Source organism: Pseudorhizobium xiangyangii, from assembly GCF_020531965.1.
Lineage (GTDB): Bacteria > Pseudomonadota > Alphaproteobacteria > Rhizobiales > Rhizobiaceae > Neorhizobium > Neorhizobium xiangyangii.
In genome coordinates this window covers 1-95187 of record NZ_JAJAWH010000019.1, presented here as the reverse complement: position 1 = coordinate 95187, position 95187 = coordinate 1, and the positions used below count along the sequence as shown (strand labels likewise).

Genomic DNA, 95187 nt, shown 5'->3' with positions numbered 1-95187 from the left:
GCTACTGATCTTCAGCGCGCCGGTGATGGTATCGCCGGTCTTGCTGACCTTCATCGAGAGAGCCGAGATGATCGACGTTGCAAAATTGGGATCGTTGTTGAGCGCAGCCGCAAGCTCCCGCAAGGTATCGAGAGCGGCAGGGGCGCCGTCACCAAGGTTGGCAACGACCGTCTCGATCTGCTGCGCCAAGCCGTCAATATCGTTGACGCCGTGGCGATGAACGCCGATCGCGGCTGCGGCCGACATCGGCACCCAGCCTTGTAGCGACCTTGCGAGGATGTAGCCCAAAGCCGCGTCCGCTGCTCCAGACACGTCGGTGAGATCATCGAGCGAGAACGTCTTGTCGGCATTCATCTTTTCGGCCAGCGCCGCCGCCAGGTTCTCCACCTGCTGGATCGGGTGGGTATGGTCGGCCGCCGCCTTGCCGGCCACCGACTGTCGCAGTGCATGGATGATGGCATCCAGCTGATCCAGCACCTGCTGAAGACGATAGAACTCGTCGTCGACGTCCGCTTCTGGGTCGGGCTTTGCGAGCCCAAGATGTTCGGTATTAGCCATCGTCCTGCCTTACATGATGCCAGCGCCGAGATCGCCGATGACCAGGCGTGCGGCAGGGCCGCCGGTTCCGGAAATTCGCAATCTCATGTTGGGGCCGGTCAGGTTTGCGTCTTCGTGCTTGCGTTCCACCCACATGGGGAACGCCAGGGCGTCCGTGTCGACCAGCGGAAGGTCGGTCCACGCCCCGCCGTCGATGGCGTACTCCATCGAGGCCGTCGCTCCGCCCGGCAGGAACGCCTTGTAATAAGACGCCACGCGTACGGTCTCGCCAAGGCTGAACGACCGCGTGACGTAGGTGAGCTCTTCAGCAATCTCGCCGGCGATAAGCTCAATTGGCGCAAACAGCACCGGCGAAAGCTTCTCGGTACCTGTCAGGACGGCGCGCATCTGCACCGTCTCCGTCAGGTACTCCGTCAATTGAAGCACCTGGAACGGAAGAAGCCGATAGACAGTACCGTTCCTGCGCTCAACCTCAAATACGACCGAGCAACCAGCGCCCGGCAGCTCGACAGCGGCACGGATCTGAAGGTCCGAGCATCTGACAAGATCATAGGTGCCGAGGTCGACCACCTTCGTCGTGGCGAGGCAACGAATTGCGACAAGCCGGTACGTCACCGCCTCGTCTTGATGAGCCGTCCACGTTTCAGCGTTGACTGACGAGAAACGAGGGCCGACCACATATGGATGCGACGTGACCCGCTTCTGTGCGTCCGCATCAAAACCGCCCAATCCCGCGACTGAGATCGAATGCTCGCTATCGTCAGTCTTGATAACGAAGCCGAATTTTCGGTCCGGAGGCGTCGTCACAGGCAGGTTGTAGCGGGCATGTTTCCACGTGTTGGCTACCGTACCGGTCATGGGTACGACTGCTTCCGCAAGGATCTCCGTCGTCGGGTACCCGTTGTCGATCGTCACCTGGTCGACCAGCAGGTGATTACCCGCATCGCCCACCGCACAGACATGGAAGTCTATGCCGACGATCTGGCGAAGCTCCGGAACTGCGAACATTTGTGCCTGCGGGTCAGCACCGGATTGGCTTCCACCATCGATATTCCCGCTGCCGCCAAACCCGGTCCAACGCTCCACCTGCTGCTGCGTCCAATTGATGACGGTCGTCACGCGACGCATGATGTCGACTGCAATCGTCCCCTGACCGGTGAACATGGCAACCGCTGCAGTGCCACCCATACCGACCGCCCTCACGACCTTACTCCCAGCTGTCACGTCAGCAGGAATAAGAAGCGAGCCGCTGATCTCTCCATTGGCATTTGCTGTCTGGATGCCCGCCGGCTTCACATCGACACCGTCAAAAGTCAGCGTCTCAAGGATCTCGCCGACGCCAAACCCGGAAATGGTAAAGCCGACACTGATCTGCCGCAGGAATTGCAGCAATTCGGCTCGCTGATCGACTAACTGGTTTTCCATCGAGCTCGTCTGAAGTGGACCGCTATCCGTGCGGACGCCGCGATTGAACTCTTGTGTCGTGGGCGAGGTCCACTCGACCCGGGATTCCGTCCAGAAATCAACCGCCGGGGAAAGCTTCATTGCCCCTGGCAGAGGCGTGAAGTTCGCATACGGATTGATTTTCTCGCAGGCGGTCTTCAGCTCCTGGCGGACAATGACCTCTTCCGTCCAGTCGAGCATGACCGGCTCTGCAAGCGGTGCCACATAAAAGGTCGGGGTGATCGACAGCTGGAGCATTCCGTCACTGATCGCGCCGGACTGAGCCTCACCGGCATCCCGAAACGTGTCGTCGACAAATGGGTCGACGAACATACCCTTCTTGGCGACTGGCTCGCGCGAATCGATGCCGCTTTTGATGCGCTCCAGCTGGATCAGCCGATCGTGATCGAGGATCCGGTTGAGGTACGTCCAGACGACATCCCACGGCGGATGCCACGTGGCATCATTCTCAATGACCGGCGTACCCATCCAGTCGTTGGCAATCTTGGCAAGCTTCAGGACGTTTGACGGAACCGCCGGCGGCATAGCGTTCTTCCGCGCCGGGACGCCCTTGATGTAAACAGGCGAACCATCCTCCTTCAAGCCGATACGATCGATCCGTGGCAGCTTTTGCGTATAGGCGAAAATGACCTCTCCGCCGGGGGCGCCGTCAGAAACCGTGATGGACTTGTTCGTAAAGGCATCCGCCACCACGGATGCGCGGTAGCGATAGGTTACCTCATAGCTCGATCCGGCGGCTGGCTCCGGCCCGACCCCTTCCCAATCGATCGTGTTGCCAATGAGAGCGTAGCTTCCGCCTCCGAATGTGGTTGCTCCCTGCTTCACCAGCGAAACCGAGATCACGCTCGTGTCCTGCAATCCGTCAGCCCCATTGGCGAGCGCGCCCCGCGTGACGGTGATCGTCTTTTCCTTCGTCAACAGGATGGAGTTGATCACACCGATCGGCGCGAAATCGACGTCAAACGTATGGGACGCACCACCCGGATAGATCTTTGTTTCGCCAGGGATGGCGGCCTCTTCCCAAATTTCCGGCTCCGCATGGCGCAACGCCGCATAACGGGTCCGCTTGAAGCCGCTGATATTGGCCTCGCCCTCCTGGATGGAAAACAGTTGCGACCCGCTGTCGGCACCGAGTGCGGTTACGCGGCAACCGGAAACGACATAGTTGCCATTGGCGCGGTCGTAGATTGCCAACTGCTGCATGACTGGCTCCAGCGAGGACGGGCCGGTCTGGTCGAGGATAACGCCATCCTGAAGCGTATAGACCGAGTAGAATTCGCCTTCACCGCTGTCGCCTTCCATCGCCCATGCGATCGAGGCCAGTTCACGGGCGGCACCCGCTTCGCCTTCAGCGCGCGAGCCAGGTACAAGCCCGACAAGCGACAGATCAACCTCATGGGTGATGAAGGACTTCATCAGGCGGACGCCGATCTCCACGCGACCGGCCATGGGCACGCCTGAAATGACCGCCTCGCCGACCGGGAAGACGTCGCCGGCGACATAAATCTCTCCTGAAGTGAGTGTTACGGTCTGCCCCGTGCGATCGACAACGGCGTCGGCACGGACAATCCGGTCGCCTTCGCTCACCAGCAATTTACCAAGACGGCGAGTGCGGTTGCGCTCTATCTTCTGGAGATCGTTCAGCTCGGCCCCTTGAATGAAGCGGCGCTCGCCATGGAAGACGACGCCTTGCAGATCCTGTCGGTCGCCCACGCGATCATAAGCCTGCGGAAGTCCGCTCTCGTGTTTGTACATGATGATGACCTATTGAATGGAGGGAGAATCAGGTTCGAACAGGCGAGGTCTGTGGAACCGAAGGAAAACGGTATGAACGACGAAGCGGAAATCAAAGTTCTGGACGGACATCTCAGCGCTGCCGAGGCGGTGCTCATGTTGCTGATCCGGCAGCTTGGGGACAGCGGCGTTCTTGACCGCCGGAAGCTTGCCGAAACAGTCACAGAAAACGCCGAACGAGAGTTCCGGCGCATCAAGACGAACCCTCAGCCGGATGATGATGATCGTGTCGCAGTTTCCGCTCGACAAATGAAGGTTCTTGCCCGCCGGATACTCGCTCTACCTGAGCCTCCGGAGTTTCAACCAAGCGTAGTAGCCTCTCGTTCCGACGATCCATGATCGCGATGATTTCAGGGGGCAGCATGTCCATCAGAACCTCACAATGAATTTGACCTGGTCGCGCACCGTCCTGCGCAATGGCAGGTGGATTGCCGTGTGGGCGATCGGCTCGCCGCCGATGAGCTGGCCTGGCTGAAGCCAAAGCTGCCCCGGGTTGATGCCGACTGCGATCTCTGCGCCGACCGTGATTTCAACGGATGCGGCGGTTACGTCCCATGCGTCGTTAACGTCGGTCATGGCCTCGACGTAAAGACGTCGGCCGCCGGCAGCAGGTACGTAATTGATGTTGCCGACCTCGTAGGGTCCGTTCAACTTTTGGGAAACAGGATGGACTGCGCGGCATCGCCTGTGACCGAGGAGGTTACCGCTCGTGTCCCTGAAGGTTGCAAACAGCTGCCTGCCGCTAAACCATCCTGCCATCAGGCTTCGCCGCATGTTCGTCGCGCTGTCGGCCCATTTGAATTGTGCCTGCACCCACGGATACTGCAACGACGTCCACTTGATGCCGCCACCTTCTGGCTCTTCAAGCCAGTTGCCAATTGCCAGTCCTTCGGCTTCCGTCAAAAGATGATCGACTTCAGTCACCCGACCAAAGGACCAGAGCGTCCCGGCATCCGTGACCGCAATACCGCTCTCCGTATCCAGCATGCTCCCGTCTAGAACGGAGCCGTCAGATTCGGTGGCGCCGATGTCGTACTGGTAAACGCCTCGACGCAAGTCAGAGCGCTTTGGAAGCGACAGACGCGTGACACCCTCGATCCGCTCCAGATCCGGAAAATCTGCATCCGGCAGTGCCGAGAAACGTAGCTGCGTACTGTTCCAATAGGCGCGGCCGTGCCACGCATCTTCCAGGGTTGCGGTGTAGCCGAGCCAGCCGAGGCCTTTGTAGACGGATGCCGGCGTGCCGCGGATCCTCTGCCAGTTCACGCCCTCTCGGTCGACGACCAAAGTATAGAGGTTCGGGACGTAAGGCGTCAGCTCGCCCAGGCCGTATTCGAAGACGAGGAACGGCAGGAAGGACGGTGGCGGGTTGAACTTCACCGTCCGGATTGCCTCGGCCGCCAAGTTCAACTCGTTCCAGCGCGGCTGCAGGGAGGCCTCGAAAGCCCTCTCATAGAGATCGGAGCTTGAAGGCAGGAGTGTCATCAGAATGCCCTGCCTCGATCATTGAGCTTAACCGTGCCGATCGAGATCGCCTCGTGTGGTTCGGCGATGAGATCGCCGGAAGTTACTGCGGCGAGACGGTGGACGCCGCCGACCATGAGTTTTGATATCCACCAGGTCTCGACGAGGTCGCGCCCGAGCGCGCGATTAGTGGACCAGGCAGAGCGAAGATTTGCTTCAGCCGTGGCGAGCGTATCCTCCGGCGCGTCCGGTAGCAGCCACACATCCGCCTGAAGGCTCACGATCTTCCTAACAGCAGAGGCGACGACAATAGTGTCGTTCACCATGATGACCTCGGGATCCTGCAGGGCGGCGTCGACCTTCGCCAGGAGCGCGGGCGAGGCGACGCCGTCTGGCGCAGTGGAATACACAGCGACATGGATCAGTGGGCTGCGCCGGACCCTGTAAACTATGGCAGCTTGCACTGAGAGATCGGCCGACATGGCGACGTAGCGGTAACGCGGCTCGGTCCCACCCGTAGATCGGCCCTGAATACCGAGGATGATGCGAACCAGGAAGCGATCGTCATCCTCGCCGGCCATCCGGTAGACGTCATAAAACGCGGCGAGATGTTCGAGATCCGAACCGCGAGCAAATGCCAGCAGCAGGGCGCGGACGGCGCCATTGATACGAGCCCGCAGAAGCGTCTCCCGGAAACTCTCCGCCTGATTGCTGATAACGGCCGGATCGGTCTCCAGCATCGAGACGTCGTAGGCCGGAAGATCCGCGCTCGGGTTCGCCACGCGGATGGCTTGCCAGAACTGTTCGAACCTCGCCTGTTGCCGAGCCACGATCTCGTCATGGCTGACATCCTGGATGATGGTGGGCGGCGGGAGGAGGGAGAGATCGATGCTCATGCAGCATTCCCCAGGCGGTTCAATGGTGTTGCCTTGAGCGCGAGCGGCACGGCGAGGTCGTAGTTTCCGAAGCGGCCCTCCGGGAAGTACAGGCCGCCATGGCGGAGCCCGAGCTTGCCGGTCTCGGAGATGGTCACCAGCTGCAGCTGGTTGAGAACATACTCGGGTTCCCATCGTGCAGCAGAGGCGACCAGCTCGTTGTAGATCAGCAGAGCGATCGAGGGCGTCAGATCCTCGGACAGCAGCGAGCGTAGATCCGAGCCGAAGTCGAGGCGCATCACGCGGGTGTCAATCCGCGTGCCCCAGATCTTGGCCAACGACTGCATCAGGTGAGGAATGCCAGTGATGACCTTCCCCGTCCTGCCGTCGATCCCACTGCGATACCGGATCTGTCCTGCCATACTTAAAGCGCCCTTCGATCTGGTCTTATGCGGGCTTTGAAGCTGCAGCCGGTGCAAGGTGACCGGCGAGCAGCTCGGCGCGTGCTTCCTCTTCCGTCAGCAACACCGTCGCGTTCAGCTCGACGCGCTTGCCGCCGATGCGGCCGGGTGCCCGATCGGTGACCTGGTAGGCCAGCTTGCCGTCGTCGGCCGCCTGGACGTTGCTTGGTTCTGTTTGTCTGGATTGTTTCGCCATGGGTTTCACTCCTCTGGTGGGCCGGACAGCTGGCTGCCCCTGAAGACTTCGGTGTGTTTGTGATCGTGTCCGACGTTGGTGCCCTCGTGCTCGAAGTCGCCGCCAGTCGCGCGGACATTCCCAACGAACTCGATCTCGGTGCCGACAAGGCGGATGCCATTCGGGACCAGCTCGATCCGACCGCCGCGTTCAAAAACCGCGCTGTCGGAGGATTTCGAGGGCGCCTCATTGTCCTGGTCGTAGGTTGACGGAATGGCGATTGAGCCGCCGCCGACGGTGCCCGAGGCCGATACCAGCATCATCTGCTCGCCTTCGGCCGGTTCGGAATGGATCTTGAGGCCGCCGGCACCGGCTTCCTGCCAACGCACCCACGGCGAAAGAACGTCTCGGCCGTCGCTGCTGGTCCCGAGCTTCAGGCGCACTCGGCGCTTGTCGGAATCCTTGGCGACCACTTTTCCGCTCAAGTTCATCATGGCGATACGCCGGTCGGCACGCTCTGCGCGGGCATAGAGACGGCGAAGCTCGCGGGAGGTTGGATCAATCATCGCTCACCTCGACAGGGATCCACGGCTCGATCGAGGTCAGCGCCTCGTCTTCGTACTGGATGTGGGTGGCGTCCTCGCTGACAGCGCCGGTGGCCTCGGGGAAGACGGCCGAGCTGATGTCGGCAACAACCTGCGTCCAGGTGACGGCGTAATAAGCCGTGCCCTGCTTGGCGTCCTTGATCGTGAAGAACGGCTTCATTTCCGGGGATGGCTTATCTTCGATCGGCATCGTGCCGTGAAGGCCCCATAAAGAGATCGTCGGATCGGCGAGGATGGCGAGCAGGCGGGCGCCGATCGCCAGTCCAACCTCTTCCTTCTCGCGCCGGCGGGTGGCGACGACCTTGGCCTCGGCGACAATGTAGGCCACCCACTCGACGGCGAAGCAGGTAGCGCCATCGGTGAGGAAGGTCTCGCGAACGCGACTGAAGCCGATCCCGATGCCAGGCGCCAGGACGACTGTTTTGGCGACCAGTTCCGACAGATCGACTTTCCCCGGATGCTTCTCGATCGAGACGCCTGGCAGAAGCGGCTTCAAGGTCGCGACGATCGCGGACTGAACCGGAGCAAGAGGATCACGAGCGAGCAGCTCGTCCATCGCGCGGGGCTCGATCATTGCAGTACTCCGAAGTGATCCGTCACCACATCGATGATCTCTTTGATGTTGTCAGTGGAGAGGCCGACGAACGGTCGCGCCGGTATCGTGACCGACTTCGCGAAGACCGCTTTGCCGCCGATCGCGAACGCGAGGTTCTCGCCGTTCTTCGGGATGATGGTCATGCCGTCCTGGTGGACGTGGGCGTATTCCCACGTTGAGCCCCACTCGGCCTCGGAGGCCGACGCCGTCCACGCAATAGAATAGAGAAGATGCTGTCCGGTCTGCACAAGGATCGGAGTGCCTTCGTGGTTCGGCGTCCAGGCGGTGCCGTCGGGCGATGTCTTTTCGTCGGTGATGCGCCGGCGGGTCTGGCTTTCTCCGAGGGCGCCAAGCGTGGTCATCAGCTCACTCGGCTGAAAATTGAACAGCGGGGAGAGCTTCTTCAGGACAAGATCGAAGTCCCCGGAATCGACAACGAGAGCGACGGTCATATCCGGCCAAGCCTCTCGCGGGTGAACATGCGCTCTGGAGCCGAAACGATGACCTCGTTCTGGCCGACGCCGTCGCCGGTGCCGTCCGCCGGCCCGGTGGGCGTCGTTGTGGTCAGCGCACCCTTGCCGGACGCGATCGCTTCCAGGCGCTTGATGGCCTGGTCGTAACGTTCCTTGATGTTCTCCGTGGAGCGGGAGAAGGCCAGCGCGATCCGATAGAAGGCGACGTCGATCGCGTAGACACGCAGCACGTCCAGCGATGATTGATCCAGCGCCGCCAGCTCGGCAGGCGAGTAGCGGGCGGCAAGGATGGCGCGGATCTCGGTTGAGGCGTCGTCGAGGCCATGGCCGATACGGACGTCGTCGCGCAAGCCGGTGGCTTCGTCGGCCGCGACAAGTGCCAGATCACTTGGGAAGCGGGCTTCCAGATCTGCAATGGTGGCGTAAGCGGCCATGTTCTCCCCTCGAAATTGGTGCTGCTGTTTGCCGGCGGCTTTGCCGATCGGCGGGGCTTAGGGCTTGCTAACGGCTAGAGTTGCCGCATCGGCCTTGCGCGGCGCTCCCCGCTCTGGATGCTTATTCGTCGTCGCCTTCGGTCGCCGGGACCTCTTCGGTCTTCATGTCGACCTTCAGCTTCGGATCGGCGCGCCATGCCTCGATCAGCTCCTCGACGTTTTTGCCTTCGAGATCGGCTTCGCGAAACTCGCGGGTAGCTTCGCTGAAGCTGAAACCAGCGCGCCGGCGTGGACCGCCAGGCGAGGTGACGAGAATGACGGGCATCTTCACTGTTTTCGTCGCCGGCGTGTTGTTGGCTTCCGGCTTGGTAGTCGTCTTGCTGGTAGTCATGTTGCTCTCCTAGCGGTTCTCAGGGAAAAGGCGTCGACGCCGCTTGCCGGAGAACCGCCGGCCGCCTGGGAGGAGGAACGGCGGCCGGCGATCTGGGGGCCAACGCGGCCCCCTCCCGGGATTTCAGCAACGCAGGTGCAGGCTAAGGCCGTTGGTGTCATAGCTCTCGCGATAGACCGGCTTTAGCCGTTGGATGACGCGGAAGGCGTTGCGGCCGAGGTCGCGCAGTTCCCGCCAGATGTGTTCAGCGCCTGTCGAGATCTGGTTGATCGCGAAGACGGTGATCGCGCCGGCTACCTCGACGATCGGCAGGAAGATCGGTGCGAGGACGGCAAAGAGAAGTCTCAGGCCGAAAAAGGAATGCAGGAAATAGGTGCGAGACATTTCAGGTTCCGTTGTTAGTTGCGGGCGGGTGGAACAGGCGCAGCCGAAAGTCTGCGCCTGTGGCGGCGGTGCGGGCGAGTTGCCCACGCCGAGACTAGTTCAGGTACGGAGCTTCAATGACGTGGACGAGGTTGCGCACCGTGTTGGAAGTCCCATTGATCTGCTCGGCCAACAGGATCTCGCGAGCCTTGAACGTCAGGGTCGGCCCGACGATGATGTGCGTGGGCTTCAAGCCGAGCTTGCGACCTTCGTCGTCTGTGAAGGACGTAATGGCTTCGTAGGCGGCCTTGAGGTTTGCGGCCGTCAGCTCCGCCTTGGAACCGAATGCCATCTGCCAGAAGCCGTATCCCGCTGCGGCGCGAGCATCGACGCCATAGAGGTATTCGTCACGCAGGAAGACGTGGTCGGACGACTTGGCATCTTCCTTTGTCGTGAAATTGTAGTCGCGGCGCTTCTGGAAGATGAAGGGCTTCAGCGGCCGGGAGAGATCTGCGAGGATCCACGATGCGCCGGCGCCAGCCTGCATGTTAGAAACGGACTGGACGTTGCCTTCCTTGCCGACCGGGTGATCGGTGTCAAAGAAGTTCTGGCCATCGTAGCAGGTGCTGGAGAAGGCGGCGTTGATGAGTTCGAAAACGATCTCGTCTGGATGGGATGCGGCGGAGTTGCCGAGCATCTCGAAGCGCGGAGCGTAGAGGCCAAGTGCATCGTCCTCGATGTCGTCGCGGGCGACGGCGATCGTAGCTTCGAACTTGCGGTTTGTGATCGAGTAGCCCTTGGCCTGCAGGCCCTTGATGTGGCGATCTCCGATCCATTCGCGAAGCTTCGGCATATCGCCAAGCCAGCCGTAGGTTTCTTCACGCGCGGTCGAGTTGATGATCGTCGCGACGGAGGTATGGAGCGACGCAACGCCCGTAAAGCCCTTCTGGAAGGCTGTCTTGAAACCGCGCTGTGCGGCGGCAAGCAGTTCTGCGGTGATAACGCGCATTGATGTTCCCTTGAGGTTGAAAGCTAAGTAGCTGGCTGGTCAGTAGCCGACGCGCACGAAGACGCCGTCGCTATCGACCTGGATGATCTTGCCGGCTACGGAGCGGGTGTTGGTACCGTTGCTCTTGGCCACGGTCTGATCGTCGACCAGGAAGGCGTCTTTTCCGACGTCGCCGGCCGTGATGGCATCGGCGCCGAGATTGAAGAACTTGAACGTGCCGCGCTTGGCCGCGACCATGACCGCCCCGTCTGCACCGGTGTTCTTGATGGTGGTCGGCGCCACGCCGAGAACGACAAGGGCGAGGGCCGTCTTGCCCGGAACGGCGAGGCCTGCTTCCACGGCGACGATCGCACCCTGCAGGATGGTGGTGGCGCCCTTCATCGGCGCCTGCGAGTACACGCCTTCGATCTCGGTCGGCTGGCGGGCCTGGCTCATTGCGGTCATGTTCTAAGTCTCCAGCGAAAATGTCGGGTGGATGGATCAGGCGGCGTCGAGGCCGTTGGCCTTGCGGTACTCCTCCTCCGAGAGACCCATCTCCTTTATGATGGTGCGGTCCTCGGCCGAGAGCGTCTTCAGGTCGCCGCCACCGCCGCGTTTGTTGTCGAGGTCAGAGGGCGCGAGACCGGCACCGAGCGTCTCGATCAGCTTCCAGACTTGCTCAAAGCCGCTGTCGGTCGCGCAAAGAGCCTCGTAGCTCTCGCGCTGCGCCGGGCTGATCTTCTTCGCCGTCAATGCGCCTTCGAGTAGAGTGTCGATCTTGGACTTGCGGTCGACCGCCTTGATGCTCTCAAGTTCCGAGCCCAGGGTCTTGACCTGGTCGAGAGCCTGCTGGTGGATCGCTGGGTCGACGCGCTTGGTCAGCATGTCGCCGATGGCGGACAGGCACGCGGCCTCGTTTGCGTCTTCCTGCAGGTTGAGAGCCTTCGCGATAGCCTTCAGCATGTTCGTCTCCGTGTGGGTTGGGTCGGCCGATGCGACGGCCGGCATGGAAATTCCAGGCGCCGCCACAAGCCCGGCCGAGTGCAGCCAGTAGGCGCGGCCGTGATCGTCGGTCTTGAGCGCCGGTGAGATAAAGCGGTGAGACTTGGCGGCGAGGATTGCGAGACCAGGCTCCAGCCACTCGACGCGGCCATAGAGGCCATCGGGCCGCGCCTGCAGCTCCTCGATCCATCCAATGGCGGGTGCGGATTCGCCGAACATGGCCTTCTTGACGGTCGCATGATCGACATCGATCGGCAGCGCGACCTTGTCGGCATTGAAGCGCTCGACGAGCAATTCCGGATCAATCGTGAACTTGCGAGCGTCCCGCGCCGTGAAAGGACCACGCGGCGCAAGCTTGATCCACTGTGGACCTTTGTCCGCGCCGGCGAGCGGCTCAACAGCAAAGACGTCGATCGTGGCGACGCTCGTCATGGCCAGCGCTTCGGCTTCAGCCGACGAGGTGGCGAGACAGGAAATCAGAAGGGTGGTTGCGGTGCGGTTCAACATGGGGCAATGTTTGCCATGCCGATCGCTTCGGGCCGGGCTGACAAGTGTCAGCCCCATCAAATCCGACGAGGCGTCCGCTCCGCCTCACATGCACACGAGCATAGCGCCCCCGCTTCAAATTTAAAGCCGTTTCAAAGCCCGCTGACGCGTTTTATACACATGGGACGAGTATCCGGGCGTTCGAACGCTTCTACGCGCTCCTGAGGGCGATATTGAAGAGCTCGGAAAGGATGCTATATTGCCTTTGCGTGGCGGTCGAAATCCGTTGGCCTTGATTGCCCGATGGAGGGGAGCCGGTGAAAGCCGGGGTCGGTCCCTCCCTGCCACGCTTCAATCCTCAAATGGCCATTCGATATCTGACCGCTGCAACTGCCGGCGCAGTTCGTCGCCGGTCTTCTGGTGCAGCGAGTTGACGCGAAGATAGCCGGTGGATGACCGTGTCACGAACGATCGCCAGAAAGCCCGGCCAATCTTAATGACCAGCGTCCGCACTCCCGGCTTGCCAGCGAGGTCCGGGAGAATTGGTGCTTCGGAAAGGATCTTTGGCAAGATCGCGAAATCCTCAACGCTCATCTTATGGCGATCGATCCGTTCCGCAATCGTCTCGCTGGTGATCGAGATCACTGGTGACTTTGCCCCCAACTCCTCCGCCAGCTTCGCGTTGTGGCCGGCCGGCAACCAGACCTTCTGCGGAAGGCGTGGCGCCAGGCGGAGATAGGGATCCTCCCAAAGCTCAGTCAACACTTTGGTCGCATCCTCTGGCGCCGCCACTTCAAGTCGCGTTTCCAGATTGCGTATCAGTGTCGAGGCACGCGACAGTCCGGGATTGGTGTGCCAGCCAGGATCGATGCCCGGCGGCACCATTGTGACTTCGCCAGTGCGCCGGTTGCGGTGCTGGATGTCCGGCCCCAGGTCAGGTGCGCTGTCACGGTAGAGGATTCCGCCGTCCTCCGGTTCACGGCCGAGGAGCTGTTGCGCTTCACGGCCGGAGATCTGGCGCACCTGGCACTTGCAGAGCCAGCCGTTGGGCGGCCAGTGCGTCTGCCAGAAGGGATGGTCGACGGGGAGTATGATGCCGACCCAGCCAAGGTGCTCCGGGCGAGGATCGCCCGACGTGGTGCGAACATAGAGGATGTAAGGCAGTGCCTTCTTCGACCGCTGGACGCGCTCCCATTGTCCTGCCGATCGGGCGCTGTTGGCGTTCGACCAGAAGATCGTCTTCAGGCGGCGATCGCTGGCGAAGTTGACCATGCGATCGGGCTGCTCACCTGTCGGATCGGAGACCATGCGTGGTCCCCACCAGCCAAGCTTCGACAACTGCTTCTCGATCATCGGCTTCCAGTTGTCGAAGCCTTTTCCTTCGGCGATCGCCTGCGAAATCGTCGACCTGAAGGAAGTGAGCACATCCAGTTCCGTCGCCTTTGCCACGGTGAACTTGTAGGCGTGCTCTTCCGACCAGACGTCCAGCCAGGAGAAGGCCGGCGCGTTCGACTTGCCATCGAAGTAGCCGGTGACCTCAGGAGGAACTGCGAAAGTTTTGCGGATCTCGGACATGCCCTCAGTCCGCTATGTCGCCGACGCCGCGCGCGATCGCCGTGAGGCGTCCAAGCCTTTCAGCCATCTTTGAAGCGTCTGGACCGGCGGCTTTAAGCATATTCAAGGCGTCGTCGAAGCTCGTTGCGTTGAGGACGATATCGGCAATGGGCTGCACGATCGGCCGTGCCATCTCCTCCCAATCATCCATGGCGTGTGCGAACAGCGCCTCGACCTGGTCAAGGGCGTCGGGCTCTCCGGCCTCGGCCGCGAGCAGTGCGGTGCAGGCTCCGCAGCGGCAGGCGCGGCGGTGGTCGATCACGATCGCGGAGAGCGCGGCCGTCTTCGACTTCCGCTCCGCCTCGGCGGCTGTCTCGTCGTTGGCTGCCGGCGGGGTTTTCTTCGGCTCCTGCTTCACCGGCGCGGTGTCGACTGCCGGTGCAGCGGCAGGCGGCGTTAGTAGATCGTCGTCATCGTTCGGATCGGACAGGCCGAGCTTTTCGCGGACCTCTGTCTGCTTTACCTTCAGGCCGAGGGGCACCAGCCGATCGAGAGCCTGCGACAAGGCGTCGATGTCCTCCGGATCCGGTACCAGCATCTGAAGCTGCGGGTACTTTTCCTGTGGGCCGAAATTGAGATCAATGAAGGGTCTGATCAGATCGCGGTTGAAGGTGATCGCTTCCTGCCCACAGTCGGCGCGCAGGATGTCCAGGCGCACCTCATTGTGGATCTTCGCCTGGCCAAGCGACGAGCCATTGTCGCTGGTCATCGTCTGACCGACCACCAGCTTCGAGATCTGCTTGTCGATATAGTCCAGAAGGCCACCGAAGACGGCGGCACCATTGGCGCCGTTGACCTCGTGGAATTCGATCTCCATTCCGGCAGGAACAATGGCGGCCGCGTCGTTGGCGATCGACGACACTGCTTTCAGGAGCGTCCGCTTGTCAGCCGGGCTGGCGGCGGCGTTGTATTTGCCGACGCGCAAAGGCATGCCATAGACCTCGGAGAATGCCGCCCAGTCCTGCAGGGTGAACTGCTGGATCAGGTAGGCCCACGCCGCCGGCAGCGCCATTCCGCGGCGAAGTGGCAGACCGGCGCGCGTGGACGGCAGGTGCCGGAGGAACTTCGCCTCGGGAAGTTGCTCTCCCTCGATCGAGCCGTCGACGGCAAGGCGGAGGTGACGGAGAGACAGGCGGTCCATCTGGAAGAAACGCTGGTCACGCTCGATGTACTCAACCGGCCGCAGCTTCTTGCGCTCATACTCCCACATCATTTCGGCGACAGCGTAGCCCTTCGAGATCGCATCGGTCAGGCTGCTGCGCGCGGTCAGGAATCCTTCTTCGTTGATCAGCTCCTCGACGGCTTCGACGATCTTGCTGTCGATGCCTTCACCCTCGATCGAGATCGGCACGCTGTCGATCGCAAGGCGACGGGTCTGGAGCTGCGATGCGTAGTGCAGGTAGCGCTCCTCCATTTCCGTGGCGAGCGTCAGATAGGACCGCGCCTGTCCTTCGGCCGCGTCGCGCAGGATGGTGCCGAGGCGCTCGGGCGTCAGGCCGGTGGCAACGCGGTCCTCATGCGTGCGACGAACTCCGGCGATCGTCGGCGTCGCAACCTCTTGCGAGAGCGTCCTGACCACGATGGCATGGCCGTCAGGGCCAAGGATGGAAGAAGTGCGGTCTACCAATGTCGTCTCCCGAAATCGAAGTCGTCGTCGTCATCGTCGGAGCTGGCGGCGACCAGATCCTTGATCGATTCATAGCCATACTCGTGCCACTGCTGACGGCTGGCGAAGTGGGCAAGCGCAAGCGCGATGACAAAGTCGCCGTGGCGCTTTTTCGAGCCTTCGCCCGATCGGAGATCCGGCACCCTCGGAACGCCGGCGATGACCTTCACCAGGCGGAGGTCGCCCAGGTGCTCGTCATCCTTGGCGAGCGCGATCATGTCGTCTTCGAAGGCCGCTTTTAGGGGCGGCATCTGGAAGCGGTACCAGTCGACGGAGAACTTAATCGCGTCGACCAGGCCGCCGCTACCGTCAGGCAGGCGGAAGCCGAACTCGCGGCCCATGTCTTCGGCAACCGTCCAGCCCATGCCGGTGGCGTCGAATGCGGCACCGACCAGGCGCGGTGCGCCGCGCAGGATCATGCGAGTGAGCAGCTTCTGTTCGTCACCGGGAACGTTGCGCATTTCCAGCGTGAGCGCGGACTCCCGTTTGAGCGTGCGAGTGATCGAGAGCAGCTTTGCAACGGACAAGTCGGCGACGCGGGCAAAGTCGAAACCGAAGGCGTGTGTGCGCTCCCGGTCGAGGCGGGAGATAGCCTCCTGTAGTTCTTTTACCGTGTTGGCCATGAGCACCATGCGCTCCAGGCGCGTCCGCTGCAGGTAGTCGCGCGGCAGCTCCAGCCGGATGATCGGCGCCTCGATCGTCATTCGGGCTTCGATCAGCACGGCCGGGAGCCATGCGCCGGTACCGGCGGTGGGAATGCAGAACAGCTCCTCATCGGCGCCGTCACCGTAGAAGTCGATGATCTCCTGACGCCACTTGGCTTCGCCCTCGGCCGTCCATTCGTTTCCGTTGACCAGGCAGATGCGCTCGTAGAGCCCTTCCTTCAGCGCCTGGTCGAAATCGATGCGGATATGATCGTACTTCGTGCGCTCGGCCAGGATGTCCTGGATCTGCTTGTTGAACTCGTTTTCGGTACCGTTGTGGGTTGAGCAGACCACGACCTGGCCGCCCCACATCAGGAAGGCGAGTGCGGCCTTCAGCAGCTCCGGCAGGCTGTCGACGAAGGCCGCTTCATCGATCATCACCACGCCCTGCTTACCGCGAAGGGTTCGCGGTGCAGATGACAGGCCGATGATCTCGAAGCCTGACGCAAAGCGGATGCGGAATGCCTGGATGGCTCTGGTCTCTTCCTTGTCGCTGTCGTCGAACAGGAACTCGTCGACGGCCATGGCGGCGTTGGAAAAGGCCTTTGCCCACATCGCGCAAGCGTCGATGAATTCGCGCGTCATCTCTTGGGAGTAGGAGATGTACATCACGTCCATGCCGCCGGCGGCCTTGGTCCGCCCAGCTCGCAGCGCCGCGTAGGATGCGAAGCCAAAGGTTAGGCCGATGCGTCGACTCTTCTCAACGAAGAGAACGCGGCAGGCAGCGCTCTCCAGCAGCTCCAGCACGCGTGCCTGATAAGAGATAAGGGCCTTAGGAAGGCCCACCTCGCTGACAACTCCTGGAAGGACTTCGGTCGCTTGGCGGCGCGCCTCGGCCCACTGCGCCTCTGTGATCGGCGCCGTCATGACTTCTTCACCCCGAGGATCTGCGACAGGATCGCTTCGGTGGTCTCGGCTGTAAGCCCCTTGGCCTTCGCCACAGTCTCGACTGCCTTCTCTGCCTGTTCCTTGAACTCGGCCTCGACCTTCTGGCGCCGCACGGTAGAAATGCCTTGCGCCTGCGTTGCCTTGAACAAAGCGTTTGCCAAGCTCATCGCTTCCTTCGGCGCCATGCCACCTTCGCCGCTATTGGTCAGCAGCTCGAAGATCAGCGTCTTGATGGCCTCGGCCGCGATGAGCGTCAGGTTGTCGGAGTCAGCAGCATCGAATTTCTCCGCCAGCGTCGATGCAATTTCGCGGGTCTGATTGAGGCGCGATGAGAGCGTTGCGAGTTTGATCGAGTAGCGATTGAACGCGGAGAACGAAGGGATGGCGAATTCCAGCTCGCCACGGTGCTCGCGCTCGATCGCTTCCAGTCGGCCGACAAACTCCTTGTAGATGTCGGTCTGTGTCAGATCCCGATCCTGGAGTGCATCGGCTGCCCAAGCGACGGCCGGCGCGCAAAGCTCCGGCAATAGCTCAATGCCGCTTAGTCGGCCGCGTCCGATCATATCAGGCCCCCGGCCGCGACGGGCGCTTGACGCCCTCGATCGCAATGTGTCGATCGAGGTGACGACGGCCATGGTCGGTAAGCGTACCGATCTTGACGCTGCCGGCTTCGACGACGGTGATTGCCTCCATCGTCTTCAGGTACTCCATCTGTTGATGGATCCACGGACGCTCCTGGTGGATGGCAAACCGCGCCAGCACCTGTTCGAGCATGCTGGATGACAGGCTCTCATTGGTCTGCTCGGCAAGCGCCTTCAGGATGATCAGCCGCGCTTCCTCACGGACGATGCGCGCGAAGTCGGTAGCAAGTTCGCTCATTTGTTTCGTGCCTGTTCTAGAAGTAGATCGTGCAGCCGTTCGCTGGTGGCAGCGATCGGCTTCATTCGTTCGTCCATGGCATCGAGCCTGCCAAGCAGGTTGGCCATCGCCAATTCGAGCTTGTGGGCAGTGCTCTTGTCCGGCAGGTGCCTCATCTCGCTCTCTACCGTCTGGACGCGGCGATCGTGTTCGACCAGCTTGCCTTCGACCTTGTCCACGCGAGCCGTCAGCGTCTTTTCCCCGGAGGAGAAGTAGCCCTTGGCGTGACCGAGCAGCGCGATGATTGCGAGGGCCAAGCCCAAGTATTGTGAAATTTCCGCTGGGCTCATCGAAGCGATTTCTCTCTCTCGTGGATCTTCTGGCACTCGATACAACGCACAGCGAACGGGGCTGCGATCCGACGATCTTCGGGAATGGGCCGCTCGCAATCGCAGCAGATGGCAGAGCCCTTCCTGCTGACTGCATGTGCGGCGTCTGCGATGAGCGTTTCCCGTTCCTCTTGCTCTCTGCGGGACGCCTGGTCGAAGGCTCCATTGCCGAAATTCATTTAGGCTGCTTCCAAGTCTTCACGGCTTCGACGGCCTGCTTGCCGATTTCCTTCACCGTGTGACCGCCCATGTAGAGGCTGATAAACCAGCCGGTCAGTGTCATGAGGGTCGCACTGTCGATTGGATCGACCGCAAATCCGGAGGCTCGCAGGAGCGGAAAGATGAGGAAGGCGCAGGACCACAGAAAGGCCAGCAGGTACATCCAGCCCCACCGCCAGGCGCTTTCCCAAAAGCCACCCGCCTGCTCGGCCTGAAGCAGCGCGAACTGTCCTGTGAGCCCAGCTTGATAGAGCGCGATCAGCTCGGGCGCAGCGTGTTCGACCTCTCTGACGGCTTCCTCCACCAGGGCGGGGTTGGCGTCGGGCAGAGCCTCAGGCTGAATGCCAGCCCGCGAGGCGATCTGCTCGACAACATCTCCGGCCAACGAGCCGGCCAAAGGGCCAACGTGCTTTCCGACGATAGCCTTGATGAGAGGGGCACCGACCTTTGCGGCGGCACCGAGGATGACGGCCAGTGTCGCGCTCATCAGAAGCTCCTCAGGAAGGCTGCGGTTTTCGGGAAGCGAGGAGCGAGACGAACGGCGATCATGTCGCGGTAGTGCCATGCGAGCCAAGCGCCGTAGAGGAGGCCTGCGGCCAACACGGCACCGCCCAACCAGAGGCCTGCGGTGTCCGGCAGCGCCGTCAAGTCGATCGTGTAGGGATCGACATTGGTTGCCGCCTCGCCAGCTCCCGCAGCGACTGGCGTCGAAACAGCGGTAGTGGTCACGGCGGTCTTAGCCTTGCTGCGGGCGTCTATCTCGCGCTGAAGTGTTGAGAGCGTAGCGCGACCGATCTTCGCGTCGACGCTCAGATCGTAGGCCTTCTGGAAGGCTTCGACGGCAACGCGTGTCACTTTGCCGGTGACGGCACCCGGTTCAAAACCAATTGACCGGAAGCCAGTGCGAATGGCTTCGATCTCACCAGGAGTGACTGAGACGACGAAGGTGGCGAAAAGGACATGGTCGGCCGGCCGTGCGGTCACGCCCTTCATTACCCAGTGGGGATATTTACCCAGGAGGATAACGTCAGCCTCTTCGGCTCGGCGGCGGACAAGGCCGGGCAGAACTTTCCCGCCGCCTTTTTTCCAAGCGGCAAGTCCCTTGCGGGTGCCGGCGGAATTGCCGGCGCGGAAATCCTTGACCCACGAAGCCCGACCGATGGCTCCGGTGTTGTAATGGAAGGAAGTGCCGCCATCGAGAGCGTCCTGACTGGCACTGGAACCCAACGCTTTCAGGACGCCTGGAACATAGTTCTTGGAAAGAGCGAGATCGACCAAACGATCGTTCTCTTCTGCAGTGATCGTCATGCCGGGCTTGACCGTGACGACGCCTGAGGCCGTGGTAAGCCCGGCACCGATCGTCAAATCACCAGCAGCGCAACGATAGGCCCGAAGGACGACGCCCTCATGCCCGTACAAAAAGGAGCGCCCTTCAGCGCTCACGCGTCTAGTCGCGGTCATATGATTTGCCCCTTCAGTCCCTGGGGCGAATATGCGATGGCGAGGGGAGAAATCCGGGCTGACAGCTGTCAGCCCCATTAGTCTCTAAGGACTAGAACAGACGGCCTTGGCGGTCGTCTTCTGCTTTCATGCGCCAGATTGTGCGCTCATGCAAGCCCGAGATGCGGGCAGTTTCACGAACACTCTTGCCGGCATCCAGAGCTTCGGCCGCGCGCAGTCTCGCGGTCTTCATCAGGCTCGCCGCGCCGCGCGGGATGACCTCCCTGCGAAGTCCGCTGCATCTGCCATCGGCATCTGTGGTGGCAAGACCCCGGCAGATCTTGTCTGCCAGCTCGAAGCCGACCAGGTCGGTCAACCAATGATTGGCCTTTGCCTGAGGTGGCAGGTCAACGCGGGTGCCGCCTCGGCTTTGAGCGACCTTCAAGGCCGCCTCTGTGCCGGCGATATCGGAGATGTCAGCAAGGATGCCGGGGAGGGCGGTCATATCAGGCCGCCTCTTCGACCAGCGAGATATTACGAACCGTCAGAACGACGCTGCGCATGGCTGCATCCTTCGACCGATAGACATAGCGAGCGGTGATGGTTCCGTTAGCCTTGCGCCAGATCCCGGAAGAGGCCTGTAGCGTATACCCCTCGACCAGGCTCATCAGCCCCGGATTGAAAAGGTCGGGAGCAAACCCGACGAGCTTTTCGATCGAGAGCTTGAGTTTCCATGAACGAGTTCCTCTCTTGCTGCGGCTCATCTCATGCCTCCAATAATAGAGCAGCTTGATCAGACTTGGCGGCCGCAGCGGCCTTGCGGGCAGCAAGGCGGCGAGCAGCTTCACCGGGATTGGCGAGTGCGAGATCTGCCAGCCGGCTGTAGAGATCCTGCATGCCGGGGCGAAGGTGGCGGGTGATGGAGAAGGGGCGGGCTTCCGATGGGAACGCATCCTTGATCCAGATATACCAGACATAATCGGTGGCGGTGCTGGCTTCTGGATCCCACGCACCTTCGATCAGTGCCACCCGCTCTGCGAACGGACAAATGAAGGTCGGCGGCTGGGGACCGAAGATGGTGTGGTATCGCTCCTGGCCGGAGAGCCAGCCGAGGCGGCAGAACAACGCAACGCCCTCGGTGGCTATTTCAAGCGCCTTTAGAACGAACTTCAAAGACTGTTCGAAGGGCGGATTGATGAAGACCCAGTCGGGGATCTGGTGGCCGTCCTCGACCAGGCGCTCCCGGCTCTCCTCAAGAAAGTCGCGGATCTCCGGGTTGATGCCCCAATCCGCAAGGTCAGAGACGTCTACATGGCCGAAGCTTTCGCGGAGCGGCAGGGCCATATGACCACCGCCGGCGCAGGGATCGCGGGCGCGCTTCGAGCGCAGATCAATCAACTCGCGCAGGAGCAGCTCGTGGATGACCGCGCGGGTTGCCCAGGGCGGCGTCGGGAAATATTCGAGCGCGTCCTTCGTCGGCAGGCGGGACTCCATGTGGTTCGTTCTCATGACGTGACCACCTTCCGGGAGCGGATGCGCTCACCGAATGCATTCATGACGCGGATCCACTGCTGATCGTCGAGATGCCGGTCGAGGACGCTGCCGCCGACGATCTCGACGATCGCGGGCCAGAAGCCATTCCGGTTTTCAGAGAGGATCGCCCACTGCGCCGCAGCGATCTTGTAGCCGGTCGCGCGCAGGTGGCTTTGAGGGTGCAGGCCTAGCAGCGACCAATCGACACCGGCCTCTCGGGCGATCCAGCCCTTCAGTGCGTCAATGACCTTGGAGGCGTCATCGGCGTGGCGAAGCCAGCGCTCGCGCTCGATGCCGGTCTGCCGCTTGATGAAAGTTTCCAGCGCCGCGTCGTCGCGATCGCGGACGATGCCGAGGTTATAAGCGGCAATCCAGAGCGCCTGGAGCTTCTTCGCGAACTTGCCGGAGAGCTTCTGGCGGCCACCCTCACGACGCGTCGCGCTGGCCGGAGTGAACCCCTCGTTGCGGAATACCGTCAGCACCTTCTGGCGCTCGGCCTCGCTCATGTCCTTTGTGGACGATTTCCCGGTGATCAGCTGCAGCTTGCCACGATAGGTGTCCTCGTCCAGCCCGAGCTGCTTTTTCGCGACATGAATGGCGGCGAAGGATGAGGTCACTGGCCTGCCTCCGTCTGTCCGGAGAGTTCAGGGCAGATGGCTTCGCCGATGTAGCGTTCCCGGTTAGCCGAAAAAACAAGAGCGCGACCACTGTTCTGCGGATCAACGCAAACGAAGACCTCGCGTCCTTCGTATAGAGAGGAAGAGCCGTAATTGTTACCGTTGATATTGACACTCGATCCAATGACGCGCCGGTGACCACTGACAAGATCTTGTCGTGACGGGGGCCACATCCAGAACGCGGTGGCGACTACACAGGGCAGACAGGTGCAGCCGGTTATAAAGCCCTTCCGGCCGCGATGGTCATATTTTCCACTCTCATCCCGGATCGGCGCGGGCACCTCCCTCGATTGGGGCGATGGGGTCTTGGTGTTGGTCATTCCTCGCTCCTATGGGGTTCGCCGCTCCGATGAAGGTCTGCGCTTGCGATATCGTGTTCAGTCGCAAGCCTGACGCCACGGATGCCGCCCGTGTCGAACTCGCTCTTAGAGGAAAGGCGGCACTCACCGTTCAGAAACATTTCGCGTGCTTCAGCGGCATTTGCAGCGCCTTCGACAAGCCATTCTTCGGTGACGATAGAGCGCCATGTGACGACGTGTGCCTTAGCCATTGTCCGAGCCCTCCGTGGTGGCGAGGGCGGCCCGCTCCAGCGCCACGGTAATGTGGCGATGCGAAACGGCTTCAAGGTCTTGAACCGTGATCAGGATCGTGTCGTCGTCATCCGGGTCCGGCGTGTCGTCCAGTTCGCATGCAGCGAGGACGATCGCCTTTGCGATTTTGTCGGCATCGATCCCCCTCACATTAGATACGGGCGGCGGCGTGTGTGTTCTGATCATGCCGCACCTGCCTTGCAATCGGCCGTGTAGTCCAACTCGCCGGGATGGCAGTTGGATACGTAGCGGTCGCCTTCAAAGCGAACCTTCACGTAGTGGTGGTGGCTCTGGCCTTCCGGTTGGATGATCCCGAAGCAGCCGGTGACCGTGTGCTGGACGTACGCGCCAACCGAGACGTCAATGCCATAATACTGGCGGATGTAGCCGTAGCTCATGCGAGCCTCCGGACAATCTGATCGGCAAGCCGCGTTAGGTTCGTCTCACTGAGAAGCTCATCGACCCAGTTGGAAATCTCGATCGAAAGGCGCGCATAGTGAACGCCCTCCTGCTCGACGACTTCGTGGCCGTCTTTTCGGTACTCTTCGGTCAGGGCTTCCAGGATGCGGTCGAAGGTTACGGTCTTCATGCCGTTTTTCCTCCAACAAGTATCGCGATCGCGAGCTTCGCGCACTGCAGGAATCTAGCATCGGGTGCAACGGGGATGGTTGCGGCGAGAGTGCCTTCAACGCTACCGGTGGTCCCGATCGCGCGAAGGTGGGAGGATGCGTCCTTCATGCTTTCCGCGAGGATGTTGAGGCCGTACCTGCGGCCCTTAAAGTAATAGGTGCAGACAAACTCCTGAGGCTTTCGAGCTGCGGCGATTTCCATGCTTGCGATTGGCTTCATGGCGCGCCCACCCGGTCGATCTGGAAGTGATCTTCCAAAATTTCCACCTTGATACCTGCCTCGCGGATCGGCCCGTAACCTTCCACGGAATCTGAGGGCAGAAATTCTTCGTAGCCACGGCCGGCGAGCTGCGCGATGTGTTCGCCATGCCGCTCGAAAGCATATTCATCCGTGCCGAAGTCAGAGATGCAGCGGTTAAATTCCTCCATCATCTCCGGAGTGAACTTAGCTTCGTCGATCTGGACCTTGATGCGTTGAGTAACCTCAAACTCGAAAGTCTTCATCACAGCACCTATGCCTTCGCGAGGTCGATAGTGACGGCCCGCCAGCCATCGGTGACTTTCTCGCGGCGATAGAACCGGAGATATTCCTTTGAGCCTGTCACACGCATGGCATCGCGGATGGCGTCCATGGCCCGCTGCCAGCGCTCATCCTCGATTTGATGCCGCAGCAACATGAAGATCTCGGCGCGGTTGATCTTGCCTTCCTGGTCGGTGTTGAACGCCCTGGTGACGATCGCCTGGATCTCTGGCCGGCTATTTGCCGACCATTCGTTCAGGCATTCGTCGATCAGGCTTTTGGCCTGGTGTAGCTCAGGCCCGAAGTCCACCAGCTCGGCAACCTGTACCTGGACTTTCAGAAGGCCGTCGATCGTCTGATAGGTGCGGTTGCCCTTGGCCCCGCCGATCTTGACGCCGTACTCCTGGGCGAGCAGAGCGTCGAGGCTGCCGAGGTCCACCTTGCTGTAGCTGAGGAAGCGCGAGATCTGTCCGTTGAGATCAATGGCGAAGTCCATCATTTTCCGGACGGTCTCGTCTTCAAGCTTGTGCTGCGGCTTGACCATGGAGAGCGGCACGAAGCCGCCCTTGGCATCGGTCATGTATTCCTTGCCGTTGATGACGGTGACGCCATCGGTGCGCTGATCTTCGAGAATGACTGCTTGCATTTCAGTTGCTCCTTAGCTTGCTGTGGGTGACGCGGAGATCGCGCAGGCGCTGCATCAGCACCTTTCTGGCGTTCGTCTCACCCATTGTGTTGGTGACCATTTCGAGTTGATCGAGCGCGGTAATGACGCGCTCGACAGCGAGCCGCAGGGACTCGGCGGGGGGACGGGTTTTCGGCTTGCGGGCAGCGCCGGCCGCGATCAGCGTCTTGCTGACCGCAGGCCCGACCGCGTCGACGATGGCTTCGATCGGAATAACAACGCGCGCGTCGACGATTATCGACTTCATGGCGTGCGGCTTTCGTTGTTACTGCCGGGAACAAAGACGATCCGGGTCGGGAACCGCAGGATGGTGGTGCCACCCTCGGCCAGGTCATCCAGCTCAAAGGATTGGCTTTTCGCGAGCCGCAGCTCTTCCTCCTGTTGCTCTGCCAGAGCAATGAGTGTGTTGATCCGACGGATGAGAGAACCGAGAGCGAACGGAAGAAGAAACAGGCCGCAGGTCTGCTTTCGTCTTAGGCCCTCCCGGGTCGCCCTCAGATGATCGGATAGTAATGCAGTCATGATGGCTTCCTCCCGAAGTTCGGTCGGATGATTTTTCCGGATGCTTCCGCAATCAGGTCGGAGAGCTGGTCGGTGGCTTCACCTTCCATGCTCTTGCGCATTTCACGGCCGGCCTCCGTGTCCCGATGGCAGGCCAGCTCGATTTCCATGTTGACGGCAATCTTCTGCATGATCTGCAGGGCATTGATCATGGACCTGAAGGCGGGACCGTCGAACTCGACGGCCTCGTCTTCGGGGATGTCGGCGTGCGGCTCCATGCTGGCAAGCATTTGCTGGAGGCTGACGGAGAGTGTCAGATCCCTTGCCATCACACGATGTCTCCAAGATCGCGGCGTTTCCACGCTTCCTGCAGGTGCTTCAGCGTCAGTTCAACACCTTCACCGGTTGCGGCGGGAAGGGCATTCTTCACCGTCCGGTCAATCTGGCGAAGGGCGCCGGGCTTCATGCCGATCCCGAGCAGGAACTTGATGGCGTTCTCATCTTCGATATTCCAGGCGCGGATCATCCGCATCGCGTCCTCGGCCCTGTTGGGCTCACGTCGCAGCAGCTTGTCGAAACGCGACATCACCTGGGCTTTGCTGGAAACCGAGCGGGAGCGGTCTGTCAGGAAGTCGGTGGCCGTGTCCTCATTGCCAACAAGGGCGATGCCGCACTTGTAGATATCGACAAAGTGCCGGAGTTGGTTGATCGCATCGCCCGTCAGGTTCTGCGCCTCGTCAATGATCAGCAGAGTGCCGTCGCCAATCCGGGAAAGCTTGCGGCCGATCGCCCTGACCAGACGAGCCGGATTGTTCTCTTGGACTTCCAGTTCGGCCGCCAGCTCTACCAACATGCCGTGGACGGTTTTGGTGTGCGGGCTGACGGTTGCCATGAACGCGTGGGGGCGCGTGTTGCAATAGTGCCTGCAGGCAGTCGTCTTGCCGATGCCCGCATCAAGCTTGATGGCGACGAAACCAGAGGTCACCTGAGCCCAGGCGAGGGTCTGCATAATCTCAACGCCAACCAGCGTCGGCTGGAAGCCCGGAGAGACGGGAACGCTGGCAGCAAGACTGGAGCTCTCTTCGAGGGCAAGCAGCCAGTTGTCCACCTGGCTGTTGAGGTTCGCGAGGACGCCCGGATACTTCCCTGACGCCCATTGTGAAAATGAACCTTCCGGCATGCCGGTGCGGCGGGCAATATCTGCTTTTCTCCATCCGTTGGCGGTTGCCACCTGGATGACGCGAGCAACTAACGAGCGCCATGCCATTACATCCTGTTCGGGATGCTTGGCGAGGAACTCCGCGGAAGGTTCCGGGTGGTCCCAAGTGCTGCTTGTGCTGACGGGTCGTTTCATTTACATGGTTCCTTGCTTTTGATGTTGCGGGCGCGCCTTCGGGTTGCGCCCGTTTTTTTTGTTCGGAACCGTACGCACTACTTTTCGGCTCTAGATTTCCGGGCGGACGCAATACCTGCCGCGCCGGTATTCCCTGTTGGGAATGGGATGATCGCGCTGTCGTCGCCCACCATTCGGGCGAAGCCGCGCGAGAAATTCGTATCGAAATTGTTGTCTTCATCAGCCTCGATCGGCACGGCTTTGGCCAGGTTGCCGGTGATGAGGCGGGTGACGACTGGACGGACCGGAGGCTCTGGCTTGCGCTTGCGCTGCTCGGCGCGGTTGGCATCCGCGTAGATCTTGCCGAGCTCGGACGCTTCGAGTGTCCGGTTTAGCTCGAGGAGCTTCTTGTTGGTCTTGTGGAACTCGGCCTGTGTCTTGGCCTTGCGCTTGGCATCGCCGGTGCTGTCGAAGCCCGCATGGCTGATGCATTCCGCGTCGCAGAGGAAGCGGCCGGCTGGATCGTAGACCTTCACCGGCGCGTGCAGGTCGGCCGGGTCGAAACGCATGGTCAGCTTTTTGCCGATCCATTGGTTCAGCACCGGAGCCCAATAGCGGTTACCAAGATGGTGCAGCGAGCCGTCCGGTTTGCGAGCCTTCAACGTCTCGGCCGTCAGCAGCCAGAGCGACCGCTGCGAGTGGCTGGCGTAGCGAATGATGGTGGATGGCTCGGCCACGCTGGCGTCAAAGACCTGGTTAAAGCTGCGGCCCTTGGCGGCTTCGGTGCGGCGTCCCTCACGGGAATTGTGCTCTGCAACGCAACGGGAGACATGCTCCTGCAGTTCGTCGAGAGGAATGGCACGCTTTCCGTAGTTCTCGGGCTTTGCGAGCGCATTGGCGCCGGTGTAGCAGCCGGACATGGCGGGGTGACGCGAGATTTCTTCTGCCAGATCCTTCCAGGCGCGCTCGATCGGCTTCGACTGGCCGGAATAGGGCTTGGTGAAATGCGCTTCGATGCCGAGGGTCTTCAGCAGGCCGGCAACTTCGTCTCCAGTGATCTTGAAGCGATTGCGCCTGGTGGCTCCACCGGAGATCTTCTTCGAGGCGAAGGCGCGACCGTTGTCCATGTAAAAGTGCTCGGGCAGCTTGCCGCCTTCGTTCTCGATCATGTCGCCGATGCAGGCGCGCACAACTTCCCACGTTTCTGATTCCGCCAGACGCCAGGACAGGATTTTTCGGGAATAGATGTCCTGGATACCAATCAAGAGGACGCGGGTTGGCTCCGCGCTCCACGGCGCATTTACCCGAAGGTCGAGCTTGTGGCCGTCGGTGTTGACGATCTGCATTGCGTGCAGGTGAACAACTGAGCGGGTCTGCGCTGGGAACAGGCGAGCTGCCTTCTCACGCCCATCGCGGGCCAGCACCTGAGCAGCCTTGGGAACCTCGGAATCAAGGCGGCGGCGCAGCGATCTCTCGGATGGGATCGGAGACCACTTGTTGATGGTGGCGGCGCTCATCATGCGGCGATAGCAGGCAGAAAACTTCGGCTGCTCAGGCCGAAGATAGTCCGATTTCAGAACCTCCCAGGCCTGCGGATGGCAATCGGCTCGATCGACGACGACGCCATTGATCGTGGGAGAGAAGGAAGGGGCAAGGGCGGCGAGCCAGTCATGGCGCGCATGTCCTTCGACCATCAGCCGCCACTCATAGAGAGTGCGGACACTGATCGCGGCAAGGCGAGCGCAATGCTGGACGGCCATTCCAATTGATATGCCGGATGCCCGCATGTCATCGACCGCCACAAGGGTGTCGAGGCGCTTCTGGCATATCGTCTTATGTTCGGTTGAAAGGGCTTCAAACCTAGCCCAAAGGCTTTTCGAAGCCTTTGTGTCGGCGGCGGGCATGGGCGTATTCATGAAGGCAATCTTCTGTCGAGCCACTGAGGGCAGGAAGGAATAGTGATATTCAAAACCGCCCCCGCGACCCTCGCGTGGGCGGGCCTTCTCCGTTGAGCGGACACCGCTCTGCTGGACGAAGTTCTCGATGCCCTGTCGGGTATGAGCCAAACCGGGCAGCTTCGCCTCGGCCAGCTCTTGCGAGGTGAACCACTCCTTCAAGCCGGCCCCCTCGTGTTTCTGCGCTTGATGGTCACGGGGCGTGATTGCAGGACGCGGAGTTCCGCAGCGAGCGCCTTCCTCTCCTGCTGGAGCCGGGCGATTTCGGCCAGGCGCGCTTCGTCGCCCTGGAGCAGCAAAAGGCCGTCCTCGGAAACAACGAAGTCCCAGAGCCAGACCGCGCCGGTCGCGCGGACGAAGGCCTTGAACCGCACGAGGCTCATGTCGTGGCTTTCCTTGCTCTCAGCCGTGTAGGCATCGAGCGCCGCCTTCGAGATCGAAGGCAGGCCGAGGTACTGCGCCATGCGGGCTGCGATCGTTGGCCGATCGTGCGGGCATTCACGGATGGCCTTTGCCATTTCCCGCTTCAGCAGGGAGCGGAAGCGGGAGAGGTCGATCCGCTCGGATGCGGCGCGAACCGGAAACATCGGCTCGCTGAAGAAATCGAACTGGTCTGGATCGCGCTTCATCACGCCGCCTCGCTGTGGATCGAGGCCATCAGGCCGGCCATCTGCCCGGAGGCATCGGCCATACCGATATGCTCCAGAAACTGGTTGCGGGTGTCCTCGTCGGCCGCATCCCATGCGCCGATCAGCGACTTCAAAAGCTTCGCCTGATTGGAGACTGGGGCGGCAGCTGCCGGCCCCTTCAGCCATTCTAGAACCGGCTTGATGTCCGGGTTCTCTTTCAAGGCTGCTGCAACCTTGACCTGGTCGTCGGTCGGCAGTTTGGCGAGTTTCAGGAGCTTGGACTGATCGTTCTCGGCGTCGGTACCGCGCAAAGCCTGGCGGAGCGTCGGGTGCAGGTTTTGGCCGATGCTGGAAATGCGCTTGTAGGTCCTCTCGGCAATTCCGAGCTGCTCGCAAACCCTTTCAGAAAGCTCACGACCGGCAGCGAAGATCAAAGGGCCATCGTGGCCTTTTGATTTCTGGTCGCCGCCGGGAGTGATCTTGCCGTGCCTCTCTTCCCAAAGTTCGCGGTACTTCATCACAAAGATGGCGCGGTCGAGCGGGTTCAGTTCATTGCGGTAGAGGTTCTCGGAGATCTCCAGCAGCTGCGCCTCAAGTGCGTCGGCCTGCACGACAATGGCGTCGATCTCGGTCCAGCCGAGCAGCTTTGCAGCCGTGGTCCGGTACCCGCCCGCAACCAGCGTGTAGGGCGTTTTGCCTCCGCCCTTCGCTGGCGTGCGGCGGAGCATGATCGGGCTGATCTGGCCGCGCTCATCCATGGAGGCGGCGATTGCCTCGACATACGCCTGGTCGATTGGCCGGAGCCGCTCGCCGACGTGGATCTCCGAAATGGTTGCTCTGACAAAGTCAGCCATCACGCGGCCTCCTCTGCAGCGTCGTGCAGCGCTGTCATGAACAGATCCTGCGCGCGGGCAGAAATTGCCCGGTATGTCCGCTCGAAACAGGGTTCCTCGCAGCGGTAATCGACGGTGCGAACAGCCTGCATCACCGTCCAGCGCGCCACGCCGAGGAGCGACACAAGGCGGCGACGTGGTATGTCGAATTCAACGTTGAGGACATGGACGGCAACCTGCCGAGCTAGCTTGGCGTCAAGCATGTCGGTCGGCGGATCGATGATGAAGCGCAGCGGCAGGTGACTGAAATGCGAGCGGCTGGCGCGGAAGCAGGCGGAGATCATCGCCTGGAGGCGTTCTTCTTCAGAGTACGGATTAAACATTGAGGGTCCTCACAAGCTGGAAATCAGCGCGGCAACCGACGCTGCAAGGGCGACCAGAACCACGCTGAACAAAAGCGCCTGGTCGGCCATGCGGCAGATGGGAGAAAGGGACGGGATAAAGGGGTTTCGAGTGTCTATTTCGGCGTGACGTTTCGCCATTGGCGAGGGCCTGGAATCAGGAGATGCTTCAATCATCAACAGCGAACGAAGGCCCGCCACGATGGATCGACTGACACCTGAGGAAATGATGGAAGCGCGGCTAGCCGGCCTCGAGAGACGGGTCGAATTTCTGCTGAATTGGACCGGCGCCGACGAAGACGGCAACTGGGGAAAGGAGGCTTCCGTTGAGGAACGCCTGAACGCCCAGCAAGCGATCATCGTCCATCTCGTCCGGCACCTGGAGATGCTTGTGCCGGACTTCTCGGTCGAGAGCTTGAGACGCGGCATGCACATGATCGACGACCGGATCGAAAGCGTAAGAGGCGCCTCGCTTGACCTATCGCCAGAATTAACCCGTGAATTTAAAGAGAGACGGCGCGCGATCATTGATGATCACCTTCCGAAGCGGCCTGCGAGCAAGCGGCGTAAATTTCAGCCGACTCTTGTTCCGAAAGGTCCCGGTGACCCTGCGTGAGCCTTCGCCGAATGTCGCGGTGGTATGCTTGGGCCGTGAGCTCAGCCTCTATGGACTCAATGATGAGAGCCGCTTCACTTTCTGGAAGGACCCTACGGGCCGCCCTGTAGGCGATACCGAAGGTGTCCCGCGCCCTGCGCTCGTCGAGTGCCGCGATGACGGCATCGATGATGGCTTGATCGACCGCCATTATGCCGCCTCCTGCGCTTCGGTGGCGCGCCGGGCGTATCGGTAGTTTTCTGCCGGCTGCGGCGTGATGCGCTGGCCATCGGGACGGTAGCGGGTGCGCCACAGGTATTCCGGGCGGGTCTTCAATGCGGCAGCAATTGCGCGCTCACCGGCGAGGTGCGGTTCATGGACGGCATTGCCTGCTGTCCCGGTAGGGAGATCATAGGCCTTGTCGATCTCGGTCAGAGTGAGCTTGGCAATAGTCAGGCGACCGCGAATGCGGGCGACCTCTTCAAGACGGCGACGCTCAGCGCGGCTGGCCTTGTCGCTCGTGGAGGCACGATGCATAAGTAAATCCTTGATCCAGATGGGGAGGCCCTGGCCGGCCTCCTTTTTTGGGGTGTTGAAATCTGCGAACACAGAAAGGAGTAACCCAATATGGGTGCGTAAGCAACACCCAAAATGGGTTTGTCCAAATGGCGAAGGATCAGGAACTTTGGAAGGCTGCCGGAAAGCGGCTGGCAGCAGCGCGAAAGCGCCTAGGCTACGAATCGCGGCTTTTATTGGCCAGCGACGTCGCGTTGGCGGAGCCGACCGTGGCGAAATACGAGCAAGGTGCCAGGGAGATACCGATTTCACTGCTGTTCTGGTTTTCCGAGAAGCATGGGATAAACGGGAACTGGATCATCACCGGACATGGAGAGATGTTTGATGATCCCTCTAAGGCACCGGCACCGAGTGCGGGCGTTGATCCTCAATTGCTTCGCAAACTCCACCGCGCTGCACGGTTGGCTTATAAAGCCGCTGGCCACCGTTTGCCGGATGAAGACAGTGTCGCGGTCGAAGCCGGCAACCTCTACAATGCACTTCTTCAGAAAGTGGCAGATGTTCGCGAGACCAACATCGTCGAGGCGGTTATCCCGGTTTTGGTGGATGACTTGAAAGCGCGACTATCTAAGGCAGATGCCGAGCCAGGCACCGGGAAACGCTCGGCTTCATGATTGTGAAATCAATGCATATTCCACTCGAACTTAATTAGATGTGTCGGCGGTAGGAAGGGAAACTCGCTCTCTAGGTAAATGGCAAACGTCAAGTCTGCCGGTGTCGGAGGGGGCGAGACAGCTCACGAGGGCCAGCTGACCCACCCGGCGGCCAGCTGCGTGGAAAGAAGCTTGTCGACTGTCATATGGGCAATTGTCGCAATGGATCGTTTGCATGTTTGGAAAGTAGTCGTTTGGGGCGCGTCGCCTTGAATTGCAGGGGGTTCGGGCGCCAAACTGGCAACATGCAACGGGCTTGCATGTTTGAATTGGGTTTTGGTGGCAACTTCATACGGCACCATCCGAATGAGAGTGCCGCGCACGTGCCAGCGTGATCGAGTGATTTCAATACCTTGAAGGTGGCAGAAGCGTCTTTGAGGGTATCTCGAAGGTAGTTTCAAAGGAACTGTCGGTTTGGGGACAGGTAGGGTGGAATTTGCCGGAAATGCGCCGGCCGGCCTGTCAAAAGCACGGGAGCCGATGCGCCGCTCGATTGCTTCAGATGCCTTGTATTTCAGGCTTTTCCCGCTGGATCCCGCACTATCCCACCTAATCCCGGTATTTGCAGATCTCTCTGACAAACAACACCGCCAGTCTTCCCTTGATTTCGTATTGATATTCTCCGCCAGGCTTGCGCGGCTGGATAATCAACGCTTGATACGACCTCTCTGAACCTCATGGTTCTCTCGAGGCCGGGGCAGTCCCGCAGCCACCTTCCGACCCTGCTCGAGTGCAGTCGTACGAGCAGCCCGGACTCCGGCCTTGAACAATTCTTCCACCCCGAAGCCGACGCTGGCGTCGCCAAGCTCAGACGGCGCCGCCTCTGACGAGCCGCTGGGTCACTGTTCCTGGTGACGGCGTTCGCAGTATCAGCGAAAGCCTTTTCGTTTTCGAGAACCTTTAGCCGACCGGCTTTGTGCTGCCCGAAGAGCGTGGCGAGGCGCGAGCGGTAAAGCCGAAGGCAGTTGAGAAATTTAGGGAAGACATCGAGGCTCTGGCGGACATCCTCAAGCACAGCGCGGAACCGGGCAAGGATCTGGGGCGCGATGACGGGTCAATCCAGCAGATGAGTAGGTGGACGGCGCCAACAAAGAACATGCCGACCACAGACTCGGCGTCGAAGGCATTTCCAACGACGTTACGGACCATCTCGACGCCGCTCATGATTGCCTAGGGGATCACCGGGGGTGAAGATGATTCAAAAGAACTGGATAAGGCGAACGAGCATAATGCGAGAATAGTTTGAAACCATCAACGCCGTAATCGAGCTCGCAAGACACTACAGATCAAAGGGATCGGTGGCGCTCTTGACCTCAGGCGTCGGCGCGAAGGGGTCCTGCGAGGGAGGTGCAGCTTGCTCATTCCTTGCGCCCATCATTTCGTTCACTGCCGACTGGCAGCTCAGCATTTCGGTGATAGCGCGGGAGGATCCCTTAAGTTGTAGCCTTGCGATTTCGGTCCCGCGAAATGTGGTTCGCATGCCCAACTTACGGGAAAACTCTTCAAGAAAGCCGGTGTCGGTGGTGGTCACATACAGCCAGGTGGCGTCATTATTTTTCCTACCTGTCGCAGTGGCTGCCCATTCAACTTCATTATCGAATTGGATTTGTACCGGATAATCCTTGCCAGCTTCTAGCGATTTCCAGTTGTCGTTTCCGAGCGCCAAGTAAATCTGCCTGACTGATCCTGCAAAATCGAAACCAACTCTTAGGATCGTGCCACCCTCGTATACCGCAGCTACGTAACAAGCATTCCCCATGGTCGGATCCATAAAGACGGTCCAGTTGTCTACCTTCTTCCACTCTACGGATCCAGCGGCAAAACCGGAAACAGCAGATAGACAAACCACCATCGCGCCAACAACAGAACGCTTCATGCCAGCCCCCATACTCAGCCGTATAATTACTGCACGAACCGCAAGATTAGTCGAGACAGCGTGCTGAACTTTCTATTCTAGATAGGAAAGCCAATGAGGCGTTCATCTGATTGGAGGCTTTACGACCGATTTTTGACGCCGGGCCGACAATGTGTCGCGGAGTTCCAAGCTGCGCCAAAAGTGCTTGAATGCAGGTGTCGCTTTCCTCCAGCGTTTGTGCGTGGCGATGCCTTTCCCTCAGGCGCAGGCTGTGTCTATCCGAAAGGTCGCCTGTATTGTGATGCTCAGGGGCTTTCCGCGGGGAATGCCCAGGGTGGCGATGGTTTTCTGCACATTGCCTTCATGGGCGGAAAGCGTGTCCCGGATGATTTCGGCTTCCAGCCGATCCAGCCGTTCGGGGAGCGAGCGTGATTCTTCCGCCGGGTCGCTGGCAGTTGCTACTCCCTCCACCACCGCGCGAATACGTGCAGTCCACTTCCTCGATCTTGAATATTAAGAAGGTCTTGAATGGGCTTGGAACGGCATTACTCCAATGCGGTGGCGGCAAATGCTGCGCCGCAATTAACATTTCTTATTGCAGGAGCGACGACGCCCTCGGCAAGAATGGCCGGTGGCGGGGTGGCGGCCGGGATCTGGGGAGAATTCCGGCCGCCTGCCAATTCGTTTTTGGCGCGGCGAGGTAAGTGGCTTTCAATACATGCGGCTTGGCCCGCAGGAGGCCGCTATTTGCGACCAGGCGTACTCAGGGACTTTCCCCTTCAACCTTGGACGAAAACGCTCGCCGGACGATGCCGTGGCGTTGAAGCTTGTCGTAGAAGGTCTTGCGGGGAATGCCGAGGGTGGCGATGGTTTTCTGCACGTTGCCTTCATGGGCGGAAAGCGTGTCTCTGATGATTTGGGCTTCCAGCCGATCCAGCCGTTCGGGGAGCGAGCCTGATTCTTCCGCTGGGTCGGCTGGCGGTTGCTGCTCGCTCGGCGCCGGAGCAATGCCCAGCACCGTCCGCTCGGCGAAGTGGGAGAGTTCGCGAACATTTCCCGGCCAATCGTATTCCCTCAGATACCGCTGAATATCAGGCGATACCGGCGGCGCCTCGCGCTTGAAGCGCTGCGCCGCGCGCTCTGCGAAATAGCTGAAAAGGAGCGGGATATCCTCCCGTCGCTCGCGTAGCGGCGGTATGGAGAGTGAGACGACATTCAGGCGGTAGTAGAGGTCCTCGCGGAACGCCTGGCGTTGTCCCGGGTCGGCAAGATCGACTTTTGCGGCCGCGACGATGCGGATGTCCACGGGGCGGACCTCGTTGGTGCCGAGGGGCGTGACCTCCCGCATCTCGAGCACGCGCAACATCTGGATCTGGGTGGAGAGCGGCATGCTTTCCAGTTCGTCGAGAAACAGAGTCCCGCCGCTGGAATGCTCGATGCGGCCGATGCGCTTCTTCTGTGCGCCGGTAAAGGCGCCGGGCTCGTGGCCGAAGAGTTCGCTTTCGATGACCTGTTCCGGCAGCGCGCCGCAATTGAGCGCGACGAAATTGCCCTTCGAGCGGCGGCTCCAGCCGTGCAGGAGGCGCGCCACGACCTCCTTGCCGCTGCCCGTCTCGCCGGTCACCAGCACGTCGACATCCGTATCGGCGATCTGGCGCAGCGTCTGGCGCAGCCGTTCCATCACCGGCGTCTGGCCGATCAGCGGAAAGTCGTCCTCCGCCTGCCGGGCGGCCGCCTCCCTGAGGTGTCGGTTTTCCAGGACGAGGCTGCGTTTTTCGACGGCGCGGTGCACGCACTGGATCAGCCGCTCGGCGGGAAAGGGTTTGGCGATGAAGTCGTAGACGCCGTCCTGGATAGCCTTCACGGCCGTCGGGATATCGCCGTGGCCGGTAACGAGGACCACCGGAATTTCGGCATCGAGGTCACGGATGCGCCTGAAGAGCTGTAGCCCATCCATGCCCGGCATGCGGATATCGGAGACGATGACGCCGGCAAAGTCTCTGTCGATATGAGCGAGCGCCTCGGTGGCGGCTGTGAGCGGCGTAACGCTGAAACCCGCGAGTTCCAGCGTCTGGGCCGTCGCGCGCAGAAGCTGTCTGTCGTCGTCGATGAGGAGGACGGGCGTGTTCATATCTGCGCCTTTCGAAGCTGGACCTTGAAGCAGGTGCCATCCGCACCCGTCTCGACATCCAGTCGTCCGCCATAGTCGGACACGATGTCCTTGGAGATGACCAGACCCAGCCCAAGCCCCTCTGCCTTGGAGGTGTTGAAGGGTTCGAAGAGCGATTCAAGGATGGCGGGCGAAATACCGGGTCCGTTGTCGGTCACCGAAATGGCGACCTCCGCCTCCACAACCGCGACCGAAACGTCCACGCGGCCCTCTGCCCGGTCCCCCACGGCTTCCAGTGCGTTCTGGAAGAGGTTGATGAAAACCTGTTCAAGCCTGAGCCGGTGGCCCATGACGCTGAGGTTGTTCGGCAGGGGCGCGACGACCAGACGTTCGAGCCGGCCGGTGAAGCGGCTGCGCAGCAGCATGATGGCGCCGTCGATAGCCTCCTGGAGGTCGACCGGCTCCTCTTCGGAGCGGCCCTTGCGGGCAAGCGCCTTCAGGTCCTCGGTAATCGTCGCGATACGGTCCGTCAGGTCGGCGATGAGGCCGAGGTTTTCGATCACCGGCTCCGGCTTGCTGCGCGCCAGAAAAACCTTGGAGTTGTCGGCATAGGCACGGATGGTGGCCAGTGGCTGGTTGATTTCGTGCGCGACGCCGGCGGCGACCTGGCCGAGGATCGCCAGCCCGTTGGCCTGCACGAGATCCTGCTGCACGGCTTGCAGTTTCGTTTCTGTTTCCCGGTGGTCGGCTATTTCGGCTTGCAGGTGGTCGCGAGCAAGGCTCAGGTCCCGCGTGCGTTCGATCACGCGGCGCTCCAGTTCCTCACGCGCTGCCTGGTCGCGGGCAGCATTGGCAAGCGCTGTCTGGCGGCGGCGCAGCCAGACTGCCGCCGCAACCGTGATCGCGCCGATGGCGATGAGGGCGAGTAGCCGCGCTTCCCGCATGCCGGCAGTTACAGCACCGGCGACGGGTACAAGATATTCGAACCGCCAGGGCGTCGAGGCGACAGGGGTGGTGATGCGCAGGTAGGTTTCCGCACTGCCACCCGGCAGCACGGCGCGAAGGAGGTTGCTGCCTGCCGTCTGGCGGAAGGGAAGCGGCGCAAGCGGAGCCTCGCCGAACTGCAGGCTTTCGCGAATGGCCGAGAGGTTTTCTGCCGGCAGCGGCTCGGTGGTCATGAAGCGCCAGGAGGGGATGCTGGTAATCAGCACCACATTGTTGTTATCGACGACATAGGAGGGGCGGCGCGTTTCGTGCCAGTCCCGCTCGAGCTGGTCGAACTCCATCTTGGCCACGACGACGCCGAGCGGAGCTGCAGCCGGGCCGATGCGGTGAGAAATATAGAGGCCGGGCCGTTTGCTGACCGAGCCGAGCCCGAAATGCTCGGCAGTGCCTTCCTTCATCGCACGGGAAAAATAGGCACGGAAGGAATAGTCGTTGCCGACGAAACTCGTCGGCTCGCGCCAGTTGCTTGCCGAGATCGCCACGCCTGTCCGGTCGATGGCGTAGATCACCGCCGCGCCGGCACCGGCCACAAGCTCTTCCAGCTTGCGGTCAAGCAAGGCGCGCTTGGCGCTCTCGCCGCCCGCCAGCGCCTCTGCCACGTCGCGGTCGCGGGAAAGCAGGAAGGGCAGGGCGCGGGGGCGCTCGAGAACGGCGCGCAACAGCGCAACCTTGAGATTGGCGTCGGTGCGCCCCTGTTCTTCCAGCCCCGAAATGGCCGAGGACCGGCCGTAGATGCCGGCCGCATAGAGTGCCGCGATGGTGACGACCAGGAGGGTGACGGCAAAGGCAAGCCATTGACGCTTTGCCGCGCGGGAAAGGTCTGCCGTGAGGGTCGTCGGGCGCGCGTCCATCGATAATGTTGAGCATAAATCCGCACGAAACTCAATGTTTGTTATGCGAAAAACCGCACAGTTAGGTATCGGAGCTTTTTTGATTTTATAAATAATCTAAGTATTTCAAGTGCTTGCTCGTCTTAACCCGGCTTGGCACACCCCTTGCTGCACAGGTTCCAGTTTCAGCAAGTCATCCCGGGAAGGGCCGGTCTACCGGTTGGGGGTGGCGATAAGGAGGAATCCGTGCACATCTCTTCTGTAGACACGCAACCGCGTGCGCCCCTGCCATTCTACCGTCACCTCTATTTCCAGGTGATCGTCGCCATCGTCGCCGGCATGCTTGTCGGCCATTACTACCCGGATTTCGGCGCCGGCCTGAAGCCGCTCGGCGACGCCTTTATCAAGCTCGTCAAGATGATCATTGCTCCGGTGATCTTCCTGACGGTCGCCACCGGCATTGCCGGCATGTCGGACCTCAAGAAAGTTGGCCGCGTCGCTGGCAAGGCGATGGTCTATTTCTTCACCTTCTCCACACTCGCGCTGATCCTCGGCCTGGTGGTGGCCAATGTGGTGCAGCCGGGCGCCGGCATGCATATCGACCCCGGCTCCCTCGATGCCCAGGCGGTGGCGACCTATGCGACCAAGGCGCATGAATCGACGATCACCGGTTTTCTGATGAACATCATCCCGCAGACCATCGTCGGCGCCTTCGCCGAAGGGGATATCCTGCAGGTGCTGTTCTTCTCGGTGCTGTTCGGCATTGCGCTCGGCATGGTCGGCGAGCAGGGCAAGCCGGTTATCGATTTCCTGCAGGCACTGACGAGCCCGATCTTCCGGCTGGTCGCCATCCTGATGAAGGCAGCGCCGATCGGCGCATTCGGCGCGATGGCATTCACCATCGGCAAGTACGGTATCGGCTCGGTCGCCAATCTCGCGTTCCTGATTGCCACCTTCTACATCACCTCGATCCTCTTCGTTTTCGTGGTGCTGGGCGCCGTTGCCAGGTACAACGGCTTCTCGATCCTGGCGCTCATCCGCTACATCAAGGAAGAGCTGCTGCTCGTTCTCGGTACCTCCTCTTCCGAGGCGGCGTTGCCGGGCCTGATGCAGAAGATGGAAAAGGCCGGCTGCAAGCGATCGGTCGTCGGCCTCGTCATCCCGACCGGCTATTCGTTCAACCTCGACGGCACCAATATCTACATGACGCTCGCGGCGCTGTTCATCGCGCAGGCGGTCGACATTCCGCTGTCGCTGGGCGACCAGATACTGTTGCTGCTCGTCGCAATGCTGAGTTCAAAGGGTGCCGCGGGCATCACCGGCGCGGGCTTCATCACGCTTGCCGCCACGCTCTCGGTCGTGCCTTCCGTACCGGTTGCCGGCATGGCGCTGATCCTCGGTATCGACCGCTTCATGTCTGAATGCCGTGCGCTCACGAACTTCGTCGGCAATGCCGTCGCCACCATCGTCGTCGCCAAGTGGGAGAACGAACTGGATGTCGCAAAGCTGAACGCGGCGTTGAGCGGCGATGCGCAGGACGATCTGATCGAAACGCCCGTCCTGCAACCTGCTGAATAGACGATCTCGCTCACGGCCCACGAAATCACATCGCCTGCCTTCATTGTCATCAAGGCAGGCGATGATTTAGGACAAAATCCATTGTCCGTGCTGGCCTCCGTCCTTCAGAACATCCTTTGATTGGAACGTTAGCGGCGTATGCACGTTCTCCCCGGCAATCAAGGAGTAAGACAATGCTAAAAGGTATCGCACTGTGGGCCATGGGCGTTCCGATCTTCGTGATCATCCTGCTTTACATGTTTGTTTTCTAATGCTGATGTTTGCCACATGCTCGCCGCTTGGCGGGCAGTCGTGGCAAGCCTTACCGGGGGATTGTTGATAGTGCGGCGGATTATCCGGCAATCGTGGCCGGTTTTCCGGCCGAACGCAGCCTGGGATGCATAGCGGTCTCCCGCCACCATCTCATTTCCTGACGGTCGTTTCTCCGACGCAGTCTACGAAAACGGTTCGGCCTCTCGAAGCCTCAGCGCTGCGGCCAGAAGTGTCTTCGTTCGAAATTCCACGAAAGGCACAGGCTCGCAACTGTCTCTCGCAGCTTGTATTTTAGTATCCAGAAAACCGATCGCCTCGGCGATTTCGTCACTTCCGACTGTATCGTCCTGAGCAAGTCGACTGGCCATCACCGCAATCGGATATGGCATAGAGCCCCCATCAAAGCGCATGATCTCAAAGCACAACTTCATTCATTGCGCTGAAGTACTTTGAGCCTTCGTGGGGAGGCATTCAATCGCCGGGATGAAATATTTTTACGTTGTCGTAAATTCTCAACGCGCGGGTGATGTGCGCGTATTTATACTGTGTTTTGCTAATATTTCTTCCGCGCCGACTTCCGTATTTCTGCCGCTTTGAAACAGTGCGGCTATCAGGTCGGACTGGGTGATGATGCCGACGACGTGGTTGTCGTGATCTACCACCGGCATGTGGTGCAGGCCCATGTCGGCCATGGGAGGCACGAGCTTCGCAATCATCGTTTCAGGCAGCGCTGACTGCACACGCTTGGTCATGATATCGGCGACGGTGCGAGGCACGCCGCTACCGCGCACCAGCGCCCCGGCCTTGGCTCTGAGGCTCAGGCTGCCGCGATCGTTCAGCACGGACATCCGCATGAAGTCCGTCTGCGTCACGATGCCCAACAGCTGCCTGTCCGCGGCGACCACCGGCAGGGCCTTGATGTCCGCTTGCATGAGCAACCGCCATGTGGCGCGGAGGCTTGCGTCGGGCGAGACCGTGATGACGTCGCGCGACATGATCTCGTCGCAGGTGATTTCGCCGGATCGACGCTCGTAGGCACGGATCTGCGCTTGGTGGAGCAGGGCGTCGAGGTCCTCCGGGCTGATGTTCACCACCTCGTCATACTGCTCGAGCACGGCCCGGAGATCCTCGGGAACGATGCCAATGCGATGCGTCGGAACGGGATCGCTGGTCCCGTGGTTCATCTGCTGTGCAGGCGGGGCCAGATGCGGATAGCGCCTGCCTGTGGCGTTGTTGAACGCGTAGGCGCTTGCCAGCAGCAATATGGAATTCAACCCGACTGGAGAGAGAACGAACCAATAGCCCACCTCCTGGATGGCCGGCCCGCCCAGAACCGCGGTCAACGCGACCGCACCACTCGGTGGATGAAGGCAGTTCAGGAGCAGCATTAGCCCGATGGAGATGGAAATGGCGGTACTGGCGGCGATCACCGGATCATTGATCGTAAGAGCGCAGGTGACACCAAGGGTTGCCGAGATGAGGTTGCCGCCCAGCACAGACCACGGTTGGGCGAGCGGGCTGCTCGGCGCGGCAAAGAGGAGTACCGCCGACGCTCCCATCGGAGCGATCAGCAGTGGGAAGCCCGCATCACCCCCGAGCGCCAGACGGCTGATAAGGCCGGTCAACAGGATGCCGACAAGTGCGCCGAATGAGGCTCTGAAGCGTTCCGCCGAACTGACGGGAACGATCGAGGGATTGAGGCGTCTAAGAAAGGACATACGGGCGCTCGGCTAAGGGAGACCGTTCGATAACAGAGACAGTGCTGAAGCAATAGGCAAAATGCTCCAAAATTAATCGCCTGGTGGGAAATCCTGTCCCGCGCGTCGAGCGGCGGATGAGAGATCGTCGCCGCAATTACGGAGCCGGGAACCGCAGGAAGCGCCGTGGAGTTATTGGGCGCAACGGGGCGAACTGCTTCACCGGAGGAATTGCATGCCATTGACCGGATCGTCGAACGGCACGGTTTCCGACATTCCCTACGATTGCCTCATCATTGGCGGTGGTCCCGGTGGGATGACGGCCGCGATCTACCTTGCTCGAATGCACCGGAAGGCGCTGCTGGTCGATGCCGGCGGCAGTCGGGCATCGCTGATCCCGCGATCATACAATCACCCCGGCTTCCCGGGCGGGATCAGGGGGAGCGATCTCATCGCCAGGATGCGCGAGCAGTTGCGCGATCTCAACATCGAGGTCGTCGAGGAGATCTCCACTCGGCTTGAGAGGTCGGGCAACGGATTTTTCCAGCTCCAAGCGGGCGGGCGCCGATTTGCGGGTCAGAACGTCATCTTCGCGACGGGACTCGACGACAATCTTCCCCCATTCGACGATGCCCATGAACTCGTCGCTGAAGGGTATCTCCGGATATGTCCCATCTGCGACGGATATGAGATCGCCGGGCGGCCGGCCGGCGTGATTGGTTCGACCATGCGCGCCGTCGCGGAGGCCCGTTTCCTCAAATCCTTCACCACTTCAATTTCGATAGTCACGCTCGGGCGACAGCCGCAATGGGATGAAGAGGTCAGCCTGGAACTGGCGGAAGAGGGGATCGACGTTCTTGTCGGGTCGCTGGTTTCGGTGACCAAGGGAGCGAGAAGCGAAATGAACCTCGCATTCGGGACCGGCGAAAAGCTGAACGGGATCGTTCTTTATTCCGCGCTTGGCGTGCGACCGCGTTCCCGCCTTGCGGCGCAGCTGGGGGTTGCACTAGAGGAGGATGACCGCATCAGCACCGGACCTCGCCAGCAAACGAATGTGGAGGGTTGTTTCGGCGTTGGCGATGTCGTGACCGGCTTGAATCAGCTCGGAGTGGCCATGGCGCAAGGCGAGGTCGCCGCCGTCGCCATTCACAACAGATTGCGCGGCGTATGACGCGAGGCGTGGAACCGTCTGCCACCTTGGCGGGTTAATGCGGACCGGCCACGAAAAGGTGAGGTGGTATCTTGAAACACATGGTTCTCATTGCCGGGCTCGCCGCAGCACTTGGCGGCTGCACAGCCACTATTTCTCCTGACACGCCGGGGCTTGAGCCTATTCCCGGCAGTATTACCTATGGCGGCCAACCACGCACGCGCCTGACAAGGGCGCCGATCGGCAGCCCCGTCAGCCATCAGTTTCGTAACGAGTTCGGCCAGCGGGTCGAGGAGCGCTACATAATCCAGCCGGACCGGAGCCTGAAGCTGGTGTGGCGACGCATCTATCGCGACTGGCCGTTCAACGACGACTAGAATAATTTCTTCGAAAGAGACGCCCTGCACAGCAAGGCCGTCAGCGTCGTCGTGCGGTGAATGATCCCCAATGTTCGTTGCGAAACGGGTGGTTCAATTTGACGCGCGTCAAATCGGAGCCTTGCTGCCGGTCCCTCTCCGGCGCTATCGGCAGCGTTCCGTCACAAGAGGTACAATCATGTCATCTGACGCCGAATGGGCTCCCCTGTCGCCATACAGCACAGGGATCAGGGGGCGATGCCCGCGCTGCGGCCAAGGGCATCTGTTCGATGGTTTCCTGAAGCTCTGTCCAAACTGCGAGGTTTGCGGGCTGGATTATTCGTTCGCCGATCCTGCCGATGGGCCGGCATTCTTCGTCATCTGCTTTGCCTGCGTGCCAAGTGTAGCACTTGCAGTCTGGATCGAGGTCGTCTTCCAGCCGCCGTTCTGGGTCCATGCGCTGACCTCGCTGCCGTTCATGCTGCTCACCTGCATTCCGCCGCTTCGACCGCTCAAGGGCTGGCTGGTGGCAAGCCAGTATTTCTACAAGGCCGAACAGGGCAAGCTGGACCGTCAGCACCAGGGCGGTTCGGGTGGCAATCCGTCGAGCCAGCATGGCACCCCCTGACAAGGTGAGGAACCTTTCGGTCTCGAGTCTATTGGTCAGGTAGCATTCCAAGGAGCCTGACATGCATGAGACTGAAAACAGCAACGACATCGAAACCCGCCGAAGAGCTTTCGCGGTCGAGGGCACTCTTCTGCTTTTGATCGATGGGCTTGCCGCGAGAGGGACAATTTCCGCCGATGAGGCGGAAGACATGTTGCGGATATTGTCGAAGAGCTCCGATTTTTCTGCCGCGCGGGCCTCGGGCTCGCTTCGGATAGTTGACCAGTTGCGGCGCCTGCGAAGAGGTGACGGTGCTGCAACGCCCGGCGTGCGCGCCGAATAGCGGCTCCTCGCGCCGTAGAAACAAGCACGAGGCGCGGCCGGAGCCGCGCCATTTTTGTGGCGTTAGGTCCTGCGCTCGAAGAGCCTGCCAGTCGGAAATTCCATCTACGACGGCTGAAGACAGCCCGCGGAACTCGTGAGGCCTATGTGATGCTGGCCGCGCCGATGTCGAACTACGTCTCGGGTGCCACGGTCGCCGTCACCGGCAGCAAGCCGATCCTTTAACGCCCCTTGCGAGTGCTGCCGCCTGCCTATGTGCGGCGGCCGACTTCGCGGGCGAGGTCCTCGAAATCGAATTGCTCGTCTTTCTCGCAGGCCTCGTTGGCCAGGAGCAGGACCCGGATCGGGAAAGCCACGGCCTTCTGATGGGACTGGGAGACGTTGAGAGGGCGGCTGTCGGCCAGCACGGTCTGCTCTGCGTCCTGTAGCACCTGCTGGAGATCGGCATGGCTGACGAGGCCCTTGCTGACCAGAAGCCGGTTGATTGCGGCAAAGGCCAGATACAGACCTTCGAGCTGGGGGTTGGCGGTGTTCATGTCCCTCTCCCTTTCAAGACTGACGTACGGCGTCCAGTTGTACCATTTTTCTTCGGGCAAAGCGGTGCCCCGGCGGAGCTTCGTGGCGAGACCTCAACACCTCGCGGAGACGAATGTGACAGCGTGGGCGAAGAGGGAACCTTTTGTCCGCGCCGCCGTTCACTTTCCCGAGAAACAAGGAGATCGAGATGTACAGCATCGTTTGGCTGGTCGGGGCAGTCGTCATCGTCATCGCCGTTTTGAACCTGGTCGGCTTCGCCTGATCGTTCCATTTTATCCGGTGTAAAAGGAGAGATACATGAACAGCATCGTTTGGCTCGTCGGAGCCGTTGTTATCGTACTTGCGATCCTGTCGTTCCTTGGTCTCGGCTGAGGTGGGACGGATGTATCGGTCAACCAAAAGGGCGCCATGATCGGCGCCCTTTTTCGTTTGCGTCGACAGGTCTGTCGGCTACGCCGAGATATAGAGAGCAAATGGATGGCCGGCGAATGCCCAGTTGACGGAAAGGTTTGTGGACGGCTGGAAGGTGCGGCCTGTGAAGACATCCCGGTATTCGCGACGGCGGAGTTCATCCGGAAGCAGCAAATCGGTTTCCGCCCAGCGGTCCGAGACCGGAAGCATGCGGTGATGAAATGCGCTGAAGACGAAACGAGGCGCGACCATAACAAGCGTCTCCTTACCCGCATGTCGAGCGAAGGACACAAGGTGCCTGGCGCGTTTGCCGCGTGCCTCGATGGGGATGTAATGCCCGTTCGCAAAGAGATTGCCGTACTGCCGGCGCAGTTGAAGAACCCTGGCAATGACATGCTGCTTCAGGCGACCCGAGCGCCAGTCTTCGTCGCTGTCCGGCAAGGTGCCGGCGTCAGACAATCCCTCCACCAACGTCTCGAAATCCGGCTCGCGCCGGTTGTCCGGATCGACCAGGCTGAGATCTAGCCGCTCGCTGCCCTGATAGATGTCCGGTACGCCTGGCGCCGTCAGCTTGATGAGCGTCTGGGTTATGCCGTTGACGAGACCTGCGTTGATAAACGGAGTGAGCGTGTTCTGAAAGTCTCCGAGGAATGCCCGGTTCCCTGGCGACAGTAGCCGAGAAGCATAGTCCTTGACCGCCGCCTCGTACTGCTGGTCGACCTCGTTCCAGCTCGTGCGCTGCTTTGCTTCGCGCAGCGCCTTCTCGACGTAACCCAGAAACCGCTGCTCCAGCGCCTGCAAACCGGCGGCATCGTCCTGCGACAGCTCCGTCGGCCATGCGCCTGCGAGCGCCTGATAGAGCATCCACTCGACTGCCGGCTCCGGTGCCGGGCCGTCGGGGAGAGACGCGATGGAGATCTGGTTCATTCCGCGCCACCGTTCCACCGCTTCGGCCCAGATGTCAGGGGCTTCGCTGATGGCGTAGAGGCGAGCGCGCGTATCCTCGCCGCGCTTCGTATCGTGCGTAGAGGTGGCTGAGAGCGCATGCGGCTGGCGCTCCAGCCGCGTCTCCATCTCCTCGTGAAAGCGTGTGAGAGAGGCCGGTCGCGGATCGGCTTCACTGCCGACTTCGTTCAGGGCAAGCAATCGGTGGTGGCGGAAGAACAGCGTGTCCTCGAGCGACTTCGCCATCAGCGGGCCGGTCAGTTGCTGGAAACGGGTGCGGAAGAGGTCGGAATTATGCTTCTGCGCCGGGTCGACGTTGCCGCGCAAAAGTCCGTGGAGGAAATCCAGAGTGGCGATGTCGGGCGCGTGGGGTCCCGACTTTACCGCAGCGACAATGTCCGCGAGCCGCTTATTGTCTGCGGGCGTCAGCCCGTCCGAGGTTCCATAGGTTCGGTAGACGGGGAAGGCGACCAGCAGTTCGCGCAGAGCATTGTGCAGGGTCGGTTCATCCATGCTGCCGGCAGGGCCAGCTGCCTCATGCAGTTTGAGAGCAAGATTCCGCAGTGTGGTAACTTCGCCCTCGAAGTTGTTGTTCGCCATCAGCAATTTGGCGCCGCGCAGCGCTTCTATCGAATCCGTTGGCTCGGTGGTGACGACGTCGTAGGCTTGCGTGAGAGCATCGGCCTTGCTGCCGTCCACAAGCACATTGCTCAGCGCGCCGATGAATTCGTAGCCGGTCGTACCGGAGATCGGCCAGTCCTGCGGCAAGTGTTCTCCTTCGCCGAGGATCTTCTCGACGAGGATATAGATCTCCGGCCCGACCGCCTGCCGCAGATCGTCAAGATATGCCTTGGGGTCTGCAAGTCCGTCGACATGGTCGATCCGAATGCCGTCAAGGCGACCTTCGCGGATGAGTTCGAGGACCGTCCGATGCGCCGCATCGAAAACCTCTGCCTCCTCGACACGGAGACCAACAAGCCCGGTGATCTCGAAGAAGCGGCGGTAGTTCAAGTCACGCGGCGCATCGCGCCACGGCATCAGACGCCAGGGCTGCCGGTCGTGGAGATCCGTGATCGCCGATGGCGTGGAAAGCGCCAGGATCTCTTCCTCGCGGCCTTCGTAGCTCGCTGGGACCAGCGGGTAGAAGGTGTCGTAACAGGCAAGCGCGGGCTTGCCCGTCTTCGGATCACGCTTGACGGAGAGATCGCCCGATTCAAGCACCTTTTCGAACGTTTCGCCGAGGAAAGGCAGCGTCAGCCTGCGGCTCCAGTCGATGTCGAAGTAGCGGGCGTAACGGCTCTCGGGGCCGAACTCCACCACGTCGCGCCACCACTTGTTTTCAAGCGAGGCTGCCATGTGGTTCGGCACGATGTCGAGGATCAGGCCGAGGCCATGATCACGCAGAGCGTCCGACATTCGCATGAAACCGTCGCGACCGCCGAGGACCGGATCGAATTCGTTGGCGTCGGTGACGTCGTAGCCGTGGGTGGAGCCCGACGTCGCGGTGAATATCGGCGAGGCATAGAGATGGCTGATGCCGAGCCGCTTGAGATAGTGAACGAGTGCTGCCGCGCGGTCGAAGGTCATGCCGCTGCGGAACTGGATGCGATAGGTGGAGGAGGGGATCTTCACGCAGTGCCTCCCGCGCTGGCGGTGACGATAACCGCGTCGGCCGCCAGTTCCGTCTTCCCGGTTTCACGGGAGGGATAGGCGAAGATGGTTTCCCCGGGCAGTATCGGCAGGGGGTGAGGCTTGCCGCTGAGGTTGATGGCCATGCCAAGCTGGCCACCCCGGAAATCCCAGGAGACCGCGACAAGGCCGTCTTCTGCCTTGAGCACCCTTCCTCCGGAAGACGTGGCCGAGCGGATCATCGGCACGATCGTCTTGGCTCGAATGTCCAGCAGTTCGCGGGTCAGGGCGATCCATTCCCTGCCGTCGCCCGAGGCCGGTTTTTCCCAATCCAGCCTGGAATCGGTGAACGTCTTCCTAGCGTTGGGATGGGGGATAGTCTCATCCTCATGGCCATGGCCCGGATGACCTTCGAACTCCTTGCGCCGGCCCTCCCGCACAGCCTTGGCAAGGTCGCCATGGAAATCGGTGAAGAACAGGAAGGGGCGCGTCTCGCCGAATTCCTCACCCATGAAGACGAGCGGGATATGCGGCGACAGAAGCAGCACTGCGAGCAATGCCTTGACCCTCCCCGGTCGCGTCAGCGCCAGCAACCGGTCGCCGAAGGCTCGGTTGCCGACCTGATCGTGGTTCTGGATGAAATCGACGAATGCAACGGGCGGCAGGTTCTGGCTGGAGACGCCCCGGTTTTCGCCGGTCTGCTTGGAAACCTCGCCCTGGAAGGCGAAGCCCTCTGCCAAACTGCGCGCCACCATCTGTTCGGGAGCTTCGGCAAAGTCCTGGTAGTAGCCGTCCGTCTCCCCGGTGGCGTAGACATGGACGGCATTGTGGAAGTCGTCGTTCCACTCTGCGGTGAAGCGCGGTACGCCGCCGTCCTCCCCGCGCTCGTGGAGGAAGGTGATGTTGCGCACGTCTTCCGTCGTCAGGTGGATCTGCCGGTCGGGGAACTCGGCCCGGATGCGCTCGGCGATCTCGATGAGGATATGCGTTTCCGCTTCGTCGCGGATCTGGTCGATGGCGTCGAACCGCAACCCATCCAGCAGGAACTCATCCAGCCAATAGAGCGCATTGTCGACGAAGAAGCTGCGAACCGGCTCCTTCTCATAGGCAATGGCGGCGCCCCATGGCGTATGTTTTTCGGGGTGGAAGAAGTCGGGTGCGAGACGCGGGAGGTAGTTACCTTCCGGTCCGAAGTGATTGTAGACGACATCGAGGAACACCATCAGCCCGTGGCCGTGGGCTGCATCGATGAATGCCTTGAAATCCTCAGGCCGGCCATAGGCGCCGTGCGGCGCATAGGGCAGGACGCCGTCATAGCCCCAGCCGCGATTTCCGCCGAAATGGGCGAGCGGCATGATCTCGATGGCCGTGATGCCCAGTTGCGCCAGGTGAGGCAGCTTTTCGATCGCGCTGCGGAAGGTTCCTTCCCCGGTGAACGTTCCGACATGCAATTCGTAGATGACCGCCTCTTCCCAGGGGCGGCCGCGCCAGTCGGCGTTCTGCCACTCGTAATTCGTCGGATCAATGACGAGCGACGGGCCGTTGACGTCATCCTTCTGCCCGCGCGAGGCCGGATCGGGAACGGTCATGCCGTCGGCAAGCACGAAGCAGTATTCGGTGCCGGCCGAAACACCGGTCGCCAGCAGTTCGAACCAGCCGTCATCGCTGCGGCTCATGGGTGTCTCGCTGGTGCCGAGCCGAAGGGCGACTTCCTGCTGGCCCGGCGCCCAGAGCCGGAAGCGGACTTCGCCGACAGCGACGAACTCCGCTCCCCAGGTTTTCGGGAAGACGCGAAATGCGCTTGCAGCGTCATATGCAGATGTCATCGGTAGGCCCCATTCCGAGAAACCCCGAAACGGGCAGGAGCTCAGTCGGTTCCCATCGTTCAAAGCGGTGTGCCGATTGGAAAGAAAATTGCCGAACGGACGCAGAATTCGCAGTTTCGAGCCGCGCAATAAAATTGCTCCGACGGACATGCCGCCCTAGATTGAGGGAAGCGGTCTTCGAGGAGGAAGCCCGTGAAGAACGATCGGTTCTCAGGGAGGAGAAACGAGCATGATCGATGCCAGGAGGCTGAGCCTCTACGTTCCCGAACCGGAAGTGCGCCCGGGCAACAAGCCAGACTTTTCGCATGTGACCATTCCCAAGGCCGGCTCCGTTCGCCGCCCGGATATCGATGCCGATCCCGAAAGCATCCGCGATCTCGCCTTCTCCATCATCCGCGTGCTGAACCGCGACGGCGAGGCTGTCGGTCCATGGGCCGGATCGTTGACGAACGAGGAACTGATGGAAGGGCTGAAGCACATGATGCTGCTCAGGACCTTCGACCAGCGCATGCTGATGGCGCAGCGGCAGGGCAAGACATCGTTCTACATGCAGCATCTCGGCGAGGAAGCGGTCAGCTGCGCCTTCCGTCGTGCGCTCGCCCCCGGCGACATGAACTTCCCGACCTATCGACAGGCCGGCCTGCTGATCGCTGGCGGTTATCCGATGGTCGAGATGATGAACCAGATCTATTCCAACGACGCCGATCCGCTGAAAGGCCGGCAGCTGCCGGTCATGTATTCGTCGAAGGAGCACGGCTTCTTCTCGATCTCCGGGAACCTGGGTACCCAGTTCGTCCAGTCGGTCGGCTGGGCGATGGCCTCTGCGATCAAGAACGACACGAAGATCGCCGCCGGCTGGATCGGTGACGGATCGACGGCGGAATCCGACTTTCACGCGGCGCTCGTCTTTGCATCGACCTATCGGGCGCCGGTCATCCTCAACGTCGTCAACAACCAGTGGGCGATCTCCACCTTCCAGGGTATCGCGCGCGGCGGATCCGGTACGTTCGCTGCCCGCGGCCTTGGCTTCGGGATCGCTTCGCTTCGGGTGGACGGCAACGACTATCTCGCCGTCCACGCCGTCGCCAAATGGGCGGCGGAGCGGGCGCGCAGCAATATCGGCCCGACGCTGATCGAATACGTGACCTACCGGGTTGGCGCGCATTCCACTTCGGACGATCCCTCAGCCTACCGGCCGAAGGAGGAGTCCGAAGCCTGGCCGCTCGGCGATCCGGTCATCCGGCTGAAGAACCACCTGATCCGCATCGGCACATGGAGCGATGAGCGCCACAAGCAGATGGAGGCGGAGATCCGCGATACCGTGGTTGCGGCCCAGAAGGAGGCGGAACGGCACGGCACGCTGCATTCAGGCGGCCGGCCGTCGATGCGGGATATGTTCGAGGGCGTCTATGCGGAGATGCCGCCGCATCTGAAGCGGCAACGCCAGAAGGCGGGGGTGTAAGCGGATGACGCGCATGACGATGATCGAGGCCATCCGCAGCGCCATCGACGTATCGATGGGACACGACGAGAGCGTCGTCGTGTTCGGTGAAGATGTCGGCTATTTCGGCGGCGTCTTCCGGTGCACGCAAGGACTGCAGCAGAAATACGGGAAGACCCGCTGCTTCGACACGCCGATCTCGGAATCCGGCATCGTCGGAACGGCGATCGGCATGGCCTCCTACGGGTTGAAACCCTGTATCGAGATCCAGTTCGCCGATTACATGTATCCCGCCTATGACCAGCTGACGCAGGAGGCGGCGCGGTTGCGCTATCGCTCCAACGGCGACTTCACGTGTCCGATGGTGGTGCGCATGCCGACCGGCGGCGGCATTTTCGGTGGGCAGACGCACAGCCAGAGCCCGGAAGCGCTGTTCACCCATGTCTGCGGCCTGCAGGTTGTGGTGCCGTCCAATCCCTATGATGCCAAGGGCCTTCTGATCGCGTCGATAGAAAACCCCGACCCGGTGATTTTTCTGGAGCCGAAGCGGCTCTACAACGGTCCCTTCGACGGCCATCACGAACGCCCGGTCACCTCGTGGGCCGGTCATGCGCTGGGCGACGTTCCAGATGACTATTATTCGGTGCCGCTCGGCAAGGCGGTGGTGCGGCGAGAGGGATCAGCGGTGACGATTCTTGCCTATGGCACGATGGTGCATGTGGCCGAGGCGACTGCCGAAGAGGTGGGCATCGACGCGGAAGTCATTGATCTGCGCACGCTCGTGCCGCTCGATCTCGACACCATCCTCGCCTCCGTCAAGAAGACTGGTCGGTGCATGGTGCTTCACGAGGCGACGCTGACCTCCGGCTTCGGCGCCGAACTCGTCTCGCTCGTGCAGGAGCACTGCTTCTACCATCTGGAGGCGCCGATCACACGGGTCGCAGGCTGGGATACGCCATATCCCCACGCGCAGGAATGGGACTATTTCCCGGGTCCGGCTCGCGTCGGCCAGGCTTTGCGCGACATGATGGAGGCGTGAGATGGGAATATACGCGATCAAGCTTCCGGATGTCGGCGAGGGCGTGGCGGAGGCCGAACTCGTCGAATGGCACGTCAATGTCGGCGACGTTGTTCACGAGGACATGGTGCTTGCCGCCGTGATGACAGGCAAGGCGACCGTGGAGATCCCGTCTCCGGTCGATGGCGAGGTGACCTGGCGTCATGGCGAGGTGGGTGACATCATCGCCACCGGAACCGTGATCCTGAAGATCAGGGTTGCGGGGGGAGAGACCGGCGAAGAGGCGGAGGAGCCCGTTGCAGCGGAGCTTTCCAAAGCGGAGCAAGCACCTGTTGCGGCGTCAACCGTAAGGGAAAAGGTCCAGGATGATACGCCGCCGCCGGCACCCGGGCAGCCGAAGCTTCGCAAGCCGGCAACCGCAACCGAAGCCGGGGCGCCGCGACCACCCGAGGAAAAGCCATTGGCCTCGCCGGCGGTGCGCCTGAGAGCAAAGAATGCAGGGATCGACCTGCGACAAGTCACCGGGACCGGACCTACCGGACGCATTACCCACGACGATCTGGACGCCTTCCAGCGGCAGGGCAAAGCAGCCGCAGCCAAACCCGGTCTGCAGCCGAACACGTCGATACAGGAGATCAAGGTCGTCGGTCTGCGCCGGCGGATTGCCGAGCGCATGGCGCTTTCGAAATCGCGTATTCCCCACATCACCTATGTGGAGGAGGTCGACATGACGTCGCTTGAGGAGCTGCGGACGCGCCTGAACGCCGACCAGAGGCCGGGCCGGCCGAAACTTACCATCCTGCCGTTCCTGATGCGGGCCATCGTCAAGGCGGCCGCCGACCAGCCGATGGTCAATGCGCACTACGATGACGAAGCCGGCGTCGTTCGCCAGTATGGCGGCGTTCATATCGGGATTGCTGCGCAGACGCCGGCGGGCCTGGTCGTGCCGGTGGTCAAGCATGCCGAAGCGCGCGACATCTTCGACTGCGCACGAGAGGTGGCGCGCCTCAGCGAGGCCGCGAAAAGCGGGACTGCGCAGCGGGAGGAGCTTTCTGGATCGACGATCACGATCAGTTCGCTCGGGGCCATGGGGGGTGTCGTCTCGACGCCCGTCATCAACCATCCGGAAGTGGCCATTATCGGCGTCAACAAGATTGCCGTCCGCCCGCAGTGGGACGGCACGCAGTTCGTGCCGCGCAAGATGATGAACCTGTCCTCCAGCTTCGATCACCGGGTGATCGACGGTTGGGATGCCGCAACCTTCATCCAGCGCCTGAAGGTGCTTCTGGAGGCGCCAGCAATGATCTTTGTCGAGGGATGAGATGAAGGAAATCACCTGCAAGCTCCTCGTTATCGGTGCCGGTCCCGGTGGGTACGTCTGCGCCATCCGCGCGGCACAGCTCGGCATCGACACGGTGATCGTCGAAATGGCGAAGGCCGGCGGCACCTGCCTGAACGTCGGCTGCATCCCGTCGAAGGCGATCATTCATACTGCCGACGACTACGCACATGCGGTGGCCATGGCTGCGGGTCGGAACCCCATGGGCATCCGCGTGGACAGTCCGGGCATCGATTTCATGAGGACGATGGCCTGGAAGGATGGCATTACCGGCCGGCTCTCGATGGGTGTTGTCAACCTTCTCAAGAAGGCGGGCGTGAAGGCTGTCGTCGGGCGGGCGCACTTCCGCGACGGCAAGACCGTCGAAGTGGAGACCGAGACCGGCAGCCAGGTGGTGCGGGCGGAAAACATCGTCGTCGCCACCGGGTCGGCACCGGTCGAGCTTCCGATGCTGCCGTTCGGCGGCAACATCATCTCGTCCACCGAGGCGCTGTCGCTGGCGCAACTGCCCAAGTCGCTCGCCGTCGTCGGGGCTGGCTATATCGGGCTTGAACTCGGCATCGCCTTTGCAAAGCTCGGTGCCAAGGTCACGATCGTGGAGGCGCAGGAGCGCATTCTGCCGCTTTACGATGCCGCACTGACGCAGCCGGTTGCCAAACGGCTTGCGGCGCTCGGCGTCGAGGTGCGGCTGGGGACCAGGGTGAAGAACCTCTCCGGTGGAGGAGATGCACTGATCGTCGAGGATGCGAACGGGGAAGAGACGAAACTCGGCGCCGAAAAAATCCTTGTCACAGTCGGTCGCACGCCCGTCACCGAAGGTTGGGGCCGCGAGGAGCTGGAGCTCGACATGGAGGGCCGGTTCATCCGTATCGACGATCAATGCCGCACGTCGATGCGCGGCATCTACGCGATCGGTGATGTGACAGGCGAGCCGATGCTGGCGCACCGCGCCATGGCGCAGGGCGACATGGTGGCGGAGATCGTTGCCGGCCGGCGCCGCAGCTGGGACAAGCGGGCCATTCCCGCGGTCTGCTTCACGGATCCGGAAATAGTCTCGGTTGGTCTTTCCCCGGACGAGGCACGCACGGCGGGCCACGAGATCAAGGTCGGGCAGTTTCCGTTTGCGGCCAACGGCCGGGCCATGACGCTGGCCTCGGAGGACGGTTTCGTGCGCGTCGTGGCGCGCGCCGACAACCATCTGGTGCTCGGCATCCAGGCGGTCGGAGCCGGCATTTCGGAACTGTCAGCCACCTTCGCGCTCGCTGTCGAAATGGGAACTCGGCTGGAGGATGTCGCTGGCACCATCCATGCGCATCCGACCCAGTCGGAGGGATTTGCCGAGGCCGCCATGAAGGCGCTCGGCCACGCCCTTCACATCTAGGCCGGCCGGGCTTCGGGGTGGATTTTTAAAGTTCCAGCAGTGCGTAGGGCCGCCCGGTCGGCTTCTCGATATGCGAGGCAACATTATAGACGGGCGCGCCGCCGGGCGTCTTGCCCTGATAGGCGCCGCGATGCGCGTGGCCGTGGACAACGGCGCTGACGGGGAAACGGTCGATCGTCTCGGCCAGCCGCGACGAACCGAGGAAGGCATAGATTTCCTCAGGTTCGCCCGCTACCGTTTCGCGGATCGGCGCATAGTGGAGGACCACCATGGCGCGTTCGGAGCGGACCTGGCGGAGCGCGTTTTCGAGCCGCATGCTCTCCTCGACGCTTTCGGTCACCATTGCCTTGATCGCCGGCTCGCCAAAGGAGCTGAGCATGTGGCGGCCGAATCCTCCTGCAAAACCCTTGGCCCCCGCAAAGCCGACACCGTTGATTTCGACCGCCTGGCCCTCCAGCAGGTGGACGCCGGCTTCCTTCAGGATATGCGAGACCTCCTCGACGCAGCCGCATTCGTAATCATGGTTGCCGAGCACGCCAACGATGGGGATGGAGCAGGAGCGCAGGTCGGCGGCCAGAATTTCCGCCTCCTTGACCTTGCCGAGGTCCGTAAGGTCGCCGGTCAGAACAAGAATATCAGCTACCTGGGAGATTTCGCTGAACAATTCCTTGTACGATACGCTGCCGTGCTCCTTCACGTGCAGGTCGCCCATGGCAGCGATTTTTTGCTTGCCGTTCGCCTTCTTCGCATCGACCTTCGTTGCGCCGGCCTGGGTGCTTTCATCCTTCGTATCACTGGCTTTGGTCACGCCGATCCTCCTTGCGGTATCTCTTTTGCGCCTTCGCGCAATTCGCCTTCACCGCCCACGTCGGCAAAACCCCATTCCTTGACGTCGATCTCGAAATCGACGCGGCTGAACATCCGGCCGCGGCAGACCTTCATCTGCGGCAACGGCAGTTCGCGCTGCGCTTTCAGTCGGTCCAGCAATTCGTCCAGTAGCCAATCCGGCACCTTGTCTCGCTCGGTAGGATAGATCCAACGGAAGTTCAGAAGGTGCACGAGCAGCACCTCCCAATGCACTTCCATGTGGTTGAGCAGCCGTTCCCAGTCGATCTGGTCGTGAGCACGCAGGATGACGTGGACGACGTCGCCGCCGTCGTAGCGATGGCGCAACTGGACGAAGCACTTGGACCAGATGAGTTCGGTCGGCGCGATGATGCGGACCTGATGGCCATTCATCTCGATCTGGCGTGCACTCTCGAACCAGCCGTCGCCGATCGGCATGGTGCCGTTCGAGCCGGCGAAGATGACGTCGAAGAAATACTTGCCCTTGATTACCTTGCCGAGCCAGCGGTCGTCTTCGACCTCGATCTCGTATCCCTTGGCCTTGAAGTGGGCGAGGATCCGGGCGTAGTCGCCGGCGCGGCAGAATATGTCCAGATCCTTTGTCGGGCGCGAGATGCCGGTATAGGCGCTGACGGCATAGGTCCCGGCCAGCAGGAAGGGTATGCCGCAGTTCACCAGGTCTTCGAGGGACTCGGCAACGAATGCTTCGGCATCGGCGTTGACGAGGGTCGGTGCTGCCTTGGCCTCCATATGCGGCATCGCCTCTATCATGTCCCGCGCAGCGCGCTCCTGAGGCAGTATGGTTTCGGCGTCCATGTCGATCTCCAAAGTTGCGCAGGTGAACACCCAGAGGCTGGGGAGGGTTCCGCAGAACGTAAATTGGCTCCCTCGGCGGGAGCCAGTTCATCACGGCAATGGGAACGGTTCAGCGCTCCTGATTGTCGGCATTGGCAAGTGAACTGATGCTGCCTTCCTCGTTTTCTCTTCTCGGTTGTTCTGGATACCCAACGGCAGCGCAAGCCGGATAGTTCCCTGCCGGCGACGGGAACCATCGCGCGTCCTTGGGGTTCGTTTTTGCAGGGTTCAACCGGAGGAGGCAGACATGCCGGCGAAATCGAAGTCACAGCAGAAGGCCGCAGGAGCTGCGCTTGCGGCGAAACGGGGCGATATCAAGAAAAGTGAACTCAAGGGCCCATCGAAAAGCATGGAGAAGTCCATGAGCGAGAAGGAGCTTCACGACATGGCTTCGACCAAACGCAAGGGCAAGCCTGAGCACGTGTCGCACTAAACGGGAAAGTAATTTTCCAAAGGGGGGTGCAGAGCCAGCTCATCCCTGCGGCTAGCGCTACTGAACTTGAGCGCTATATTGGTTACTGTGGGAACCCTATGCCACGAGCCACGAAGCTCTGGATGCCGACATTGGCGCTCCTCAAGGAGATTTCGCAACGCTGGTGACACCTCCTTGAGGCCATGCTGCGCAGCGGGAATGAAAGCTCGTGGTTCCGGGCGCGAGGCTCAAGCTGCCTCGCGAAAAATAAACGTTCGAACGCTGGAGATACGCCATGCCACCGGAAGAACTAGACCAGACCCTGGCGGTCATGCCGCTTCGGGTTGGCACTTACATCCCGGATGATCTGCTGGAGGACTGGTTCGCTCCTGGCACGGGCATGAACCCCGTGAGCGACGCCGCGCTGAAGGCCGCGGAAGCCTACGGACGACGTTTCGAATGCGAATTCAAGTACTATCCGGAACGTCAGGAAGGCGTGTTCTGGAAGTGGGTCCCGGCCATTTGAGGCCAAAAGAACATCCGGCCAGAAGCCGGATGTTCTTTATACGATTGCCGGTCAGACAGCCGCGTAGTGGTCGCGCAAGGCTTCGAACTTCGCCAGTTGTTCGCCGATCAGCTCGCGCTGTTCGTCGCGGCGCACGAAGACCTTGAACATGGCCGAACCCGTCGCATTCATGAACCAGACCGAGCAGGAACGGCGGCCGTGAAACGGCCGGTCGACGAAGGTGACTGAAGCGCAGTTGTCCTTCTTGATATGGCCGCCGATCGGGCTGTCGCCATGGATGTTGAACCATCCATGTCCTTCCGAGCCTTCCGGCAGAGTGCCTTCCGCTTCAAGGACGATGTCGTCCGTATGAACGATGAAGAGAATTTCGCCCCACTTCGTCAGATCAGCCCAGATATCGGCAAAGGCGTCCTTGTCGGCGATGACGGCGGAACCGGCAGGAAGGATTTCCAGGATTTCGGCCGGGGTGACCTCTGCCTTGGCGGCAAGCGCCTCGACGACGCCGTCCGGCTTCTCCGCGAGGGCGGCAAGCGCGCGTTCGCGCCGTTCTCCGCTCTGTTGTGCGACTGCATTCATGGTGTTCACGCTGCCGTTGCGGCGCGGGCGCCGTTGCGATCTTCATGGATGATGACTTCGAAGCCCTCGAAATGCGGGCCGGAAAGGTACTCGATCTTGCCGCGGTTCTCGCCGGCCTTGGCGTGGGCGGCACGGAACTGTTCGGACTTGGTCCAGGCCTGAAAATGCTCGAAGGTTTCCCAGACAGTATGGGAAGCATACAGCGAATGATCCTCGGCCTTCGGACCTTTCAGCATGTGAAATTCGACATAGCCGGGCATTTCCGCCAGACGGCCCTCGCGGCTGCGCCAGAGCGCTTCAAAGGCCTCCTCGTAGCCGGGGACGACGCGGAAGCGGTTCATCGCAATGTACATTTTCTCAGTTCCTCTCATAAAGTTTCACTTCTCACTCAAGATATCTGTCGGCCGGTGCCTTGAAAAGCCAAAAAAACTTGCGTAGTCAACTCAAGTTATTGCCGGGCCTGAGGCAGTTCTCCTCCAGGCGGATCATTTGGGTGGATTGACGATGACATTTTCAGGTTCGTTCAAGGGGCGTTTGGCCGCTGTTGCTGCGGTCGGGTTGTTTATGGCGTCAGCGGTATCGGCGGCCGAGGAGGGCAACCCTTCCGCGCAACGGATCGTGTCCATCGGCGGTACGATTACCGAAATCCTTTATGCCCTCGGCGCCCAGGACCGGATCGCCGCGGTCGATTCCACCAGCGGATACCCTGCCGAGGCAAGCTCGAAGCCTGATGTCGGCTATATGCGAGCGCTATCGGCGGAGGGCATCATAGCACAGAGACCGGATCTCATCCTGACGGAAGAGGGATCTGGCCCGCCGCCGGTCCTGGAAATCCTGAGTGCCAGCGCAATCCCGATGGTGACAATCGCAACTCCGCCGCAGGGCGAGGCGATCGGCCGGAAGATCCGCGATATCGGTGCAGCCGTCGGGCTCTCGAGTGAAGCGGATGCGCTCGCCGACAAGACCGAAAGTGAGCTTCAGGCGCTGTCGCAGGAGGTGGCGAAGATACCGGAACCCCGCAAGCGCGTACTGTTCGTGCTGTCGCTTGCCAATGGCCGGATCATGGCGGGCGGCGCCGGCACCGAGGCGGCCGAGATCATCCGGATGGCGGGCGGCATTAACGCCGCGCCGGAAATCAATGGCTACAAGCCGCTGTCGGACGAGGCGGTCATCGCTGCCAAGCCGGATGTCATCCTCACCATGACGCGCGGGAACCACCAGACCTCGACGGACGAGGTCTTTGCTCTTCCGGCGTTCCAGACCACTCCGGCGGCTGCCGACAAGGCTCTGATTTCCATGGACGGCTTGCTGTTGCTGGGCTTCGGCCCGCGCACGCCGGAAGCGGTGCGCGAGCTTTCCAGGCAACTCCATGCGGGCGGGACGCATTAATGAAGGCGCTGGCGTTGCCGATGAAGGCGACCGGAGCCGACGGTGATCGAACCATCCAGGGCTTCGTTACCCTCGGCGCGCTCGTCGTGCTGGTCGTGGTCGCGTCTCTGATTTCGCTCTCTAGCGGGCCGACCGGCGTCGGGCTGCGTGACCTTCTGGCCTATCTGACGGGGTCCGACAGCCTCTCGAGCCAGGATGTCGTGGTTCTGGAGGCCGTTCGCCTGCCGCGGACTGCATTGGGCTTGCTTGTGGGGGCGGGACTGGCAGTCTCGGGTGCCATGATGCAGGGCCTGTTCCGCAACCCTCTCGCCGATCCCGGCATCGTCGGCGTGACGTCGGGTGCGGCGCTGGCCGCCGTTCTGGCCATCGTGCTCGGGGGTACGGTGCTTGCGCCCCTCGCCATGGTGTTGGGAAACCAGTTCCTGCCGTTGATGGCCTTTTTCGGTGGCCTGATCAACACCTGGCTTCTCTATCTCATCGCCACCAAGGACGGCCGTACCTCCACCACTGCGCTTATTCTCTCGGGGATCGCCATTGGAGCGCTGGCTGCTGCGGTCATGGGCTTGATGATCTTCATTGCCGACGACCGGCAGCTTCGCGACATCACCTTCTGGAGCCTGGGATCGCTCGGCGGCGCAACCTTCGGGCGGGTGCTTTCCATCCTGCCGTTCATCGTCTTCGTGCTGGGCGCAATCCCCTTCGTTGCCCGCGGCCTCGACGCGCTCGTGCTCGGTGATGCGGCGGCATTCCACATGGGCGTTCCGGTGCAGCGGCTGAAGCGGATCGTGATCATTGCCGTGGCTGCGGCCTGCGGCTCGACGGTGGCGGTGGCTGGTTCCATCGGTTTCGTCGGGATCGTCGTGCCGCATCTCCTGCGCCTGGTCACCGGTCCGTCGCACCGCTTCCTGCTGCCGGCTTCGGCTCTCGGCGGTGGTGCGCTCCTGCTCATTGCCGACAGTGTCGCGCGCACCGTGGCAACCCCGGCGGAGCTGCCGATCGGTGTCATTACCGCCCTCTTCGGGGCGCCGGTATTCCTGTTCCTGCTGCTGGGCAAGGGCGGGATCCGTATGGGAGAGATGCCATGATCACTGCCGAAGGTGTCACCGTCAGCCGGAGCGGCCGAAAGCTCGTCGACAACGTCGGCGTGGAGCTGCGCGGCGGCCATTTTTCCGTGATCATCGGGCCGAATGGGGCGGGGAAATCGACCCTGATGAAGGTCCTGTCCGGTGAACTGAAGCCGGACGCAGGACAGATCGCCTATCACGGGTCGCCCATTGTGCGTTACCAGCCGGTGCAACTTGCGCGGCTGAGGGCGGTTCTGCCGCAGTCGGTTCAGCTTTCCTTTCCGTTCACGGCATTGGAAATCGTTCGCATGGGGGCGGTGGCGCAGGGTGCACGCAATCCACTGGAGCAGGCGCGTCAGGCGCTTGCCCGCGTCGGACTGCGCGGCTTCGAGGCACGGCCATATCCATCGCTCTCCGGCGGGGAGCAGCAGAGGGTGCAGTTTGCCCGCGCTCTTGCGCAGGTTCCTGATCCCGTGGTGGATGGCGTCCCACGGGCGCTGTTCCTCGACGAGCCGACGGCAAGCCTCGACCTCGGGCATCAGATTTCGGTCCTGGAAGTCGCGCGTGATTTTGCCGCTGCAGGCGGCATCGTGCTGGCAATCCTGCATGACCTGAACCTCGCGGCGGAGTTCGCGGACCATCTTCTGGTGCTCGATCACGGCTCGGTCGTCTCGCAAGGTGCCTGCGGCGAGACCGTCAACGACGATACGATCGGCAACGTCTACGGCATTGCCGGGGCAGTCGGGCGGCTGCCTGCTGAACACATCCCGTTCGTGCTGCCGCAGGCCCGGCACCGGCCGGGAGCTTAAGGGCGCTTCCTTGTCGCCTGCTTTATGCAGCGGGCGGTTCCGGCCGCGTGACGACATAGATGGCCGGCAGGATCATGAAACCGGCGACGACCGCGGCGCGCAGCGCCGGCGGCGAGGTGGCGAACCAGAAGATCGCGTAGCTCAGCGACATCATCGTAACCGCAGCAATCTTCGCCTTGCGCGGTATGGCGCCCCGTTCCCGCCAGTCCCGCAATGGCCCACCGAATTTCGGATGCTCCAGCAGCCATGCCTCGAGCTGTGGCGAGGAGCGGGCGAAGCAGGCGACCGCCATGATCAGGAACGGCGTGGTGGGCAGGACCGGCAAGAAGACGCCGATGACGCCGATCGCGACGAGCAGCCAGCCAAGGCTCAGATAGACGATACGCATGAAGAGCCTTTCCGAAGCGGCCGGCTTTGCCGGTTGGCGAGGTTGCGCCAAACGTGACGGGCACCGGCGCCATATGAACATGTCCGGTCCGGATTTCAATTGCACGCGAAGACGCAGCCTGATGTGAATTCTGCCGCAGCGACATTGGCAACGGGGACAGGATTTCCCATAAAGCCATGACGAATGCGTGCAGGGAGTTTTGACGTGGCGAAGATGATCCATTCGATGATCCGGGTGCTCGAAGAGCAACGATCGGTCGATTTCTACCAGAAGGCCTTCGGGCTCACTGTCGCAGAGCGCGTTCCCTTCGATGGTTTCACCCTGATCTATCTTTCCAACCCGGAGACGGATTTCGAGCTGGAACTCACGGTCAATGCCGGCCGCGAAGAGCCCTACAATATTGGCGACGGCTATGGCCATCTCGCGGTTTCGGTCGACGATGTCGAGGCAGAATACCGGCGCTTCACCGATCTCGGACTGACGGTCGGAAAACTGGTCGAGATGCCGCGCGACGGGAAGCCCTTCGCGCGCTTCTTCTTCGCAACCGATCCGGATGGTTACAAGATCGAGGTCCTGCAGCGCGGCGGCCGGTTCAAATAGGAGGCCGCACCATGGTCGAGGAAATCAAGGTCGAGGAAAGCTGGAAGCGGACCTTGGCGCCCGAGTTCGGCAATCCGTATATGAGCGAACTGCGCCGCTTCCTGGTCGCGGAAAAGGAAGCCGGCAAGCGGATATTCCCGAAGGGGGGCGAGTATTTCCGGGCGCTCGACCTGACGCCGATCGACAAGGTCAAGGTCGTCATCCTCGGCCAGGATCCCTATCACGGTCAGGGCCAGGCACACGGCCTGTGCTTTTCAGTGCAGCCGGGTGTCCGCATCCCGCCGTCGCTCGTCAACATCTACAAGGAATTGAAGACCGATCTCGGCATTCCACCGGCGGCTCACGGTTTCCTCGAACATTGGGCGAAACAGGGCGTGCTGCTGTTGAACAGCGTGCTCACGGTGGAGGAAGCGCGCGCGGCATCGCATCAGGGCAAGGGCTGGGAACGCTTTACCGATGCCGTCATCCGCGCGGTCAACGAACAATGCGACGGAGTCGTCTTCATGCTCTGGGGCTCATACGCACAGAAAAAGGCGGCCTTCGTCGACGGTTCCCGCCATCTGGTGCTGCGTGCCCCCCATCCTTCGCCGCTCTCGGCTCATACCGGCTTCCTCGGCTGCGGCCACTTCTCCAAGGCGAACGAATTCCTTGTTTCGCGAGGCAAGTCCGCCATCAACTGGCAACTGCCGGAACAGGCCTAGCGCGATCCTCAACCTCGGTGCTGTAACTGAAATTATGAACGATGCGTTCGTATGCGCTTCACTATGCAGCCGCCCTCCTGATCGCCAAGTATAGGCCCAAGAACAGGCTCATGGAGCCAGAAAGGGTATGAATATGCTCGACCAGATCAAGGGGCTGCATCACGTCACGTCGATGGCGGCCAGCGCCCGTACCAACAACAAGTTCTTCACCGATACGCTCGGCCTTCGCCGGGTGAAGAAGACCGTCAATTTCGATGCGCCCGACGTCTACCACCTCTATTACGGTGACGAAGTCGGTACGCCGGGTTCGGTCATGACCTACTTCCCGTTTCCGCATATCGCGCAGGGCCGTCCCGGCACGGGTGAGGTCGGCACGACGCTGTTCTCCGTTCCCGAAGGCTCGTTCGGCTACTGGAGCGAACGACTGACGCAGGCCGGCGTCGAAGGGCTCAAGACCGACGCTGCTTTCGGGGAAAACCGGTTGCACTTTGCCGGACCGGATGGCGATGGCTTTGCCCTTGTCGAAATGAGGGATGATGCGCGTGCTCCCTGGACCGGCAACGGCGTGGGCGAAGACCACGCGATCCGTGGCTTCCGTTCGGCGTCCCTTCGGCTTCGGGATGAAGGCGGCACGGCCGAACTGCTGAAGTTCATGGGCTACCAGCAGATCGATGCCAAGGACGGAGTGCTGCGGCTCGGCATACCCGGCGGCAATGGCGCCGATGTCATCGACATCGAGACGATGCCGAACATCAACGGTGCAAGGCTCGGCGCCGGATCGGTCCATCATATCGCCTTTGCTGTCGAGAACCGCGAAAAGCAGCTCGAAGTTCGCAAGGCGCTGATGGATACCGGCTATCAGGTTACGCCCGTGATCGACCGCGACTATTTCTGGGCGATCTACTTTCGCACGCCAGGCGGCGTGTTGTTCGAGATTGCCACGAACGAGCCGGGTTTCGACCGCGACGAAGATACCGCCCATCTCGGAGAGGCGCTGAAACTGCCCACGCAGCACGCGCATCTGAGATCGACGCTCGAACAACATCTCGAACCGTTGGACGCCTAGCGGGTTGACGGTGCAAGGAGGCACATCATGAGTCATGAAAGTTATGTGCACCGGGCAAAAGCCGGTGCACCCGGAGCGCCGATCATCGTTGTGTTCCACGGCACGGGTGGTGACGAAAACCAGTTCTTCGACTTCGGCAGCTGTCTGCTGCCGGATGCGACGGTGATTTCGCCACGCGGGGACATTTCCGAGCATGGCGCGGCGCGCTTCTTCCGTCGCAAGGCGGAAGGCATCTACGACTGCGAGGATCTGGCGCGGGCGACCAATCGGATGAGCGAGTTCGTCATTGCCAACAAGGAGCATTACGGAGCAGGCCCGGTTATCGGGCTTGGATTTTCCAACGGTGCAAACATCCTCGCCAGCATTCTCATCCACAAGCCCGGCCTGTTCGAAACGGCGGTGCTGATGCATCCGCTGATGCCCTTCGAACCCAAGGAGAGGACCGAGAAAGCCGCCGGTCGGGTATTGATTACCGCCGGCGAGCGCGATCCGATCGCCTCCGTCGAGCTGACGCAAACGCTTGCGGACTATTTCAGGCGATCGGGAGACGAGGTGAGCCTCGAATGGCATCCGGGTGGCCATGAGATCCGTTCCAACGAGATCGAGGCTGCCAAGCAGTTCCTGTCGCAGTACCGGAACTGACAGGTGCTCGCGGCTTGCGGGGTGCACGGGCTTGCATGATAGTAAGCCCGTCGTCCGCAGCCGGAGCCTTGCATGAACAATCACCTCAAGTTCTTCATCGACGGTGCCTGGGTCGAACCGGCCATTCCGGTTCGCCTGGATGTCATCGATCCATCGACCGAGGAGGCCTTCACCCAGATTGCTCTGGGTTGCAGCGACGATGTCGACCGTGCCGTTGCGGCCGCCAAGGCGGCGTTTCCCGTCTTTTCGGCATGGTCGAAAGAGCACAGGCTGGCGCTGCTGCGCCGCATTCTTTCCGAATACGAAAACCGCTACGAGGAAATCGCGCAGGCGGTGAGCCGGGAAATGGGTGCACCCATCGCATTTGCCCGCGACAGTCAGGCGGCAGTCGGCAAGGCGCATCTCATCGCGACGATCGAGGCGCTGGAAGCTTACGCGTTTTCCGAGCGCCGCGGCACGACGATGGTGGTTAAGGAGCCGATCGGTGTCTGCGCCCTCATCACCCCGTGGAACTGGCCGCTCAACCAGATCGTCTGCAAGGTGGCACCGGCAATTGCTGCCGGCTGCACGATGGTTCTCAAGCCGTCGGAGATTGCGCCGATCACCGGCATCATCTTTGCGGAGGTCATGGCGGCGGCAGGTACTCCGCCCGGTGTCTTCAATCTGCTGAACGGCACCGGCCCGGACGTGGGCCAGGTGATGGCCGGTCATCCGCATGTCGACATGGTGTCCTTCACAGGCTCCACGCGCGCCGGCGTCATCGTCGCCAAGACGGCGGCCGATACGGTGAAGCGGGTCTCGCAGGAACTGGGCGGCAAGTCGGCCAACATCATTCTCCCGGATGCGGATCTCGATCATGCCGTGTCGGAAGGTGTTGTTTCCTGCTTCGGCAATTCGGGGCAATCCTGCGATGCGCCGACGCGCATGCTGGTGCCCGCTGACCGGCATGACGAAGCACTGGTAATTGCGAAGGCCGCAGCCGAAGCGATCAAGGTTGGTGATCCCCAGGCGGACGGCACCGACCTTGGACCGGTTGTAAGCCGGCAGCAGTTCGACAAGATCCAGCGGCTGATCGAGACGGGCATCAAGGAAGGCGCGACGCTGGTGACAGGCGGACCTGGTCGGCCGGACGGGCTCAATCGTGGCTATTATGTCCGGCCTACCGTGTTCGGAAACGTCTCCAACGACATGATGATCGCCCGGGAGGAAATCTTCGGACCGGTTCTCTCGATCCTTCCATATAAGGACGAAGAACAGGCAATCTCCATTGCCAACGATACCGTCTATGGGCTCGCCGCCTATGTGCAGTCCGGCGATCTGGCTCATGGCCGCAAGGTGGCGGCGCGTCTGCGGGCGGGCTCGGTCTATATCAACTATCCCGACTGGGACACGAAGGCGCCCTTCGGCGGCTACAAGCAGTCCGGCAACGGGCGCGAATATGCCGACTGGGGTATCCACGATTTCCTCGAGATCAAAGGCATCGTCGGCTACGGCGACTGAGATTTGCGGGCAATTCGCCACAGCCCCTTCTCAGCAGGGCATTCATTCCTCTAAGCTGAGGTCGGGCCAGCCGGCTCGCACAGGGAGGGATTAATGAAAACACTGCTAGCATCGATAGTTCTTGCGACAGTCGTCGCATCCGCTTCGCTTGCCATCGCGCAGGATGGGGAAATCCGCATTGCGACCGAAGGTGCCTATCCGCCCTTCAGCTACACCGACACGGACGGCTCCCTGAAGGGGCTCGACGTCGATATGGCCAAGGCGCTTTGCGAAGCCATGAATGCCAAGTGCTCGATCGTGGCACAGGACTGGGACGGCATGATTCCGGGACTGATGGCCAACAAGTACGATGCGATCGTTGCCTCGATGAGCATCACCGAGGAACGCAAGCAGCAGATCGATTTCACCAACAAGTACTATACGACGCCTTTGGCCGTCGTTGCCCCCAATGAAACGGATCTCGCCGGCGTCTCCGCCGAAGACATGAAGGACAAGGTCGTTGGCGCGCAGGCCTCAACGACACAGGCGAACTATGCGACTGACGTATATGAAAAGGCCGGCGTGGAGGTGAAGCTTTATCCTACGCAGGACGAAGCCGCAGCCGACCTGCAGAACGGCCGCATCGACGCGCTCATCTCCGACAAGTTCGTGCTGGTCGACTGGCTGAACGGCGGAGGGAAGGACTGCTGCAAGCTGATCGGCGATGTGCCTGGAACCGAGACCGAGGCGGGGATCGGCATCCGCAAGGGCGAGGATGCGTTGCGGGAAAAGTTTAACAAGGCCATCGACGTCATCGTTGCGGACGGCACTTACGGCAAGATCGTCGCCAAGTACTTCCCCTTCGACATCTATTGATCGTCTTGAGGACTGAGGAACGTCGCCGGGTCATGCCCGGCGGTGTCTCCATCAATAGCCGCAATTCCTCAGCTGCGCTTCATACTTCTGCGCGATGCCGGCCGAACGCTGCGCCGCCTTCTTGGCCGTCGCCGTGAAATTGCCGCGGGAGTAGCCCGCATGGCCGGAATAGTAGGCAAGGTAGAGATTGTGGGTGTCCTGGAGCGGGATGCCGTTCTTCTGGTGGCTGCGGTTGTGATACCAGCCGACGAACTGGATCGCGTCTCCGAAATCGCTGCGGCGGGCCGACCAGCGGCCGGTGGCCCGCTGGTATTCAAGCCATGTACCGTCGAGCGCCTGCGCATAGCCATAGGCGGTTGATTGCCGTTTCCACGGAATGAAACCGAGCAGCTTCGTACGGGGAGGGCGGGCGTTGGCCCTGAACCCGGATTCGGTATAGATCGTCGCCATCAGCACCGGGACGGGAACGCCGTATTGCCGTTCCGTCTTCTTCGCCTCGCGCGACCAGTTGTTGAAAAGCCCGTCGCGCTGCTCGAAGACCGCACAGGCGTTGTTGATCCGGCTTGGGGCCGACGCGCAGGCGGAAAGTAGCAGCAGGAGCGCGATGGAGAACGCAATACGCATCGCCTAACCTCGTGATTTCGAGAGATTAATGACGCGTAAAAATTAATGAAAAGTTTAGGGAAGAACGTCGCGGCGAATACTGCCCGCCCGCCTCATCAGGGAGAGGCGGATTTTCCCTTTTCCGCAATGGCGATGCCACCGAGTGCCAGCACAAGTGCGGCGACGTGGAACAGTTGCAGGTCCTCCCCGATGATGGCGACGGACAGCAGCGTGCCGAACACGGGGATCAGGTTGATGAACAGGCTTGCCCTGTTCGGCCCGATGCCCTCGACACCCTTGATATAGAGAACCTGGGCGAGGAGCGATGCGAAAACCGCAGTGTAGAGGACGATTGCCCAGCCCTGGGCATCGGGCCAGATGATCTGGTCGCTAGCCTGTTCCCAAAGCACCAGCGGGACCGTCGTCAGAAGTGCGAAAAATGCGGGGACCGCCATCAGCGTTCGCCAGTCGATGGCCGGCTTCCATCGCAGGGATACCGTATAGACGGCGTAGGCAACTACCGCGATCAGCATCAGGGCGTCGCCGAAATTCACCGTCAGGTCGAGCAGCGAGGCGAGGTCGCCATGGGCCGCGGTCAGCGCCACGCCGACAAGCGTAAGCGAGAACCCGATGATCTGGGCGATCGAGACGCGTGTCCGGAAGAGGATGAAATTGATAATGAAGATGAGCATCGGGATGCCCGCCTGCTCGATGGCGACATTGATTGCCGTCGTGTAGTTCAACGCCGTATAGAGCACGGCATTGAATGTGGTGTAGCCGACAATGCCGTAGAATATCAGGATCGGCAGGCGCTTGCGCACGACTGGCCAGTCCTTCTTCAGTTGCGGGGCCGAGATCGCGAAAATGATCGCAACCGCGATCGCCCAGCGCGAGAAAGTCAGCATCATCGGACTGATATGCCCGACGGCCAGTTTCCCCGCGACCGCGTTGCCTCCCCATGAAAGCGTTGCAATCACGAGACAAAGATACGCCTTTTTATGCAAGATGATCTCCATGGGAGAACAGGCGTCAGCCTGCCGGACCGGCCCGCTGATAGACTGCCGGTCCTGTATTTGTCACGTAAAAACCGTTTTTTCGGCCACAAACAGATCGCATTCCTCGCATCAACACTTTATAGATGCGCCGGTTTGAGTTGGCGCAGAAGCTTGCGCGAAAGCAGGAAAGCAAAAGTATGACGAACGTCGTGGTGGTCGGTTCCCAATGGGGCGACGAGGGCAAGGGCAAGATCGTTGATTGGCTTTCGGAGCGTGCCGACGTCGTCGTGCGCTATCAGGGTGGCCATAATGCGGGCCATACGCTCGTTATCGACGGCGTCAGCTACAAGCTCTCCTTGCTGCCTTCCGGTGTTGTGCGTCCTGGCAAGCTTGCCGTTATCGGCAACGGTGTCGTGGTCGATCCGCATGCGCTGATCGCCGAAATCGGGCGTCTGGAAGTTCAGGGCGTCAAGGTGACGCCTGAAAACCTCCGTGTCGCCGACAACGCGACGCTGATCCTGTCGCTGCACCGTGAGCTCGACGGTATGCGCGAAGATGCTGCTACCAACAGCGGCACGAAGATCGGCACAACCCGTCGCGGCATCGGCCCGGCATACGAAGACAAGGTCGGCCGTCGCGCGATCCGGGTCATGGATCTGGCCGACACAGAAGCCCTTTCGGCCAAGGTCGATCGTATCCTGACGCATCACAATGCGCTGCGGCGCGGTTTCGGTGCTGCCGAAGTATCGCACGAAACAATCATGGAAGAGCTGACATCGGTTGCCGAGCGCATTCTGCCGTTCAGCGAAACCGTATGGCTGCTGCTCGACAAGAAGCGCCGCGCCGGTGCACGCATCCTGTTCGAAGGTGCGCAGGGCTCGCTGCTCGACATCGACCACGGTACATATCCCTATGTGACCTCGTCCAACACCGTTGCCGGCCAGGCTGCTGCCGGTTCCGGCATGGGTCCGGGCGCGCTGGGTTACATTCTCGGCATCACCAAGGCATACACGACCCGCGTCGGCGAAGGCCCGTTCCCGACGGAACTGCACGACGAGATTGGCCAGTTCCTGGGCGAAAAGGGACATGAGTTCGGCACCGTCACGGGCCGCAAGCGTCGTTGCGGCTGGTTCGACGCCGCACTGGTGCGCCAGTCGGTTGCGACGAACGGAATTACCGGTATCGCGCTGACCAAGCTCGACGTCCTCGACGGCCTCGAAGAGCTGAAGATCTGCGTTGGCTACAAGCTGGACGGCCAGGAAATCGATCATCTGCCGGCAAGCCAGGGGGCGCAGGCTCGGGTCGAGCCGATCTACATTACGCTCGAAGGCTGGAAGGAATCGACAGTCGGCGCGCGCAAGTGGGCAGATCTTCCGGCCCAGGCGATCAAGTACGTTCGTCAGGTTGAGGAGTTGATCGGCGCGCCTGTCGCCCTACTTTCCACCAGCCCGGAGCGGGACGACACCATACTTGTGACCGATCCGTTTGAGGATTAAAGTTCCAAGCTCGTTATCGTTACCAGCCGGTTAATCGACCGGTGACCATGAGAAAGTGCTGATGGCAGATTTTGTTGCGGTTATCCGCCGCGCCGTAGACGGTCTGGCGAAGAACACGCCGGACATGCGCGCGAAGGTTTACGACAAGGCGCGCGGCGCAGTTCGGCGCCAGCTCGAGAACATGAAGCCGACGCCCACGGAAGACCTTATCCGTCGTCAGATGGACAAGCTCGAAGCGGCGATTGAATCCGTCGAGGTGGAGCATGCGGAAGCCCTGCCGGCGGAGGAGCAGCTGGCGGCGCCCGTTGCCGCCGTGCCGGATATCGTCGAACAGCAACCGGCGCATGAGCCCGAGCAGCCGGCAGCGGCTGCCGGTGAATGGCGGCAGGACGAGGTCGAGCCCAGTCAGCCGGACGCCGATCATGGCTACGGCGAGCCTGGGCCGTCTGAAGATGCCCGTTCCTACGAGCATGGCGTCGAGCAGCAGCCTGAGCCGGCTTATTCTGCGCATGACGAGCATTACGATCAGCCGGTCGGTGCTGCTGAAGAGACCTGGGTGACGCCCGAGCATCAGCCCTCGGAGGAGCCTCGTTATCACGACGAGGTTGCCGCACAGGTGGAGCAGGACGAACCGCTGCAGACAGACGCGATAGCTTCCGATCGTATTGCCGTCTGGCCCGAATCGGAAACGTATCAGCCGTCACAGGACGTTTCCCACTATGCGGATGCGGCCGGTGCGGTCGAGCATCGCGACGACGTGCCTGACCATGGTGCCGTGCAGGGACAGCCGGTTTCGCATGGCGACGGGGTCCAGTCGTGGCATCCCGAGGAGCAGGCTGCGGCTCCGACCGAAGACTGGAGCTGGCCTCCGGAGGAGCAGGCACCGAAGGGCGCAGACACGGCCTGGCGGGACGTGCCCGATCTTGGCAGTCCGCAGGGCGAAACGGTAGAGATCCCTTACCCGCAATCTCCGTCGGAGCCTGTGGAGGCGCATTTCGACGAGCAGACACATGTGTCCGCAGATTCGGTGCGCATGCCCGCCGTAACGGAACTCCCTGATCTCGCGCCATCGACGGACTATCGTGCGGATGCAACGGGTGGAGCCTCGCAAGCCAAGCCCGCTTCCAAGGAAAACGATCCCTGGAGCGACCTCGAGGAACTCATTGGCTACAATCAGGATGCGCTTCCTGCCGGCGATGCGCCAGCGGGCGGGGCGGATAGCGACGGGGAAATGCTGTCGCCGCCGCCGCGAGCCTATCGCGTAGCGCCGAAGAAGCGCAATTACGCGGGGCCTGTGCTGGCGTTAATCGGGCTGCTGATCATCGCTGGTGGCGGTTATGCGCTGTGGATCAACAGGGATTCATTGACCGATCTGGGTGGTGGCTCAGAGCCGGTTGCACCCGTGACCGCACCTGCGGCCGGAAACGGGGCAGCCGGAAGCGGGGCGGCGGACGCCGAGCCGCCGGCTATCGCACAGCAGACACCCCCGGCAGCCGAAACCGCGCCCGGCCAGCCGGCGACCCCTCCGACGGACGACGGCGTTGCTGCCGATGCGAAATTCACGCAGCGACTTCTTGCCGACGGTACCGAGGTCGACGACGGCCCAGGCCCGACCGGCGCCACGGGCGAAGGTCAGTCGGTAGCACAGCTCAACGCGCCTCCGGCCACGCCGGGCGACGCGGGAGCTGCCGAAGCCGAAGCTGGTGCTGCGGAACAGGCTCCTGCCGAGCCTTCGGCCACCCCGGACGACGCGGCGGCGCTCTCCGGCGAGAAGATGTTCCTCTATGAGGAGCGGCTGGGCCAGACTGCGCCAACCGCAATCGAAGGCGCCGTATCGTGGTCGCTGCTGCGGGAGCCGGGTGAGAATGGTGTGCAGGAACCGGTTGTGCAGGGACGGCTCAACGTGCCGGGCAGAGGCCTGACAGCACTCCTGACCTTCAAGAGGAATACGGACGCCTCGCTTCCAGCCAGCCATCTGGTGGAGATCGTGTTCGCTGTTCCTGAGGGCTTCGAGGGCGGTACCATCGACAGTGTGCAGCGGATTGCGATGAAGCAGACCGAGCAGGATCGCGGCGATGCATTGATCGCCGTGCCGGCGAAGATCACCGACGATTTCCACATGATCGCTCTCAACGACTTCCCGGATGCGCGGGCCACCAATCTGGAGCTCCTGCGGTCACGCAACTGGATGGACATTCCGTTGGCCTATCGCAACGGGCGCCGCGCGCTGCTGACAATGCAGAAGGGCGAAGCCGGAACGCAGGCGTTCAACGAGGCAATCCAGGAATGGACCGCCCTGAACAGCGGTTCCGCGCCTGCTCCGACGGGGCAGTAACAAACGCCCATGGGCAACAAAAAAAGGCCGGCGGAATGTTCCGCCGGCCTTTTTCTTTAAGTACTTCTCGTCTTGTCAGGCGTCGACGACCCGAAGGGCCTGCGCCTGGGCAAGAGCTTCCTTCTGGACGGCGTCCTGAACCTTCTCGAAGGCGCGAACTTCGATCTGGCGGACACGCTCACGGCTGATGTCGAACTCGGACGAGAGTTCCTCCAGCGTGATCGGATCCTCTGCCAGGCGGCGAGCCTGGAAAATGCGTCGCTCGCGATCGTTCAGCACGCCCATGGCCTTCGCCAGCATCCGCCGGCGCGTGTCCAGTTCGTCCTGCTCGATCAGCACGTCTTCCTGGCTGTCGTTTTCATCGACAAGCCAGTCCTGCCATTGGCCGGCTTCGCCTTCCGCCGCGCGGATCGGAGCATTCAGCGAAGCGTCGCCGGAAAGGCGGCGGTTCATCGACACCACTTCTTCCTCGGAGACCTTCAGCTTGGTGGCGATTTCCGTGACCTGATGGGGCTTCAGATCGCCTTCCTCGATGGCCTGGATCTTACCCTTGAGCCGGCGCAGGTTGAAGAACAGCCGCTTCTGGTTGGCGGTCGTGCCCATCTTCACCAGCGACCAGGATCGCAGGATGTACTCCTGGATGGAGGCCTTGATCCACCACATGGCATAGGTCGCCAGGCGGAAGCCGCGTTCCGCGTCGAACTTCTTGACTGCCTGCATGAGGCCGACATTGCCTTCCGAGACGACTTCGCCGATCGGCAGGCCATAGCCGCGATAACCCATGGCGATCTTCGCCACGAGACGCAGATGGCTCGTCACCAGCTTGTGGGCGGCGTCGCGATCACCATGTTCCGCATAACGCTTCGCAAGCATGTATTCCTGCTGCGGCTCCAGCATCGGAAACTTGCGGATTTCGTCGAGATAACGGTTGAGGCCAGCTTCGCCGGCTGTAATGGATGGTAGTGTGTTGCGGGCCATAAAGCACCCCCTTCTGATCGATTTCTCCCGGCTCCCTCTTTCGAGCGACAGGCGCTGAGGCAAGCCAAACGGCGCGGGTCATCTTCGACCCCGCACCGACCCACGTACCAAATAAGTGGGGCAGAACAGTGATTCAAGTGAACGCGGCGTTCACTTGAATGTTATTCCATTACGTTTTCGTAATGTATCGACAGGTCGGTATTGCAGTGACTAAACCCGCAAGGCGTCTATGAGTTCCTGCAGATCGTCAGGAATAGGCGCCTTGAATTCCATGACTTCGCCGGTCCGAGGATGCTCGAAAGCCAGGAGGAAGGCATGCAGCGCCTGCCGGTGGAAGGCCTTCACGACCGTCTTTGCCGGTTCGGGCAACAGGTTCACCTTGGTCCGGAAACCGGCGCTGTAGTCAGGGTCGCCGACCAGGGGGCTTCCGATATGCGCCATGTGGACGCGAATCTGATGCGTCCGTCCGGTCTCCAGCTGGCACTCCACGAGCGCTGCCATGGCGGTCGCGTCGGGCTTTTCATGGAAGCGCTCGATGACTTCGTAATGCGTCACCGCCTCGCGCGCATCGTCGCTGTCTGCGCGCTTCACCGCCCGCTTGGTGCGATCTCCGGCACGGCCCAGAGGCGCGTCGATCGTTCCACGCAGCTGCTTCGGCCGACCCCAGACGACTGCCTGGTAGGCGCGCTCCAGAGGACCTGTGCGCCCGTGATCTGCGAACTGCGCGGCCAGATGCCGATGGGCGATGTCGTTCTTGGCGGCCACGAGAACACCGCTCGTGTCCTTGTCCAGCCTGTGTACGATGCCGGGGCGGCGCACGCCGCCGATACCTGACAGGCTGTCCCCGCAGTGGTGGATCAGCGCATTGACCAGCGTGCCGGTCCAGTTGCCGGCGCCCGGATGGACGACCAGGCCGGCCTGTTTGGCAATCACGATAACGTCGGCATCTTCGTAGAGGACCTCAAGGGGAATGTCCTCGCCCTTGGGCACGGGATCTTCCGGTTCCGGCAGGACGATCTCGACGCGGTCTCCCGGCGCGACCTTCTTCTTGGGTTCGGTGCAGATCGCACCCCTGTGCAGGACTGCACCTTGCTCGATCAGCGCCTTGATGCGGCTTCGGGAAAATTCACCGGCGAGGACGGAGGTCAGCCATGCATCCAGGCGACCTTCGGCATCATCATCGGCGACCAGCACTTTCCTTGGAGCGTCAGCTTGTTTAAAGGGATCGTTCATTCATGTAACCCGATAGCAGCAAGGACATTCAGCATGGCAAATCCTGATCCCGTGGAACAGGAAGAACCGCTTGATCCGGTAATGGAAAGGATCCGCCGGAAGATGGTGCTGCTGCAACTCGTTTCGGGCGGCATTTTATTCGTGTGCTTTATGGCGGTCCTTGCAGCGGTTGTCTACAAGGTCGCGCAAAAGCCGGATACGGCCCCCGTGGCCACCGGCAGCCCCGCCGTACCGTCGGACCAGCCCATAAATGCTGCCGTTTCGCTTCCCGCCGGGTTCGACGTTCGTTCGGTGTCCCTGTCCGGATCGCAGATGCTCTTTTTCGGCGCTATCGACGGCCAGCAGAAGGCTCTGGTCTACGATCTGTCCGTCGGACGAATCGTTGCGGACGTCGCGGTGGGCACCGCACCCTGATGGGAGCGGAACGCCGCGGCGAGATCATCAGGATCAGCGATCCTGATGATCCACGCATCGTGGAATTCAAAAGCATCCGTGAGAGGGATCTGACCGGGCGCGATAACCGCTTCATCGCGGAGGGTACGGTCGTCCTGAGGATGCTGGCGGCGGCGCATGCCGGGGCAGGGGATTTCGTCGCGGAGAAGATCCTGCTTCTGGAAAACCGGGTCGCAGGGCTTTCGGAAGAGTTGGCCGCGTTTCCGGACGATGTTCCGGTCTACGTGGCAGAGGCGGCGGTCCTCGACGCGATCGCCGGCTTTCACCTGCATCGCGGTGTCTTGGCGCTCGGCCATCGCGCGCAACGGCGCGACGCGACGCAATTGCTCGACACGTTGCCTGAGACCGCTCTCGTGCTGGTCGCCTGCGGTATCTCCAATCATGACAATATAGGTTCGATCTTCAGGAATGCGGCGGCCTTTGGCGCGGATGCGGTCCTGCTTGACGACACCTGCTGCGACCCGCTCTACCGCAAGGCGTTGCGTGTCTCGGTCGGAGCGGTGCTCAGAGTGCCCTATACGCGCGGTGGAACGATAGAGGAGAACCTCGCGGCGTTGACGGGTCGGGGCTACGAGGTGTGGGCGCTTTCGCCGTCCGGAACGACCGAAATCCGTTCGATCACGGCAGCACCCCGCATGGCGCTGGCGACCGGGACTGAGGGGGATGGTTTGCCGCCGGCAATCCTGCGGAAATTCAAAAGCGCCCGTGTTTCGCAGGTGCCGGGTCTGGACAGCCTCAATGCTGCGACCGCCACCGGGATTGCGCTTTACCAGATTGCCTCGGCACAGGGCCGCCTCTAGGGCGTTTCCGGATCAGTTTGCCGGCTCTCTCGGCGCCGCAATCGCAGCCTTGGCGCGCGCCGCAAGGCTTTCGCGACTATCGGGGCGCGTTTCGCTCTGCCCGGCAAGGATCGAATGGATGGGCGAACCCGGCCCTTCGGCCTTTGCGGTCAATGCGATCATGGTCGCAGCTATCGAGTCCAGTTCCTCGCGGATGGACTGATCGTTAGGATCCGTCTTGGTTTTCAGCCGTTCCGTGAGCGCGGTCGCCCGATTGTGGACCTCGTCGGCGATAGCCGAGAGCGGGGGCGAGGCGGCAATGGTTTCAGCGATTGTGGCGGGCACGATCTCCGATACCTCCAGCGGGATAGCACTCGCAGCAGCTTGCGTCGTGTCGCCAAGCACGCTGAGCGAGGCGTTTTTCTTGGCCGGGAATGAGGTCATCCTCGCTTCGGCGTTCACGGCCTTCAGCTTGTCCTTCAGGCGGTCGATTTCCTGCAGCCGCCTTTCAAGCGCGTTTTCCTTGTCCGTACGGGTGGCGATTTCCCTTGCCAACTTGTCTTCCAGACGCAGGGCGCGATGCTCTTCCTGCGCCAGTCGGGCTTCGGCATCCTTTGCCCGTGTCGTCTGCAGCTTGATATCGTTGCGGGTCGCTTCACGCTCGTCTCGCATCGAGGCGATGCGGAACTTCAGGTTCTCGATCTCGGTGTCACGCCCTGACAGATCAATGCGCAGATTATCGACGTCGGATGTCAGCTTCAGGACGCGGCGCTGCATCTCGTCGACCTGCAGACCCTTCGTGGCATCGGCTTCCTCGGCGGCATCGACGGCAGCCTTCAGTTGCTGGACGTAGCTGTCTTCCTGACGCAGCCGGGAGCGAAGATCCGCTGCCTCGACATCCATGTCGTTGATCTGCATCTGGAGGTCGTGGTTATCGGACTGTAGCCGACGCGCCTCGTCACCAAGCTTCTCGTACCGAATCTTCGTGGCAAGCGCCGTGTCGCGCTCTTGTACCAGTTCCTGCTTCGTCCTGGCGTTTTCGGCCGCATAGACGGCGCGCGCCATGTCCCGTTGCGCCCGCACTTCCTGCGGGCTGATCGGCAGCGTGGCCTTGAGGCGGTTCTCGGTATAGCGAACGATCCGGCCATGCACCGCAGGGGCGATCAGCATGGCGAGAAGGGCGGCGGTGAGAAAACCAAGGCCGAAAAGGAGAGCGAATTGGATCACGACAGGGCCATCTCGCCGGCTTGGTGGAAATTATGGTTATGCGCCGTTTAAGCATAACGGCCGTTCAGCTGCAAGCTGTGGATGAGCGCGCAGGTCCGCCGCTCGTCATCGGGCGGGTCCCCTCACGGATAGTGCGGGGGAATGCCGTTCGTTTTCAGAAAGGGTTCCAGGTGGGGGAGCGCGTGAGCTTGAGGTAGCCGACATTGATGCCGAGCCGGGCGCCGACGCCGGTGCGGATCGGCACGAGGACAACGTCGTTATTGCGCATGACTGTCATGCCCACGCCGGCAACGACGAAGGCGGAACCGGAAACGCCGCCGAACCGGGCGTAGAGGCTGTCGACCGACGGCAGGTCGTATACCAGCATCATGGCGCGGGAACCCTGGCCGCCGTAATCGATACCAAGAGAAGGGCCTTGCCAGAACGCCGGATGCTGGCCGGCATTCTTCGTGTAGAGCTCACCCTCTCCGTAGGTCAGGCCCGCAATGAACGCGCCCGATCCTTCCTGGCCGAGGATATAGCCATTGGGCAGTCCGTACTGCTCGAATGCCTTCTCGACGACCTTGGCCAGGCCGCCGGTCGTGTTACCGAAGAAGCCGTGGCCGGCATCGACGATTTCCTGAGCGGTGTACTGGCTGTTGCTCTGCGCCTGTGCCTGTCGTCCTTCGACAGAGATCCCGAGCGCAAGAACTGCAATCATCATCACAGCAAACCGGGCGAGGGGGGAGGTCTCATACAAGCGCATTTTTTAAGTCCGTCTTGTTCATTCGTACGGGTGCAGATTCGATATTGAGCTATATCGTCTTAATAATCGGTTTACCAAATATGGTGTCTTTATGACCGCGAACACGCCATGTTCGCACAACCTTAGTGCGTCATTCAATGACCGCGTGATCTGTATCAGGAGAATACCATGCCCAAGAATCCGAATCTCACCCTGGACGGGCCAGATCTTGCGGCACTCCTGTGCAGCCGTGTCTGTCACGACGTGATCTCGCCGGTCGGCGCGATCAACAATGGTCTCGAACTGCTGGACGAGGGCGCTTCTGACAGCGACGCGCTGGACCTTATCCGGACATCGGCTCTCAACGCCGCCGTCCGTTTGAAGTTCGCCCGCCTGGCTTTCGGGGCATCCGGCTCGGTCGGCGCCTCCATCGATACCGGTGAGGCGGAGAAGGCTGCAAAGGATTTTGCTGCTGCCGAGAAGAAGTCCGAAGTCACCTGGAACGGCCCGCGTGCCATCATTGCAAAGAACCGGGTCAAGCTCCTGCTCAACCTCTTCATCGTGGCCTATGGCGGCATTCCCCGGGGCGGCTCGATCGACGTGACGCTCGAGAACCCGGAATATGACGCAAAGTTCGTCATCACCATCAAGGGCCGAATGATGCGCGTGCCTGCGAAGTTCGCCGAGATCTGCACGGGCACGCTCGAAGAGGCGGTCGACGCCCACACGATCCAGCCCTACTACACCGTCCTCCTGGCGGATGAATGCGGCATGGACCTCAAGTATGTCGTCCTGGAAGACAAGATCGTCTTTACCGCGGAAGTGATCCCCGCCTGATCCCGGTTATGAGGGCGCGCATCTTCGGTAACCATTCCTTAGCGCCAGCCTCCTAAGTTGCACTTCGGCCGCTCGTGAAAGCGACGTTGGCCGAGGTTCAGGGAGTGGATGATGCAGCGCTTGATGATTGCCGACAGTTCTGATGTCGTTCGCAAGGTCGGCAAGCGCATTCTTTCCGAGCTCGGTTTCCTGGTGGCCGAGGCTGCCAGCGCGCACGAGGCTGTCACCCGCTGCCAGGCCGAGCTTCCGGCCGTCCTGATTGTCGACGCCACCATGGATGGCGCGCTGGAACTCATCCAGCAGATCCGCGCCATGCCGGACGGAAAGGCCGTTCGCATCTTCTACTGTGTCATCGAGGCTGACCTGAAGACGATGATGCTTGGCAAGCGTGCCGGCGCAAATGACTTCCTGCTGAAGCCGTTCGACCGCAAGATCCTTACCTCCGTCTTTGCCGGCCTGGCGATCGCCGCTTAACGCTCTTTCTGTCCATTTCTTGCTACAAAGCGTGGAGCCCCTTGGGGTTAGCCACGCTTATGCCCGTTGCTGCCAAACGAAAACGCCCGCGGCAAGCGCGGGCGTTTGAAAGGGGAAGGGCAAGTTCCTGTCAGGCGGTTTCGGCGTACTCGGCACCTTCCGGCTCGCGCAGCACGTAGCCGCGGCCCCAGACGGTTTCGATGTAGTTCGCGCCGTCGGCAGCATTGGCAAGTTTCTTGCGCAGCTTGCAGATGAAGACGTCGATGATCTTCAGTTCCGGCTCGTCCATTCCGCCGTATAGGTGGTTAAGGAACATTTCCTTGGTGAGCGTCGTACCCTTGCGGAGCGAAAGCAGCTCCAGCATCTGGTATTCCTTGCCTGTCAGATGAACGCGTTGGCCGCCGACTTCGACAGTCTTGGCATCCAGGTTCACGATCAGTTCGCCGGTGATGATGATCGACTGGGCATGGCCCTTCGAGCGGCGGACGATAGCGTGGATACGTGCGACCAATTCATCCTTGTGGAAAGGCTTGGTCATGTAGTCGTCGGCGCCGAAGCCCAGGCCGCGAACCTTGTCCTCGATGCCGGCCATGCCGGAGAGGATGAGGATCGGCGTCTTTACCTTGGAAAGCCGCAGTGTCCGAAGGACCTCGTAGCCCGACATGTCGGGGAGGTTCAGATCGAGTAGGATAATGTCGTAGTCGTAAAGCTTTCCGAGATCGACACCCTCTTCGCCGAGGTCAGTCGTATAAACGTTGAAGCTTTCCGACTTCAGCATCAGTTCGATGCTCTGCGCTGTCGCGCTGTCATCTTCAATGAGTAGAACCCGCATGTTTTTCCCCTTTGCCGCCGCTAGGTAGTCCGTGGCCCTACGCGGATACGGATCCAGACTGTGCCTGATTTGGAAGCTGCCATCAAATGGTTAACAAATTCTGATTCACTATGGCAAGGTGTATCGAATTTATTAAGTAAGAGCAGCACCCGACTGATTTTCCTGAGGATTGGTCATCGCCTGACGTGAATCATTTTATGAGGAAACTCCCCTAAGTGATTCATGCGACTCTTACATTGTCGCGCCAATTTAGGCCCTGGCATTTACCGACCCTTAAATGATCAGCCGTATTGTTAATGATGCCCGTAAACGAAAGGTTAACGCGGACGAAAAATAGATTAACGCCGCAGCATTTTTTTAACCCGGAGTGTATCAATCCAGTCACAGGGCGCGGGTGCCGCTATCCACGGAGTATTGCGTATGAAGTCGCGTGACAGCCTAGTTCGCCTGAAGGAATTTCAGGTTAATGAGAAACGTCGCCAGTTGCAGCAGCTTGAAATGATGATGGCTGAGTTCGAGCGAATGGCGAAGGAACTCGAATACCAGATCGGTGTGGAAGAGAAGAAATCGGGGATCACGGATCCTACGCATTTCGCCTATCCGACTTTTGCCAAGGCGGCCCGCCAGCGGGCCGACAATCTTCAGGTCTCGATCCGGGAGCTGAAGGTCCAGCAGGACGCGGCGGAACTGGCGCTTGAAGAAGCCCAGTCCGAATTCGCCAAGGCGACCGCTATCGAGGAACGGGACGGGGCGATGCGCGCTCGCGCGTGACGGCCCGTAGCTTCATCTGACAGATAAAGCCGCCGCGGACCGTGCCGCGGCGCTTTGTCGTTCGATCTGAAATGGTGGTCGAACGACCGGCGGCATTATCCGCTGATAGCGTCTCGCCAATCCGGGTGACGCTCTACCTGGGCGCGAAAGAATGGGCAGAGCGGCAGGATTTTCCAACCGCCGCGACGGGCGTCTTCCACGACGTGGACGGCCAGTGCCTGTCCGACGCCTTTGCCGCGCAACTCGTCCGGAACGCCCGTATGATCGACGATGATCAGGGCAGGCGATGTGCGTGAATAGGTGATTTCCGCTTCGTGGCCGTCAACCGTTGCCACGTAACGTCCGCCCGATTTCAATTCCTGATGTGTGATATCCATGTTGCTCTCCACTGATGCTGCTCGCCGAACCTAGGTCATAGGCGGCGGCAAGCAAGGTGGAGTCTGCCGGTATTGGAGCGTGGTGGCGTGAAGCAATAGTCGCCAAAGCGGCAAAAAACGCGGGCAAGCCACGAACTGGATCGCTCCCCGCGGGGAGGGGCAATTTCGAGGAAAATGCGGAATGCGCGAAAGGCGCCGCGGTGTGGTCTACCGAGCGGCGCCTTAAGTATCGATTGCCCGAAAAGGTTCGGTCTAGTGGCGATACTGCTGGATACGGGTGGTGCGGAGGCCCGCAAGCCCATGATCGTTGATGGAGGACTGCCAGGACAGGAATTCCTCCACAGTCAGGGTGTACCGCTCACAAGCCTCTTCAAGGCTCAATAGCCCACCCCGTACCGCGGCGACGACCTCAGCCTTGCGTCGAATGACCCAGCGTCGGGTATTCGCCGGAGGCAAATCGGCAATCGTCAACGGACTGCCATCGGGGCCGATGACATATTTCACTCGGGGACGTATCATTTCGGTCATGGAACTCTCTACACAAACACAAGACCACGTGGAGAACCCTAGTCCGGCAGTTTTAACATTTACCTAAATGTGGCGAAGCATTTGTTCCAAAAAGATTCGGAACGGGAAATTGTGCACTTGCAGGTGGACCGGAACGGGATTTCTCCGCCAAGGGAGACGTTCTTTCGCTAAAGTAACGTCGCAGCTGTGTGTTTCCTTCGCCCAATTGCAACGTGGCCGATCCAGTATGATGAAGGCAGAGGGTGTCGCCTTCGGCCAATGCGAATATTCCGCTTGCCGATTGACTGCCCGAGCTTCCAGACGGTCCGGCCAGCGCCAGCTTTTCCTGAGAACCGTTGACGACCAGAGCCGTCACGTGACCGGAGGAAGAGGCAATCCGGACGTTGAGGCAAATGAGATAGAGGCCGTCCGCAGGTACCACGACGAGGTTGCCGCCGGCGAGTGTGGCAGCGCCGAGGGAGAAGCCGCCCTGATTGACGTCGCCTTGTTGACCTTGATCTGGTGACCATGGCCCGCATGGTTGAACAGCGATGCGCCGGACGACACCACAAGACGATTAATGGCATCGGGCGTGGCGTTGACGCCAAGCGTGTCGAATTCGGCAGACGGGGATTGAATGTCCCGCCAGCTGCCGGAAGAGAACACTTTCAAAACGCCGGCCGAGGCAAACCAGGCGCGCCACCCTTCCCGTGGATCGAGGAAGCTCCATGCTCCATCCTGCCATGTGGCGATCATCCCGTCCTTGTCGATCAGCCCGAGGATCCGGGTGTGCCGACGATGAAGCTTGCGCCATAGGCGGGCAGGGCCGGTGGTTCCTGTATTTCGTCAACTACAGTCAGGTGCAGAAGGGTGTCGAGTAACAGTAGTGCCTCGTTGTGGGTGACGTGTTTTAGCGCCTGAGAAGGAAGGATGAAGGGTAGGTTCAGGTTCGGCGTAGTGTCGGCCATGGTCATCGCTCCGGTTAGGGCGACAGAGTATGAGCGTTTGCGCGGATGTGGACGTAAACATAACTAAGCTATTGTTTTACATGATGCAGTGCGGCATGGTTGCTTAGCTACGAAGAATAGAAGGTGTGTGGGCCGTCGCCCGGCGGCTCATCCCTGTCGCTTGTTCAGGATCATCGCGGGTAATCTTGTGCCTTTGCGCCGGGTTATCGGCTGTTTTTTGCTCCTGGCTGCCCAAAATTTGAAAAATTAGCCACTTGCATGTGCATATTGTTGAGAACCGAAAGGTTTTCGACGAACTCTCGGCTTTTTGTCTTCACATTTATGCTGAAAACGGTATTGGATGCCCCCCGGAGTCCACAGGACCCGAGGGTCAAGAATATGAGACACGGCCGACGGGGACCGTGTCCGGGGGAAAATATATGGAGTACTTTATCCAGCAGCTCGCCAATGGGCTGACACTTGGATCCATCTACGGCCTTATCGCAATCGGCTATACGATGGTTTACGGCATCATCGGCATGATCAACTTTGCTCATGGTGACATATTCATGCTCGGCGGCTTTGCCGCCCTGATAGTCTTTCTTATCGTCACGTCGTTCTTCGCGGGTGTTCCGGTAGCCCTGATGCTGCTGATCATGCTGGTCGTCGCGATGCTGATGACAAGCCTTTGGAACTGGACGATCGAGCGGGTGGCATATCGCCCGCTGCGCGGTTCGTTCCGTCTGGCGCCGCTGATCACCGCGATCGGCATGTCGATCGTGCTGTCCAACTTCATCCAGGTGACGCAGGGTCCGCGCAACAAGCCGATTCCCGCCTTGGTGAGTGACGTCTACCATTTCGGAGCGATCACGATCTCCCTGAAGCAGATCATCATCGTCGTGGTGACCGCTGTTCTGCTGACGATCTTCTGGTACATCGTCAACAAGACGCCTCTCGGCCGCGCTCAGCGCGCCACCGAGCAGGACCGGAAGATGGCCGCCTTATTGGGCGTCGATGTCGACCGCACAATCTCCATCACGTTCGTCATGGGTGCCGCGCTCGCTGCCGTCGCCGGTACGATGTACTTGATGTACTATGGCGTGGCCTCGTTCAACGACGGCTTTATTCCCGGGGTGAAAGCCTTCACGGCCGCCGTCCTCGGAGGCATCGGTTCGCTTCCGGGCGCCGTTCTCGGCGGTCTGCTGATCGGGTTGATCGAGTCCCTGTGGTCGGCGTATTTCACGATCGCATACAAGGACGTGGCGACGTTTGCGCTGCTGGCATTCGTGCTGATCTTCAAGCCGACCGGCATCCTTGGACGCCCGGAAGTGGAGAAAGTCTGACATGACGCAGTCTTCCGCTTCTGAAAATCTGATGGGTAAGGCCCTGAAGGAGGCGCTGTTCGCCGGCGCCACAGCCTTCGGCCTGTTCCTTCTGTACGTCGGCATCGAGACCTACCAGAACATCAACAATCAGCTGGTCTGGCGCACGCGCTGGGGCATGCTGGCGATCTTCGTGGTGATTGCGGCCGTCAGCCGCTTCCTCATGGTCGCCTTCATCGTGCCACATCTCGATCGTCGCAAGCTTGCCAAGGCAAAGTCCGGCATCCTTGAAATCTCGGACGAGAAGAGCTTCTTCCACAAGCACTTCCTGAAAATCGCGCTCTTTGCGCTGGTGATCTATCCGATGGTATCGGTGATGCTCGCCGGTACGCAGGGCTCGCTGAAATATGTAGACAACTTCGGCATCCAGATTCTCATCTACGTGATGCTGGCCTGGGGTCTCAACATCGTCGTCGGTCTCGCCGGCCTGCTCGACCTCGGCTACGTGGCGTTCTATGCGGTGGGTGCCTATTCCTACGCACTCCTGTCAGAACATTTCGGGCTCTCCTTCTGGGTCCTGTTGCCGCTTTCCGGTATTCTGGCGGCCTTCTGGGGCATCATCCTGGGCTTTCCGGTTCTGCGCTTGCGGGGCGACTACCTGGCAATCGTGACGCTTGCCTTCGGTGAGATCATCCGTCTCGTGCTGATCAACTGGACGGCTGTCACGAAGGGCACGTTCGGCATTTCCGGTATCCCGAAGGCATCCGTCTTCGGTATCTGGTCCTTCGATATCGGTGCGGCGAACAACTTCACCAAGGCCTTTGGCCTGCCGATGTCGTCCGCCTACTACAAGATCTTCCTCTTCTATCTGATCCTGGCGCTCTGCATGCTGACGGCCTATGTGACGATCAAACTTCGCCGCATGCCGATCGGCCGCGCCTGGGAAGCACTGCGCGAGGACGAGATTGCCTGCCGTTCGCTCGGCATCAATACGGTCACCACCAAGCTTACGGCATTCGCGATCGGTGCGATGTTCGGCGGCTTCGCCGGCGCCTTCTTCGCCACCCGCCAGGGCTTCGTCTCTCCGGAAAGCTTCGTCTTCCTGGAATCGGCCGTAATCCTTGCTATCGTCGTTCTCGGCGGCATGGGCTCGTTGACAGGCATCGCAATTGCTGCGGTGGTGATGGTCGGCGGCACCGAGCTTCTGCGTGAAATGGAGTTCCTGAAGCACGTCTTCGGCCCGGACTTCACGCCGGAACTCTACCGCATGCTGCTCTTCGGCCTGGCTATGATCATCGTCATGGTGTTCAAGCCGCGCGGCTTCGTCGGTTCACGTGAACCCACTGCCTTCCTCAAGGAACGCAAGGCCGTCTCCGGAAGCTTCACGAAGGAGGGACACGGCTGATGACCCTCGGAACCGATACGATGACGTCCAATATCACCGGTGAACCGATCCTGAAGGTCGAACACCTGTCGATGAAGTTCGGCGGCCTGATGGCCATTAACGACTTCTCGTTCGAAGCCAAGCGCGGTGAGATCACCGCGTTGATCGGCCCGAACGGCGCGGGAAAGACGACCGTCTTCAACTGCATCACCGGCTTCTACAAGCCGACGATGGGGATGATCACGCTGACGCAGAAGCGTGGCGAGCACCATTTGCTCGAACGCCTTCGCGACTTCGAGATCACCAAGATCGCGAAAGTATCGAGGACCTTCCAGAACATTCGCCTGTTTTCGGGCCTGACCGTTCTGGAAAACCTTCTGGTGGCACAGCACAACGCGCTGATGAGGGCGTCCGGCTATACCATCCTGGGTCTCCTCGGCTTTCCGACATACCGCAAGGCATCGCAGGCGGCGGTCGACAAGGCCCGCTACTGGCTGGAGAAGGCAGATCTCGTCGATCGTGCCGACGATCCGGCAGGCGATCTGCCCTACGGGGCGCAGCGGCGTCTGGAAATCATACGTGCCATGTGCACCGAACCGGAACTGCTCTGCCTGGACGAACCGGCCGCCGGCCTCAATCCACGCGAGTCAGCAGCACTCAACACGCTGCTGCATTCGATCCGTGACGAGGGTGTCTCCATCCTTCTGATCGAACACGACATGTCGGTGGTCATGGAAATCTCCGATCACGTCGTCGTTTTGGAATATGGCCAGAAGATATCTGACGGCACGCCCGATCACGTGAAGAACGATCCGAAGGTGATCGCGGCGTATCTCGGCGTCGAGGATGATGAAGTTGAAGAAATTGCAGAAAAGCTCGACGAGGGGACGGTTTGATGGCCGATGAAGCCCTTCTGAAAGTCCAGGGTGTCGAAACCTACTATGGCAACATCCGCGCGCTCGCAGGCGTCGATGTCGAGGTCCACAAGGGCGAGATCGTCAGCCTGATCGGTGCCAATGGTGCCGGCAAGTCGACACTGATGATGACCATTTGCGGCAGCCCTCAGGCACGCACCGGTCAGGTCATTTTCGATGGCGAGGACATTACCAAGGTCCCGACCCACCTGATTGCCCGCAGGCGCATCGCCCAATCGCCGGAAGGTCGCCGTATCTTCCCGCGCATGACGGTGCTGGAAAACCTGCAGATGGGCGCCAATCTCGACAACCTCAAATACTTCAAAGAGGACGTCGAGAAGATCTTCACGCTCTTCCCGCGGCTCAAGGAGCGGCAGAGCCAACGGGGCGGCACGCTTTCCGGTGGCGAGCAGCAGATGCTGTCGATCGGGCGCGCGTTGATGGCGCGGCCTAAGCTGCTGTTGCTGGACGAGCCGTCTCTCGGTCTGGCGCCCCTGATCGTGAAGGGCATTTTCGAGGCCATCAAGAAGCTGAACCAGGAAGAGGGGCTGACCGTCTTTCTGGTGGAGCAGAACGCGTTCGCGGCCCTCAGGCTGTCGGATCGCGCCTATGTGATGGTCAACGGCAAGGTGACGATGACGGGTTCTGGCAGGGAATTGCTCGCCAATCCGGAAGTTCGGGCTGCCTACCTCGAAGGCGGCCGGCACTGAGCCGCGCAGCAGGGAGACATTGAGATGCAAGGATTATTTTTCGAAACGGACACCGGCGTCCGCTACGTCCTGCGTGGGCTCGTCATGCTGATCGCCTTCTGGACGGCCTGGCGAACAGGCAAGGCCGTTGCGGAAGGTTGGGACAACTTTCCGACGGTGGTGATCTACACACTGTTGCTGGGCGTGGTGTTGCGTTTCCTTCACTATGCCCTGTTCCAGGGCCCCTTTATCAGCCCGTTCTTCTACGTCATCGACGTGGTGCTTCTTCTGGTGTTTGCGACGGTCGGATTCCGTATGCGTCGCACCCGCCAGATGGTGCAAAACTACTACTGGCTATACGATCAGACCTCAGCTTTCTCATGGAAGAAGAAAGATTGACAGTCGCGGAGACTTGGCCTCAGATTGGGCAAAAGGTTGAACCGCGAAGAACCTAGAGTGGAACAGTTTCCGGCGCGATAAAGGTGGGTATCGCGCAGGCTTTCGTAACCTCACCCGCTTATAAAAACTGGGAGTAACATAATGAAGAAGTCTCTTCTTTCTGCCGTTGCGCTGACCGCGGTCGTCGCTTTCGGTGGCAGCGCGTGGGCTGACGTGCTGATCGGCGTAGGCGGTCCGTTCACCGGCCCGAACGCCGCATTCGGCGCACAGTTGCAGAGGGGCGCCGAGCAGGCTGCGGCAGATATCAATGCTGCCGGCGGCATCAACGGCGAGCAGATCAAGATCGTCCTCGGCGACGACGTTTCCGACCCGAAGCAGGGTATCTCCGTTGCCAACAAGTTCGTTGCTGACGGCGTGAAGTTCGTTGTCGGTCACTTCAACTCCGGCGTTTCGATCCCGGCTTCGGAAGTGTATGCCGAAAACGGCATCCTCGAGATCACGCCTGCTGCAACCAACCCTGTGTTCACCGAGCGCGGCCTGTGGAACACGTTCCGCACCTGCGGCCGTGACGACCAGCAGGGCGGCGTTGCCGGCAAGTATCTCGCCGATAACTTCAAAGATGCAAAGATCGCCATCATCGACGACAAGACGCCTTACGGTCAGGGTCTTGCCGAAGAGACCAAGAAGGCTGCCAACGCTGCTGGCCTCACGGAAGTCGTTCGTGAAGGCGTCAACACCGGCGACAAGGACTTCTCGGCGCTCATCGCGAAGATGAAGGAAGCCGGCGTCACGATCATCTACTGGGGTGGCCTCCACACGGAAGCTGGCCTGATCATCCGCCAGGCTGCTGACCAGGGCCTCGACGCAACGCTGATTTCCGGCGATGGTATCGTGTCGAACGAACTGGCTTCGATCGCAGGTGATGCGGTCGAAGGCACGCTCAACACCTTCGGTCCTGATCCGACGCTGCGTCCGGAAAACAAGGAACTCGTAGAGAAGTTCAAGGCTGCCGGCTTCAACCCCGAAGCCTACACGCTCTACTCCTACGCTGCCGTTCAGACGATCGCTGCCGCCGCCAAGGCTGCCGAGTCGATCGACGCGGAAGCCGTCGCTACGGCGATGAAGGAAAAGGGTCCGTTCACGACGGCGCTGGGCGATATCTCCTTCGACGAAAAGGGCGACCCGAAGCTTCCGGGCTACGTCATGTACGAGTGGAAGAAGGGTCCTGACGGCAACTTCAGCTACTTCCAGAAGGATAGCTGATAGCTCGTCTATCGGTTTGAAATCGAGAAAGCCCGGCTTCGGCCGGGCTTTTGCGTTTGTGCAAGTCTGAACGTGCGGCCGACGTCCCGGATGGGTCAGAGCGTCAACTGACTCAGTATGAATGTTGCGCGATCTTCCACGGCGATCCTTGGCAGGATGACGACGTCGTAGCCGAGCGCCTTGTAGGCGGTGAGCAGGCGGTCGTATTCGGCGATTGCCGTCTCAAGCCCGTGCTGCCGTTCCTCATCCTGCCGGTAGATCTCGGGCCAGGGCGGCGTCAGGAAAACACGCTGATGGTAACGGTGAACCGTCCCGAGGCCGCAGAGCGCAGGCGCACCGGACGCATGTTCCAGGGCCGCCGCCGCATCAACCAGGCTGCGGTCGAAGAAAACCCATCCGGGCGTGTTGCGCATGGCCTCCCGATCCGCGAGCGCCATGGCGACAGCCCTTTCTGCAAATGCTCCAAGGTCGACCCAGGGGAGGGCGCTGCCATCGCCTTTCATCTCCTCGGCGACGATACGCCTGCCGGGCTCCGGCACGATTGCGTGTCCGCGTTGCGCCAGTTCATCCAGCAGCGTGGATTTTCCGCCGCCGGAGCAGCCGGAGATGACAACGAAATTTTCCATGAGTGCAACTCCCGACGAATAGCTACGGGTTCATTTTCAGGAGCATGGAGGGTCGTCCCTGTATGGCTGGGTCAATCTGCGCCGGGCCTTGCGGCTCACGCCTCGTAGAGAACCTGCGCCGCCCTGACGGCTGCCGAGGCACGGTTCTCGACGCCGAGCTTCACGTAGATCTGCTCGAGGTGCTTGTTCACCGTTCGGGCCGAGAGGCCGAGGATATCGCCGATATCACGGTTCGGCTTGCCTTTGGCGATCCACTCCAGCACTTCCGATTCCCTGAGCGTGAGGGCGAAATGCTGGCGAAGAACATCGGCGCCGGAGCGCTGGCTGGCGGCTGTCAGGCGGAAAAGATACTCGTCCGCGCCGATCGCACCAAGAAAGGCAAACTGCAGGCTCGCCTGTCCGTCTCCGGCCAGAGAGAAGGAACCTTCGCGCGGCGCGCCCGACTTTGAGCGATCCGCCATCCAGCCGGCGATATGGCTTGCGACCACATCCAGGCCGTCGTCGCTGCCTGTCGCCGCCTTGACGAGGCGCGTTGCCTGCGGCGTCGACCAGTGAATGCTGCCATCACCCTTGACCGCCAGAAGATGACGGCCTGCGGCATCGAGCGCAACGCGGGCGCTCTGCGCCGACCGGGCGTTGGCAAGGTGGACGCGGATCCTGGCTCTCAACTCGTCGATGTTGATCGGCTTTGTGAGGTAGTCGACACCCCCGGAATCCAGCGCATTCACCACATGCTCCGTTTCCGTCAATCCGGTCATGAAGATCACCGGCACCTGCGACACTGCCGGATTGGTCTTCAACCTGCGACAGGTGGAAAAACCGTCCATGGCGGGCATCACGGCGTCCATGAGGATCAGGTCCGGCGTGATGCGCTCGATGATGTTGAGGGCGGCCTGTCCGGATGTCGCGATCAGCACCGAAAAGCCTGACTGTTCCAGCGCATCGGTCAGGAAGCCCAGCGTCTCTGGACTGTCATCCACCAGCAGGACGATGTCGCGGGGAAGGGGCGCGTCAGCCATCGGCGGCGTGGTCTCCACTGAACCGGTTGAGGAACGTCATGTAGCCATCCAAATCGAAGGCCTGCACATAGGCTCCAAGCTCCGTCACGAAGGGGCGGTGCTGTTCCGATTGCGCAAGGTCGGCGAGTTTCGTTTCGATACCCCGGACGTAGCCGATCTCACCGAGCCGCAACAGGTCCTGCAGGTGATTTTCTCCTGGACTGGTGATCATCGGCGGGGTCGGGGCCGCGATCTGCTTCGGGTCGTCGTCATAGACCCATGTGAGGCCGAGGTGCGCCGCGAGCCGGTCGCTGAGATGGCGAACATCAACCGGTTTTCCGATCGCATCGTTATGGCCTTCAGCGGTTGCGGCAGAGCCGTCGCCGATATTGGCGGACAGCATGACGATCGGCGCCGCCTGCCCGTTGTCGCGCAGCTTCGTCACCAGATCCCAGCCGCTCATCCCCGGCATGGAGATGTCGACCAGGAAAAGGTCCGGCTTCACGCCCTCGATAAGGGTCAGACAGTCGGGGCCGCTATTGGCCGTCAGCACCACGAAATCCATAGGTGCAAGTACTTCGCGCATCAGGTCGCGATGGTCCTCATTGTCGTCCACCACGACGATCGTCCTGCGAGGCCCGGTATAGGAGACGATCTTCCGCTCAGGCGCGGGGGCGGTGCTTGGCCGGTCGATGGCTGAGAGCATCAGCCGCACGCGGAAGGTCGAACCCTCGTCCTTGACGCTTGCTGCCGAGATTTCGCCACCCAGGGTGTTGGTGAGCAGTTGCGTGATCGTGAGGCCGAGGCCGAGGCCGGGCATCGGTTTCACGCTGTCGGCCTCGCCGCGCTGGAATGGCTCGTAGATGCGACCGAGATCCTTTTCCGCGATGCCGCGGCCGGTATCCTTTACCGTAAACGTCGCGACCTGGCTTCGGTAGGCGACGTCGAAGTTGATCGTGCCGGCGTCGGTGAACTTGATTGCGTTCGACAGGAGGTTGACGAGGATCTGGCGCAGGCGCTTTTCGTCGGTGCGGACATAGAGCGGCAGCGAGCGGGCGCGCTCGTGATCGAACCGCAGCCCCTTGGCATTCGCCTGGAGCGAAAACATTTCGACGATCTGGTCGAGGAAGTCCTGGATGTTGATTTCGTTGGAATAGACCTGCAGCCTTCCTGCCTCGATCTTCGAGATATCGAGCAGCCCGTCGATCAGGCCGGAAAGGTGGTCGGCCGACCGCTTGATGACCCTGATCGCCGATTGACGCGGCTGGGGGATGGTTTCGTCCCGCTCCAGGATCTGCGCATACCCCATGACGGCGTTGAGGGGGGTGCGCAACTCGTGGGACAGGCCGACCACATAACGGCTTTTGGCACGGTTGGCGGCTTCGGCAGTCTCCTTGGCGTCCTGCAGCGCCGCGTCGGTTTTCTTGTGCGCTGAGATCTCCTTGAGCAGCAGCGTGTTCTGGCGTGAGGATTCCTCCTCGGCCACGACCCGGCTGTCATGGGCAAGCACGTAGAACCACGAGACGATGCCCGCGATGACGGCAAAGACGAAGAAGACGATGACGATCGTGCTGTAGATGACTTCGGCGTTCGCCGGTGCTGCCTGACCCGCCTGATAGCCGATCATCGCCAGGATGACGCCGATGATGGAGATGGATATGACCGCGGCAATCGCATAGCGTCCGAGCCGCGTGGTGAGCTTGGCGACGATGGTCTGCGGCAGCACCGTTCTCGCTACGGCCCCTACCTGCGCATTGAGCTTTGCCTTCGGCTTGCACATGTCGTGGCAGCGGCTGTCGAGCGAGCAGCATAGCGAGCAGATGGGGGCGGCGTAGGCCGGGCACCAGGCCATGTCTTCCGGCTCGAAGGGATGCTCGCAAATGGAGCAGGTGATGGAGCCGAGGTTCTTCCAGCTGTGGCGCGGCTTGCGGGCGAGATAGAACCTGCCTTTCGTTGCCACCGCAATGGCCGGAGAGATGACGAAGGCTGTAAGCGTAAGATAGGTGGACAGCGATGCCATGACCTGTCCGAACAGGCCGAAATGGGCGGCAAGCGCAATGGCGGCCGAGCCGGTCATTGCGCCGAGCCCGACCGGGTTGAGGTCATACAGATGCGCGCGCTTGAACTCGATGCCTTCAGGCGACAGGCCGAGCGGTTTGTTGATGAACAGATCGGCCGAAATGGTGCACAGCCAGGCCATGGCGATGATCGAGAAGATCCCGAGCGTCGCCTCCAGCAGCCGGTAGATGCCGAGTTCCATCAACAACAGTGCAATCGCGACGTTGAAGATCAACCATACGACCCGGCCCGGATGGCTGTGCGTCAGGCGGGAAAAGAAGTTCGACCAGGCCAGCGACCCGGCGTAGGCATTCATCACGTTGATCTTGAGCTGCGACACGACGACGAAGGCGGCCATCAGCATGAGTGCCGCCGTCTCGTTGGGGACCATGTAGCCGAAGGCGACGAGATACATGTGCGCCGGATCTGCGGCGTCGCCCACCGGCACGGCGGTTGAAAGCGCCAGAACCGCGAGGAAGGAGCCGGCAAGCAGCTTGGGTACGCCGACCACGACCCAGCCCGGGCCTGCAAGGAAGACCGCAAGCCGGTGCCGCCACTTCCGTTGTCCCTCGGCGGGCAGGAAGCGCAAGAAATCCACCTGCTCGCCGATCTGCGGCATCAACGCCAGGATCACGGCGGAGGCGGCTCCGAATTCCAGGAGGTTGAACGGCGCGACGCCGCTCACTTCCGCATTCGAATGGCCGATGCCGGCGAAGGAGCGCCAGAGATCGAACTTTTCCCAGTCGAGGAATGCGATGAAAAGGAAGGGCAGGATGTTCAGGATGATCCAGAACGGCTGGGTCATGATCTGGAAGCGGGAGATCAGCCGCACACCGTAGATCACCAGCGGTATCACCACGACGGCGCTGATGATGTAGCCGATCCATGGCGGAATGCCGAAAGCAAGCTCCAGCGCCCCCGTCATGATCGAGGCCTCGATTGCAAACAGCATGAAGGTGAAGCTTGCATAGATCAGCGAGGTGATGGTCGAGCCGATATAGCCGAAGCTTGCGCCGCGGGTCAGGAGGTCGATGTCCACTCCGTGGCGGATCGCGTAGCGGCTGATCGGCCATCCCACGACCAGCATGACGACCGCCGCCGCAAGAATGGCATAGAAGGCGTTGGTGGTGCCGTAGGAAAGGGTGATCGCGCCACCGATAGCCTCCAGCGCAAGGAAGGAAATGGCGCCGATGGCAGTGTGGGAAATGCGGCTGGACGAAAAACGGCGGGCGCTCTTGGCCGTGAAGCGAAGCGCATAGTCCTCCAGCGTCTGGTCCGCAACCCAGCGGTTATACTCCCGCCGGACCGGGATGATGCGTTGCCGTGCGGCCATGCCTAATATCTAGCGCCTGCGGTGAGGTGACTTCGGATTAGGCACTTTCGTGCCTGGCCTTTGATTTTGCAAGCCCTCCGGACGCAGTATCAGAGGTGCCGCACCGACAGGGCTCCGCCCCACTTGCCGTTGAGGTAGTCGCAGACGAGGCGCCGATGGCATTGATGCGGCGTGTCCTCCGAGCAGAGCAGACAACCTCCGTCGAACTCTTCGGCCCTGAACCGGCTTTCTATCTTGCGGTCCGACATGAGGTGGAGGAAGTCGCGCTGGAAGACACTCCAGTCGCCTTTCTGTTTCTTGAAGGCGGCCATGATTTCCTCGGTAGGCGCCAGTTGCGGCTCGTGGATATAGCCGGCACCGCAGATCGTGCGCAGGAAATAGGCGAGGTCATCGGACTTGGCGAAGCCCGCGAGCTGAGACGTGTTGTGCAGCCGCACATCGATTACCGTCTTTACCTTGGCTTGCCGGAGGCGATCGAAGAAGCCCTCCGCGCTCGTTTTCGTGAAGCCGATCGTTGTCACGTCCATCCGGACCTCCCGCATTCGACCTCATTTCGCGGCAGTCCTTTTCACCTGTCAACGGGTTGCCTCCAAGGTCGCACTCCGGGTGGAGTTTCCGCTTCTCCCCCTCCGGTACGTCAAACGACGTATACGGGTTTGCGGTGCAGCATCGGATAGTCCGGTCAGCAACGGTCACGTTTTCACATCCGCTTGCCAACGAACGAGAAGAGGGGTTCGAACCAATGACATTCAAGGCAAAGCTTGGCGGCGCGCTCATCGCCGCAGCCCTGTCGACCACCGCCTTCAGTGGCGCGCTGGCACAGGAAGAGACAATCAAGATCGGTGTCCTGCACTCACTGTCCGGCACGATGGCGATTTCGGAAACGACGCTGAAAGACGCCATGCTGATGCTCGTCGAAGAGCAGAACAAGAAGGGTGGCGTTCTCGGCAAGAAGCTCGAGGCTGTCGTCGTCGATCCTGCCTCGGACTGGCCGCTGTTCGCCGAAAAGGCTCGCCAGCTGATTTCGCAGGACAAGGTCGCTGCCGTCTTCGGTTGCTGGACGTCCTCGTCGCGCAAGTCGGTCCTGCCGGTGTTCGAAGAGCTGAACTCGATCCTCTTCTACCCGGTCCAGTACGAGGGTGAAGAATCCTCGCGCAACATCTTCTACACGGGCGCTGCGCCGAACCAGCAGGCCATCCCCGCCGTCGACTATCTGGCCAGCACCGAAGGCGTCGAGCGCTGGGTCCTCGCCGGTACCGACTACGTCTATCCGCAGACGACCAATAAGATCCTCAAGGCCTACCTGATGTCCAAGGGCGTGGCCGAAGAGGACATCATGATCAACTACACGCCGTTCGGTCATTCCGACTGGCAGACGATCGTGACCGACATCAAGAACTTCGGTTCCGCCGGCAAGAAGACCGCCGTCGTCTCCACCATCAACGGCGACGCCAACGTGCCGTTCTACAAGGAACTCGCCAATCAGGGCGTCAAGGCCGAAGACATTCCGGTCGTCGCCTTCTCGGTCGGTGAAGAAGAACTCGCCGGTCTCGATACCGCGCCGCTCGTCGGCCACCTTGCAGCCTGGAACTACTTCCAGTCCGTCGATGCGGAGGTCAACGCCGAGTTCATCGAAACCTGGCACGCCTTCACCAAGAATGACAAGCGCGTCACCAACGATCCGATGGAAGCCGCCTACATCGGCTTCAATGCCTGGGTGAAGGCGGTCGAAGCTGCCGGCACGACCGATACGGATGCCGTTCTCGACAACATCATCGGCGTTTCCGTTCCGAACCTCTCGGGCGGCACCTCTACCGTCATGCCGAACCACCACATCACCAAGCCGGTGCTGATCGGTGAATTCCAGGCTGACGGCCAGTTCGAAGTCGTTCAGGAAACGCCTGCCATCGTCGGTGACGAATGGTCGGACTTCCTGCCCGACTCCAAGGACCTGATCGCCGATTGGCGCAAGCCGATGGAGTGCGGCAACTTCAACGTTGCCACCGGCAAGTGCGGCGGCAAGGGAAGCTGATCCGCTCATCATGAACTGAGGGGAAAACCCCTCCCCAACCCCTCCCC

General features: G+C 61.0%; 110 protein-coding genes and 2 pseudogenes. 38 read left to right on the top strand and 74 right to left on the bottom strand.

Going from position 1 to position 95187, the window contains the following annotated elements; translation table 11 throughout:
- Nucleotides 1–558 (bottom strand): annotated as a pseudogene (locus tag LH464_RS17465) (hypothetical protein); the annotation flags it as partial.
- A gap of 9 nt (nucleotides 559–567) precedes the next feature.
- Nucleotides 568–3777, bottom strand: coding sequence for a DUF4815 domain-containing protein (locus tag LH464_RS17460; protein WP_226787678.1), 3210 nt, complete (start codon nucleotides 3775–3777; stop codon nucleotides 568–570).
- A 72-nt stretch (nucleotides 3778–3849) separates the two neighbouring features.
- Between LH464_RS17460 and LH464_RS17455 the strand changes: the two genes are divergently transcribed.
- Entirely contained in the window at nucleotides 3850–4155 is a 306-nt protein-coding gene (locus LH464_RS17455; RefSeq protein WP_226787677.1) for a hypothetical protein, read from the top strand.
- 30 nt (nucleotides 4156–4185) lie between these two features.
- Here the strand turns inward: LH464_RS17455 and LH464_RS17450 are convergent, their stop codons facing one another.
- The 45 genes from LH464_RS17450 to LH464_RS17235 form a co-directional block, all read right to left on the bottom strand.
- Nucleotides 4186–5301 (bottom strand): phage tail protein, encoded by a 1116-nt coding sequence (locus LH464_RS17450; RefSeq protein ID WP_226787676.1) that lies wholly within the window; start codon nucleotides 5299–5301, stop codon nucleotides 4186–4188.
- A complete protein-coding gene (locus tag LH464_RS17445; protein ID WP_226787675.1) occupies nucleotides 5301–6176 on the bottom strand; it encodes a baseplate J/gp47 family protein in 876 nt (291 codons plus the stop codon). The genes LH464_RS17450 and LH464_RS17445 overlap by 1 nt, the downstream gene beginning before the upstream one ends.
- Nucleotides 6173–6577, bottom strand: coding sequence for a GPW/gp25 family protein (locus LH464_RS17440; protein WP_226787674.1), 405 nt, complete (start codon nucleotides 6575–6577; stop codon nucleotides 6173–6175). Before LH464_RS17440 ends, LH464_RS17445 begins: the two co-directional genes overlap by 4 nt.
- Nucleotides 6578–6602: 25 nt before the next feature.
- Complete coding sequence (locus LH464_RS17435; protein WP_226787673.1) at nucleotides 6603–6812, bottom strand: hypothetical protein; 210 nt, start codon at nucleotides 6810–6812, stop codon at nucleotides 6603–6605.
- A 5-nt stretch (nucleotides 6813–6817) separates the two neighbouring features.
- The gene (locus tag LH464_RS17430) at nucleotides 6818–7357 is read right to left on the bottom strand and encodes a phage baseplate assembly protein V (RefSeq protein WP_226787672.1); all 540 of its coding nucleotides are present in this window, start codon (nucleotides 7355–7357) and stop codon (nucleotides 6818–6820) included.
- Nucleotides 7350–7970 carry a hypothetical protein gene (locus LH464_RS17425; RefSeq protein WP_226787671.1) on the bottom strand — a complete coding sequence of 207 codons (621 nt, stop codon included), beginning with the start codon at nucleotides 7968–7970 and terminating at the stop codon, nucleotides 7350–7352. The genes LH464_RS17430 and LH464_RS17425 overlap by 8 nt, the downstream gene beginning before the upstream one ends.
- Nucleotides 7967–8443, bottom strand: a complete 477-nt coding sequence (locus tag LH464_RS17420) for a phage virion morphogenesis protein (RefSeq protein WP_226787670.1) — start codon at nucleotides 8441–8443, stop codon at nucleotides 7967–7969. Before LH464_RS17420 ends, LH464_RS17425 begins: the two co-directional genes overlap by 4 nt.
- On the bottom strand, nucleotides 8440–8898 hold the full coding sequence (locus LH464_RS17415) for a gp436 family protein (RefSeq protein WP_226787669.1): 459 nt from the start codon (nucleotides 8896–8898) through the stop codon (nucleotides 8440–8442). Before LH464_RS17415 ends, LH464_RS17420 begins: the two co-directional genes overlap by 4 nt.
- A gap of 121 nt (nucleotides 8899–9019) precedes the next feature.
- Nucleotides 9020–9289, bottom strand: coding sequence for a hypothetical protein (locus LH464_RS17410; protein WP_226787668.1), 270 nt, complete (start codon nucleotides 9287–9289; stop codon nucleotides 9020–9022).
- Between the two features lie 123 nt (nucleotides 9290–9412).
- Complete coding sequence (locus LH464_RS17405; protein ID WP_226787667.1) at nucleotides 9413–9673, bottom strand: hypothetical protein; 261 nt, start codon at nucleotides 9671–9673, stop codon at nucleotides 9413–9415.
- Between the two features lie 94 nt (nucleotides 9674–9767).
- The gene (locus tag LH464_RS17400; protein ID WP_226787666.1) at nucleotides 9768–10661 is read right to left on the bottom strand and encodes a Mu-like prophage major head subunit gpT family protein; all 894 of its coding nucleotides are present in this window, start codon (nucleotides 10659–10661) and stop codon (nucleotides 9768–9770) included.
- A gap of 39 nt (nucleotides 10662–10700) precedes the next feature.
- On the bottom strand, nucleotides 10701–11105 hold the full coding sequence (locus LH464_RS17395; RefSeq protein ID WP_226787665.1) for a hypothetical protein: 405 nt from the start codon (nucleotides 11103–11105) through the stop codon (nucleotides 10701–10703).
- Nucleotides 11106–11141: 36 nt separating this feature from the next.
- On the bottom strand, nucleotides 11142–12149 hold the full coding sequence (locus LH464_RS17390) for a phage protease (RefSeq protein ID WP_226787664.1): 1008 nt from the start codon (nucleotides 12147–12149) through the stop codon (nucleotides 11142–11144).
- A 330-nt stretch (nucleotides 12150–12479) separates the two neighbouring features.
- A complete protein-coding gene (locus LH464_RS17385; protein ID WP_226787663.1) occupies nucleotides 12480–13703 on the bottom strand; it encodes a phage head morphogenesis protein in 1224 nt (407 codons plus the stop codon).
- Nucleotides 13704–13707: 4 nt separating this feature from the next.
- Nucleotides 13708–15369 carry a DUF935 domain-containing protein gene (locus LH464_RS17380; RefSeq protein ID WP_226787662.1) on the bottom strand — a complete coding sequence of 554 codons (1662 nt, stop codon included), beginning with the start codon at nucleotides 15367–15369 and terminating at the stop codon, nucleotides 13708–13710.
- The gene (locus tag LH464_RS17375; RefSeq protein ID WP_226787661.1) at nucleotides 15363–16979 is read right to left on the bottom strand and encodes a hypothetical protein; all 1617 of its coding nucleotides are present in this window, start codon (nucleotides 16977–16979) and stop codon (nucleotides 15363–15365) included. Before LH464_RS17375 ends, LH464_RS17380 begins: the two co-directional genes overlap by 7 nt.
- Nucleotides 16976–17563 (bottom strand): DUF3486 family protein, encoded by a 588-nt coding sequence (locus tag LH464_RS17370; RefSeq protein WP_226787660.1) that lies wholly within the window; start codon nucleotides 17561–17563, stop codon nucleotides 16976–16978. The genes LH464_RS17375 and LH464_RS17370 overlap by 4 nt, the downstream gene beginning before the upstream one ends.
- A 1-nt stretch (nucleotide 17564) precedes the next feature.
- Nucleotides 17565–17879, bottom strand: coding sequence for a VpaChn25_0724 family phage protein (locus LH464_RS17365; RefSeq protein ID WP_226787659.1), 315 nt, complete (start codon nucleotides 17877–17879; stop codon nucleotides 17565–17567).
- Nucleotides 17876–18175, bottom strand: coding sequence for a DUF2730 family protein (locus tag LH464_RS17360; RefSeq protein ID WP_226787658.1), 300 nt, complete (start codon nucleotides 18173–18175; stop codon nucleotides 17876–17878). Before LH464_RS17360 ends, LH464_RS17365 begins: the two co-directional genes overlap by 4 nt.
- 29 nt (nucleotides 18176–18204) lie before the next feature.
- Complete coding sequence (locus tag LH464_RS24880) at nucleotides 18205–18426, bottom strand: TraR/DksA C4-type zinc finger protein (protein ID WP_226787657.1); 222 nt, start codon at nucleotides 18424–18426, stop codon at nucleotides 18205–18207.
- Nucleotides 18423–18953 carry a hypothetical protein gene (locus LH464_RS17350; protein ID WP_226787656.1) on the bottom strand — a complete coding sequence of 177 codons (531 nt, stop codon included), beginning with the start codon at nucleotides 18951–18953 and terminating at the stop codon, nucleotides 18423–18425. The genes LH464_RS24880 and LH464_RS17350 overlap by 4 nt, the downstream gene beginning before the upstream one ends.
- The gene (locus LH464_RS17345; protein WP_226787655.1) at nucleotides 18953–19927 is read right to left on the bottom strand and encodes a glycoside hydrolase family protein; all 975 of its coding nucleotides are present in this window, start codon (nucleotides 19925–19927) and stop codon (nucleotides 18953–18955) included. The genes LH464_RS17350 and LH464_RS17345 overlap by 1 nt, the downstream gene beginning before the upstream one ends.
- Nucleotides 19928–20018: 91 nt before the next feature.
- Nucleotides 20019–20411 carry a helix-turn-helix domain-containing protein gene (locus LH464_RS17340; RefSeq protein WP_226787654.1) on the bottom strand — a complete coding sequence of 131 codons (393 nt, stop codon included), beginning with the start codon at nucleotides 20409–20411 and terminating at the stop codon, nucleotides 20019–20021.
- 1 nt (nucleotide 20412) lies between these two features.
- The gene (locus LH464_RS17335; RefSeq protein WP_226787653.1) at nucleotides 20413–20670 is read right to left on the bottom strand and encodes a hypothetical protein; all 258 of its coding nucleotides are present in this window, start codon (nucleotides 20668–20670) and stop codon (nucleotides 20413–20415) included.
- Nucleotide 20671: 1 nt separating this feature from the next.
- Nucleotides 20672–21415, bottom strand: a complete 744-nt coding sequence (locus tag LH464_RS17330; protein WP_226787652.1) for an SAM-dependent DNA methyltransferase — start codon at nucleotides 21413–21415, stop codon at nucleotides 20672–20674.
- Nucleotides 21412–22056 carry a gp16 family protein gene (locus LH464_RS17325; RefSeq protein ID WP_226787651.1) on the bottom strand — a complete coding sequence of 215 codons (645 nt, stop codon included), beginning with the start codon at nucleotides 22054–22056 and terminating at the stop codon, nucleotides 21412–21414. Before LH464_RS17325 ends, LH464_RS17330 begins: the two co-directional genes overlap by 4 nt.
- Nucleotides 22053–22436 carry a Mu transposase C-terminal domain-containing protein gene (locus LH464_RS17320; RefSeq protein WP_226787650.1) on the bottom strand — a complete coding sequence of 128 codons (384 nt, stop codon included), beginning with the start codon at nucleotides 22434–22436 and terminating at the stop codon, nucleotides 22053–22055. The genes LH464_RS17325 and LH464_RS17320 overlap by 4 nt, the downstream gene beginning before the upstream one ends.
- On the bottom strand, nucleotides 22433–22666 hold the full coding sequence (locus tag LH464_RS17315; protein ID WP_226787649.1) for a hypothetical protein: 234 nt from the start codon (nucleotides 22664–22666) through the stop codon (nucleotides 22433–22435). The genes LH464_RS17320 and LH464_RS17315 overlap by 4 nt, the downstream gene beginning before the upstream one ends.
- Nucleotides 22659–22892: a hypothetical protein gene (locus LH464_RS17310; RefSeq protein WP_226787648.1), complete on the bottom strand. Its 234-nt coding sequence runs from the start codon at nucleotides 22890–22892 to the stop codon at nucleotides 22659–22661. The genes LH464_RS17315 and LH464_RS17310 overlap by 8 nt, the downstream gene beginning before the upstream one ends.
- The gene (locus LH464_RS17305; protein ID WP_226787647.1) at nucleotides 22889–23104 is read right to left on the bottom strand and encodes a hypothetical protein; all 216 of its coding nucleotides are present in this window, start codon (nucleotides 23102–23104) and stop codon (nucleotides 22889–22891) included. Before LH464_RS17305 ends, LH464_RS17310 begins: the two co-directional genes overlap by 4 nt.
- Nucleotides 23101–23295 (bottom strand): hypothetical protein, encoded by a 195-nt coding sequence (locus tag LH464_RS17300; protein ID WP_226787646.1) that lies wholly within the window; start codon nucleotides 23293–23295, stop codon nucleotides 23101–23103. The genes LH464_RS17305 and LH464_RS17300 overlap by 4 nt, the downstream gene beginning before the upstream one ends.
- Nucleotides 23292–23555 carry a hypothetical protein gene (locus LH464_RS17295; protein ID WP_226787645.1) on the bottom strand — a complete coding sequence of 88 codons (264 nt, stop codon included), beginning with the start codon at nucleotides 23553–23555 and terminating at the stop codon, nucleotides 23292–23294. Before LH464_RS17295 ends, LH464_RS17300 begins: the two co-directional genes overlap by 4 nt.
- Entirely contained in the window at nucleotides 23552–23839 is a 288-nt protein-coding gene (locus LH464_RS17290) for a DUF2528 family protein (RefSeq protein WP_226787644.1), read from the bottom strand. The genes LH464_RS17295 and LH464_RS17290 overlap by 4 nt, the downstream gene beginning before the upstream one ends.
- A gap of 8 nt (nucleotides 23840–23847) precedes the next feature.
- Entirely contained in the window at nucleotides 23848–24501 is a 654-nt protein-coding gene (locus LH464_RS17285; protein ID WP_226787643.1) for a DUF3164 family protein, read from the bottom strand.
- Nucleotide 24502: 1 nt separating this feature from the next.
- The gene (locus tag LH464_RS17280; protein ID WP_226787642.1) at nucleotides 24503–24787 is read right to left on the bottom strand and encodes a hypothetical protein; all 285 of its coding nucleotides are present in this window, start codon (nucleotides 24785–24787) and stop codon (nucleotides 24503–24505) included.
- Nucleotides 24784–25062, bottom strand: coding sequence for a hypothetical protein (locus LH464_RS17275; RefSeq protein WP_226787641.1), 279 nt, complete (start codon nucleotides 25060–25062; stop codon nucleotides 24784–24786). Before LH464_RS17275 ends, LH464_RS17280 begins: the two co-directional genes overlap by 4 nt.
- Entirely contained in the window at nucleotides 25059–25370 is a 312-nt protein-coding gene (locus LH464_RS17270) for a hypothetical protein (RefSeq protein ID WP_226787640.1), read from the bottom strand. Before LH464_RS17270 ends, LH464_RS17275 begins: the two co-directional genes overlap by 4 nt.
- Entirely contained in the window at nucleotides 25370–26395 is a 1026-nt protein-coding gene (locus LH464_RS17265) for an AAA family ATPase (protein WP_226787639.1), read from the bottom strand. The genes LH464_RS17270 and LH464_RS17265 overlap by 1 nt, the downstream gene beginning before the upstream one ends.
- 77 nt (nucleotides 26396–26472) lie before the next feature.
- Nucleotides 26473–28491 carry a transposase domain-containing protein gene (locus LH464_RS17260; protein ID WP_226787638.1) on the bottom strand — a complete coding sequence of 673 codons (2019 nt, stop codon included), beginning with the start codon at nucleotides 28489–28491 and terminating at the stop codon, nucleotides 26473–26475.
- On the bottom strand, nucleotides 28488–28958 hold the full coding sequence (locus LH464_RS17255) for a hypothetical protein (RefSeq protein ID WP_226787637.1): 471 nt from the start codon (nucleotides 28956–28958) through the stop codon (nucleotides 28488–28490). Before LH464_RS17255 ends, LH464_RS17260 begins: the two co-directional genes overlap by 4 nt.
- Nucleotides 28958–29812: a ParB N-terminal domain-containing protein gene (locus tag LH464_RS17250; protein ID WP_226787636.1), complete on the bottom strand. Its 855-nt coding sequence runs from the start codon at nucleotides 29810–29812 to the stop codon at nucleotides 28958–28960. The genes LH464_RS17255 and LH464_RS17250 overlap by 1 nt, the downstream gene beginning before the upstream one ends.
- A complete protein-coding gene (locus LH464_RS17245) occupies nucleotides 29812–30174 on the bottom strand; it encodes a hypothetical protein (RefSeq protein ID WP_226787635.1) in 363 nt (120 codons plus the stop codon). The genes LH464_RS17250 and LH464_RS17245 overlap by 1 nt, the downstream gene beginning before the upstream one ends.
- Before the next feature lie 259 nt (nucleotides 30175–30433).
- The gene (locus LH464_RS24595; protein ID WP_255648451.1) at nucleotides 30434–30559 is read right to left on the bottom strand and encodes a hypothetical protein; all 126 of its coding nucleotides are present in this window, start codon (nucleotides 30557–30559) and stop codon (nucleotides 30434–30436) included.
- 157 nt (nucleotides 30560–30716) lie between these two features.
- On the bottom strand, nucleotides 30717–30998 hold the full coding sequence (locus LH464_RS17240; protein ID WP_226787634.1) for a hypothetical protein: 282 nt from the start codon (nucleotides 30996–30998) through the stop codon (nucleotides 30717–30719).
- A complete protein-coding gene (locus LH464_RS17235; protein ID WP_226787633.1) occupies nucleotides 30998–31324 on the bottom strand; it encodes a helix-turn-helix domain-containing protein in 327 nt (108 codons plus the stop codon). The genes LH464_RS17240 and LH464_RS17235 overlap by 1 nt, the downstream gene beginning before the upstream one ends.
- A gap of 128 nt (nucleotides 31325–31452) precedes the next feature.
- Between LH464_RS17235 and LH464_RS17230 the strand changes: the two genes are divergently transcribed.
- Nucleotides 31453–31977 (top strand): helix-turn-helix domain-containing protein, encoded by a 525-nt coding sequence (locus tag LH464_RS17230; RefSeq protein ID WP_226787632.1) that lies wholly within the window; start codon nucleotides 31453–31455, stop codon nucleotides 31975–31977.
- 468 nt (nucleotides 31978–32445) lie between these two features.
- Complete coding sequence (locus tag LH464_RS17225) at nucleotides 32446–32688, top strand: hypothetical protein (RefSeq protein WP_226787631.1); 243 nt, start codon at nucleotides 32446–32448, stop codon at nucleotides 32686–32688.
- Nucleotides 32689–33295: 607 nt separating this feature from the next.
- On the opposite strand, the gene LH464_RS17220 is transcribed toward LH464_RS17225, so the two are convergent.
- The 3 genes from LH464_RS17220 to LH464_RS17205 all read right to left on the bottom strand — a co-directional run bounded on the left by LH464_RS17220 (nucleotide 33296) and on the right by LH464_RS17205 (nucleotide 37837).
- Nucleotides 33296–33892: a hypothetical protein gene (locus LH464_RS17220; RefSeq protein WP_226787630.1), complete on the bottom strand. Its 597-nt coding sequence runs from the start codon at nucleotides 33890–33892 to the stop codon at nucleotides 33296–33298.
- A 742-nt stretch (nucleotides 33893–34634) separates the two neighbouring features.
- Nucleotides 34635–36002, bottom strand: coding sequence for a sigma-54-dependent transcriptional regulator (locus LH464_RS17210; RefSeq protein WP_226787629.1), 1368 nt, complete (start codon nucleotides 36000–36002; stop codon nucleotides 34635–34637).
- Complete coding sequence (locus tag LH464_RS17205; RefSeq protein WP_226787628.1) at nucleotides 35999–37837, bottom strand: sensor histidine kinase; 1839 nt, start codon at nucleotides 37835–37837, stop codon at nucleotides 35999–36001. Before LH464_RS17205 ends, LH464_RS17210 begins: the two co-directional genes overlap by 4 nt.
- Before the next feature lie 225 nt (nucleotides 37838–38062).
- Between LH464_RS17205 and LH464_RS17200 the strand changes: the two genes are divergently transcribed.
- Nucleotides 38063–39394 (top strand): dicarboxylate/amino acid:cation symporter, encoded by a 1332-nt coding sequence (locus tag LH464_RS17200; protein ID WP_315859677.1) that lies wholly within the window; start codon nucleotides 38063–38065, stop codon nucleotides 39392–39394.
- 764 nt (nucleotides 39395–40158) lie between these two features.
- Here the strand turns inward: LH464_RS17200 and LH464_RS17195 are convergent.
- Nucleotides 40159–41364, bottom strand: coding sequence for an HPP family protein (locus LH464_RS17195; RefSeq protein ID WP_226787627.1), 1206 nt, complete (start codon nucleotides 41362–41364; stop codon nucleotides 40159–40161).
- A gap of 214 nt (nucleotides 41365–41578) precedes the next feature.
- Here LH464_RS17195 and LH464_RS17190 point away from each other — a divergent pair, with 214 nt between their 5' ends.
- From LH464_RS17190 to LH464_RS17170, 5 genes and pseudogenes are all read left to right on the top strand, one after another.
- The gene (locus LH464_RS17190) at nucleotides 41579–42514 is read left to right on the top strand and encodes an NAD(P)/FAD-dependent oxidoreductase (protein WP_226787626.1); all 936 of its coding nucleotides are present in this window, start codon (nucleotides 41579–41581) and stop codon (nucleotides 42512–42514) included.
- An 80-nt stretch (nucleotides 42515–42594) separates the two neighbouring features.
- Nucleotides 42595–42870: a hypothetical protein gene (locus LH464_RS17185; protein WP_226787684.1), complete on the top strand. Its 276-nt coding sequence runs from the start codon at nucleotides 42595–42597 to the stop codon at nucleotides 42868–42870.
- A gap of 178 nt (nucleotides 42871–43048) precedes the next feature.
- Nucleotides 43049–43477 carry a DUF983 domain-containing protein gene (locus LH464_RS17180; protein ID WP_226787625.1) on the top strand — a complete coding sequence of 143 codons (429 nt, stop codon included), beginning with the start codon at nucleotides 43049–43051 and terminating at the stop codon, nucleotides 43475–43477.
- Between the two features lie 61 nt (nucleotides 43478–43538).
- Nucleotides 43539–43799, top strand: coding sequence for a hypothetical protein (locus LH464_RS17175; RefSeq protein ID WP_226787624.1), 261 nt, complete (start codon nucleotides 43539–43541; stop codon nucleotides 43797–43799).
- Between the two features lie 140 nt (nucleotides 43800–43939).
- Nucleotides 43940–44023, top strand: a pseudogene (locus tag LH464_RS17170) (NAD(P)-dependent oxidoreductase); the annotation flags it as partial.
- A gap of 26 nt (nucleotides 44024–44049) precedes the next feature.
- Here LH464_RS17170 and LH464_RS17165 read toward each other — a convergent pair.
- From LH464_RS17165 to treZ, 3 genes are all read right to left on the bottom strand, one after another.
- Nucleotides 44050–44334: a hypothetical protein gene (locus LH464_RS17165; protein ID WP_226787623.1), complete on the bottom strand. Its 285-nt coding sequence runs from the start codon at nucleotides 44332–44334 to the stop codon at nucleotides 44050–44052.
- A 451-nt stretch (nucleotides 44335–44785) separates the two neighbouring features.
- Complete coding sequence (gene treY / locus LH464_RS17160) at nucleotides 44786–47323, bottom strand: malto-oligosyltrehalose synthase (protein WP_226787622.1); 2538 nt, start codon at nucleotides 47321–47323, stop codon at nucleotides 44786–44788.
- Nucleotides 47320–49146, bottom strand: coding sequence for a malto-oligosyltrehalose trehalohydrolase (gene treZ, locus LH464_RS17155; RefSeq protein ID WP_226787621.1), 1827 nt, complete (start codon nucleotides 49144–49146; stop codon nucleotides 47320–47322). The genes treY and treZ overlap by 4 nt, the downstream gene beginning before the upstream one ends.
- Before the next feature lie 229 nt (nucleotides 49147–49375).
- On the opposite strand from treZ, the gene LH464_RS17150 reads away from it, so the two are divergent.
- Genes LH464_RS17150 through lpdA form a run of 4 tightly spaced genes read left to right on the top strand, consistent with a single transcriptional unit; the run spans nucleotide 49376 to nucleotide 54325 of the window.
- A complete protein-coding gene (locus tag LH464_RS17150; protein WP_226787620.1) occupies nucleotides 49376–50608 on the top strand; it encodes a 3-methyl-2-oxobutanoate dehydrogenase (2-methylpropanoyl-transferring) subunit alpha in 1233 nt (410 codons plus the stop codon).
- A gap of 4 nt (nucleotides 50609–50612) precedes the next feature.
- Nucleotides 50613–51626, top strand: a complete 1014-nt coding sequence (locus tag LH464_RS17145; protein ID WP_226787619.1) for an alpha-ketoacid dehydrogenase subunit beta — start codon at nucleotides 50613–50615, stop codon at nucleotides 51624–51626.
- Nucleotide 51627: 1 nt separating this feature from the next.
- Entirely contained in the window at nucleotides 51628–52926 is a 1299-nt protein-coding gene (locus LH464_RS17140) for a dihydrolipoamide acetyltransferase family protein (RefSeq protein ID WP_226787618.1), read from the top strand.
- Nucleotide 52927: 1 nt separating this feature from the next.
- Nucleotides 52928–54325 carry a dihydrolipoyl dehydrogenase gene (lpdA, locus tag LH464_RS17135; protein WP_226787617.1) on the top strand — a complete coding sequence of 466 codons (1398 nt, stop codon included), beginning with the start codon at nucleotides 52928–52930 and terminating at the stop codon, nucleotides 54323–54325.
- Between the two features lie 25 nt (nucleotides 54326–54350).
- Here the strand turns inward: lpdA and LH464_RS17130 are convergent, their stop codons facing one another.
- On the bottom strand, nucleotides 54351–55037 hold the full coding sequence (locus tag LH464_RS17130) for a metallophosphoesterase family protein (RefSeq protein WP_226787683.1): 687 nt from the start codon (nucleotides 55035–55037) through the stop codon (nucleotides 54351–54353).
- Nucleotides 55038–55129: 92 nt separating this feature from the next.
- Nucleotides 55130–55921, bottom strand: coding sequence for a nucleotidyltransferase family protein (locus tag LH464_RS17125; RefSeq protein ID WP_226787682.1), 792 nt, complete (start codon nucleotides 55919–55921; stop codon nucleotides 55130–55132).
- A 352-nt stretch (nucleotides 55922–56273) separates the two neighbouring features.
- Here LH464_RS17125 and LH464_RS17120 point away from each other — a divergent pair, with 352 nt between their 5' ends.
- Together LH464_RS17120 and LH464_RS17115 are read left to right on the top strand one after the other, a co-directional pair.
- Nucleotides 56274–56459 (top strand): DUF3008 family protein, encoded by a 186-nt coding sequence (locus LH464_RS17120; RefSeq protein ID WP_226787616.1) that lies wholly within the window; start codon nucleotides 56274–56276, stop codon nucleotides 56457–56459.
- A gap of 274 nt (nucleotides 56460–56733) precedes the next feature.
- On the top strand, nucleotides 56734–56964 hold the full coding sequence (locus LH464_RS17115; RefSeq protein ID WP_226787615.1) for a hypothetical protein: 231 nt from the start codon (nucleotides 56734–56736) through the stop codon (nucleotides 56962–56964).
- A gap of 51 nt (nucleotides 56965–57015) precedes the next feature.
- Here the strand turns inward: LH464_RS17115 and hutX are convergent, their stop codons facing one another.
- Together hutX and LH464_RS17105 are read right to left on the bottom strand one after the other, a co-directional pair.
- Nucleotides 57016–57540 (bottom strand): heme utilization cystosolic carrier protein HutX, encoded by a 525-nt coding sequence (hutX, locus tag LH464_RS17110; protein WP_226787614.1) that lies wholly within the window; start codon nucleotides 57538–57540, stop codon nucleotides 57016–57018.
- Nucleotides 57541–57545: 5 nt separating this feature from the next.
- Nucleotides 57546–57893 carry an antibiotic biosynthesis monooxygenase family protein gene (locus LH464_RS17105; RefSeq protein ID WP_226787613.1) on the bottom strand — a complete coding sequence of 116 codons (348 nt, stop codon included), beginning with the start codon at nucleotides 57891–57893 and terminating at the stop codon, nucleotides 57546–57548.
- Between the two features lie 151 nt (nucleotides 57894–58044).
- Between LH464_RS17105 and LH464_RS17100 the strand changes: the two genes are divergently transcribed.
- From LH464_RS17100 to LH464_RS17090, 3 genes are read left to right on the top strand one after another with little or no spacing between them, the layout of a single operon-like run.
- The gene (locus LH464_RS17100; protein WP_390625004.1) at nucleotides 58045–58929 is read left to right on the top strand and encodes a heme/hemin ABC transporter substrate-binding protein; all 885 of its coding nucleotides are present in this window, start codon (nucleotides 58045–58047) and stop codon (nucleotides 58927–58929) included.
- Nucleotides 58929–60014 (top strand): FecCD family ABC transporter permease, encoded by a 1086-nt coding sequence (locus LH464_RS17095; RefSeq protein ID WP_226787612.1) that lies wholly within the window; start codon nucleotides 58929–58931, stop codon nucleotides 60012–60014. The genes LH464_RS17100 and LH464_RS17095 overlap by 1 nt, the downstream gene beginning before the upstream one ends.
- On the top strand, nucleotides 60011–60802 hold the full coding sequence (locus LH464_RS17090; protein WP_226787611.1) for a heme ABC transporter ATP-binding protein: 792 nt from the start codon (nucleotides 60011–60013) through the stop codon (nucleotides 60800–60802). Before LH464_RS17095 ends, LH464_RS17090 begins: the two co-directional genes overlap by 4 nt.
- A 22-nt stretch (nucleotides 60803–60824) precedes the next feature.
- Here LH464_RS17090 and LH464_RS17085 read toward each other — a convergent pair whose 3' ends face one another.
- Nucleotides 60825–61190, bottom strand: coding sequence for a YbaN family protein (locus tag LH464_RS17085; protein WP_226787610.1), 366 nt, complete (start codon nucleotides 61188–61190; stop codon nucleotides 60825–60827).
- Nucleotides 61191–61394: 204 nt separating this feature from the next.
- On the opposite strand from LH464_RS17085, the gene LH464_RS17080 reads away from it, so the two are divergent.
- The 6 genes from LH464_RS17080 to LH464_RS17055 all read left to right on the top strand — a co-directional run bounded on the left by LH464_RS17080 (nucleotide 61395) and on the right by LH464_RS17055 (nucleotide 66554).
- Complete coding sequence (locus tag LH464_RS17080) at nucleotides 61395–61790, top strand: VOC family protein (RefSeq protein ID WP_226787609.1); 396 nt, start codon at nucleotides 61395–61397, stop codon at nucleotides 61788–61790.
- Between the two features lie 11 nt (nucleotides 61791–61801).
- Nucleotides 61802–62491 carry a uracil-DNA glycosylase gene (gene ung, locus LH464_RS17075; RefSeq protein ID WP_226787608.1) on the top strand — a complete coding sequence of 230 codons (690 nt, stop codon included), beginning with the start codon at nucleotides 61802–61804 and terminating at the stop codon, nucleotides 62489–62491.
- A 133-nt stretch (nucleotides 62492–62624) separates the two neighbouring features.
- Nucleotides 62625–63557, top strand: coding sequence for a VOC family protein (locus LH464_RS17070; protein WP_226787680.1), 933 nt, complete (start codon nucleotides 62625–62627; stop codon nucleotides 63555–63557).
- Nucleotides 63558–63584: 27 nt separating this feature from the next.
- Nucleotides 63585–64199 carry an alpha/beta hydrolase gene (locus tag LH464_RS17065; RefSeq protein WP_226787607.1) on the top strand — a complete coding sequence of 205 codons (615 nt, stop codon included), beginning with the start codon at nucleotides 63585–63587 and terminating at the stop codon, nucleotides 64197–64199.
- Nucleotides 64200–64271: 72 nt separating this feature from the next.
- A complete protein-coding gene (locus LH464_RS17060) occupies nucleotides 64272–65699 on the top strand; it encodes an aldehyde dehydrogenase family protein (protein WP_226787606.1) in 1428 nt (475 codons plus the stop codon).
- Nucleotides 65700–65792: 93 nt separating this feature from the next.
- Nucleotides 65793–66554 (top strand): ABC transporter substrate-binding protein, encoded by a 762-nt coding sequence (locus tag LH464_RS17055; protein ID WP_226787605.1) that lies wholly within the window; start codon nucleotides 65793–65795, stop codon nucleotides 66552–66554.
- Nucleotides 66555–66605: 51 nt separating this feature from the next.
- On the opposite strand, the gene LH464_RS17050 is transcribed toward LH464_RS17055, so the two are convergent.
- Together LH464_RS17050 and LH464_RS17045 are read right to left on the bottom strand one after the other, a co-directional pair.
- Entirely contained in the window at nucleotides 66606–67178 is a 573-nt protein-coding gene (locus LH464_RS17050) for a transglycosylase SLT domain-containing protein (protein WP_226787604.1), read from the bottom strand.
- Between the two features lie 95 nt (nucleotides 67179–67273).
- Nucleotides 67274–68173 carry a DMT family transporter gene (locus LH464_RS17045; protein ID WP_390625002.1) on the bottom strand — a complete coding sequence of 300 codons (900 nt, stop codon included), beginning with the start codon at nucleotides 68171–68173 and terminating at the stop codon, nucleotides 67274–67276.
- Nucleotides 68174–68349: 176 nt separating this feature from the next.
- Here LH464_RS17045 and LH464_RS17040 point away from each other — a divergent pair, with 176 nt between their 5' ends.
- Together LH464_RS17040 and LH464_RS17035 are read left to right on the top strand one after the other, a co-directional pair.
- Complete coding sequence (locus tag LH464_RS17040) at nucleotides 68350–69648, top strand: adenylosuccinate synthase (RefSeq protein ID WP_226787602.1); 1299 nt, start codon at nucleotides 68350–68352, stop codon at nucleotides 69646–69648.
- A 61-nt stretch (nucleotides 69649–69709) separates the two neighbouring features.
- Nucleotides 69710–71983, top strand: coding sequence for a hypothetical protein (locus LH464_RS17035; protein WP_226787601.1), 2274 nt, complete (start codon nucleotides 69710–69712; stop codon nucleotides 71981–71983).
- A gap of 75 nt (nucleotides 71984–72058) precedes the next feature.
- Here the strand turns inward: LH464_RS17035 and rpoH are convergent, their stop codons facing one another.
- Both rpoH and LH464_RS17025 read right to left on the bottom strand, forming a co-directional pair.
- Nucleotides 72059–72961, bottom strand: coding sequence for an RNA polymerase sigma factor RpoH (gene rpoH / locus LH464_RS17030; protein WP_226787600.1), 903 nt, complete (start codon nucleotides 72959–72961; stop codon nucleotides 72059–72061).
- 210 nt (nucleotides 72962–73171) lie between these two features.
- On the bottom strand, nucleotides 73172–74194 hold the full coding sequence (locus tag LH464_RS17025; RefSeq protein WP_226787599.1) for an RluA family pseudouridine synthase: 1023 nt from the start codon (nucleotides 74192–74194) through the stop codon (nucleotides 73172–73174).
- A 33-nt stretch (nucleotides 74195–74227) separates the two neighbouring features.
- Between LH464_RS17025 and LH464_RS17020 the strand changes: the two genes are divergently transcribed.
- Nucleotides 74228–74608: a hypothetical protein gene (locus tag LH464_RS17020; RefSeq protein ID WP_226787598.1), complete on the top strand. Its 381-nt coding sequence runs from the start codon at nucleotides 74228–74230 to the stop codon at nucleotides 74606–74608.
- Nucleotides 74608–75447: a TrmH family RNA methyltransferase gene (locus tag LH464_RS17015; protein ID WP_226787597.1), complete on the top strand. Its 840-nt coding sequence runs from the start codon at nucleotides 74608–74610 to the stop codon at nucleotides 75445–75447. Before LH464_RS17020 ends, LH464_RS17015 begins: the two co-directional genes overlap by 1 nt.
- A gap of 12 nt (nucleotides 75448–75459) precedes the next feature.
- Here LH464_RS17015 and LH464_RS17010 read toward each other — a convergent pair whose 3' ends face one another.
- Complete coding sequence (locus tag LH464_RS17010; RefSeq protein WP_226787596.1) at nucleotides 75460–76653, bottom strand: hypothetical protein; 1194 nt, start codon at nucleotides 76651–76653, stop codon at nucleotides 75460–75462.
- Between the two features lie 154 nt (nucleotides 76654–76807).
- Complete coding sequence (locus LH464_RS17005) at nucleotides 76808–77356, bottom strand: DUF1134 domain-containing protein (RefSeq protein WP_226787679.1); 549 nt, start codon at nucleotides 77354–77356, stop codon at nucleotides 76808–76810.
- A gap of 210 nt (nucleotides 77357–77566) precedes the next feature.
- Between LH464_RS17005 and chpT the strand changes: the two genes are divergently transcribed.
- On the top strand, nucleotides 77567–78214 hold the full coding sequence (gene chpT, locus LH464_RS17000; protein ID WP_226787595.1) for a histidine phosphotransferase ChpT: 648 nt from the start codon (nucleotides 77567–77569) through the stop codon (nucleotides 78212–78214).
- A gap of 111 nt (nucleotides 78215–78325) precedes the next feature.
- Complete coding sequence (locus LH464_RS16995; RefSeq protein ID WP_226787594.1) at nucleotides 78326–78688, top strand: response regulator; 363 nt, start codon at nucleotides 78326–78328, stop codon at nucleotides 78686–78688.
- 130 nt (nucleotides 78689–78818) lie between these two features.
- On the opposite strand, the gene ctrA is transcribed toward LH464_RS16995, so the two are convergent.
- On the bottom strand, nucleotides 78819–79520 hold the full coding sequence (ctrA, locus tag LH464_RS16990; RefSeq protein WP_226787593.1) for a response regulator transcription factor CtrA: 702 nt from the start codon (nucleotides 79518–79520) through the stop codon (nucleotides 78819–78821).
- Between the two features lie 420 nt (nucleotides 79521–79940).
- Between ctrA and LH464_RS16985 the strand changes: the two genes are divergently transcribed.
- Complete coding sequence (locus LH464_RS16985) at nucleotides 79941–80291, top strand: flagellar export protein FliJ (protein ID WP_226787592.1); 351 nt, start codon at nucleotides 79941–79943, stop codon at nucleotides 80289–80291.
- 95 nt (nucleotides 80292–80386) lie between these two features.
- Here the strand turns inward: LH464_RS16985 and LH464_RS16980 are convergent, their stop codons facing one another.
- The 4 genes from LH464_RS16980 to LH464_RS24585 all read right to left on the bottom strand — a co-directional run bounded on the left by LH464_RS16980 (nucleotide 80387) and on the right by LH464_RS24585 (nucleotide 82143).
- A complete protein-coding gene (locus LH464_RS16980; RefSeq protein WP_226787591.1) occupies nucleotides 80387–80668 on the bottom strand; it encodes a GNAT family N-acetyltransferase in 282 nt (93 codons plus the stop codon).
- A gap of 252 nt (nucleotides 80669–80920) precedes the next feature.
- Nucleotides 80921–81196, bottom strand: a complete 276-nt coding sequence (gene sciP, locus LH464_RS16975) for a CtrA inhibitor SciP (protein WP_018327815.1) — start codon at nucleotides 81194–81196, stop codon at nucleotides 80921–80923.
- 351 nt (nucleotides 81197–81547) lie between these two features.
- Entirely contained in the window at nucleotides 81548–81931 is a 384-nt protein-coding gene (locus LH464_RS24590; protein ID WP_255648448.1) for a DUF2793 domain-containing protein, read from the bottom strand.
- A gap of 14 nt (nucleotides 81932–81945) precedes the next feature.
- Nucleotides 81946–82143 carry a DUF2793 domain-containing protein gene (locus LH464_RS24585; RefSeq protein ID WP_255648447.1) on the bottom strand — a complete coding sequence of 66 codons (198 nt, stop codon included), beginning with the start codon at nucleotides 82141–82143 and terminating at the stop codon, nucleotides 81946–81948.
- A gap of 419 nt (nucleotides 82144–82562) precedes the next feature.
- On the opposite strand from LH464_RS24585, the gene LH464_RS16965 reads away from it, so the two are divergent.
- The 6 genes from LH464_RS16965 to LH464_RS16940 all read left to right on the top strand — a co-directional run bounded on the left by LH464_RS16965 (nucleotide 82563) and on the right by LH464_RS16940 (nucleotide 88093).
- Nucleotides 82563–83465, top strand: a complete 903-nt coding sequence (locus LH464_RS16965; RefSeq protein ID WP_226787590.1) for a branched-chain amino acid ABC transporter permease — start codon at nucleotides 82563–82565, stop codon at nucleotides 83463–83465.
- A gap of 1 nt (nucleotide 83466) precedes the next feature.
- On the top strand, nucleotides 83467–84849 hold the full coding sequence (gene livM, locus LH464_RS16960; RefSeq protein WP_226787589.1) for a high-affinity branched-chain amino acid ABC transporter permease LivM: 1383 nt from the start codon (nucleotides 83467–83469) through the stop codon (nucleotides 84847–84849).
- Nucleotides 84849–85724, top strand: a complete 876-nt coding sequence (locus LH464_RS16955) for an ABC transporter ATP-binding protein (protein WP_226787588.1) — start codon at nucleotides 84849–84851, stop codon at nucleotides 85722–85724. Before livM ends, LH464_RS16955 begins: the two co-directional genes overlap by 1 nt.
- Nucleotides 85724–86452, top strand: a complete 729-nt coding sequence (locus LH464_RS16950; RefSeq protein ID WP_226787587.1) for an ABC transporter ATP-binding protein — start codon at nucleotides 85724–85726, stop codon at nucleotides 86450–86452. Before LH464_RS16955 ends, LH464_RS16950 begins: the two co-directional genes overlap by 1 nt.
- A gap of 24 nt (nucleotides 86453–86476) precedes the next feature.
- Nucleotides 86477–86830: a DUF6867 family protein gene (locus LH464_RS16945; RefSeq protein ID WP_226787586.1), complete on the top strand. Its 354-nt coding sequence runs from the start codon at nucleotides 86477–86479 to the stop codon at nucleotides 86828–86830.
- Nucleotides 86831–86971: 141 nt separating this feature from the next.
- Nucleotides 86972–88093, top strand: a complete 1122-nt coding sequence (locus tag LH464_RS16940; protein WP_226787585.1) for a branched-chain amino acid ABC transporter substrate-binding protein — start codon at nucleotides 86972–86974, stop codon at nucleotides 88091–88093.
- Between the two features lie 95 nt (nucleotides 88094–88188).
- Here the strand turns inward: LH464_RS16940 and LH464_RS16935 are convergent, their stop codons facing one another.
- The 4 genes from LH464_RS16935 to LH464_RS16920 form a co-directional block, all read right to left on the bottom strand.
- Nucleotides 88189–88719 (bottom strand): AAA family ATPase, encoded by a 531-nt coding sequence (locus tag LH464_RS16935; protein ID WP_226787584.1) that lies wholly within the window; start codon nucleotides 88717–88719, stop codon nucleotides 88189–88191.
- 95 nt (nucleotides 88720–88814) lie between these two features.
- Complete coding sequence (locus LH464_RS16930) at nucleotides 88815–89738, bottom strand: response regulator (RefSeq protein ID WP_226787583.1); 924 nt, start codon at nucleotides 89736–89738, stop codon at nucleotides 88815–88817.
- Nucleotides 89731–93108, bottom strand: coding sequence for a hybrid sensor histidine kinase/response regulator (locus LH464_RS16925; RefSeq protein WP_226787582.1), 3378 nt, complete (start codon nucleotides 93106–93108; stop codon nucleotides 89731–89733). The genes LH464_RS16930 and LH464_RS16925 overlap by 8 nt, the downstream gene beginning before the upstream one ends.
- Nucleotides 93109–93197: 89 nt before the next feature.
- A complete protein-coding gene (locus LH464_RS16920; protein WP_226787581.1) occupies nucleotides 93198–93635 on the bottom strand; it encodes a DUF488 domain-containing protein in 438 nt (145 codons plus the stop codon).
- A 215-nt stretch (nucleotides 93636–93850) separates the two neighbouring features.
- On the opposite strand from LH464_RS16920, the gene urtA reads away from it, so the two are divergent.
- Nucleotides 93851–95140, top strand: coding sequence for an urea ABC transporter substrate-binding protein (gene urtA / locus LH464_RS16915; RefSeq protein ID WP_226787580.1), 1290 nt, complete (start codon nucleotides 93851–93853; stop codon nucleotides 95138–95140).
- Nucleotides 95141–95187: the final 47 nt, after the last annotated feature.

What these genes read in the sequence shown, in the direction of transcription:
- LH464_RS17415 (WP_226787669.1), bottom strand. Translation starts at nt 8,898, where the DNA reads ATGGCCGCTTACGCCACCATTGCAGATCTGGAAGCCCGCTTCCCAAGT.
- LH464_RS16945 (WP_226787586.1), top strand. Translation starts at nt 86,477, where the DNA reads ATGCAAGGATTATTTTTCGAAACGGACACCGGCGTCCGCTACGTCCTG.
- LH464_RS17005 (WP_226787679.1), bottom strand. Translation starts at nt 77,356, where the DNA reads ATGATGATTGCAGTTCTTGCGCTCGGGATCTCTGTCGAAGGACGACAG.
- LH464_RS17195 (WP_226787627.1), bottom strand. Translation starts at nt 41,364, where the DNA reads ATGTCCTTTCTTAGACGCCTCAATCCCTCGATCGTTCCCGTCAGTTCG.
- LH464_RS17165 (WP_226787623.1), bottom strand. Translation starts at nt 44,334, where the DNA reads ATGAACACCGCCAACCCCCAGCTCGAAGGTCTGTATCTGGCCTTTGCC.
- chpT (WP_226787595.1), top strand. Translation starts at nt 77,567, where the DNA reads ATGCCCAAGAATCCGAATCTCACCCTGGACGGGCCAGATCTTGCGGCA.
- LH464_RS17185 (WP_226787684.1), top strand. Translation starts at nt 42,595, where the DNA reads ATGGTTCTCATTGCCGGGCTCGCCGCAGCACTTGGCGGCTGCACAGCC.
- LH464_RS17430 (WP_226787672.1), bottom strand. Translation starts at nt 7,357, where the DNA reads ATGATTGATCCAACCTCCCGCGAGCTTCGCCGTCTCTATGCCCGCGCA.
- LH464_RS16925 (WP_226787582.1), bottom strand. Translation starts at nt 93,108, where the DNA reads ATGGCCGCACGGCAACGCATCATCCCGGTCCGGCGGGAGTATAACCGC.
- livM (WP_226787589.1), top strand. Translation starts at nt 83,467, where the DNA reads ATGACGCAGTCTTCCGCTTCTGAAAATCTGATGGGTAAGGCCCTGAAG.
- ung (WP_226787608.1), top strand. Translation starts at nt 61,802, where the DNA reads ATGGTCGAGGAAATCAAGGTCGAGGAAAGCTGGAAGCGGACCTTGGCG.
- LH464_RS17220 (WP_226787630.1), bottom strand. Translation starts at nt 33,892, where the DNA reads ATGAAGCGTTCTGTTGTTGGCGCGATGGTGGTTTGTCTATCTGCTGTT.
- LH464_RS17090 (WP_226787611.1), top strand. Translation starts at nt 60,011, where the DNA reads ATGATCACTGCCGAAGGTGTCACCGTCAGCCGGAGCGGCCGAAAGCTC.
- LH464_RS17190 (WP_226787626.1), top strand. Translation starts at nt 41,579, where the DNA reads ATGCCATTGACCGGATCGTCGAACGGCACGGTTTCCGACATTCCCTAC.
- LH464_RS17425 (WP_226787671.1), bottom strand. Translation starts at nt 7,970, where the DNA reads ATGATCGAGCCCCGCGCGATGGACGAGCTGCTCGCTCGTGATCCTCTT.
- LH464_RS17130 (WP_226787683.1), bottom strand. Translation starts at nt 55,037, where the DNA reads ATGGGCGACCTGCACGTGAAGGAGCACGGCAGCGTATCGTACAAGGAA.
- lpdA (WP_226787617.1), top strand. Translation starts at nt 52,928, where the DNA reads ATGAAGGAAATCACCTGCAAGCTCCTCGTTATCGGTGCCGGTCCCGGT.
- LH464_RS17245 (WP_226787635.1), bottom strand. Translation starts at nt 30,174, where the DNA reads ATGTTTAATCCGTACTCTGAAGAAGAACGCCTCCAGGCGATGATCTCC.
- LH464_RS17250 (WP_226787636.1), bottom strand. Translation starts at nt 29,812, where the DNA reads ATGGCTGACTTTGTCAGAGCAACCATTTCGGAGATCCACGTCGGCGAG.
- LH464_RS17450 (WP_226787676.1), bottom strand. Translation starts at nt 5,301, where the DNA reads ATGACACTCCTGCCTTCAAGCTCCGATCTCTATGAGAGGGCTTTCGAG.
- LH464_RS16955 (WP_226787588.1), top strand. Translation starts at nt 84,849, where the DNA reads ATGACCCTCGGAACCGATACGATGACGTCCAATATCACCGGTGAACCG.
- LH464_RS17070 (WP_226787680.1), top strand. Translation starts at nt 62,625, where the DNA reads ATGCTCGACCAGATCAAGGGGCTGCATCACGTCACGTCGATGGCGGCC.
- LH464_RS24880 (WP_226787657.1), bottom strand. Translation starts at nt 18,426, where the DNA reads ATGAATTTCGGCAATGGAGCCTTCGACCAGGCGTCCCGCAGAGAGCAA.
- LH464_RS17330 (WP_226787652.1), bottom strand. Translation starts at nt 21,415, where the DNA reads ATGAGAACGAACCACATGGAGTCCCGCCTGCCGACGAAGGACGCGCTC.
- LH464_RS17045 (WP_390625002.1), bottom strand. Translation starts at nt 68,173, where the DNA reads ATGGAGATCATCTTGCATAAAAAGGCGTATCTTTGTCTCGTGATTGCA.
- LH464_RS24590 (WP_255648448.1), bottom strand. Translation starts at nt 81,931, where the DNA reads ATGATCGCCACATGGCAGGATGGAGCATGGAGCTTCCTCGATCCACGG.
- LH464_RS17420 (WP_226787670.1), bottom strand. Translation starts at nt 8,443, where the DNA reads ATGACCGTCGCTCTCGTTGTCGATTCCGGGGACTTCGATCTTGTCCTG.
- LH464_RS17405 (WP_226787667.1), bottom strand. Translation starts at nt 9,673, where the DNA reads ATGTCTCGCACCTATTTCCTGCATTCCTTTTTCGGCCTGAGACTTCTC.
- LH464_RS17275 (WP_226787641.1), bottom strand. Translation starts at nt 25,062, where the DNA reads ATGACTGCATTACTATCCGATCATCTGAGGGCGACCCGGGAGGGCCTA.
- LH464_RS16950 (WP_226787587.1), top strand. Translation starts at nt 85,724, where the DNA reads ATGGCCGATGAAGCCCTTCTGAAAGTCCAGGGTGTCGAAACCTACTAT.
- LH464_RS17335 (WP_226787653.1), bottom strand. Translation starts at nt 20,670, where the DNA reads ATGAGCCGCAGCAAGAGAGGAACTCGTTCATGGAAACTCAAGCTCTCG.
- LH464_RS17310 (WP_226787648.1), bottom strand. Translation starts at nt 22,892, where the DNA reads ATGATCAGAACACACACGCCGCCGCCCGTATCTAATGTGAGGGGGATC.
- LH464_RS17120 (WP_226787616.1), top strand. Translation starts at nt 56,274, where the DNA reads ATGCCGGCGAAATCGAAGTCACAGCAGAAGGCCGCAGGAGCTGCGCTT.
- LH464_RS17050 (WP_226787604.1), bottom strand. Translation starts at nt 67,178, where the DNA reads ATGCGTATTGCGTTCTCCATCGCGCTCCTGCTGCTACTTTCCGCCTGC.
- LH464_RS17370 (WP_226787660.1), bottom strand. Translation starts at nt 17,563, where the DNA reads ATGATCGGACGCGGCCGACTAAGCGGCATTGAGCTATTGCCGGAGCTT.
- LH464_RS17180 (WP_226787625.1), top strand. Translation starts at nt 43,049, where the DNA reads ATGTCATCTGACGCCGAATGGGCTCCCCTGTCGCCATACAGCACAGGG.
- LH464_RS17305 (WP_226787647.1), bottom strand. Translation starts at nt 23,104, where the DNA reads ATGAGCTACGGCTACATCCGCCAGTATTATGGCATTGACGTCTCGGTT.
- LH464_RS17085 (WP_226787610.1), bottom strand. Translation starts at nt 61,190, where the DNA reads ATGCGTATCGTCTATCTGAGCCTTGGCTGGCTGCTCGTCGCGATCGGC.
- LH464_RS16940 (WP_226787585.1), top strand. Translation starts at nt 86,972, where the DNA reads ATGAAGAAGTCTCTTCTTTCTGCCGTTGCGCTGACCGCGGTCGTCGCT.
- LH464_RS17345 (WP_226787655.1), bottom strand. Translation starts at nt 19,927, where the DNA reads ATGACCGCGACTAGACGCGTGAGCGCTGAAGGGCGCTCCTTTTTGTAC.
- LH464_RS17295 (WP_226787645.1), bottom strand. Translation starts at nt 23,555, where the DNA reads ATGAAGCCAATCGCAAGCATGGAAATCGCCGCAGCTCGAAAGCCTCAG.
- LH464_RS17150 (WP_226787620.1), top strand. Translation starts at nt 49,376, where the DNA reads ATGATCGATGCCAGGAGGCTGAGCCTCTACGTTCCCGAACCGGAAGTG.
- LH464_RS17265 (WP_226787639.1), bottom strand. Translation starts at nt 26,395, where the DNA reads ATGAAACGACCCGTCAGCACAAGCAGCACTTGGGACCACCCGGAACCT.
- LH464_RS17175 (WP_226787624.1), top strand. Translation starts at nt 43,539, where the DNA reads ATGCATGAGACTGAAAACAGCAACGACATCGAAACCCGCCGAAGAGCT.
- LH464_RS17235 (WP_226787633.1), bottom strand. Translation starts at nt 31,324, where the DNA reads ATGCATCGTGCCTCCACGAGCGACAAGGCCAGCCGCGCTGAGCGTCGC.
- LH464_RS17350 (WP_226787656.1), bottom strand. Translation starts at nt 18,953, where the DNA reads ATGAGCGCGACACTGGCCGTCATCCTCGGTGCCGCCGCAAAGGTCGGT.
- LH464_RS16935 (WP_226787584.1), bottom strand. Translation starts at nt 88,719, where the DNA reads ATGGAAAATTTCGTTGTCATCTCCGGCTGCTCCGGCGGCGGAAAATCC.
- LH464_RS17255 (WP_226787637.1), bottom strand. Translation starts at nt 28,958, where the DNA reads ATGAAGCGCGATCCAGACCAGTTCGATTTCTTCAGCGAGCCGATGTTT.
- LH464_RS16980 (WP_226787591.1), bottom strand. Translation starts at nt 80,668, where the DNA reads ATGGATATCACACATCAGGAATTGAAATCGGGCGGACGTTACGTGGCA.
- treZ (WP_226787621.1), bottom strand. Translation starts at nt 49,146, where the DNA reads ATGACATCTGCATATGACGCTGCAAGCGCATTTCGCGTCTTCCCGAAA.
- LH464_RS17125 (WP_226787682.1), bottom strand. Translation starts at nt 55,921, where the DNA reads ATGGAGGCCAAGGCAGCACCGACCCTCGTCAACGCCGATGCCGAAGCA.
- hutX (WP_226787614.1), bottom strand. Translation starts at nt 57,540, where the DNA reads ATGAATGCAGTCGCACAACAGAGCGGAGAACGGCGCGAACGCGCGCTT.
- rpoH (WP_226787600.1), bottom strand. Translation starts at nt 72,961, where the DNA reads ATGGCCCGCAACACACTACCATCCATTACAGCCGGCGAAGCTGGCCTC.
- LH464_RS17455 (WP_226787677.1), top strand. Translation starts at nt 3,850, where the DNA reads ATGAACGACGAAGCGGAAATCAAAGTTCTGGACGGACATCTCAGCGCT.
- LH464_RS17145 (WP_226787619.1), top strand. Translation starts at nt 50,613, where the DNA reads ATGACGCGCATGACGATGATCGAGGCCATCCGCAGCGCCATCGACGTA.
- LH464_RS17285 (WP_226787643.1), bottom strand. Translation starts at nt 24,501, where the DNA reads ATGCAAGCAGTCATTCTCGAAGATCAGCGCACCGATGGCGTCACCGTC.
- LH464_RS17435 (WP_226787673.1), bottom strand. Translation starts at nt 6,812, where the DNA reads ATGGCGAAACAATCCAGACAAACAGAACCAAGCAACGTCCAGGCGGCC.
- LH464_RS17270 (WP_226787640.1), bottom strand. Translation starts at nt 25,370, where the DNA reads ATGGCAAGGGATCTGACACTCTCCGTCAGCCTCCAGCAAATGCTTGCC.
- LH464_RS17210 (WP_226787629.1), bottom strand. Translation starts at nt 36,002, where the DNA reads ATGAACACGCCCGTCCTCCTCATCGACGACGACAGACAGCTTCTGCGC.
- LH464_RS16995 (WP_226787594.1), top strand. Translation starts at nt 78,326, where the DNA reads ATGCAGCGCTTGATGATTGCCGACAGTTCTGATGTCGTTCGCAAGGTC.
- LH464_RS16985 (WP_226787592.1), top strand. Translation starts at nt 79,941, where the DNA reads ATGAAGTCGCGTGACAGCCTAGTTCGCCTGAAGGAATTTCAGGTTAAT.
- LH464_RS17365 (WP_226787659.1), bottom strand. Translation starts at nt 17,879, where the DNA reads ATGAGCGAACTTGCTACCGACTTCGCGCGCATCGTCCGTGAGGAAGCG.
- LH464_RS17320 (WP_226787650.1), bottom strand. Translation starts at nt 22,436, where the DNA reads ATGACCAACACCAAGACCCCATCGCCCCAATCGAGGGAGGTGCCCGCG.
- LH464_RS17055 (WP_226787605.1), top strand. Translation starts at nt 65,793, where the DNA reads ATGAAAACACTGCTAGCATCGATAGTTCTTGCGACAGTCGTCGCATCC.
- LH464_RS17230 (WP_226787632.1), top strand. Translation starts at nt 31,453, where the DNA reads ATGGCGAAGGATCAGGAACTTTGGAAGGCTGCCGGAAAGCGGCTGGCA.
- LH464_RS17400 (WP_226787666.1), bottom strand. Translation starts at nt 10,661, where the DNA reads ATGCGCGTTATCACCGCAGAACTGCTTGCCGCCGCACAGCGCGGTTTC.
- LH464_RS17205 (WP_226787628.1), bottom strand. Translation starts at nt 37,837, where the DNA reads ATGGACGCGCGCCCGACGACCCTCACGGCAGACCTTTCCCGCGCGGCA.
- LH464_RS16930 (WP_226787583.1), bottom strand. Translation starts at nt 89,738, where the DNA reads ATGGCTGACGCGCCCCTTCCCCGCGACATCGTCCTGCTGGTGGATGAC.
- LH464_RS17020 (WP_226787598.1), top strand. Translation starts at nt 74,228, where the DNA reads ATGGCAAATCCTGATCCCGTGGAACAGGAAGAACCGCTTGATCCGGTA.
- LH464_RS17040 (WP_226787602.1), top strand. Translation starts at nt 68,350, where the DNA reads ATGACGAACGTCGTGGTGGTCGGTTCCCAATGGGGCGACGAGGGCAAG.
- LH464_RS17375 (WP_226787661.1), bottom strand. Translation starts at nt 16,979, where the DNA reads ATGACGGCGCCGATCACAGAGGCGCAGTGGGCCGAGGCGCGCCGCCAA.
- sciP (WP_018327815.1), bottom strand. Translation starts at nt 81,196, where the DNA reads ATGACCGAAATGATACGTCCCCGAGTGAAATATGTCATCGGCCCCGAT.
- LH464_RS17095 (WP_226787612.1), top strand. Translation starts at nt 58,929, where the DNA reads ATGAAGGCGCTGGCGTTGCCGATGAAGGCGACCGGAGCCGACGGTGAT.
- LH464_RS17100 (WP_390625004.1), top strand. Translation starts at nt 58,045, where the DNA reads ATGACATTTTCAGGTTCGTTCAAGGGGCGTTTGGCCGCTGTTGCTGCG.
- LH464_RS17395 (WP_226787665.1), bottom strand. Translation starts at nt 11,105, where the DNA reads ATGACCGCAATGAGCCAGGCCCGCCAGCCGACCGAGATCGAAGGCGTG.
- LH464_RS17440 (WP_226787674.1), bottom strand. Translation starts at nt 6,577, where the DNA reads ATGGCAGGACAGATCCGGTATCGCAGTGGGATCGACGGCAGGACGGGG.
- LH464_RS17300 (WP_226787646.1), bottom strand. Translation starts at nt 23,295, where the DNA reads ATGAAGACCGTAACCTTCGACCGCATCCTGGAAGCCCTGACCGAAGAG.
- LH464_RS17115 (WP_226787615.1), top strand. Translation starts at nt 56,734, where the DNA reads ATGCCACCGGAAGAACTAGACCAGACCCTGGCGGTCATGCCGCTTCGG.
- LH464_RS17065 (WP_226787607.1), top strand. Translation starts at nt 63,585, where the DNA reads ATGAGTCATGAAAGTTATGTGCACCGGGCAAAAGCCGGTGCACCCGGA.
- LH464_RS17445 (WP_226787675.1), bottom strand. Translation starts at nt 6,176, where the DNA reads ATGAGCATCGATCTCTCCCTCCTCCCGCCGCCCACCATCATCCAGGAT.
- LH464_RS17460 (WP_226787678.1), bottom strand. Translation starts at nt 3,777, where the DNA reads ATGTACAAACACGAGAGCGGACTTCCGCAGGCTTATGATCGCGTGGGC.
- LH464_RS17390 (WP_226787664.1), bottom strand. Translation starts at nt 12,149, where the DNA reads ATGTTGAACCGCACCGCAACCACCCTTCTGATTTCCTGTCTCGCCACC.
- LH464_RS17025 (WP_226787599.1), bottom strand. Translation starts at nt 74,194, where the DNA reads ATGAACGATCCCTTTAAACAAGCTGACGCTCCAAGGAAAGTGCTGGTC.
- LH464_RS17385 (WP_226787663.1), bottom strand. Translation starts at nt 13,703, where the DNA reads ATGTCCGAGATCCGCAAAACTTTCGCAGTTCCTCCTGAGGTCACCGGC.
- LH464_RS17315 (WP_226787649.1), bottom strand. Translation starts at nt 22,666, where the DNA reads ATGGCTAAGGCACACGTCGTCACATGGCGCTCTATCGTCACCGAAGAA.
- LH464_RS17410 (WP_226787668.1), bottom strand. Translation starts at nt 9,289, where the DNA reads ATGACTACCAGCAAGACGACTACCAAGCCGGAAGCCAACAACACGCCG.
- LH464_RS16920 (WP_226787581.1), bottom strand. Translation starts at nt 93,635, where the DNA reads ATGGACGTGACAACGATCGGCTTCACGAAAACGAGCGCGGAGGGCTTC.
- LH464_RS17060 (WP_226787606.1), top strand. Translation starts at nt 64,272, where the DNA reads ATGAACAATCACCTCAAGTTCTTCATCGACGGTGCCTGGGTCGAACCG.
- LH464_RS17015 (WP_226787597.1), top strand. Translation starts at nt 74,608, where the DNA reads ATGGGAGCGGAACGCCGCGGCGAGATCATCAGGATCAGCGATCCTGAT.
- LH464_RS17340 (WP_226787654.1), bottom strand. Translation starts at nt 20,411, where the DNA reads ATGACCGCCCTCCCCGGCATCCTTGCTGACATCTCCGATATCGCCGGC.
- urtA (WP_226787580.1), top strand. Translation starts at nt 93,851, where the DNA reads ATGACATTCAAGGCAAAGCTTGGCGGCGCGCTCATCGCCGCAGCCCTG.
- LH464_RS24595 (WP_255648451.1), bottom strand. Translation starts at nt 30,559, where the DNA reads ATGGACGATGATCGCTTGCTGGGCGTTCAGGCGTTCCTCAACGGAAGC.
- LH464_RS17105 (WP_226787613.1), bottom strand. Translation starts at nt 57,893, where the DNA reads ATGTACATTGCGATGAACCGCTTCCGCGTCGTCCCCGGCTACGAGGAG.
- LH464_RS24585 (WP_255648447.1), bottom strand. Translation starts at nt 82,143, where the DNA reads ATGGCCGACACTACGCCGAACCTGAACCTACCCTTCATCCTTCCTTCT.
- LH464_RS17280 (WP_226787642.1), bottom strand. Translation starts at nt 24,787, where the DNA reads ATGAAGTCGATAATCGTCGACGCGCGCGTTGTTATTCCGATCGAAGCC.
- LH464_RS17140 (WP_226787618.1), top strand. Translation starts at nt 51,628, where the DNA reads ATGGGAATATACGCGATCAAGCTTCCGGATGTCGGCGAGGGCGTGGCG.
- LH464_RS17035 (WP_226787601.1), top strand. Translation starts at nt 69,710, where the DNA reads ATGGCAGATTTTGTTGCGGTTATCCGCCGCGCCGTAGACGGTCTGGCG.
- LH464_RS16965 (WP_226787590.1), top strand. Translation starts at nt 82,563, where the DNA reads ATGGAGTACTTTATCCAGCAGCTCGCCAATGGGCTGACACTTGGATCC.
- LH464_RS17240 (WP_226787634.1), bottom strand. Translation starts at nt 30,998, where the DNA reads ATGGCGGTCGATCAAGCCATCATCGATGCCGTCATCGCGGCACTCGAC.
- ctrA (WP_226787593.1), bottom strand. Translation starts at nt 79,520, where the DNA reads ATGCGGGTTCTACTCATTGAAGATGACAGCGCGACAGCGCAGAGCATC.
- LH464_RS17290 (WP_226787644.1), bottom strand. Translation starts at nt 23,839, where the DNA reads ATGAAGACTTTCGAGTTTGAGGTTACTCAACGCATCAAGGTCCAGATC.